Source organism: Frankia umida (genome assembly GCF_023242945.1).
Classification (GTDB): Bacteria; Actinomycetota; Actinomycetes; order Frankiales; family Frankiaceae; genus Frankia; species Frankia umida.
In genome coordinates this window covers 1-112,473 of record NZ_JALKFT010000002.1, presented here as the reverse complement: position 1 = coordinate 112,473, position 112,473 = coordinate 1, and the positions used below count along the sequence as shown (strand labels likewise).

General features: G+C 70.7%; 95 protein-coding genes, 2 tRNA genes and 3 pseudogenes. 62 read left to right on the top strand and 38 right to left on the bottom strand.

What is annotated here, in order from left to right; all coding sequences use genetic code 11:
• The first annotated feature begins 396 nt into the window (after positions 1-396).
• The 4 genes from MXD59_RS02640 to MXD59_RS02625 all read left to right on the top strand — a co-directional run bounded on the left by MXD59_RS02640 (position 397) and on the right by MXD59_RS02625 (position 3,196).
• Positions 397-702 (top strand): hypothetical protein, encoded by a 306-nt coding sequence (locus tag MXD59_RS02640; RefSeq protein ID WP_248823304.1) that lies wholly within the window; start codon positions 397-399, stop codon positions 700-702.
• A gap of 303 nt (positions 703-1,005) precedes the next feature.
• Positions 1,006-1,800, top strand: a complete 795-nt coding sequence (locus tag MXD59_RS02635) for a MerR family transcriptional regulator (RefSeq protein ID WP_248823303.1) — start codon at positions 1,006-1,008, stop codon at positions 1,798-1,800.
• Positions 1,797-2,108 carry a hypothetical protein gene (locus MXD59_RS02630; RefSeq protein WP_248823302.1) on the top strand — a complete coding sequence of 104 codons (312 nt, stop codon included), beginning with the start codon at positions 1,797-1,799 and terminating at the stop codon, positions 2,106-2,108. Before MXD59_RS02635 ends, MXD59_RS02630 begins: the two co-directional genes overlap by 4 nt.
• Positions 2,109-2,236: 128 nt before the next feature.
• The gene (locus MXD59_RS02625) at positions 2,237-3,196 is read left to right on the top strand and encodes an arsenic resistance protein (RefSeq protein ID WP_248823301.1); all 960 of its coding nucleotides are present in this window, start codon (positions 2,237-2,239) and stop codon (positions 3,194-3,196) included.
• Between the two features lie 401 nt (positions 3,197-3,597).
• Here the strand turns inward: MXD59_RS02625 and MXD59_RS02620 are convergent, their stop codons facing one another.
• A complete protein-coding gene (locus tag MXD59_RS02620) occupies positions 3,598-4,548 on the bottom strand; it encodes a TnsA-like heteromeric transposase endonuclease subunit (RefSeq protein WP_308301640.1) in 951 nt (316 codons plus the stop codon).
• Between the two features lie 90 nt (positions 4,549-4,638).
• On the opposite strand from MXD59_RS02620, the gene MXD59_RS27695 reads away from it, so the two are divergent.
• Positions 4,639-5,274, top strand: a complete 636-nt coding sequence (locus MXD59_RS27695) for a hypothetical protein (RefSeq protein WP_308301639.1) — start codon at positions 4,639-4,641, stop codon at positions 5,272-5,274.
• Between the two features lie 247 nt (positions 5,275-5,521).
• Positions 5,522-5,857: pseudogene (locus tag MXD59_RS02610) on the top strand (helix-turn-helix domain-containing protein); the annotation flags it as partial.
• A gap of 151 nt (positions 5,858-6,008) precedes the next feature.
• Here the strand turns inward: MXD59_RS02610 and MXD59_RS02605 are convergent.
• Entirely contained in the window at positions 6,009-6,392 is a 384-nt protein-coding gene (locus tag MXD59_RS02605; RefSeq protein ID WP_225438434.1) for an ATP-binding protein, read from the bottom strand.
• Between the two features lie 374 nt (positions 6,393-6,766).
• Here MXD59_RS02605 and MXD59_RS02600 point away from each other — a divergent pair, with 374 nt between their 5' ends.
• Positions 6,767-7,198: an Hsp20/alpha crystallin family protein gene (locus MXD59_RS02600; protein WP_248823300.1), complete on the top strand. Its 432-nt coding sequence runs from the start codon at positions 6,767-6,769 to the stop codon at positions 7,196-7,198.
• 576 nt (positions 7,199-7,774) lie between these two features.
• Here MXD59_RS02600 and MXD59_RS02595 read toward each other — a convergent pair.
• Complete coding sequence (locus MXD59_RS02595) at positions 7,775-7,921, bottom strand: hypothetical protein (protein WP_225438433.1); 147 nt, start codon at positions 7,919-7,921, stop codon at positions 7,775-7,777.
• Positions 7,922-8,125: 204 nt separating this feature from the next.
• Between MXD59_RS02595 and MXD59_RS27210 the strand changes: the two are divergent.
• A pseudogene (locus MXD59_RS27210) lies at positions 8,126-8,347 on the top strand (recombinase family protein); the annotation flags it as partial.
• A gap of 396 nt (positions 8,348-8,743) precedes the next feature.
• On the opposite strand, the gene MXD59_RS02585 reads toward MXD59_RS27210, so the two are convergent.
• The 3 genes from MXD59_RS02585 to MXD59_RS02575 form a co-directional block, all read right to left on the bottom strand.
• A complete protein-coding gene (locus MXD59_RS02585) occupies positions 8,744-8,953 on the bottom strand; it encodes a hypothetical protein (RefSeq protein ID WP_248823298.1) in 210 nt (69 codons plus the stop codon).
• Between the two features lie 23 nt (positions 8,954-8,976).
• Positions 8,977-9,049, bottom strand: a tRNA-Arg gene (locus MXD59_RS02580).
• Between the two features lie 207 nt (positions 9,050-9,256).
• On the bottom strand, positions 9,257-9,481 hold the full coding sequence (locus tag MXD59_RS02575) for a DUF3039 domain-containing protein (RefSeq protein WP_011602139.1): 225 nt from the start codon (positions 9,479-9,481) through the stop codon (positions 9,257-9,259).
• A 145-nt stretch (positions 9,482-9,626) separates the two neighbouring features.
• Here MXD59_RS02575 and MXD59_RS02570 point away from each other — a divergent pair, with 145 nt between their 5' ends.
• A complete protein-coding gene (locus tag MXD59_RS02570) occupies positions 9,627-10,316 on the top strand; it encodes a metal-dependent transcriptional regulator (RefSeq protein ID WP_248823297.1) in 690 nt (229 codons plus the stop codon).
• Between the two features lie 78 nt (positions 10,317-10,394).
• On the opposite strand, the gene MXD59_RS02565 is transcribed toward MXD59_RS02570, so the two are convergent.
• Positions 10,395-11,591: a C40 family peptidase gene (locus MXD59_RS02565; protein ID WP_248823296.1), complete on the bottom strand. Its 1,197-nt coding sequence runs from the start codon at positions 11,589-11,591 to the stop codon at positions 10,395-10,397.
• Positions 11,592-12,125: 534 nt separating this feature from the next.
• On the opposite strand from MXD59_RS02565, the gene MXD59_RS02560 reads away from it, so the two are divergent.
• From MXD59_RS02560 to MXD59_RS02530, 7 genes are all read left to right on the top strand, one after another.
• A complete protein-coding gene (locus tag MXD59_RS02560; RefSeq protein WP_248823295.1) occupies positions 12,126-13,379 on the top strand; it encodes an ammonium transporter in 1,254 nt (417 codons plus the stop codon).
• A complete protein-coding gene (locus MXD59_RS02555) occupies positions 13,376-13,717 on the top strand; it encodes a P-II family nitrogen regulator (RefSeq protein WP_163548172.1) in 342 nt (113 codons plus the stop codon). The genes MXD59_RS02560 and MXD59_RS02555 overlap by 4 nt, the downstream gene beginning before the upstream one ends.
• Before the next feature lie 185 nt (positions 13,718-13,902).
• On the top strand, positions 13,903-16,302 hold the full coding sequence (locus MXD59_RS02550; protein ID WP_248823294.1) for a [protein-PII] uridylyltransferase: 2,400 nt from the start codon (positions 13,903-13,905) through the stop codon (positions 16,300-16,302).
• Positions 16,303-16,378: 76 nt separating this feature from the next.
• A tRNA-Ser gene (locus MXD59_RS02545) sits at positions 16,379-16,469 on the top strand.
• 653 nt (positions 16,470-17,122) lie between these two features.
• Positions 17,123-21,805 carry an FtsK/SpoIIIE domain-containing protein gene (locus MXD59_RS02540; RefSeq protein WP_248823293.1) on the top strand — a complete coding sequence of 1,561 codons (4,683 nt, stop codon included), beginning with the start codon at positions 17,123-17,125 and terminating at the stop codon, positions 21,803-21,805.
• A gap of 11 nt (positions 21,806-21,816) precedes the next feature.
• Positions 21,817-22,086, top strand: coding sequence for a pyrophosphorylase (locus tag MXD59_RS02535; protein WP_163548176.1), 270 nt, complete (start codon positions 21,817-21,819; stop codon positions 22,084-22,086).
• A gap of 102 nt (positions 22,087-22,188) precedes the next feature.
• Positions 22,189-22,473 (top strand): hypothetical protein, encoded by a 285-nt coding sequence (locus tag MXD59_RS02530; RefSeq protein WP_248813207.1) that lies wholly within the window; start codon positions 22,189-22,191, stop codon positions 22,471-22,473.
• Between the two features lie 18 nt (positions 22,474-22,491).
• Here the strand turns inward: MXD59_RS02530 and MXD59_RS02525 are convergent, their stop codons facing one another.
• On the bottom strand, positions 22,492-23,088 hold the full coding sequence (locus MXD59_RS02525) for a hypothetical protein (protein WP_248823292.1): 597 nt from the start codon (positions 23,086-23,088) through the stop codon (positions 22,492-22,494).
• Positions 23,089-23,207: 119 nt separating this feature from the next.
• Here MXD59_RS02525 and rpsD point away from each other — a divergent pair, with 119 nt between their 5' ends.
• Together rpsD and MXD59_RS02515 are read left to right on the top strand one after the other, a co-directional pair.
• A complete protein-coding gene (gene rpsD / locus MXD59_RS02520) occupies positions 23,208-23,819 on the top strand; it encodes a 30S ribosomal protein S4 (RefSeq protein WP_248813205.1) in 612 nt (203 codons plus the stop codon).
• Positions 23,820-24,331: 512 nt separating this feature from the next.
• Positions 24,332-28,510 carry a LysM peptidoglycan-binding domain-containing protein gene (locus MXD59_RS02515; RefSeq protein ID WP_248823291.1) on the top strand — a complete coding sequence of 1,393 codons (4,179 nt, stop codon included), beginning with the start codon at positions 24,332-24,334 and terminating at the stop codon, positions 28,508-28,510.
• Between the two features lie 19 nt (positions 28,511-28,529).
• Here the strand turns inward: MXD59_RS02515 and MXD59_RS02510 are convergent, their stop codons facing one another.
• The 3 genes from MXD59_RS02510 to MXD59_RS02500 all read right to left on the bottom strand — a co-directional run bounded on the left by MXD59_RS02510 (position 28,530) and on the right by MXD59_RS02500 (position 33,736).
• Positions 28,530-30,170: a DMT family transporter gene (locus MXD59_RS02510; protein ID WP_248823290.1), complete on the bottom strand. Its 1,641-nt coding sequence runs from the start codon at positions 30,168-30,170 to the stop codon at positions 28,530-28,532.
• A gap of 294 nt (positions 30,171-30,464) precedes the next feature.
• Positions 30,465-32,171, bottom strand: a complete 1,707-nt coding sequence (locus MXD59_RS02505; RefSeq protein WP_248823289.1) for a diguanylate cyclase — start codon at positions 32,169-32,171, stop codon at positions 30,465-30,467.
• A gap of 320 nt (positions 32,172-32,491) precedes the next feature.
• Entirely contained in the window at positions 32,492-33,736 is a 1,245-nt protein-coding gene (locus tag MXD59_RS02500) for a cytochrome P450 (RefSeq protein WP_248823288.1), read from the bottom strand.
• Positions 33,737-33,869: 133 nt separating this feature from the next.
• On the opposite strand from MXD59_RS02500, the gene MXD59_RS02495 reads away from it, so the two are divergent.
• From MXD59_RS02495 to MXD59_RS02450, 10 genes are all read left to right on the top strand, one after another.
• Positions 33,870-34,532 carry a TetR/AcrR family transcriptional regulator gene (locus tag MXD59_RS02495; protein ID WP_248823287.1) on the top strand — a complete coding sequence of 221 codons (663 nt, stop codon included), beginning with the start codon at positions 33,870-33,872 and terminating at the stop codon, positions 34,530-34,532.
• A gap of 130 nt (positions 34,533-34,662) precedes the next feature.
• On the top strand, positions 34,663-35,577 hold the full coding sequence (locus MXD59_RS02490; RefSeq protein ID WP_248823439.1) for an LLM class F420-dependent oxidoreductase: 915 nt from the start codon (positions 34,663-34,665) through the stop codon (positions 35,575-35,577).
• 108 nt (positions 35,578-35,685) lie between these two features.
• Entirely contained in the window at positions 35,686-36,585 is a 900-nt protein-coding gene (locus tag MXD59_RS02485) for an SDR family NAD(P)-dependent oxidoreductase (protein ID WP_248823438.1), read from the top strand.
• 366 nt (positions 36,586-36,951) lie between these two features.
• Positions 36,952-38,112 (top strand): ABC transporter substrate-binding protein, encoded by a 1,161-nt coding sequence (locus tag MXD59_RS02480; protein ID WP_248823286.1) that lies wholly within the window; start codon positions 36,952-36,954, stop codon positions 38,110-38,112.
• An 82-nt stretch (positions 38,113-38,194) separates the two neighbouring features.
• A complete protein-coding gene (locus MXD59_RS02475; protein WP_248823437.1) occupies positions 38,195-41,071 on the top strand; it encodes an ABC transporter permease subunit in 2,877 nt (958 codons plus the stop codon).
• 7 nt (positions 41,072-41,078) lie between these two features.
• A complete protein-coding gene (locus MXD59_RS02470) occupies positions 41,079-41,774 on the top strand; it encodes an ABC transporter ATP-binding protein (RefSeq protein ID WP_248823285.1) in 696 nt (231 codons plus the stop codon).
• Positions 41,775-41,890: 116 nt separating this feature from the next.
• Positions 41,891-43,291 (top strand): ferredoxin reductase family protein, encoded by a 1,401-nt coding sequence (locus MXD59_RS02465; RefSeq protein WP_308301625.1) that lies wholly within the window; start codon positions 41,891-41,893, stop codon positions 43,289-43,291.
• Between the two features lie 13 nt (positions 43,292-43,304).
• On the top strand, positions 43,305-43,895 hold the full coding sequence (locus tag MXD59_RS02460; RefSeq protein ID WP_248823284.1) for an FMN-binding protein: 591 nt from the start codon (positions 43,305-43,307) through the stop codon (positions 43,893-43,895).
• A gap of 49 nt (positions 43,896-43,944) precedes the next feature.
• A complete protein-coding gene (locus MXD59_RS02455) occupies positions 43,945-44,952 on the top strand; it encodes an FAD:protein FMN transferase (RefSeq protein ID WP_308301624.1) in 1,008 nt (335 codons plus the stop codon).
• Positions 44,953-45,015: 63 nt separating this feature from the next.
• Positions 45,016-48,594: a DEAD/DEAH box helicase gene (locus MXD59_RS02450; protein WP_248823283.1), complete on the top strand. Its 3,579-nt coding sequence runs from the start codon at positions 45,016-45,018 to the stop codon at positions 48,592-48,594.
• 21 nt (positions 48,595-48,615) lie between these two features.
• Here MXD59_RS02450 and MXD59_RS02445 read toward each other — a convergent pair whose 3' ends face one another.
• Together MXD59_RS02445 and MXD59_RS02440 are read right to left on the bottom strand one after the other, a co-directional pair.
• The gene (locus tag MXD59_RS02445) at positions 48,616-49,767 is read right to left on the bottom strand and encodes a winged helix DNA-binding domain-containing protein (RefSeq protein WP_248823282.1); all 1,152 of its coding nucleotides are present in this window, start codon (positions 49,765-49,767) and stop codon (positions 48,616-48,618) included.
• Positions 49,739-50,128, bottom strand: coding sequence for an excisionase (locus MXD59_RS02440; RefSeq protein ID WP_248813188.1), 390 nt, complete (start codon positions 50,126-50,128; stop codon positions 49,739-49,741). The genes MXD59_RS02445 and MXD59_RS02440 overlap by 29 nt, the downstream gene beginning before the upstream one ends.
• Before the next feature lie 72 nt (positions 50,129-50,200).
• On the opposite strand from MXD59_RS02440, the gene MXD59_RS02435 reads away from it, so the two are divergent.
• The 3 genes from MXD59_RS02435 to MXD59_RS02425 all read left to right on the top strand — a co-directional run bounded on the left by MXD59_RS02435 (position 50,201) and on the right by MXD59_RS02425 (position 54,381).
• Positions 50,201-51,346 carry a Clp protease N-terminal domain-containing protein gene (locus MXD59_RS02435; RefSeq protein WP_248823281.1) on the top strand — a complete coding sequence of 382 codons (1,146 nt, stop codon included), beginning with the start codon at positions 50,201-50,203 and terminating at the stop codon, positions 51,344-51,346.
• Positions 51,324-51,539: an FHA domain-containing protein gene (locus MXD59_RS02430; RefSeq protein WP_308301638.1), complete on the top strand. Its 216-nt coding sequence runs from the start codon at positions 51,324-51,326 to the stop codon at positions 51,537-51,539. The genes MXD59_RS02435 and MXD59_RS02430 overlap by 23 nt, the downstream gene beginning before the upstream one ends.
• Before the next feature lie 211 nt (positions 51,540-51,750).
• Positions 51,751-54,381: an ATP-binding cassette domain-containing protein gene (locus MXD59_RS02425; protein WP_248823280.1), complete on the top strand. Its 2,631-nt coding sequence runs from the start codon at positions 51,751-51,753 to the stop codon at positions 54,379-54,381.
• Between the two features lie 102 nt (positions 54,382-54,483).
• Here the strand turns inward: MXD59_RS02425 and MXD59_RS02420 are convergent, their stop codons facing one another.
• Positions 54,484-55,320 carry a CYTH domain-containing protein gene (locus MXD59_RS02420; protein WP_248823279.1) on the bottom strand — a complete coding sequence of 279 codons (837 nt, stop codon included), beginning with the start codon at positions 55,318-55,320 and terminating at the stop codon, positions 54,484-54,486.
• Between the two features lie 629 nt (positions 55,321-55,949).
• The gene (locus tag MXD59_RS02415) at positions 55,950-57,065 is read right to left on the bottom strand and encodes an ABC transporter substrate-binding protein (protein ID WP_248823278.1); all 1,116 of its coding nucleotides are present in this window, start codon (positions 57,063-57,065) and stop codon (positions 55,950-55,952) included.
• Positions 57,066-57,763: 698 nt separating this feature from the next.
• On the opposite strand from MXD59_RS02415, the gene MXD59_RS02410 reads away from it, so the two are divergent.
• Positions 57,764-58,975 carry a lipase family alpha/beta hydrolase gene (locus MXD59_RS02410; RefSeq protein WP_248823277.1) on the top strand — a complete coding sequence of 404 codons (1,212 nt, stop codon included), beginning with the start codon at positions 57,764-57,766 and terminating at the stop codon, positions 58,973-58,975.
• A 183-nt stretch (positions 58,976-59,158) separates the two neighbouring features.
• Here MXD59_RS02410 and MXD59_RS02405 read toward each other — a convergent pair whose 3' ends face one another.
• The gene (locus tag MXD59_RS02405) at positions 59,159-59,899 is read right to left on the bottom strand and encodes a hypothetical protein (RefSeq protein ID WP_248813176.1); all 741 of its coding nucleotides are present in this window, start codon (positions 59,897-59,899) and stop codon (positions 59,159-59,161) included.
• Positions 59,900-60,224: 325 nt separating this feature from the next.
• Here MXD59_RS02405 and MXD59_RS02400 point away from each other — a divergent pair, with 325 nt between their 5' ends.
• The 4 genes from MXD59_RS02400 (at position 60,225) to rsgA (ending at position 64,769) form a co-directional block, all read left to right on the top strand.
• Positions 60,225-61,772 carry an MFS transporter gene (locus tag MXD59_RS02400; protein WP_248823276.1) on the top strand — a complete coding sequence of 516 codons (1,548 nt, stop codon included), beginning with the start codon at positions 60,225-60,227 and terminating at the stop codon, positions 61,770-61,772.
• A gap of 147 nt (positions 61,773-61,919) precedes the next feature.
• On the top strand, positions 61,920-62,330 hold the full coding sequence (locus MXD59_RS02395; RefSeq protein ID WP_248823275.1) for a VOC family protein: 411 nt from the start codon (positions 61,920-61,922) through the stop codon (positions 62,328-62,330).
• A gap of 132 nt (positions 62,331-62,462) precedes the next feature.
• Positions 62,463-62,798 (top strand): hypothetical protein, encoded by a 336-nt coding sequence (locus MXD59_RS02390; RefSeq protein WP_248823274.1) that lies wholly within the window; start codon positions 62,463-62,465, stop codon positions 62,796-62,798.
• A 756-nt stretch (positions 62,799-63,554) separates the two neighbouring features.
• On the top strand, positions 63,555-64,769 hold the full coding sequence (rsgA, locus tag MXD59_RS02385) for a ribosome small subunit-dependent GTPase A (protein ID WP_248823273.1): 1,215 nt from the start codon (positions 63,555-63,557) through the stop codon (positions 64,767-64,769).
• A gap of 9 nt (positions 64,770-64,778) precedes the next feature.
• Here rsgA and MXD59_RS02380 read toward each other — a convergent pair whose 3' ends face one another.
• Positions 64,779-65,522, bottom strand: a complete 744-nt coding sequence (locus tag MXD59_RS02380) for a DNA alkylation repair protein (RefSeq protein WP_248823272.1) — start codon at positions 65,520-65,522, stop codon at positions 64,779-64,781.
• Positions 65,523-65,930: 408 nt separating this feature from the next.
• On the opposite strand from MXD59_RS02380, the gene MXD59_RS02375 reads away from it, so the two are divergent.
• From MXD59_RS02375 to MXD59_RS02295, 17 genes are all read left to right on the top strand, one after another.
• Entirely contained in the window at positions 65,931-66,839 is a 909-nt protein-coding gene (locus MXD59_RS02375; RefSeq protein WP_248823271.1) for a hypothetical protein, read from the top strand.
• A gap of 1 nt (position 66,840) precedes the next feature.
• Positions 66,841-68,226, top strand: coding sequence for a cytochrome P450 (locus MXD59_RS02370; RefSeq protein ID WP_248823270.1), 1,386 nt, complete (start codon positions 66,841-66,843; stop codon positions 68,224-68,226).
• 32 nt (positions 68,227-68,258) lie between these two features.
• Positions 68,259-69,677 carry a coproporphyrinogen-III oxidase family protein gene (locus MXD59_RS02365; RefSeq protein ID WP_248823269.1) on the top strand — a complete coding sequence of 473 codons (1,419 nt, stop codon included), beginning with the start codon at positions 68,259-68,261 and terminating at the stop codon, positions 69,675-69,677.
• Between the two features lie 13 nt (positions 69,678-69,690).
• Positions 69,691-70,533 (top strand): SRPBCC family protein, encoded by an 843-nt coding sequence (locus MXD59_RS02360; protein ID WP_248823268.1) that lies wholly within the window; start codon positions 69,691-69,693, stop codon positions 70,531-70,533.
• A 4-nt stretch (positions 70,534-70,537) separates the two neighbouring features.
• Complete coding sequence (locus MXD59_RS02355; RefSeq protein ID WP_248823267.1) at positions 70,538-71,011, top strand: SRPBCC family protein; 474 nt, start codon at positions 70,538-70,540, stop codon at positions 71,009-71,011.
• On the top strand, positions 70,995-71,558 hold the full coding sequence (locus MXD59_RS02350; RefSeq protein ID WP_248823266.1) for an SRPBCC family protein: 564 nt from the start codon (positions 70,995-70,997) through the stop codon (positions 71,556-71,558). Before MXD59_RS02355 ends, MXD59_RS02350 begins: the two co-directional genes overlap by 17 nt.
• Complete coding sequence (locus MXD59_RS02345) at positions 71,555-72,898, top strand: NAD(P)/FAD-dependent oxidoreductase (protein ID WP_248823265.1); 1,344 nt, start codon at positions 71,555-71,557, stop codon at positions 72,896-72,898. Before MXD59_RS02350 ends, MXD59_RS02345 begins: the two co-directional genes overlap by 4 nt.
• Positions 72,892-73,725 carry a cyclase family protein gene (locus MXD59_RS02340; protein WP_248823264.1) on the top strand — a complete coding sequence of 278 codons (834 nt, stop codon included), beginning with the start codon at positions 72,892-72,894 and terminating at the stop codon, positions 73,723-73,725. Before MXD59_RS02345 ends, MXD59_RS02340 begins: the two co-directional genes overlap by 7 nt.
• Positions 73,713-74,117: an SRPBCC family protein gene (locus MXD59_RS02335; RefSeq protein ID WP_248823263.1), complete on the top strand. Its 405-nt coding sequence runs from the start codon at positions 73,713-73,715 to the stop codon at positions 74,115-74,117. The genes MXD59_RS02340 and MXD59_RS02335 overlap by 13 nt, the downstream gene beginning before the upstream one ends.
• Positions 74,114-75,412 carry a beta-ketoacyl-[acyl-carrier-protein] synthase family protein gene (locus tag MXD59_RS26830; RefSeq protein WP_248823262.1) on the top strand — a complete coding sequence of 433 codons (1,299 nt, stop codon included), beginning with the start codon at positions 74,114-74,116 and terminating at the stop codon, positions 75,410-75,412. The genes MXD59_RS02335 and MXD59_RS26830 overlap by 4 nt, the downstream gene beginning before the upstream one ends.
• Positions 75,402-76,718, top strand: coding sequence for a beta-ketoacyl synthase N-terminal-like domain-containing protein (locus MXD59_RS02325; RefSeq protein ID WP_248823261.1), 1,317 nt, complete (start codon positions 75,402-75,404; stop codon positions 76,716-76,718). Before MXD59_RS26830 ends, MXD59_RS02325 begins: the two co-directional genes overlap by 11 nt.
• 77 nt (positions 76,719-76,795) lie before the next feature.
• Entirely contained in the window at positions 76,796-77,656 is an 861-nt protein-coding gene (locus tag MXD59_RS02320; RefSeq protein ID WP_248823260.1) for a DNA-3-methyladenine glycosylase family protein, read from the top strand.
• Between the two features lie 74 nt (positions 77,657-77,730).
• Positions 77,731-79,176, top strand: a complete 1,446-nt coding sequence (locus MXD59_RS02315; protein ID WP_248823259.1) for an ACP S-malonyltransferase — start codon at positions 77,731-77,733, stop codon at positions 79,174-79,176.
• A 252-nt stretch (positions 79,177-79,428) separates the two neighbouring features.
• Positions 79,429-79,845 carry an SRPBCC family protein gene (locus tag MXD59_RS02310; RefSeq protein ID WP_248823258.1) on the top strand — a complete coding sequence of 139 codons (417 nt, stop codon included), beginning with the start codon at positions 79,429-79,431 and terminating at the stop codon, positions 79,843-79,845.
• A 197-nt stretch (positions 79,846-80,042) separates the two neighbouring features.
• Positions 80,043-81,014 (top strand): alpha/beta fold hydrolase, encoded by a 972-nt coding sequence (locus MXD59_RS02305; protein ID WP_248823257.1) that lies wholly within the window; start codon positions 80,043-80,045, stop codon positions 81,012-81,014.
• Positions 81,015-81,530: 516 nt separating this feature from the next.
• Positions 81,531-82,988, top strand: a complete 1,458-nt coding sequence (locus MXD59_RS02300; protein ID WP_248823256.1) for an MFS transporter — start codon at positions 81,531-81,533, stop codon at positions 82,986-82,988.
• Positions 82,988-83,551, top strand: coding sequence for a universal stress protein (locus MXD59_RS02295; RefSeq protein WP_248823255.1), 564 nt, complete (start codon positions 82,988-82,990; stop codon positions 83,549-83,551). Before MXD59_RS02300 ends, MXD59_RS02295 begins: the two co-directional genes overlap by 1 nt.
• 82 nt (positions 83,552-83,633) lie before the next feature.
• On the opposite strand, the gene MXD59_RS02290 is transcribed toward MXD59_RS02295, so the two are convergent.
• Positions 83,634-84,617 (bottom strand): terpene synthase family protein, encoded by a 984-nt coding sequence (locus MXD59_RS02290; protein WP_248823254.1) that lies wholly within the window; start codon positions 84,615-84,617, stop codon positions 83,634-83,636.
• A 207-nt stretch (positions 84,618-84,824) separates the two neighbouring features.
• The gene (locus tag MXD59_RS02285; RefSeq protein ID WP_248813158.1) at positions 84,825-85,157 is read right to left on the bottom strand and encodes a MerR family transcriptional regulator; all 333 of its coding nucleotides are present in this window, start codon (positions 85,155-85,157) and stop codon (positions 84,825-84,827) included.
• A 601-nt stretch (positions 85,158-85,758) separates the two neighbouring features.
• Here MXD59_RS02285 and recD2 point away from each other — a divergent pair.
• Complete coding sequence (gene recD2 / locus MXD59_RS02280) at positions 85,759-88,029, top strand: SF1B family DNA helicase RecD2 (RefSeq protein ID WP_248823253.1); 2,271 nt, start codon at positions 85,759-85,761, stop codon at positions 88,027-88,029.
• Here recD2 and MXD59_RS02275 read toward each other — a convergent pair.
• Together MXD59_RS02275 and MXD59_RS02270 are read right to left on the bottom strand one after the other, a co-directional pair.
• A complete protein-coding gene (locus MXD59_RS02275; protein WP_248823252.1) occupies positions 87,980-88,621 on the bottom strand; it encodes an alcohol dehydrogenase catalytic domain-containing protein in 642 nt (213 codons plus the stop codon). The genes recD2 and MXD59_RS02275 overlap by 50 nt on opposite strands.
• Positions 88,622-88,626: 5 nt before the next feature.
• The gene (locus MXD59_RS02270; RefSeq protein ID WP_248813153.1) at positions 88,627-89,163 is read right to left on the bottom strand and encodes a nuclear transport factor 2 family protein; all 537 of its coding nucleotides are present in this window, start codon (positions 89,161-89,163) and stop codon (positions 88,627-88,629) included.
• Between the two features lie 109 nt (positions 89,164-89,272).
• Here MXD59_RS02270 and MXD59_RS02265 point away from each other — a divergent pair, with 109 nt between their 5' ends.
• Complete coding sequence (locus tag MXD59_RS02265; RefSeq protein ID WP_248823251.1) at positions 89,273-89,737, top strand: MarR family winged helix-turn-helix transcriptional regulator; 465 nt, start codon at positions 89,273-89,275, stop codon at positions 89,735-89,737.
• A gap of 182 nt (positions 89,738-89,919) precedes the next feature.
• Here MXD59_RS02265 and MXD59_RS02260 read toward each other — a convergent pair whose 3' ends face one another.
• From MXD59_RS02260 to MXD59_RS02245, 4 genes are all read right to left on the bottom strand, one after another.
• Positions 89,920-90,333, bottom strand: coding sequence for a nuclear transport factor 2 family protein (locus MXD59_RS02260; RefSeq protein WP_248823250.1), 414 nt, complete (start codon positions 90,331-90,333; stop codon positions 89,920-89,922).
• 79 nt (positions 90,334-90,412) lie between these two features.
• The gene (locus MXD59_RS02255) at positions 90,413-91,021 is read right to left on the bottom strand and encodes an ATP-binding protein (RefSeq protein ID WP_248823249.1); all 609 of its coding nucleotides are present in this window, start codon (positions 91,019-91,021) and stop codon (positions 90,413-90,415) included.
• A gap of 427 nt (positions 91,022-91,448) precedes the next feature.
• Positions 91,449-91,853 (bottom strand): DoxX-related protein, encoded by a 405-nt coding sequence (locus MXD59_RS02250; protein ID WP_217451649.1) that lies wholly within the window; start codon positions 91,851-91,853, stop codon positions 91,449-91,451.
• Positions 91,854-92,007: 154 nt separating this feature from the next.
• Positions 92,008-92,871, bottom strand: a complete 864-nt coding sequence (locus MXD59_RS02245; protein ID WP_248813149.1) for a universal stress protein — start codon at positions 92,869-92,871, stop codon at positions 92,008-92,010.
• Between the two features lie 433 nt (positions 92,872-93,304).
• Here MXD59_RS02245 and MXD59_RS02240 point away from each other — a divergent pair, with 433 nt between their 5' ends.
• Positions 93,305-94,324, top strand: coding sequence for an Acg family FMN-binding oxidoreductase (locus tag MXD59_RS02240; RefSeq protein WP_248813148.1), 1,020 nt, complete (start codon positions 93,305-93,307; stop codon positions 94,322-94,324).
• 281 nt (positions 94,325-94,605) lie between these two features.
• Here MXD59_RS02240 and MXD59_RS02235 read toward each other — a convergent pair whose 3' ends face one another.
• Together MXD59_RS02235 and MXD59_RS02230 are read right to left on the bottom strand one after the other, a co-directional pair.
• Positions 94,606-95,244, bottom strand: coding sequence for a CBS domain-containing protein (locus MXD59_RS02235; protein WP_248813147.1), 639 nt, complete (start codon positions 95,242-95,244; stop codon positions 94,606-94,608).
• Positions 95,223-95,606: a DUF7455 domain-containing protein gene (locus MXD59_RS02230; protein ID WP_248813145.1), complete on the bottom strand. Its 384-nt coding sequence runs from the start codon at positions 95,604-95,606 to the stop codon at positions 95,223-95,225. Before MXD59_RS02230 ends, MXD59_RS02235 begins: the two co-directional genes overlap by 22 nt.
• 395 nt (positions 95,607-96,001) lie before the next feature.
• Between MXD59_RS02230 and MXD59_RS02225 the strand changes: the two genes are divergently transcribed.
• Positions 96,002-97,555 (top strand): bifunctional aminoglycoside phosphotransferase/ATP-binding protein, encoded by a 1,554-nt coding sequence (locus MXD59_RS02225; protein ID WP_248813143.1) that lies wholly within the window; start codon positions 96,002-96,004, stop codon positions 97,553-97,555.
• 178 nt (positions 97,556-97,733) lie between these two features.
• Positions 97,734-99,554, top strand: a complete 1,821-nt coding sequence (locus MXD59_RS02220; RefSeq protein WP_372511873.1) for a sensor histidine kinase — start codon at positions 97,734-97,736, stop codon at positions 99,552-99,554.
• Positions 99,555-99,606: 52 nt separating this feature from the next.
• On the opposite strand, the gene MXD59_RS02215 is transcribed toward MXD59_RS02220, so the two are convergent.
• The 3 genes from MXD59_RS02215 to MXD59_RS02205 are packed head-to-tail and all read right to left on the bottom strand — an operon-like array spanning position 99,607 to position 101,710.
• Positions 99,607-100,260: a response regulator gene (locus MXD59_RS02215; protein ID WP_251079853.1), complete on the bottom strand. Its 654-nt coding sequence runs from the start codon at positions 100,258-100,260 to the stop codon at positions 99,607-99,609.
• 42 nt (positions 100,261-100,302) lie between these two features.
• Positions 100,303-101,205, bottom strand: coding sequence for a M48 family metalloprotease (locus MXD59_RS02210; RefSeq protein WP_248813210.1), 903 nt, complete (start codon positions 101,203-101,205; stop codon positions 100,303-100,305).
• A 19-nt stretch (positions 101,206-101,224) separates the two neighbouring features.
• Positions 101,225-101,710: a BlaI/MecI/CopY family transcriptional regulator gene (locus MXD59_RS02205; RefSeq protein ID WP_163549338.1), complete on the bottom strand. Its 486-nt coding sequence runs from the start codon at positions 101,708-101,710 to the stop codon at positions 101,225-101,227.
• Positions 101,711-101,876: 166 nt separating this feature from the next.
• On the opposite strand from MXD59_RS02205, the gene MXD59_RS02200 reads away from it, so the two are divergent.
• Together MXD59_RS02200 and MXD59_RS02195 are read left to right on the top strand one after the other, a co-directional pair.
• On the top strand, positions 101,877-102,410 hold the full coding sequence (locus tag MXD59_RS02200; RefSeq protein WP_248813141.1) for a DUF2231 domain-containing protein: 534 nt from the start codon (positions 101,877-101,879) through the stop codon (positions 102,408-102,410).
• Between the two features lie 359 nt (positions 102,411-102,769).
• On the top strand, positions 102,770-103,657 hold the full coding sequence (locus MXD59_RS02195; RefSeq protein ID WP_248823248.1) for a universal stress protein: 888 nt from the start codon (positions 102,770-102,772) through the stop codon (positions 103,655-103,657).
• Between the two features lie 41 nt (positions 103,658-103,698).
• Here the strand turns inward: MXD59_RS02195 and MXD59_RS02190 are convergent, their stop codons facing one another.
• The 6 genes from MXD59_RS02190 to MXD59_RS02165 form a co-directional block, all read right to left on the bottom strand.
• On the bottom strand, positions 103,699-104,787 hold the full coding sequence (locus MXD59_RS02190) for a type III polyketide synthase (protein ID WP_248823247.1): 1,089 nt from the start codon (positions 104,785-104,787) through the stop codon (positions 103,699-103,701).
• Positions 104,781-106,085 carry an acyl-CoA dehydrogenase family protein gene (locus MXD59_RS02185; protein ID WP_248823246.1) on the bottom strand — a complete coding sequence of 435 codons (1,305 nt, stop codon included), beginning with the start codon at positions 106,083-106,085 and terminating at the stop codon, positions 104,781-104,783. Before MXD59_RS02185 ends, MXD59_RS02190 begins: the two co-directional genes overlap by 7 nt.
• Entirely contained in the window at positions 106,082-106,840 is a 759-nt protein-coding gene (locus MXD59_RS02180; RefSeq protein ID WP_248823245.1) for a class I SAM-dependent methyltransferase, read from the bottom strand. Before MXD59_RS02180 ends, MXD59_RS02185 begins: the two co-directional genes overlap by 4 nt.
• A gap of 133 nt (positions 106,841-106,973) precedes the next feature.
• Complete coding sequence (locus MXD59_RS02175; RefSeq protein ID WP_248823244.1) at positions 106,974-107,870, bottom strand: UbiA family prenyltransferase; 897 nt, start codon at positions 107,868-107,870, stop codon at positions 106,974-106,976.
• Between the two features lie 155 nt (positions 107,871-108,025).
• Positions 108,026-108,367 (bottom strand): DoxX-related protein, encoded by a 342-nt coding sequence (locus tag MXD59_RS02170; RefSeq protein WP_248823243.1) that lies wholly within the window; start codon positions 108,365-108,367, stop codon positions 108,026-108,028.
• A 138-nt stretch (positions 108,368-108,505) separates the two neighbouring features.
• Positions 108,506-109,786, bottom strand: a complete 1,281-nt coding sequence (locus MXD59_RS02165; protein WP_248823242.1) for an FAD-binding protein — start codon at positions 109,784-109,786, stop codon at positions 108,506-108,508.
• Positions 109,787-110,003: 217 nt separating this feature from the next.
• Between MXD59_RS02165 and MXD59_RS02160 the strand changes: the two genes are divergently transcribed.
• Complete coding sequence (locus MXD59_RS02160; protein WP_248823241.1) at positions 110,004-110,948, top strand: LysR family transcriptional regulator; 945 nt, start codon at positions 110,004-110,006, stop codon at positions 110,946-110,948.
• A gap of 79 nt (positions 110,949-111,027) precedes the next feature.
• Here MXD59_RS02160 and MXD59_RS02155 read toward each other — a convergent pair whose 3' ends face one another.
• Both MXD59_RS02155 and MXD59_RS27690 read right to left on the bottom strand, forming a co-directional pair.
• Complete coding sequence (locus MXD59_RS02155) at positions 111,028-111,393, bottom strand: VOC family protein (protein WP_248823240.1); 366 nt, start codon at positions 111,391-111,393, stop codon at positions 111,028-111,030.
• 143 nt (positions 111,394-111,536) lie between these two features.
• A pseudogene (locus MXD59_RS27690) lies at positions 111,537-112,130 on the bottom strand (fumarylacetoacetate hydrolase family protein); the annotation flags it as partial.
• On the opposite strand from MXD59_RS27690, the gene MXD59_RS27680 reads away from it, so the two are divergent.
• Positions 112,029-112,400 carry a hypothetical protein gene (locus MXD59_RS27680; protein ID WP_248823239.1) on the top strand — a complete coding sequence of 124 codons (372 nt, stop codon included), beginning with the start codon at positions 112,029-112,031 and terminating at the stop codon, positions 112,398-112,400. The pseudogene MXD59_RS27690 and the gene MXD59_RS27680 overlap by 102 nt on opposite strands.
• Positions 112,401-112,473 lie beyond the last annotated feature (73 nt).

Sequence of the window (112,473 nt, the reverse complement as noted above, 5' to 3'; positions counted from 1 at the left end):
CCTCCCCGGCCGCGGTGAGTCCGGCCGGACCCGAACCCGCCCCCATAAGGTTCACCCATCCGCCCACGGCAAGACCCACCGACACCGCGTCCCACCCCCCCGCCCCCCCCCCCCCCCCCCCCCCGGCGCCAAGACCCGGGCCACAGCAGGCATGACGCCCGGCTGGCATGGGCAACCCTGCTGGTCAGCGGCCTGCTCCTGGCCGGCTGCTCCCCGAGCACCCACAGCCCGCCCGCCCCATCCACCACCACAAGACCGACGACAGCAGCCGTCGCTTCCACTCCGGTCCCGTCCTGGAAGTTCCACCCCACCGCAGACCCGATCAACGACGCCTACCTCCAGTTCTGGGCCGCATTCAGCGACGCCCAGGCCCGCGGCGAACCGGACCACCCGCCGATGATCCGCCACGCCAACGGACAGGCACTCGACTGGGCCCAGGCAGTGATCCGCGGCTACGCCGCCCGCGGATGGGTACGCACAATCGAAAAAGGCTATGCCCCGCATCCGCAGGTCACCCGGAGATCCAGCGACGCCGCACAGGTAGTCGACCCACAGGACTGGACGCTGTGGCCCCTGAAAGACCGCCACACCGGCCAGATCCTGCCCAACATCGAGACACGGCAATGCATCACCGCCGGCCTCACCCCACACGACAGCACCTGGCAGGTCACAACACTCGTCTTCACCCACGACAGGTGCTGAAGCCAGGTAGTCGTCACCCCAAGGGCTCCCCGACTGGCCAACAAGACCATCCACGGCAGTTCAGGCTGGCCATCTCGATCCGTTCCCTACAGTGATGATTTGCCGCGGAATTGTCTTGCTGATAGGCGGGTCCAGCCGGCGAGACCGTTGTGCTGCTGCGTTTGGCCGATGGGCAGGTGGCGCCGACCAGGTCCGTGCCGTCCGACAGCTAGACGGCCGCCGATGTTCATCCCTCGGCAACGTTCGGGGAAGGCTCTCTGCGACTTGACCTTCAAGTCGGGTCGAAGGTTTACCGTCCAGGCCATGGGCACCTATCGCATCTCGCAGCTGGCGGAACGCTCCGGTGTCCCGGCCAGCACGCTGCGGTTCTACGAGACCGCCGGGCTGCTGCCCGCCGAACGCACCCCGGCGGGGTACCGCGTCTACGACGACGAAGCGGTCCAACGGCTGGCGTTCATCTCCTCCGCGAAGCTCCTCGGCCTGGCACTGGACGAGATCGGTGCTCTGCTGACGGTGTGGGAACGGGGAGTGTGCGCGGCGGTCCGGGAACGGATGCTGCCGCTCGTCGCCACCCGGATCGCTGACGCCGACCGGCGGGCCGCGGAACTGTCGTCGTTTTCGGCGCGCCTGGCCGCGTTCCACACCGAGCTGGGCGAACCGGCACCGGCGGGTGGCTGCGGCCCGGACTGCGGCTGCCTGACCACCGCCACCACGGCGAAGCCGGGTCCGGTGCCGGTGCCGGTGCCGGTGCCGCTCACCTCGGGGCGACCCGACCTCCCCGCCGACGATCAGCCATGGCAGACCGTACCGGTGGCCTGCACCCTCAGCGGCGGCGAACAGACCGAACGGGCCGCCCAATGGCACCAGCTGCTCCAGGAAGCAGACAGCCGGGAGGAGATCACCGATGGGCTGCGCCTGACGTTCCCGCCCGGCCCCGACCTCGCCGCGCGGATCGCCGCACTCGCCGCGACCGAACAGGACTGCTGCGCCTTCCTCGCCTTCACCCTCCACCTCACCCCCGCCGCCCTGGCCCTCACCGTCCGCGCCCCTGAAACCGCCACCGCCCTGCTGGCCGACCTGTTCGGAGCATCCGCATGAACCCCGCCGCGTCCGCGACCCGTCGCTCGCGCCCGTGGTCGACGATCGGGACCGCCGCGGCGGCGGTCGCCGCCTGCGCGGTGTGCTGCGCCGGCCCGCTGCTCGCCGTGCTCGGCGCCGTCGGTGCCACGGCGACCATCGCCGCCGTGTGGATTCCCGCCCTGGCCTTCGTGGCGCTCGCCGCGCTGCTCGGCGCTGTCATGGTCCGCCGCCGCCGCGCCGCCTGCCAGGCAGGCACCGGACCGGTCGACCTGGACCCGCCCACCCTCCGCCACCACCGAGACCCGGCGACGCCCACATCACGCTGACCGCCGACCATCGCACCTTCGAGCGGTGCAACACCGCTGACCTGCGAAGATGACCGGGACAAACCCGGGCAGGCGACCATCAAGGGAGTCCGACGCTGACGCAGGGATCGTCTGGCCTGGTCGCCTGGATGGACGAGCATCAGGTCGGTGTCTACCTCGCCGCCATGGCCGTCGGAGCCGTCCTCGGCCTGACGGCACCCGGCCTCGGACCGGGCCTGGAACACGCGATCAGCCCGCTGCTGGCAGCGCTGCTCTACGTGACGTTCCTCCAGGTCCCCGCCGTCGAACTGGTCCGTTCCCTGCGCGACGGCCGGTTCCTCACCGCCGCGCTCGTCGTGAACTTCGCCGTCGTCCCGCTCGTGGTCGCCGTCATGTTCCCGTTCCTCCCCGACGATCAGGCCATCCGACTCGGGGTACTGCTGGTCCTTCTCTGCCCCTGCATCGACTGGGTGATCGTGTTCACCGGCCTTGCCGGGGGCAGCAGTCGGCGTCTGCTCGCCGCGACCCCACTGCTCCTCGTCGCGCAGATGCTGGCCCTACCCATCCTGCTGGTGGTCTTCCTCGGCTCGGACCTGGCCGACATCGTCGACGCCGGACCCTTCCTCCGGGCGTTCCTCACCCTGATCGTCATCCCGCTGGCCCTGGCCTGGGCCACCCAGGGCTGGGCCGCCCGCCGACCCGCCGGGCAGACCGCGTCGGAGACGGTCAGCACGGCGATGGTCCCGCTGATGGCCGCCGTCCTCATCGCCGTCGTCGCCTCCCAGATCCCGAAACTCGACGGCAGACTCGCCGACGTCGCCGCCGTCGTCCCGTTCTACCTGGCGTTCCTCATCATCATGGCGTTCGCCGGGACCGCAGCGACCCACCTGTTCCGCCTCGACGCCCCCGCCGGACGGGCGGTGCTGTTCACCGGCGCCACCCGCAACTCCCTCGTCGTTCTCCCGCTCGCACTCGCTCTGCCTGACCGGTTCGCCGCCGCCCCCGTCGTCGTGGTCACCCAGACCCTCATCGAAGTCCTTGGCATGATCGCCTACGTCCGCCTCGTGCCACGGCTACTGCCCCCACCCCGCCCCACCACCGCCACCTGATCTCCGAGGGTTGCCCCGAGATCGGTGACAGACCGTGTGGATCGAAACCAGCGGCAACTGCTCACCTACACCCGACCGACCGGCCAGGATTCTGCTCATCCAGCCCTGAACCCCCAGGAAGAACTGCCCATATTCCAGCGACCCCTGCTCCAGGTCACATCAGGGAGATCGGAGATGCAACGACCCGGCTCATCGATAATCGACAGCGAGGCCAAGGTCGACGGGCTCGACGCCGAGCACGCACTCAAGATCCACGCCGATTATCGAAGACGAGAAGGCAAGCACCAGAAAAAGGTGAGGAAACCAGCAGGAGACATGCGGGCCGGGATGGGGGGCCAGACGCCCCGCCGCTGGTGTTTTTTCGTGCCAAGCAGGCGAGTCCGGGCAGCGCCCGGAGGGGACTATGGGTCGCTGGCCTGCGGTTTTGCGCGGGCGATCCCCCTCCGGTTAATGCCGACTGCAGGGATAACGGACAGATGGCCACTCGCCGTGATGGTTGGCCAGTAGATGGCTGTCAGTCGGGGTAGTTGGCCAGTCTGCGCGGGAGGCGTCGGGCGATGCCGGTCCGGAGCGATTCCGCCGTCGTCGGGCGCCGCGGAAGGTCGGCGGTTCTCCGATTGAAGGGCTCGCGGGGCGCCACCCCCGAGTAATCGTCGTTTTGATCTGTAGGAACTCGCTGATTGTGTTGTGCTCTGGCGCTGCGGGTGTGGTCCGAGGCGTGCCCTGTGAGGCGTTGCGACGGTTCCGGCGTCCTGGCGGCTTACCTTGCGGACATTGATGGTGATTCGGCTGCGCAGAAGCGAGTTTCGGGACCGGAACGCCGCGGCGACGGCATCCGTCAACGCGCCGGGCAGCAGACCCGGCCTGTGATAGCCAGCCAGAAACCGCAGGTTCGCGAGATAGACCGCCTTGGCGCCATTCCAGATCTCACACGCCCAACCATGCGACCGCGCCACGACGCCCGGCCACTGCAGCGCCTCGACGACCAGCGGGTCCTCCAGCCGAGACGCCGGCTTCACGTTCACCAGCCGCGCCGACCCGTCCCCATGCACCAGCAGGAAGTCCGGCACGTGCCGGCGGGCCCGGTCACCGACCGCCGCCCGCAGCAGGAACGGCTGCGCCGCGATCCCGACCACCTCCGTGTCGAAGTCCGCGACCAGCAGCCGCGCCAGCTCCAGCCGGCTCTCGCAGACGACATGGCCGCCAGTCGTCGCCGACCAGTACCGACCCGGAAAATGCGACTGCCCTCGGACGCTCCGGACCGTCCGCCACGGCACGGCCGCCATCACCTGCGCTGCCGTAACGTTCCGTATCGGGCGCTCGACCTCGCCCTCCGCCGTGCGTAACGACACGGCCGACTCAGCCGGGTTCTCCCCGTCCGCGTCGGCCGAGCCGCAGTGCTGCGGACCTGGCGGGCTTGAACGTAGGCCGGGCGCGAGGCGCTGGCCGAGCGGGTCGGGCACGTTCAGGAGGTCCGCACGGGGGTTCCGGCGGGGCTGCGCGGAGCTGGCGTTGCCAGCCTGTACGGCTTCGCCGCCCCCTTCCAGCGCGACGCCCCCTTCGGGCGCATCCTGGCTGCCTACGGCGGGATCTTCGTCGCCGGTTCGCTGCTGTGGAGCGCGGTGGCCGACGGCTGCCGACAGCTTCGCCATCATCGGCGCGCTGATCTGCCTGACCGGCAGGTCCCTGATCATGTTCGCGCCGCGCGGTCACTGACCGACCCACTCGATTCGCGGCGTCCGGGTCGCACCGGGTCCGCAGGTTCCCACTCGATCAATACCGTCCGCGGCTCGCGACCCGATCCGTGCCGCCCGCGCGCGTCACAGCAGACCGGATCATCACAGGATCAGCGCCGGTTCCAAGGCTCGCTACCAGCGCCACCGGAGGGTAGCTGTCTGCTGGGAGCCCAAAAATCTGTCCCCGCCGTACTAGACATCCGGCGCCACCCTGGGTACAGTTCCTCTCGTAGCCAAGAGAGTCCATGGTCGCGGCAGACAGGAACTGCCGCGAGCAGGACGGCGGCCAGGGCAGGCCGCCGAGCATCACCGCAACACGTTCGGCAGAACCTAGAGAGGTGAACGACGAGGAGAGGGGAGCAGGCACCATCAGGATCGCCCGGGCGATGGACACTCTCGCTCGGACGCCGCGCAGGCCCCGGATTGGAAGGTGGTCCCCGGTCACGCATATGCGATCCCCGCACCCCCGCCCTCTCGGGTGGGCAGGCGGGTTCCAGTACCCGGTGCGCCTTGGCCGGTAGATGGTGGTGAACCCTCGGGGCCCGGTGCCATATGGCACCGGGCCCCTCGACGTGTCCTGAGAGGCGCGATGACCCCTGAAAGCGCTGGCAGACCAGTCGACAGCTTCGACGACGACGACTACCCCGCCTACACCATGGGCCGCGCGGCCGAGATGCTCGGCACCACGCCGGCCTTCCTGCGGACCCTCGGGGAAGCCCGCCTGATCACACCGCTTCGCTCCGAAGGCGGCCACCGCCGTTACTCCCGCTACCAGCTGCGTCTCGCCGCCCGCGTCCGGGAACTCGTCGACCAAGGCACCCCCATCGACGCTGCCTGCCGCATCGTCATCCTCGAAGATCAACTCGCCGAAGCCCAGCAACTCAACCAGCAAATACGCGACAGCCAGCCGTCGCCCGCCGAAACCCCCGACGCGCAGACCAACAGCAGGCGGACCAGCCGGGATGTGGCCCGCCCTTCGGGTAGCGGTGGTGGACGCGACGTCACAGGCCAGCCGCAGTAGACCCGTGGCGAACACAGCCACCGGACGGCCCCGTCCACGTGGCTGCCCCGCAGGGTTAGTCGAGTTCGACCCAGACGCGCTTGCCGTCGCCGTGCGTCTCGACTCCCCACCGGGCCGTGAGCACATCGACGATGTGCATCCCACGGCCCCGCTCATCGGAGTCGACGATCTCCCGAGCCATTGGCCGCACCGACGACCCGTCGGCGAGTTCCAGGCGCAGCACCTCACCGGTGACCCGAAGCTCCAGCCGCAGTTGCCCCTGTTCACCGGCGTGCTGCACGGCGTTGGTCACCAGCTCCGACACCACCACCGCGGCATCGTCGATCTGATGCTCATGGCCCCAGGCCAGCAACAACCCCCGCAGCACCTCCCGAGAAGCGCCCACGGAACGCGCGTCGAACGGGAGCTCCACACTGGCCGACCAGCCCCTGTCACGCACCGCGGCCACCCCTCACCCGTCGATCATGTCTCTCGCCGGCCGTCCTGCCCACCCAGGGACTCCACGAACCGTGCCTGCGGCCGGCCTCTTCGCGTAGCCCACCACCACGTCAAGCGGATCTTCGCCGCTCCTGCCAAGCTAGCCCCCGCCGGCGCGGCGCTGGCCCGCGGGGCAGGCAGCCTGCTGCACACCTCGGGTCGGGTCGACACCGGACGGTCTCACGGGGCGCCTCCTGGGATTCCGCCCGGACAGTCCACCGGGGTCTTGCCTCAGATGTTCTGCCAGTGCTATAAAAAATGTGGGTCAGCCATCACAGATAAGTGGTGACCTGACCCTCTTACGGACAAGATCGTGATCGTGGAGGTGGAGTTCCGATGTTGGTGCGCACCGACCCGTTCAGGGAGCTGGATCGGCTCAGCCAGCAGGTGCTCGGCACTCTGGGCACCGTGGCCCGGCCCAGCGGGATGCCGATCGACGCCTGGCGCGAGGGCGAGGAGTTCGTGGCGGAGTTCGATCTGCCCGGGGTGGACCCCGCCACTGTGGATCTGGACGTCGAACGCAATGTGCTGACCGTGCGGGCGCAACGTCCGGCGCTGAAGGGGAACGGCGAGGTTCTGGTCGCCGAGCGGCCCCGCGGGGTGTTCAGCCGCCAGTTGATCCTGGGCGACAACCTCGACACCGAGAAGATCACCGCCAGCTACCACGCCGGCGTGCTGACCCTGCGGATCCCGGTCGCGGAGAAGGCCAAGCCCCGCAAGATCGCTATCGACACCTCCAGCGACGACCGCCGGTCCATCCACGCCTGAGCCGCGGCTGGACCAATGACGAACCCGCAGGGGGCGGCGCCGGTCCGGCCGGTCGAGGCGCAGCTGGTCGACTTGATCTGCTCCGACCCCGACCTGCTGCACGCCGAGTTCGACGCGATCATCTCGGCCGGATGGCACAGCGACGTTCCAACGGGCGGGCCGGGGCAGCCACCCGCGCCGAGACCAGCGCCGCAAGGACCACCGCGGACCGCCTGCCGTTCACACCCTCACCGATCCGGACCGCCGATTACCCGACGACTCCAACGGAGAGCCGGGCAGCGGGCGCCGCCCAACAGTCCGAACCATGACACCGAATCACCGACACGCCGAAAGGAGACATAGCCACCACTCACGGCCCCAAGAAACGCCCTTCATCACGTCGCTTCGCGCGCAGGTCTGGCCCCGGCCGCCCTACCGGAGCCAGACCTGCCCCCGATCGGGCCAGGGGACGCGGCTCATGACCACCGACCAAGACCTCTACCGGGTACTCGGGTCGGGGTCGACCTCTTGGCCTCGGCCAGCCAGATCACGCACGCCTACCGTGCGCGCATCCCGGGCGATTACGCGACTCGGGAGCTATCCGGCTTCCACGAGGTAGGCGACGGCGAGCGCCGCAGCCAGGCCACCGAGCAGCAGACGCAGCGCGTTGTTGGGTAGGCGGCGCTGGAGGCGGGCGCGCAGATAGCCGCCGGCCGCACCGCGGACGCCGCAGGCAAGCCCCAAGGCCCAGTACGGCGCGATGTTCCCGGGAGTCGCACGCGCACGACCGCACCGACGATCACGCCGGGAAGGGAGCCTGCGACGAGACGACGGGTCAGCGGGCCGCCCAGTTGCTTCTGCTGGCGGTACCGGCATGGGGCGGTCAACGGGCCGGAGAAGTGGGTGTGGTCATCCGAACCCGTCCACGAACCCCTGATCCCGAAGTGGATGTTCGACGAGTTCAACGCCAACCGGCAGACCCGACGCGGCTCCCGCGAGCACAACGAACTCAACCGCCACCCCGCGACCAAACGGACCTACGTGTTCCGAGGCATGATCCACTGTACGTGTGGGCGGCGGATGTTCGGGACCGTCCGCGAACCCAGCCCAGCTGTCTGGTACCTGTGCTGGCCCCGGGCGAATAACCGAGGCCGTGACGACAGGTTCGCCGGACACCCCAAGAGCGTCCGCATCCGCGAAGACATCCTCGAAGCCGCAGTCGTCGACTTCTACACCGAACGCGTCTTCGGACGCGACCGAGTCGCCCTCCTGACCGCCGAACTCGCGACCTACGACGACCGGGCCGCGAGGGATCGAGCAGCCGAACGAGACAGACTCCACAAGAAGATCGACGATCTCAAGCTCAGGCAGGACAACCTGCTCCGGCAAGCGCAGGTCGGCGACCCCGACGACCCGTTCACCCAAGGACTACGCAGCAGTTACAACGAGCTCGACACAGAGCGCAAGGCCGCCCTCGGGAAGATCAAAGACCTCGACGCGGCGGACGATACCGAACCCGACCGGCCAGGCCCGGACAGCCTCGCCCTCCTCGACGCCCTACCGGAGCTACACCTCAAGCTCCACCAAGCGCCGGAAGCGTTGCAACGACGCCTCTACGAGATCACCCAACTCACCGTCCACCTCGATCACGAACGACAGGAGGTACACATGATGATCAAGATTCCGGTGATGGACCTCGACAAGGTTGCCAATCTGGCAGAAGTGACCGCCGACACCGCCGCCACCGCCGGAGCGCGGCCGGCAGCCACCGAACATCCACGGCGCGTGGATGCTGTACGTGCCCCAGGTAGGAATCGGACCTACGGCCTACCGCTTAGGAGGCGGTCGCTCTATCCACTGAGCTACTGGGGCGGGCGGGACGGGCAGCGATCGCGCTGAGCCCGGCCGGTGCCGATCGTACGACTACGACCGGCCCAGACGCCGGCAGGCCCGACAACACGAGGCCAGGACCAGGGGCACGCCGTGCCGGCCATCCACCCGCCGGGCGTTGGTCCACGCGTCGCACCGCTGACCTCTCGGCGGCCGGAAGGTCAGCGGTGACCGGCGGCAGGCCGGCCGTCAGCCGAACTGCTGGGCCATCTCGACGAGCTCCTTGCACTTCGGACAGATGGGAAACCGGGAAGGGTCCCGCACCGGCTCGAACTTGTAGCCGCACAGCGCCGTGACCCGTCCGCCCTCGATGGAGGCGCGGACGATCTCCTCACGGCGGGCGTAGTGGGAGTGGTCGTCGCCCTCGTCCGTCCTGGTGTCGGACGTCTCGGGTGCGATCTGAGTCGTGCTCATGAGGCGATTCTAGTGCCGAGCCCCGTCGCGGCCGCCGGCCACCGGCGAGGTTTCGGGCCCACGGCCTACAGACACGGCACACGCGGGACACCTGGCCCTTGCGTGCTCCGGACGCGGCGTACTCTGGAGAGGACGAAGGAGAGCGGTGACTGGACTCATCGACAGTACCGAGATGTACCTCCGTACCTTGTACGAGCTGAGGGAAGAGGGCATCCCCCCGCTACGCGCGCGCCTTGTGGAGCGACTGCACGTCAGCGCGCCTGCCGCCAGCGAGTCGACCGCTCGCATGGCCAACGAGGGCCTGGTGTCCCTCGCCGACGATCGTACGGTTCAGTTCACCGAGAAGGGGTTGCAGCGAGCGACCGCGGTCATGCGCAAGCACCGCCTGGCCGAGCTCCTGCTCACCAAGGTCATCGGGCTCGACTGGGCGCTGGTGCACAACGAGGCCTGCCGCTGGGAGCATGTCATCTCCGACGAGGTCGAGGCGCGGCTCACCGTGCTGCTGGGTGACCCGAAGCGCTGCCCGTTCGGTAACGAGATCCCGCCCTCGCTCCGCCCCGAGGCGGTGGTTCCGGGGATCGCTCCGGTCAGCCTGCTGACCACGGCCGACCGGGCACCCGCCGACGGCGGCCCGCCGGTCACGGTGAGCTGGATCTCCGAGCGGCTGCAGACCGACGAGTCCGCCATGCGTCGGCTGCAGGACGCGGCCATCGTGCCGGGGGCCCAGGTGCTGCCGGGCTCTCGCGGCGACCTCGTGCGCATCGTGAACCCCAATGGTCAGGCCGACGCGGAGATCAGCCGCAGCACCGCCGCACTGGTCTACGTCGACCGCTGAACCCGAGGGCCTGTCGGCCACTGGCTCCGCGAGGAGCGCAGGTCCGACAGGCCCAGCTCCGGGCCGCCCGCCACCAGGTCAGGCGCCCGGACGCACGCCTCCCTGGAAACTCGGCCAGATCGGCTCCACCCGGACGACAGCGCCGGTGTGTGGAGCGTCGATCATCTGGTCGCCCCCCACGTAGATCCCCACGTGGTCCAGCTCCTCGTTGAAGAAGACCAGGTCACCTGGTATCAGCTCGGCTCGGCCGACGCGCTTTCCCTCGTTCCACTGCGAACCGGTGTAGTGGCTCAGCGACACTCCGGCCTTGCGCCACACCCACTGGGAGAGCCCGGAGCAGTCGAAGGTTCCGGGACCATCCGCGCCCCACACATAGGGCTTGCCGAGCTGCGCGTAGGCCTCCTGGACAGCGACCGCGGCGCCGCCGCTGCCCAACGGCGCCTGCGGGGGTGCGGCGGTGATCGGCGTGGCGGCGAAGCTCCGGCCAGCGGTCGCCGCGATTCCCACGGCCTGCTGATAACGGCTCTGCGCTTCCTGCGCCTGTCGGGCGAGGGCGGCCGCGGCGGCCGCTGCCGCCGCCTGGCGGGCTCGACGGGCCGCCTCGGCTCTGGCCAGGGCCTGCCGCTTGAGCTCGGCGTAGCGGGCCTGGAGCCGGTCCAACAGCTGACGTTGGGAATCGGCTGAGGCCTCGAGCGACTGCTTGCGCCGGCCGAGATCCGCGACGATCTCCTTCTTGTCCGCGAGGGCCGCGTCCGCGTCGTGGCGGGCCCCGGTGAGGTCGCGGCGCGCCAGGCGCAGGGACGTGTCGGCCAGACGCTGGCGGGTGGCCAGCGCGTTGACCGCACCGACCCGGTCGAGGGCATGTTGCAGATCCCCGGTGAACAGCAGGGACAGCTCGCTGAAGCCGCCGGCCCGACCTGCGGAGACGGCCAGACCCCGGTGCCGGTCCGAGGCCGCCCGCACCGCCTGGTCGGCGCGGACCACGCGGGCCGCCGCGGCCGCCGCGGCCTGCTCCGCGGCCGCGAGCCTGATCCGCTCGGCGTTGAACTGTTCGGCGGCCTGGGCCGCCTGCTGGGCCTGGGCGTCCAGCTCGGCGCTTGCCTCGTCGATCTCGGCCTGGACTCCGGCCAGGTCGGTCGAGGAACTCTCGGCCGGGTTCGCCCATGCCACGCCAGCCGAGCCCACCAGCGTGGTCGGGCCGGCCAGTAGGAGGCCGGTGAGCCCCAGCGCCACCGGCCAGGCCCCGCGAGCCGCATTGCTCTTAGCACGGTCCATCTGGGCATATGCCCCCGTCGGTGGTGGTGTGAGCATTCTTGGAACAGCCGTTTTTACTGGCCCTGCTATCGGCCGCACCACTTTGGTGGGGTCCGGGTCAACCGGGGGTGGAACCGGCGGTGGGACGTCGGGCCGTCCACCTCGGAAGGCGCGTGCGCGCCGGGTGGCGGCGTGAGAATGGCGGGCCTTGGGAAACGGTTCGCCAGCGGTATGCCAGCCCTCCGTAGGGACGCTGCTCACACCGCGGGACCGTAACTGTGAGCAGTTGTACAGTCACGGAAGAGCGCGAATCCGGGCGGAGAGTCTCCGCACCCCCACCGTAAGGCGACCAAAACGGGCCACTAGGCGCCCAATTTAGCGAATTCACACGTCAGAAACAGCGGAGACACAGGTACGGAACAGATCCTGCCGAATCTTCGGCCCGAGGATCCGGGACAAGCGCAGCGTGGCGGGGGACCGGGTGAGCGCAGTCCGCGCAACGCGCGGGGGGACGACAGGAGAGACATGGAATTGAATTCGGGCGATACCGCGTGGATGCTCATAAGTTCCGCGATCGTGCTGTTCATGACGCCCGGGCTGGCATTTTTCTACGGCGGCATGGTCCGCGCGAAGAACGTCCTCGGCATGATCATGCAGAACTTCTTCGTCATCGGCATCATCACCCTCGTCTGGTCGCTTGTGGGCTTCAGCCTGGCGTTCGGCGAAGGTAACGGGTTCTGGGGCGGCTTCCACTTCTCGGCACTGCAGAACCTCAGCAGCGGGGACGGCGCCTACCCGTACGTGGTGTTCGTCGCCTTCCAGATGATGTTCGCGATCATCACTCCCGCGCTCATCACCGGCTCCATCGCCGACCGGATGAAGTTCAGCGCGTTCGCGGTGTTCGTGACCCTGTGGTCACTGCTGGTCTACTCGCCCATCGCGCACTGGGTGTGGGCGACGAACGGCTGGCTGTACAAGCGCGGCGCGATGGACTTCGCCGGCGGCACGGTCGTCCACGCCAACGCCGGTATCGCGGCCATCGTGCTGGCCGTGGTGCTGGGCCGGCGGACCGGCTGGCCCAAGGGTGACTTCCGCCCGCACAACGTGCCCTTCGTCCTGCTCGGCACCGGCATCCTGTGGGTCGGCTGGTTCGGGTTCAACGCGGGTTCGGCGCTGGCGGCGAACAAGCTCGCCGGTTTCGCCCTGCTCAACACGCAGATCGCGACCGGTGTGGCCATCCTCGGCTGGCTCGCCGTGGAGCGGCTGCGTGACGGCAAGGCCACCACGCTCGGCGCGGCTTCCGGCGCGGTCGCCGGTCTGGTCGCCATCACGCCGGCCTGTGGTTTCGTCTCGCCGATGGGCTCGATCGCGGTCGGCGGTCTCGCCGGCGTCATCTGCGCCCTGGCCACCTCGATCAAGGGCAAGGTCGGCATCGACGACTCGCTCGACGTCGGCGCCGTCCACCTGGTCGGCGGTGTGCTCGGTGCGCTGCTGACCGGTCTGTTCGCCACGGTGGACACCAACTCGGCGGGCAAGGACGGCCTGTTCTACGGCGGCCCGTGGAGCGTCCTCGGTGAGCAGGCGCTCGCCGTCGGCGCGACGCTCGGTTACTCCGCCGCGGTCACGCTGATCATCGCGCTGGCGATCAAGTACACGATCGGCCTGCGGTTGAGCGACGATGACCAGGTCACCGGCATGGACGAGGCCCTGCACGGGGAGACGGCCTACCGTTACTCCTCCATCGGGGGCGGCGGCTCGCTGACCTCCTCCGTGACGCCGGTCAAGGTGCCCGAGGAGGCCCAGGCATGACCAAGCTCGTCACCGCCATCATCAAGCCGTTCAAGGTCGACGACGTCAAGGCCGCCCTGGAGAAGCTGGGCGTGCACGGCCTGACGATCTCCGAGGTCCAGGGCTACGGTCGACAGAAGGGCCACACCGAGGTCTACCGCGGTGCGGAGTACAAGGTCGACTTCGTACCGAAGATCAAGGTCGAGGTCGTGGTGGCGGACGAGTCCGCCGACGAGCTGGTCGCGGCGATCACCGCGGCCGCCCAGACCGGCAAGATCGGTGACGGCAAGGTATGGGTCGTCCCGGTCGACTCGGTCGTGCGGGTCCGCACCGGGGAGCGCGGAAGCGACGCCCTGTAGTCCGCGCGACGGCACCACAAGCAGCGCAAGGCGCCACTCGCACCACTCGCACCACCGCACAGCACCGGCACGAACAGCACATGTGGCGGCACCGCGTGAGATCTGACGCGGTGCCGCGCCATATGTCCGGCGAGTCCGGAACCTCCCGTCGGCCGAACGCACCGCGGGTGCGGAGGAGGACAGCCATGCCGGATCAGGATCGTCTGGAGATCCTGCGCGGTCGCCACGACCCGCTGCCCGAACAACGCGGCGCCGAGCTGCGCGGCCTGCTCACCGAGCTGGCCGACGATGTGCTCCGTGAGCTGTTGGGCGATCCCGGGCCCGGCATCGCCCTGCTGGCCGTCGGCGGCTACGGACGCTGCCAGCCGGCCTTCGGCAGCGATCTTGACCTGGTGCTTCTGCACGACGGCAGCCGGTCGGATGTCAGCGCCGTCGCCGACGCCGTCTGGTACCCGCTGTGGGATGCCGGCATCGGCCTCGACCACAGCGTGCGCACCGTCGACGAGGCGATCGCGGTGGCCGACGACGACCTGAAGGCCGCCCTGGGGCTGCTCGACGTCCGCCGGATAGCCGGGGACGACGAGCTGGTCCGCACGCTGGCCCGCCGGGCCCGCGACCGGTGGCGCATCCGAGCCCCCAAGCGGCTGCCGGAGTTGGCCGCCGCCGTGGCCGAGCGAGCCGACCAGCTCGGCGAGGTCGCGTTCCTGCTCGAACCCGACGTCAAGGAGTCCCGCGGCGGTCTGCGTGACCTCGCCGCCCTGCACGCCCTCGCCGCCGCCTGGGTCGCCGAGGTCCCCTCCCCCCGGGTGCTGGCCGCCGCCGAGGTACTGCTCGACGTCCGCGGTGAGATCCGCCGGATCAACGCCGGCCGCGCGCAGGACCGACTGCTGCTGCAGGACGGCACCGCGGTCGCCACCGCACTGGACTATCCGGACTCGATGGCGCTGGCGCACGCGGTCGCCGACGCCGGGCGGACCATCTCCTGGGCCTGGGACGCCACCTGGTACCGCACCGCGGCCGGCCTGCGCAGCACGTCCCGCTGGCGCAGCCGCCGGCCGGTCCGCCGCCCCCTCGACGAGGGTGTGGTCGAGCAGGACGGCGAGATCCAGCTCGCCCTGGACATCGATCCGACGAAGGACCCGGCGCTGGTCCTGCGCGTGGCGGCCGCCGCCGCCCGCACCGGAGTCCCAATGGGGCGCTTCGCCGTGGACCGGCTGGCCCGCGAGGCGCCGTCCATGCCGGACCCCTGGCCCCCGGCCGCGCGCGACTCGCTGGTCGCGCTGCTGGCCACCGGGCCGGCCGCGATCGGCGTCCTGGAGACCCTGGACCAGGTCGGCCTGCTGGTGCGTCTGCTGCCCGAGTGGGCCGCGGTACGCAGCCGTCCGCAGCGCAATCCCTACCATCGCTTCACCGTCGACCGGCATCTGATCGAGACGGCCGCGCGCGCCGCCGCCTTCACCCGGGACGTGGACCGACCCGACCTGTTGCTGCTCGGCGCGTTGCTGCACGACATCGGCAAGGGCTATCCCGGCGATCACACCGACGCGGGCATCGAGCAGGTCCGCCAGATCGGGCCGCGGCTGGGCCTGCCCCCCGCGGACGTCGACGTCCTCATCGCCATGATCCGCCACCATCTGCTGCTCGGCGAGTCCGCCACCCGACGCGACATCGACGATCTCGCGACGATCCAGGCTGTGGCCGGCGCGGCGGGCAGCGAACGCATCCTCACCCTGCTGCACCTGCTGACCGAGGCGGACTCCCGGGCCACCGGGCCCACCGCCTGGAACGCCTGGAAGGCGCGGCTGATCGGGGATCTGGTGGCCCGAGCCCGGGCACTGCTCGGTGGACAGAGCGTCCCCTGCCCACCCCGGCTCGACGAACGCCAGCGTGCGCTGCTCGCGCTGACACCCGAGCACGTCATCCAGGTCAACCCCCTGCCTGACGAGGGGATGTTCGAGATCGTGGTGGTCACCGACGACCAGGTCGGCCTGCTGGCCGTCACCGCCGGTGTGCTGGCACTCAACCGGCTTGACATCCGCCGGGCCTCGGCGCGCAGCGCGGACGGTCGCGCCCTGCTGCAGGCCGCGGTCGCCACCCAGCACGGACATCTGCCCGAGCGGGACAAGCTGCTCGCCGACCTGCGGGCCGCCCTGGGCGGAACCCTGGACATCGCCCGCCGGCTGGCCGACCGGGAACGTGACTACGCCGGCGTGCGGCAGTGGACGACCCCCGGGCCGCCGCAGGTGAGCTTCGACGATCTGGACACCGCCACGGTCGCGGAGGTGCGCGCCCCGGATCAGGCCGGAGTGCTGTTCCGCATCGTGCGGGCGCTGTCCGAGCTGCGACTCGACGTCGGCACCGCCATCGTCGCCACCCTCGGCCTGGACGTCGTCGACGCCTTCTACCTGCGGGAGGCCGACGGCGGCCCGGTCACCGACCCGGCCCGCCAGGCCGAGATCGCCCGAGCGGTGCTGCGCGCGCTCGGCGCCGAGGTGGCCGCCGACGACGCCGATCTCGCCGACATCGCCGACACCGCCGACACCGCGGGCGCCGCGGGCGCCGCGGGCGCCGCGCCGGGGTTGTGATCCAGGCCGCGCCCGCCGACCGGTACCCACCCTGCCAGCACCGCCGTGCGGGACGCTATGATGAGCGAGCACGTTGGGAGGCTTCGCCTAGTCCGGTCTATGGCGCCGCACTGCTAATGCGGTTGGGGGCTTCAACCCCCTCCCGGGTTCAAATCCCGGAGCCTCCGCCCTTCGTCTCGCGGGCCAGGTCCGTCGTGGCCCGGCCCGCGATCGACCTGATCGCCATCCAGGGCATCTGAGGCTCCCGCCACCGCCGCCCGATCGGCTTCTCACCGGACCGCGCACTGCGCCCCGCGTGTCATTCACGGCCATGAGAAACAGACACCGGCCTTTCTCCCGAGGAATTCGCGCTCGATTCTCCTCCTGCGGGACACGGATTTTTCCGTCGCGTCAAACACTCCTTCGGACGACTATTCGACTGCCGCCTGGAACTGCGCGGTGCGGCCGTCTTCAAGCGTACTCGAATGCACCGGCATCTTCGCCGGCGGCAACCGGGACGGACCGCCGTGCGGCTCGGGCACCGGCCGCGCGCCCGTGGTCCCTCCCTCGCCCTCCCTCACCCTCCCTCGCCCTCCCTCGCCCGACCGTCGCTCTGACAGACCAGTTGACGTGCACGGCCGCGGGCGGCGCCGGGCACCTTCGCTCCGACCCGGCCGCTGTCGGGCATGCCGAAACCGTCCGGACCAAGCGGCCCGCTCCAGCGAGTGATGCGCTTCTTCGACCGCGTTCAGCCGCATTCTTACGACCATTTCTTCGAGTTCATACACAGGGCGTCGCAGGGGCTGGCCAGGCCGGCTTTTCTGGTCGTACTGTCCGGCACATGCAGATCGCGTTCACCGCTGTCGACGCCCACCAGGGGCGTCCGGTCGATATTCTGCTGCGCGCCGATGCTCGCACTCCGCTACGCGAACTGGCCCACGCTCTCAGCACCGTGCTGCGCCTCGCACCGGCCGGGGCGGTCGCCTGTCCACGTCTGACCCTCACCGGTCATCCCTGGCCACTCGATCCGGCGCAGCGCCTTGGCGCGTCGCCGTTGCGGGATGGCGCCGTACTCGTGCTGGGAGCGCCGGCTCCCCACCGGGCCCCGGGAACGGGTCTGGTCGATCTCGAGGTGAGCGCCGGTATCGGCGCCGGTGTCATCCATCCGCTGGCGATCGGCGAACATCGCCTCGGCAGCACACCACTCGGCCTGCTCAGGCTGAACGATCCGGGAGCGCGGCCGCTCGCCGTCGTACGGGTCACCCCCGATGGCGGTTGCCGGGTACGTCCACATCGCCGCCAGGTTCGCGTCACCTACCCCAGCCGCGGCGAGCCGCAAGGCTCGGTCCTCGCCACGATCGAGTCCTCCGCCTGCACCCTGCGCCTGGTCCGACCCCAGGCCCAGGCGCAGGCTCTGGCACCCCGCGCGCGGGCCGACGGCACCGGGTCGACGGGCGTGCATCGGGCGCCACGCATCCGTCCGCGGCAGGAGGTCCGCAGTTTTCGGCTACCCGCCGCGCCCACCCGACCGCGACCAGCACCGATCCCCGTCATCGCCGCCGTGCTGCCGATGCTGGCGGCTGCCGCGGTGGCGTTGGTGCTGGACTCGCCCACGCTGCTGATGTTCGCCGCGCTCGGACCGGTCAGCATGGTGGCATCCGTCCTGAGCTCCCGTCGTCGGGACAGCCGCACCTACCGCCGGGAGCAGCAGGCCCACCGGCGCGGCACGGCCGAGATCAACCGGGCGGCGCGGGCGGCGCTGCGTGCGGAGCAGGAACGGCGACACGCCGACCATCCCGGCCCAGCGGAGCTGTTCACCACCGCCTGGCACCAGGACGAACGGCTGTGGCAGCGCCGCCGCGACGACCCGGACTATCTCCACCTTCGGCTGGGCGTCGCCACGCAGCCCAGCCTGGTGGAGATCGCCGGTGCCGCCGCGGGCGAACCCGCGGTACGGCTGCGCGCACCTCTGCCCGCGCTGCTCGAGATGGCGTCGCTGGGAGTCGCCGGTCTGGCCGGAGCGGATCCGGCGACCCGCGCGCTCGGTTCGTGGCTGGTCGCGCAGGCAGCGGTCCTGCACAGCCCGGCGGACCTGGCCATCTGGGTGCTGGTCGCGGAGCCCGCCGGCGCGCCGGCCTGGTCGTGGATTCGCTGGCTGCCGCACTGCCACCGGGCTGATGCCACCGCCGCGGCCGGCAACGGTGCCAGCGTCGGCGCGGCAACGCTGCGGTTCGCCGTGGGACCTGAGGCCTGCGCCTCCTCGGTGCGTGAGCTGCGTTCGCTCGCCGAGGGGCGCGGCGACCTCCCGGCGGGCCAGACCCGCCCGGGCCCGGAGGTCCTGGTCATCCTGGACGGCGCCCGGGCGCTGCACACGGTGCCTGGGCTGCGTGCGCTGCTGCACGCGGGGCCGGCGGCGGGCGTTGTCCTGGTGTGTCTCGAACGGGAGAGCCGTCATCTGCCCGCGCAGTGCCGAGCCGTCGTCGAGGCGACCGAAGATCGCCTGGTCCTTCGGCTGGATCAGGGCCCGACGACCGCCGACGTGCGGTCCGACCTGGTCGGGCCGGTCGGTGTGCCGGCAGGGTCGGGCGAGCTTTCCGGCACGATCCGTTGGTGCGAGTCCACCGCACGGGCCCTCGCGCCGCTGCGTGACACCGACGCCGACGAGGGCGCTCTGCCAACCCGGGTGCACCTGGTGAACCTGGACGGCCTCGCCCAGATGTCGGTGGCGGCAATCCAGCGTCGCTGGGCCCGCGGCCGGTCCGAGCCGACCGCGCCGGGTCAGATCAGACCGGGTCAGATCGGGCTGGGTCGGATCGGGCTGGGTCGGATCGGGTCCGTCCCCATCGGCGTCGCCGGTGGGGAGACCTTCAGGCTGAGTCTGCCCGAGGACGGCCCGCACGGCCTCATCGCCGGGACCACCGGTGCGGGCAAGTCGGAACTGCTACAGACGATCATCATCGCGCACGCGGTGACCTACCGGCCCGACGAGCTGGTGTTCGTACTGGTCGACTACAAGGGCGGCTCCGCGTTCGCCGAGTGCGCGACCCTGCCCCACACCGTGGGCCTGGTCACCGATCTTGATCCACATCTGGTCCGCCGTGCGTTGACGTCGCTGGCGGCCGAACTGCGCCGGCGCGAGACGTTGCTGGCCGAGTACGCGGCCAAGGACCTCGACGCCCTGGCCCGCCAGCCCGGCCGGCTGGCCGCCGGCGTGGTTCCACCCCGTCTGGTGCTCGTCGTCGACGAGTTCGCGACGCTGGCCCGTGAACTGCCCGACTTCGTGGCCGGTCTGGTCAACCTGGCACAGCGCGGCCGGTCGCTGGGTCTGCATCTGCTGCTGGCCACGCAACGACCGAGTGGCGTGGTCTCACCCGAGATCCGGGCCAACACCAACCTGCGGATCGCCCTGCGGGTCACGGACGCGCACGAGAGCGACGATGTGGTGGGCCGGCCCGATGCGGCCCTGATCGACCGGGCCACACCGGGCCGGGCGGTGATCCGGACCGGTCCTGGGCGGGTGCACCTCGTGCAGACCGCCTGGGTCGGCGACATCGCCGGGCGGTCCGACGCCGCCGGGCGAGGACCGGGAGTCGGCCTGCCCGCACCCGAGATCGTCGAGCTGCCCTGGCCCTGGCGCGGTCACGGCGATGCCCGCCCCGGTGAGCGCACCCGCCCGGATTCGGCCGGTGCCTCCGGAGCGAGCGGTGCCATCGGAGCGAGCGCTCCCGCCCGATCCGATGATCCGGCGAACGGCCCCACCGATCTGACGGTCCTGGCCCGAGCCGTGCGCCTGGCCGCCGAGGGCCTGCGGATTCCCGCGCCGCGCAGCCCCTGGCTCGCACCGCTCCCGCAACGGCTCACCCTCCCCCTGCCAGCCGCCCAGTCGCAGTCGCAGTCGCAGTCGCGCCACGGTGTCCGGCCCGGCCCGGAGGCCAAGGCTGAGGCGGCGGCTCTCCCGGCGGTGCACGTCGGGCTGGCCGACCACTGCGCCCGACAACTGCAACTGCCGTTCACGACCGATGTCGAGAACGGTGGTCACCTGCTGGTCGTGGGCGCGCCTCGATCGGGTCGTTCGACGGTGCTGCGCGCCATCGCCGGTTCGGTCGGCGCCACGTTGTCCCCGCGCGACGTCCACCTGTACGGCCTTGATTTCGGGGGTGCCGCGCTGCGCGGTCTGGCGGATCTGCCGCACACCGGTGCCGTGGTCGACCGCGGCGACCTCGACCGGGTCAGCCGGCTCCTGCGGCGGCTGACGGACCTCGTCGACGGGCGACGCCGCCAGTTCGCCGCAGAGGGCGCCGCGGACCTGCGCGAGGCACGCCTGCTGGGCGAGGCCCACACCGCACCCCCGTACCTGGTCGTGCTCGTCGACGGGCTGGAGGGCTTTCTGAGCGACTTCGAGGATCTCGACGGCGGCGACACCGTCGATCTTCTGCTGCACCTGCTGCGGGAAGGGCCGGCGGCCGGCGTCACGGTGGTTCTCACCGCGGACCGTAGAGGTCTGACCGGACGGTTCGCCGCTCTCGTGCCCGAACGGCTCGTGCTGCGCATGACGGACCCCGCGGACGCCGCTCTCGCCGGCATCCCGGTGGCGGATCTTCCCCAGGACCAGCCGCCGGGCCGGGGTGTCGTGGTGGGCGGCCGGTTTCCCGATCCGGTCGAGGTGCAGGTGGGCCTGCTCGATCCGGATCCGGCCGGGCGTGCGCAGGTGGCTGCGCTGCACGCGATCGCTCGCCGCGGGCACCGCACCGACAGCGGCTCCGCCTGGCCCGCACCCCTGCGCGTCGAGGCGCTGCCGGAACGGATCACCCGGGTCCAGCTGGTCTCGCCGGCGCCCGGCCGGCCGGAGCCGCTGGCCGCGGTACCGCTCGGGGTCGGCGGTGACGACCTCGATGTCATCACCGTCGATCTTGCTGGTAACCCCGGGTTCGTCATCGGCGGCCCACCGCGGTCCGGGCGCAGTTCGGTCCTGATGACCTTCGCGCTGGTCCTGCTGGCCCGCGCGGTGGCGATGGTGGTGGTGGCGCCGCGGCCCTCGCCGCTGCGTGACCTGCGCGGCCAGCCGGGAGTGACCGTCCTCGCCGACGCCGAACTGCGGGATCCGAGCGGGCCGCAGCGCACGTGCGGGCCACCGTGGGCGCTCGGGCAGCCGGCTGGTCGCCCGGTGGCGGTGCTGGTGGACGACGCCGAACTGGTAGCGGAGCCGGTGGCCGGCGCCCTCGCGGAGCACTGGCGGCACGGCCGGGGCAGCACCGGGCCGTTCCTGCTGGCCGGGCTGACCGAGGATCTGCTGCTCCAGTACCGGGGGTTCGCGGTCGACCTTCGCCGAGAAGGGCACGGGCTGCTGCTGGCGCCGCGGCGAACCACCGACGGTGATCTGCTCGGCGTCCGGTTGCCGCGGGCCCGGTCCGGTCCCAGCCCGCCCGGCCGCGGGCTGCTCGTCCAGCACGGCCGGCTGCTACCCGTCCAGATCGCCGGCCCCGACGACTCGTCTCCCCCTGGTGGGCATCCGCCCCCGACCTGAAGGGAAACCGTATGCGGACCGTCACCACCCCGACCGCCATGCAGGCCGCGTCCCGGATGAGCCAGACATTGCCCGAGTTGCAGCGCACGGCCACGGACCTGATCGGTCACGGCTCCACGCTGGCCGATCCACGCAACTGGGAGGGGCCCAAGGCCCAGCTCTTTCGGGGCCAGATCTGGCCGGAGGTGCAGCGTGCGCTGACCGACCTGCACCTGAACCTGACCGAGCTCGCGCATGGCATCGCCGAGATCAACCGCAGGACCGCCGAAGCCGGCAGCTGATCGCCTGGCCGGATCGGCGCCATCCCGCGCCCCGTCCCCGCCTCCCCCGTGTCATCCGCCGCCGCGCGGGTCCAACCCGCGCCGAGCATCCGAGGAGCGACCATGACCTCGATTGACGTCACCGTCCGTAGTACTCCGGAAGCGGTAGCCGCCGTCTCCGATCTCGCTTCGATCGTCAACGGCCCCCTGCTGGGCCATTTCGACGAGCTGCGCTCGATCGCCAGAAGCCTCACCGACCCCGAAAGCTGGGACGGCCGGGCCGCGACCGACTTCCGTACGAACATCTGGCCTGGTTACGAACGCACCCTGACGGATCTGCACGCCCAGCTCGACCAGCTGCGCGCCCGGCTCGCCGAGATCCAGAACGAGATCCAGAACGCCGGATGAGCCGCGCACCCGCCCCGGTCAGCCGCGCAGGACCGGCAGGAGCAGCCCGATCGCCCCCATCCGGCCAAGCTGCAGGCATTCCCGGTTGGTGCGCACGACCACCTCGCCGACATCCATCTGCAGCAACGCCCAGCCGGCGTCCAGATCCAGCAGATCATCCGTCGGGTGCCGTTGTGCGAAATGGACGGCCGCGACATGCCGGTCCGCGCTGGACAGCAGGGACACCCAGCCGCCGAAGGCCACCGAGACCCAGCGCCGGGTGTCCGGTGCCCACCCGCACAGGTTCAGCCGCGCGGCGAGTTCCCGCTGGGCGAGACCGGCCACGAACGTGCGCGGGGCCAGCAGCACCACCCGGGCGCCGACGGTGGGCGTCAGCCGGCCGGCGATGTCCGGGGCGGTCGGCGACTCCGGCTCGATCTCCCGTTCCCTCGACACGCTCGAGCCGGCGACGGGATGGGCCGGCGAGACACCCCAGCCCAGCCAGGGAGCGGTCACGGGATCGCTGGGTGCGCTCGAAGGTGACGGCACCACTTCGGTGGTGAAGCGCAGACCATGGGCGACGCGGCCGTCCCACCCCGCCAGGCTGGCATAAGGCGCGTTTGCGATCAACGCCATAGCCGCTTCGACCGCGCCCGTACCGCCGCGTCGCCGCTGCTCCGCCATCCGAGGCCTCCGTCTCGACCTATAGTTGAGCCAATCACTTAGGTTTGCCTAACTTAACGGAGGAGACGGAAATGCGCCACCAGTCCGTGATCACGCTGAGTCGGAAACCTGGCCTGTCCCGCGTCGACACCAGCACGCGCCACCGCAACCGGCACACCCCGGCCGGCTTCGGCCACGAGCCGCGACCGTCCCAGGTGAGCCCCTACCGGGAACGCCTGCGCGAGAAGCAGCAGCTGTGCCTGCTGTATCGGATCAACGATCGGCAGCTGCGCGCCGCGCTCCAGGAGGCGGTGCGTCGCGGCGGACCGCCAGGACCGGCCCTGCTCGAGAGCCTGGAGACCCGACTTGACGCGACGGTCTGGCGCTCCGGCCTGGCCCGAACCATCCACCAGGCCCGCCAGTTCGTCCTGCACGGCCACATCCAGCTCAACGGACAGCGCGTGGAACGACCGGGCCAGCTCGTCCAGCCCGGCGACACGGTGACCGTCACGACCCGCAGCCGCGCCATCCCCGCCTTCCGGATGCTCTCCGACGAGCCGGCACCAGCCGCGGCTGTCACCACGCCGCCCCATCTGGAGGTCCGTCACCATGACCTCGCAGTGATCGTCAGCCGTCGACCCCGACGCTGCGAGATCCCCGTCGCCTGCGACGAGCAGCTCGTGGTGGAGTACCTCGCCCGCTGAGCCCCCGCCAACACCGACCGTCCGATCGACAAGAACAGTTGCTCAGAGCAACAAAGACCAGGTCCGGACATCCGCCGCCCCTGGAATGGCTGCCCATCGTGCGTTCATACCGCCATATCCGTCACCCTGCCATTCCCGCAGCGCGACCGCGCTGATACGGTCACGGCGGGTTTGTCCGCCCGGAACTGACCGACACCGACCGGCACCGGTGGACGCAGCCTGCGAGGAGGCCGGCGTGCACTCGGAGCCCTTCGTGTCCATCCCCTGGGCAATTGCGGTCGATCGTCACAGGACGGCCGAAGAACGCGCGTTTCGCACCGGATGCCGGTCTGGCCGACCTAGCATGAGCGCCACGTGGCGTTCCCCGCGGCTTCCTGGCGACCGCCGCCCGGCACGCTCGTCCGCCCGGCCCTGTACCTGATCGGGGGCGATCCATGTCGACCACCTCGTTTTCGTCGGCTCCGCCGCCGGCAACGCCACCACCGGGCGGTCCGGCGCCGGACGACCGGTCCGTGGGCGCCGGCGGGGTGCCGTCCCGACAGTCGCTGCCCGCCGTCGACCCGCAGGTACGTGCCCGGCAGCGGTTCCAGGCAGCGGCGGCGATCGCGGCCATTGTCTTCGCGCTGGTGGGCGTGCCGGTGCTGCTCATCGTGCTGCTCGGCCCGCCGGTCGGTCAGGGCGGCGGCACCGGGCCGATCGTGCGGGCTGTCGTGTCGTTGCTGCTGTGGGTGGCCTGGGTGCATTTCCTCGCCTGCCTGTTCGCGGAATGGCGCGCCGAGGTGCGGGGCAGCGCGCTCGCACCCCGCATACCGTGCGGCGGTGTTTCACAGGCCGTCGCCCGCCGGCTGGTGGTCACCGCCCTGCTGCTGTCGGGTACGACCGCCCTGGTCGTGCCCGTGACGTACAGCCAGGCAAGCGGTGCCCGGCCGCGTCCGGCCAGCTATCCGTTGCCGCCCGCGGCTCCTCCCCAGCTGAGTGCTGCGCCGGCCTCGTTCGGGCCAGGCCAGCAGGCTGCCGCACCGCAGCTCGCGCCGGCCGGGCAGTCCGGACAGCCCGGGCAGGCGCCGTGGCACCCGCGGTCGGCGGCGACAGGCGAGGTCGAGCTCCGGTCGCAGCGTCCTGGTCTGCCGCCCGGTCCCTACGATCCGCCGCCCGTTCCCCCGCGTCCCGGTGGCACGCCGCCGAACGAGGCGCCCGCGTGGCTCGGCCCCGCCAGCCCCGGCCATGGCATCGATCCCGACGTCCACGCCAATGACGATGTCGATGTCCGCGCCGATAACACCTACGATCCCGACGACACCTACGATGCCGACGACGTCGATGTCGATGTCGATGACATCGACGATGCCACCCCGGTCGCTGCGACCTGGCCGTGGTCAGGCGACGCACCGGCCGCTGAGCTGCCCGATCACGGCGCGGACGCCTTCGACGGCACCGGCATCGGGGCGAACGCCGGGCCCGGTCGCCCGGAGCTGACCGGTCCGATCGTGGACGACCACCGGGGGCTCGTGCCCGGCGAGCGGGTCGTCAAGCTCTACGAGGTGCGTCCGGCCGGGGGACGCCACCACGACACGCTGTGGGGCATCGCTCAGCGCTTTCTCGGTGACGGCCTGCGGTACCGGGAGATCTTCGATCTCAATGAGGGCCGCACCCAGCCGGACGGCCGCACCCTGTCCAAGCCCTCGCTCATCCACGCCGGCTGGGTTCTGCTGCTGCCGGCGGACGCCCAGGGCGACGGACTACGCGTGCTACGCATGTCGCAGATCACCGGCGGCTGGCCCGCGGACGTCGGCCGCGACGTTGACCCGGCCGACGAGTACGACGAGGACGAATACGAGGACGACGGGGACGACGACGGGGACGACTATCCCGACGGTGACCATGACCGTTCCACCGTCGGCGAGTCCCACCACGAGGACCGTGGTGGGCGTGGCTTCGCCCAGAGCGGCGAGATGCGGGTAGCCGAGGATCACGGCGGTCACGTCGATCGACCGCTGACGGCCGCCGCGCTGGTTCCGGCGCAGGAGTTCGTCGGGGTGGCCGCGGCCGGTCTGCTCGCCGCCGGTGTCCTCGCGGCGCTGGCCCACCGGCGCACCGAATCAGGGGCCGACGCGTCGGCGTCGAATCCGGCCGAGGACGCCCTGGTGCTGGCCGCCGACCGCGAGGCCGCGCACTTCGTCGACCGGGCGCTGCGAGCCCTCGCCGTCAGTCTCACGGCGCAGCAGCGCCTGCTCCCCCCGGTCTACGCCGCCATCCTCACCGACCAGATGCTGGTCCTGCACATGGCGCCCGCCGAGCCGAACCCGCCGCCGCCGCCCTGGTTCGCCGCCGACGGGCCCGGATCATGGTGGATCGACCGGTCCGTCGCGCTGATCGGCGACCCGGACCAGCCCAGCGAGGCGGACCTGGAGGCGGCCGAGATACCGGCGCCCTACCCAGCCCTGGTCACCTTCGGTCACGACGATTCCGGTTCGCGCATCCTGGTGGACCTCGAGGGCGCCCCGGGCGTCATCAGCCTGCTCGGCGACCGGCCGGTGGCTCTCCAGGTGGCGATCACTGTCGCGTTGGAACTGGCCACCAACATCTGGTCCGACGACCTGAGGGTCTGCCTCATCGGCTTTCCGCCGGAGGTCGCCGTCAACGAACTGCTGGCCATCGCACCGGACCGGCTGTGGACCGCCGACAGCGTGGCGCGGGCGTTGGACGAGCTGTCGGGACCCGACGACGAGGAACCGGCCGCTCAGCTCGGCGACGCGGACTTTCCGTTGGAGGCGGGTCAACGCATCCCCGAAAACCCCGATGCGCTCGCCCCAGACCTGCTGATCCTCGCCGAACCGGTGGATTCGGCCAGTTCCGAACGGCTGCGCCGGATGGCCCGGGGACGTCGACACGCCATCGGTGTGCTCACCATCGGCGACACACCAATCGCGCAGTGGCGGTTCACGGTGGACGCGAACCGCCGGTTGTCCCTGGGCGTGCTCGGCGTCGATGTCCGGGCCCAGGCCCTCTGGCCGGCGGAGTACCTCGCGGTCGCCGACCTGTTCCGCCCCACCGACACCGCCGGCCCCGCCGGCCCTGGCCCGATGAGCTCGCAGACCGCGCTGGTGTCGATACCCGCGCCGACTCCGGTACCGCTGCCGGTACCGCTGCCGACCGACGAGATCACCCGCCCACCGGCGCAGGGCTCGATACCCGGCCTCCTGCCCTGGATGCCACCACCGCCCCCCGCCGGCCCCGCGGCGACGTCGGCCCCCCGGCCGGCTCCCTCGGCCCTTCAACCGGTTCCCCCGGTGCCCCAGCCAGCTCCGCCGGTTCCGCTGGCAGCTCCGCCGGCTGCGCCCTCGGTGCCCGCGCCCGCCGCTGGTGCGTTCGACCCGGACGGGACCCGACCGCCGGCGGACGGCCAGCGCCCACCACCTGCTCCCCCGTCCCCTGCGGTTCCGGTGTCCCCCGCCGAGCAGCCCACGGAGCAGTTCCACCTGGCAGACCCGCTGATCCGCCCGACGGACATGCCGCGGGTCCCACCCGTCCACTTCTACGAGACGCCCGGGATGCGGGCCAGCCGGGACGCCGCGCGCACCCCGGAGCACGCTCCGGCACCGGCGCCAGCTCAGGTTCCGGTACCAGCTCAGGTTCCGGTGCCACCGCGGATCTCACCGCCCCCGCGTCCCTCGATCCTGCCGCCCAGCGAGGCGGCGGCAGGCGCACCCAGCGCCACGCCCGCGGCACCCCAGCCCCAGCCCCAGCCCCAGCCCCCATGGTCGCCGCCGACCGCGCAGGCCATCCCCGGGCCGGCGGCGCCGGCACCCCCGGCCTCGCCGCTGTGGCCCCCGCCGCCACCGATATCCGCGATGCCCATGATGCCCACGGCGTCGGCGGTACCCGCGGTGCCGGTACCCGAGGAGCCACCGGCCACCGGCGAGGCCCAGGTGCGGGTGCTTGGTGTACCCACCGTGGAGGCTCCGGGCAGGCCGCCGGTGGTGGATACGGAGCTGCTGACCGAGCTCGTCGTGTATCTCGCGCTGCACCGTGAGGGCGCGAACGAACGCACCCTCACGCAGGAGATCTCCTTCACCGAGGTCGTACCGTCCCAGCCCGGCCCCGCGGCCGTACCAGCCATGCTGGCCCGTGCCGGACGGTGGCTGGGCGTCGACGCGGCCGGGGCACCCCGCCTCGCCGCGGACGCCCAGGGACGCTGGCGGCTGAGTCCGGACGTGCGCTGTGACTGGGAGCTGTTCGTCGCCTACACCCACCGGGCCGCCCTGCCGGGCAGTGACACCGAGGCCGATCTGACCACGGCGTTGCGCATGGTGAGCGGCCCGCTGTGGACGAACCTTCCGGACGGGCGGTACCGGTGGGTCACCGCCGGTCCGATCGCGCGCGGCACCCGGGAGGGCGTCATCGACGTCGCGCATCGACTGGCCGGGCTCACCCTCGACTTCGGCGACACGATGACGGCGATGGCCGCCTGCCGGACCGGGCTACGCGCCGTGCCGACCGCTCAGGTGCTGTGGCGTGACCTGCTGCAGACGGTGGCTGCCCGCGGTGACCGTCGCACGCTCGAGGCGGTGGTCACCGAGATGTACCGGACGATCGGCACCGCCGGCACCCGACGCGGTGGACGGGCCGAAGCCGAGACGGACGGCCTCGTCCAGACCCTGCTTCCCGGTTACCGACGCGCCCGGCAGTGACCCGAGCCGCCATCGGGAATCAGATGGCGGCGTCCTGGGCGAGGACCCGACGGGTGGCGCGGCGCAGACGTTCGGCCTGCCGGCGCAGCTCCTCAGCGCGGGCGTCCAGGTCACGCCGGGCCGCGAGCAGGACGTCCAGCGCGATCCCGTCGTCTCCCAGGAGGCTGCGCTGTTCGCCGGGCCTGGGCCCAGCTCCGATCCCAGGCCCGGCGGACGCCTCGGCGGATACCGACCGTGGCCGCCCGGCGCCCTGCGTCGGCACCATGACCTCGTCGCCGCGATGCGGGCGGGCCAGCGGGGCCCGAGCCGCGTGGGCGGGCGGCGTCGTCCCGACCGAGGGAGCACCGACGGGACGCCGACCAGTGGGCGTGCCCCGTCCTGTCGGGCCACCGGTACCCGCCACCGTGGCCGGGCCGGGTGTGCCACCGGTGGCGGTCAGCCTGCCGGTCACGTTCTGCGTGGGCCGTCCACTGGTGCGGACCGCCGGGCGGCCCGCACTCGCCCGCGCCGCTCGGGTCCCTCGGGCTGATCCGGCTGGTCGGGCCGCAGCGACGACGGTCCGGGCTCGGCGACCGGTGGGACGAAGCTGCTCCTCGAAGCGGTCCCGCTCGTCGGCGAGGCTCGCGAGTTCCTCTCCGATGCGGTCCAGGTCGCGGTTCAGGCGCCGACGCAGCCGGCGGACCGCCGGGCCGGTCGGTCCCACCGCCCGGCTGCGTCGCAGGTCATGCCGTAGCCGTTCCAGGTCGTGGTGGACCTGTTCCTCCAGCCGGGACAGCCGACCCTGCGCCTGCCGGGCGGCCAGGCGGGAGATCTGGCCGGTGATCAGTGGCGAGCGGGCCAGGGTCCGCACGCCCAGGGTCATCACCGCGAGGCCGAGAAGCTCCGCGGCCACGGCCCACGGCGTCAGCCTCAGACCACCGCCGAGCAGGCCCACGCCAAGGGCGACACCGGCGAGCGGCTCCACGCTGACCGAGGCCGGCAGCGACGCCGGTAGCGGAGCCATCCCGTAGGCGCTCTGCGACAGCACCGCGCTGAGCACCGCGACGACCGCGACGACCCACGGAAACCAGGAGCGGGCCAGCCCGCCGATCCCATCGGAGGTCAACAGCTGCCCGGCTCCGCTGACCAGGGCGGCCTGCAACGCGGAGAGCAGACCCGCGGCGCCGGCGAGCAGGGGTGCGCGCCGCACCGCGGGCTGGGCGCGGGTACCCCAGGTCGCGGCGACCAGCACGACGCACGCGAAGGTGAGGGTGATGAGCCAGCCGGTGGAGGTGGCGTGTTGGATGTCCCCCGAATCGGGGCGGCCCGCGGCGATGAACACCGCGAGGCCGGCGGCCGTGGCCGCCGCGGCGGCCCAGTCCCGGCGGGGCACCACCCGGCGGGCGAGCAACGCGGCCAACGGCAGGGCGAACAGGAGCTGGCAGATCTGCAGCGGTTCGACCAGGGCGACCGCGCCGCTGGTCAGCGCGGCGGCGGAGAGCATGCTGCCCGCGCCGCCGATGGCGATGCCGAACACCCAGGCGGGCCGGCGCACCAGCCACCACAACAGCCGCAGCCGCAGGACGTCGCCCGGCGGCGCGCGGAAGGCCACCCGCTGTTGTAGTACGGCGGCGACGCCGAAACAGACCGCGGCGGAAAGGCCCAGCAGATAGGTGGCCACGCCTGCTCGATCCCATCCCATAGGCCCGTAGGCGGTGATCGTCGCACCGCTTACAGCGGTGCGCCCCAGCCGCCCGCGGGCTGGTTGCCCCACAGGGTGTCATGTCTGCTGCCGGATGTTGGGCACTCAACGATCGTCTGTACCCAACTGGGCGTTAAGGACTTCCAGTGTCACATCCGACAGCGTTCTCCCCACCGGCGGGTCGACTTCCCGCCACATTCCACCCATGAGGAACCCACCGGAGACCGGGGAGAGGTTCGGGGGCCGAGGGGAAGCTGGCGGAGGTCGGGGGGATCAGTCTCCGACGACGCGGTCGCGACCAGCGGCCTTGGCCGCGTACAGGGCCCGGTCGGCCCGGTCGAGCAGGTCGGACAGGCAGTGGTCCCGTTCCTCGAGGCAGGCGACGCCGAGGCTCACGGTGACCGCCCGCGGTCCGTCATCGGACTCCAACCCGGCGCCGGCCACGGCCCGGCGCAGCCGTTCGGCCAGTGCCATCGCGTCCGGCGGGGTCGCGACGGTGACCACCGCGATCTCCTCACCGCCGATCCGGCCGACGATGTCACCCGAACGCAGCACAGCCTGGATGCAGGCGGCCACCCGCACGAGGACCAGGTCGCCGACCCGGTGGCCGTAGGTGTCGTTGACGCGTTTGAAACGGTCGATGTCGACCATGAACGTAGCCAGTGGCTGCCCGGAGGAGCGACATCGGTCGAACGTCTGCGCCGCGAGTTCGAGGAACCGGCGGCGGTTGGGCAGGCCGGTCAGCGGGTCACTGACCGCCAGCCGGGTGACCTCCTCGAACCGGCAGGCGGTGTCGCAGGCGAACGCGATCTCGGTCAGCAGGTCACGGCTGAGCCCCCGCTGTCCCGGGCCGCCGGGCAGGGCCAGGTCGCTCGCCACCACCAGCACGGTCTGGGACGAGGAGCCGGCCGGCGACGGCGCTCCCGGTGGTGCGGCGGCCACGATCCAACGGCGGATCAGGCGCTGCTGCCCGGGCAACGGTCGAATACCGGTGGGCATACCGGCGAGCGGCCGCCTCGACATCCGCTCGGGACCGGCCCGACCAAGGTCACCCTGGGCGGCGTGGTCGAGCATCATCGCCGTCTCCTCGGGCACGACGGCGCCGACCGCGCCCGGGGCGACGTCGCCGTCCACCGCGACGACGCGCAGCGGGGCGTCACCGACCCGGCGCATCGCCCACACCGCGTCGAAGGGAAACAGACGCCTGGCGACATGCATGATCTGGGCGAGCAGGGAGCAGACGTCGGTCGAGGTCGCGGCCATCGACACCCGGTGCAAATGTTCCCGCAGCGCGGATCGCCGCTGTTCGACCAAAGCCAGGGCGCGCTGCGCCGCCGGGTCGGTCTGGCTGCGCAGCGCCGCGAGATCGGCATGGCTCGCCGTGGTGAGCAGTTCCCGCTCGATCTGGGCGGCGGCCGAGGTGGTCATCGCGAGCAGCAGCGGGCTGCTGTCCCGGGACGGGCAGGTGAAGTTGACGGCGCCGACGATCGCGCCCGAGACGGGGTCGCGGATGGGTGCGGCGGCGCAGGAGACCGTGTCCGCGCCTTCGACGTAGTGCTCGCCGCCGTCGACCATCACCGGACGGCCGATCGCCAGTGCGGTGCCGATCCCGTTGGTGCCGACGACGGACTCGGAGAAGTCGTACCCCTGGAGGAACGCGCCCTGATCCGTCAGCAGCCGGACGAACGTGGGGTCGCCGCCGAAGCGCAGCCGCAGCAGCGCGTCCGGGCCGGCCAGCGCGCTGATGAGGGCGACATCGGGCAGCCGGTCCAACATGGTGTGCAGCACGGGGCGGGCGGCACGCTCGAGCAGACTGTCCGAGTCGACCTCGAGAAAGCGGACCACCGGGCCATCCAGCGGCACCGCCAGCTCACGCGCCCGCGCCCAGGACTGCCGGATGACATCCCGGACACCAACCGGCTCGACCGCGTCACCCTCGAAGAACTGCCTGCGCGCACGCTCCAGCGCCACCTTGCCCACGCGAGAATCACCAGCCTCCCCGCGGCCTGCCTCCGCTGGCGCCTGGCGATACATCATCGGGCGTGGCTTTCCCGCATATCTGACCGTCTTGATCCTTTCTTTCCCGACGCTCCCAGGCTAACCCGGGTCGCACGACCCGTCCACGGCGCGGATTCGGGACGGACGGATGTTTTGCGCACGTCGTGAAAAGCATGGATTTCAGCGGGATTTCGGGCGGCTGGCCCGGACCAGCCCAGCCCAGCCAGTCCGGGTCGATCCCGGCGACGGACCGAGGGAACACGCGGGTCAGGTGCCGGCACGGCGCCCGACCCGCGACCTCCTCAGCGAGCGGTGACAGTGGCCGGCAGGCGCTTGATGCCGTTCACGAAATTGCTGGTAAGAAAATCAGCCGGGCCGGCCTCGATCCCGCCGACGCGTTCGACGAGCCGGCCGAACAGCGAACGCAGCTGCCTTCGGGCGAGGCTCACGCCCAGGCAGAAGTGGGGGCCGCCGCCGCCGAAGCCGACATGCGGATTGGGGTCCCGGCCGATGTCGAACAGAGCCGACTGGGCGAAGACACTCTCGTCGTGGTTCGCCGACTCGTAGAACATGACCACCGGTTCGCCGGCCGCGATCGCCACCCCACCGAGCTCGGTGTCCTGCGTCGCCGTCCGGCGAAAGTGGATGACCGGGCTGGAGTAGCGCACGATCTCCTCGATCGCCGTGCCGAGCAGCGACGGGTCGTCCAGCAGCCGCTGCCACTGGTCGGGATGCTCGGCGAACAGCCGCATCCCCTGGCTGGTGCTGGTGCGGGTGGTGTCGTTTCCCGCGGTGGCGAACAGGACGAAGATGCAGCGTACGGTCGTGTCGTCGATCGGCGCGCCCTCGAACTCGGCCTCGAGCAGCATCGAGAGGATGTCGTCGCCGGGGTTCTTACGGCGGTCGGCGACCAGTTCGGCGGCCAGTCGATGCAGGGTCAGCGCCGACTCGAGGGCGACGCTGGAGCTCTCCTTGCCAGGGACGCTGAAGTCGGGATCCTGGGCCGCGATCTGCCCCTCCGCCGCCGAGCGGAACTCCTCGCGCATCGACTCCGGCACGCCCATCATCGTCGAGATCGTCCACAGCGGAAGCGTCGTGGACAGCTCGGCCACGACGTCGCCGCCGCCGCGTTCGACGAACTCGTCCACGATGTCGTGCGCCTTCGCGGTGATCGCCGCTTCCAGGCGACCGACCTGACGGGGCGTGAACGCACCACTGACGATCTTACGCAAAGCGGTGTGCCGCGGCGGGTCCATCACCAGGAAGGACGCGTTGAGCTCGAGGAACTCCGGCGGCAGCTCGCCGATCCCGACACCCGCGCCGGAGCGGAACAGATCCGGGCGGCGGCTGATGAGCTGGACATCCTGGTGGCGGGTGACCGCCCAGAAGCCGCCGTGCTGCGGCGCCATGGTGAAGGCGCTGGGTTCGCAGTGCACGATCGGCGCGTCGCGGCGGAGCTCGGCGAAGTGCGCGGCACGCCCGGCGGCCGGCTGCTCCCAGAACTCCCTGCTGGACACCAGCGGAGCGACGGAAACAGATCCAGACATATGGGCCTCCTACGCGCGACTCGGATCAGACGGACTTGACGCCAGACACCTGGGAGGCGCCAACCGGAACGCGCCACCCGGCCCGCATCCAGTGCAACAATACATATCAGATAACTTTGTATGATTACATCTCATGGCGAAGCGACGAGGCTGGGCTGGGCGACCACCCGCCGATGAGGACGAGGCTCGCGCGCGCATCATCGAGGCGGCGATCCGTTGTGTCGACCGGCTCGGTCCGCGCGCGTGCACCCTGTCCGACGTCGCGGCGGAGCTCGGCGTCATCCGCCAGACCGTGTACCGGTACTACCCCAGCGCCGCCGGGCTGTTCACCGCCGTCGGCCGGGCGTCGGTCGACTCGTTCACCGACGAGCTCGCCGGGCATCTGCTGCCGATCGAGCTCCCGGCGCCGTGGGCGGTCGAGGCGCTGGCGACGACGATCGAGTGGCTGCCCACGAAGCCGTACCTGACCCTGGCGCTGGCGGCCGGGCACACCGAGGCGTTCAGTCGCGGGGTCACCTCGCCGGTGTCGCGCAAGCTGCTGCGCGCGCTGATCTCGCGCTCACACGTCGACTGGACCACCGCCGGCTACGACGATCGCCGTCTGGACGAGCTCGCCGAGCTGCTGCTACGGCTGTTGCAGTCGATGACGATCGACCCGCCCGACCCGGCGCGAACCGGTCCACAGCTGCGCGACTTCCTGTGGCGTTGGATCGCCCCCGCGGTCACCGCACCGAGCGCCCCCAGACCCGGCGACCCCGCGTGGGCCGCTCTCGCGGGTGCGTCGCCTCCCGGCTGACCTGACCATGCCGGCCCTGACCATGCCGGCCGTGGGCGCCGAGGACGGTTGCCGGTGGATGTGCGTGTGACTAGCGTCAACTTCGTTACCAGGAACTATCGGACGAACCTGGGATCGAGGGGTCATGGCGCTGCGCTTCGTCTTCCACTACCCCGACAGGCATGGCCCGGAGGGCGACATGCTCGACGCGGGCGACCTGCGGGAGGTGGCCGTCGCGGCGGAGCGGGCGGGGTTCGACGCGCTGTCGCTGACCGAGCATCCCGTGCCCGGGGCCAGGTGGTTGTCCAACGGTGGGCATCAGAGCCTCGACCCGTTCGTCGCGTTCGGGTACGTCGCCGCGGCCACCGAGCGACTGCGGCTGTTGACCTATCTGTCGGTCGCGCCGTACCGCAACCCGTTCCTGCTGGCCAAGGCGGCCGCGACCGTCGACAAGCTGTCCGGCGGGCGGTTCGTCCTGGGGCTCGGTGCGGGCTACCAGAAGTCCGAGTACTTCGCCCTCGGTGTCGACCTGGCCGAGCGTGGGGAGCTGTTCGACGAGGTCCTGGACGTTCTGCCGCTGCACTGGAGCGGGCAGCCGTTCAGCTACGCCGGTCGGCACTTCAACGCCCGCGACGTCATCGCCCTCCCGCGGCCGGTACAGGACCCGATCCCGATCTGGATCGGCGGCAACTCCCGGGCCGCGCGCCGCCGGGTCGCCCACCGGGCGCAGGGCTGGATGCCGATGGCCGGTTCCCCGCGGCTGAGCCAGACCGCCCAGACCACGAACATCAGCTCCGACGCGCATCTGGCCGAGCTCATCGCTGAGGTGCGCACACAGGCAGGCGATGCCGGACGCGGACCGCTCGACGTCGCCTACGCGTACACCGACGCGGCCATGGCGAGTCTGGAGCAGGACCCCACGGTGGACGCGGACCGTCATCGCGAGGCGTTCGCGGCACTCGAGAAGGCGGGGGTCACCTGGCTGGTGATCGCCCGCCCCACCCGGACACCGGCGCAGACCCTCGAGTTCGTCGAGGCCTTCGGTTCCACCTATCTCACGGTGTGACCGGTCAGCGGAGCTGACGCGACGGGCGGCCGACCGGGCGATCCCGTCGGCGACACGGTGCTCGGCCGTCCCGGCTGGGGGCGGCCGGCCAGGATGGAAGGCGTGGGCATGGGCTGGTTCGAGCAGCGCGGCGGACTCGAGGGCACCGTCGCGGTGGTGACCGGGGGTGCCGGTGGACTCGGCGGCGGGATCTCCGCCGATCTGGCGGCCAACGGGGTACGGGTCGCCCTGCTCGACATCGACGGGGAGGCCGTCGAGCAGGCGCGGGCCGCGCTCGAGGCCGCCGGCCACGACATCATCGCCGTGCAGGGCGACGCCCGTGACCCGGACACCCTCGCCGCGCTGTTCACCGCGGTGGACGAGCGGTTCGGCCGACTGGACACCCTGGTCAACGTGGTCGGCGGTACGTTCCAGGCCGCGTTCATGGACACCAGTCCGAACGCCTGGAACGCCCTGATCCGCACGAACCTCCTGCACGTCCTGCACGCCTGCAAGCTCGCGGTGCCGCGGATGCGCGCCGGTGGGCGCGGCGGCAGCATCATCACCGTCTCGACCATCGAGGCGCACCGGGCCGCGCCCGGCTTCGCCGTCTACTCTGCGGCCAAGGCCGGCGTCGAGCAGTTCGGCCGCACCCTCGCGGTCGAACTCGCCCCCGAGCGCATCCGGGTGAACAGCATCGCCCCGGACTTCACCCCCACGCCGGCGCTGGAGCGGGCGGCCGGCGGACAACGCACGGGCATGTCCGATCCGGCCGGCCTGCCGATCGCCATTCCGATGGGACGGGCTGGGCTGATCGACGACATCGCGAACGCCGCGGTGTTTCTCGCCTCCGGGCTGTCCAGCTACATCACCGGCACCACCCTGCACGTCGACGGCGGGACCTTCGCGTCCTCGGGCTGGTTCAACTGGCCCGCCCAGGGGTGGGCGAACCACGCCCCGACCTACCTGCTGGACACGCTCGCCGCGACCCAGCGGGAAACCGATGCGGCGGCGGCGCGGCCCGAGTAGCCGGCGCCACCGGAATTCACAAAATGGACATATGTTCCGGAATTCGGGTTACTTATCTTTGTTCAGTTACCCGATGTGAACGGGGTCACAGCGCATAGCCACAGGGTTCAGGTGGCCGGCGGGGATTCCCACCCGGGTTACGACATCGAGGTTGACGTCGACATTGACACAGCGCTATCCTCACTCGGCCGTCATCAATTTCGGCTAGTTTGCCGAGCCCGCCAGGAAATGCGCCCACTCCCGCGACATGCGGGCCGGGCGCCTCCCGGGCGGCGGCATGACCGTGCATGTGAGAGGACGTTGAATTCGGTGATGGGCACATTACGCGGTTTACTCCGGGCCGTCGGTGTCGCCACGGCCGTCATAGTGGCCGCTGCCGCCTGTTCCTCCAGCGGTTCCACTGACGGTGGCACCTCGACGGCCACTGGATCACCCATCAAGATCGGTGCCATCTGTACGTGTTCTGGAACGCTCAGCATTAAGGGACCGGCCGAGGCCTACAAGGCCTGGGTCGCCAGCACCAACGCGGCCGGTGGCGTCAACGGCCACCCCATCGAACTCACCCTTCTGGACGACTCCGGGACGCCTGGCAAGTCCGCGACGGCCGCCCGCACCCTGATCTCCAAGAAGGTCGTGGCCATCGTCGACCTGACCAATGTCGACCAGACGTGGGCCAAGCTTGCCCAGGACGCCAGGATCCCCGTCGTCGGCGCCCAGGTGACGACCACCCCGTCGTACACCAATCCGTATTTCTTCCCCCCGGGCCTGACCGAGAACTCGCTGTTCACCAGCGTCCTGCGGTCCGCGCAGGAAGCCGACGCGAAGAGCTTTGGCATCTTCTACTGCGCCGAGGCGGTGCAGTGCCAGGAAGGGCTCGAACCGCTGAAGAAGGTCGGCGAGGGCCTGGGCCTGCCGGTCAGCTACGCCGCCGAGATCTCCGCCACCGCGCCGAACTACACGGCACAGTGCATCGCCGCCCGGGACAAGAAGATCGAGGCGCTGTTCATCGCGCACGTCTCGGCCGTCGCCGAGAAGGTCGCGGCCAACTGCGCGCAGCAGAACTACCACCCGGTCTACGTGGTCAGCGGCGACACCATCGGCAAGCGCTACGAGGCCCTCGCCGGGCTGAAGGAGAACCTGGTGGGCCCGGCCTCGAGCCTGCCGTTCTTCCTGGACACACCGGCGCTGCGCACCATGAACGCCGCGCTGGACAAGTACTCCCCCGGACTGCGCGACGACAAGCTCCTCTACAGCCAGGGCGTACCGCTGGGTTGGCTCTCCGGCCAGTTGTTCGGGGCGGCCGCCAAGGCCGGTGGGCTCGGCGCGGGCGGTTCCACGCCGACCTCCGAGCAGGTGCTGACCGGCCTGCACGCCCTCAGGGGCGAGACCCTCGATGGTCAGGCCGCACCGCTGACCTTCGAGGCCGGCAAGGGGCACCAGATCAACTGCTGGTTCGAGATCAGTCTGCGTGACGGCAAGCTCGGCGCGCCGAACGACACGAAACCAACCTGCGCGACCAGCAGCTGACCGCCGTCGTTTCGGGCCGGGAGATCCACAGGGACCTCCCGGCCCGGGACGAGCATGCCCTGTGCCTGAATCGGAGCGCCGCGTGCACCAGTTACTGCCCTTCATCGTCATCGGACTTGCCACCGGCGCGGTCTACGGCATGGCCGGCGTGGGCCTGGTCCTCACCTACAAGACATCAGGAATCTTCAACTTCGGCTACGGCGCGATCGCCGCACTCGACGTCTATCTGTTCTACTTCCTGCACACCGACCATGGCCTGTCCTGGCCGCTGACCGCCCTTGTCTGCGTTTTCGTCTTCGCCCCCCTGCTCGGCCTGGGTCTCGAACTGATCGCCCGGCTGCTCGACGGTGCGAGCGACACCATCAAGGTGGTCTCCACCGTCGGGCTCATTCTCATCGTCGCCGCGCTCGGCCAGCTCTGGCACCCGCAGACGACGCCGTCGTTCCCGCATTTCCTGCCGCAGTCGACCGTGCACATGCTCGGCGTCAACGTCACGTGGGAACAGATCATCATCTTCGTCTTCTCGCTGGTGGCGTCGGCGCTGCTCTACTGGTTCTTTCTCGCGGTGCGCCTGGGCGTCGTCATGCGCGGTGTCGTGGACAATCCCGAACTCGTCGCCGTCTGCGGTGACGATCCGGTGCGGGTGCGGCGCTGGGCCTGGGTGATCGGTGCGATGTTCGCCTCGATCGCCGGACTGATGCTCGCGCCGGCGCTGTCCCTGGACGGCGTCACCCTGACCACCGCGGTGTTCGCGTCGTTCGGCGCGGCCGCGATCGGCTATTTCTCGAACCTGCCGCTCACGTTCGCCGGCGGTCTGCTGGTCGGCATCGGCGGCGCGTTGTTCGAGAAGTACGCCGCCACGGTCAGCTGGGTCGGCGGGCTGCCGCCGAGCCTGCCGTTCATCGTGCTGTTCATCGTTCTCGTCGTCACGCCGCGGGCCCGTCTGGCGTCGCGCCGGCCCACCTCGGTCGCGCCGGTCCGCCGCTCCTACCAGGCGCCGACCCGCGTGCGCCTGGTGACCGGGGCCGTCGTGGTGGCCCTGCTCGCGCTCGTGCCGAGTCTGCAGGCCGATCACCTGATCGTCTGGTCGGCGGCGCTGATCTACGTCATTCTGTTCCTGTCGCTCGGGCTGCTGGTACGCCAGTCCGGGCAGATCTCGCTGTGCCATCTCGGTTTCGCCGCGGTCGGGGCGGCCGCGTTCAGCCACCTGGCGGTCGGCGCCGGCCTGCCATGGCTGGTGGCCGTCATCCTGGCCACGCTGATCGCGGTGCCGGTCGGTGCGCTGGTCGCCATTCCGGCGGTGCGGTTGTCCGGAGTCTTCCTGGCGCTGGCCACGCTCGGCCTCGGCATCGTCCTCGAGCAGGTCTTCTACCCGCGTCATTTCATGTTCGGGACGTCGTCGATCGGCATCGCCAACCCGCGTCCGATGGTGCGGATCGGCAACTGGGATCTCGCCAGCGACTCCGGCTTCTACTACCTGCTGCTCATCATCGTGGTGCTGTGCGTGCTCACCGTCGCCGCGATCAGTCGGGGGCGTCTGGGGCGTCTGCTTGGTGCCATGGCCGACTCGCCGCTGGCGCTGGAGACCCAGGGCACCACCTCGACGGTGCTGAAGGTGCTGGTCTTCTGCATCGCCGCGGCGATGGCGTCGCTGGCCGGAGCGCTGACCGGCATGCTCTACCAGTACAGCGTCGGGACGTACTTCCGTTCGTTCGACTCCCTGACCCTGGTCGCGCTCGTCGTGATCGTCACCATCGGCGAGCCGTGGTACGCGGTGCTCGCGGCGATCGGCTTCAACGTCATCCCCGGCTACATCACCTCCTCCGACACCTCGACCTACCTGGCGTTGCTGTTCGGCATCGGCGCGGCCCTGTCCGCGCACGGCACCCGCGGTGGGACGACGCCGCGGGCCCTGCGGCATCTCCTCGACCGGCTGGGCGGACGCCGTCCAGCCCAACCGGTGACCAGCCCATCCAGCCCATCTGACGATGTGGTGGCGGGGTCGGCGGGGTCGGCGGCCACGGCCTCGGTGGATGTTCCCGCGCGGCCGGCGCGGATGGGGTCGGGCCTGGTCGTGCAGGATCTGACGGTCCGCTTCGGCGGGGTACGCGCGGTGGCGGGTATCAGTCTCGAGGCGCCCGCCGGTGCGATCACCGGTCTGGTCGGCCCGAACGGCGCCGGCAAGACCACCACCTTCAACGCCTGCAGCGGCCTGAACCGCCCCAGCGACGGTCGGATTCTGCTGCACGGCGCGGACGTCACCGCCCGCGGACCCGCCCAACGGGCCCGGCGTGGGCTCGGCCGCACCTTCCAGCGGATCGAACTGTTCAACAGCCTGACCGTGCGGCAGAACGTCGCCCTCGGCCATGAGGCGGCGCTGGCCGGGCGCAACCCGGCGAGCCAGCTCATCGGCACACCCGCCCAGTCGCGGGCGGTCGCCGCGGCCGCCGCGGACGCGATCGCGCTGACCGGCATCGAGCACCTCGCCGACCAGCAGGTCGGTCTGCTGCCCATCGGGCAACGTCGGCTGGTCGAACTCGCCCGGGTCCTGGCCGGCCGCTTCGACCTGCTGCTGCTCGACGAGCCGTCGTCGGGCCTGGACGCCCGGGAGACCGAGCAGTTCGGCCGGGTGCTCCTCGAGGTCGTGCGCCAGCGCGGTTGCGGCATCCTGCTGGTCGAACACGACATGACCCTCGTGCGTGACATCTGCGACCGGGTGTACGTCCTCGACTTCGGCGCGCTGATCTTCGCCGGGACGACGGAGGAGATGACCCGCTCTGACGAGGTCCGGGCCGCCTACCTCGGCGATGTGGCGGTGACGGCGAACGCGGCGGCGGCGGACGCGGCCGCGGCCGATCCCGTGACGGCCACGGCCACCGCCGACCAGCCCACGACCGACCAGCCCGCGGCGTTCGTGCCCGCGACGGTCGGCCAGGACACCGCCGCAGCGGAGAGGTGAGACCGCCATGCTGAACCTGACCGGGGTGACCGCCGGCTACGGCAGCACGACCGTGCTTCGCGACGTCGACTTCGCCGTCGGCGAGGGTGAGGTCGTCGCGCTGCTTGGCCCGAACGGCGCCGGTAAGACCACGTTGCTGCGCACCGCCACCGGGCTGCTGCGTCCGTCCGCGGGTCGCATCGAGTTCGCCGGCGACGAGATCACCGGCCGTCCGGCGCAGTACTTCTCCCGCGGCGGTATCTGTCTGCTGCCCGAGGGACGGGGAATCTTCCCGTCCCTCACCGTCCGGGAGAACCTGATGATCCAGGGTCGGGGCCGTGCCCTGGACGCCTCGATCGCGACGGCGTCCGAGCTGTATCCCGTGCTCGGCCGTCGGCTGCGGCAGACCGCCGGCAGCATGTCCGGCGGTGAGCAGCAGATGCTCGCCCTCGCCCGCGCCTACCTCACCGACCCGAAGATCGTTCTGGTGGACGAGGCGTCCCTCGGCCTCGCGCCGCTCGCCGTCGACACCATCTACGAGGCACTCGGTCGACTGGTGCGGACGGGGGTGTCGCTGGTCGTCGTCGAGCAGTACGTACAGAAGGCGCTCGCGATCGCCGACACGGCGTTCATCCTCAACCAGGGCGTCATGGTTCACTCCGGCCCGGCCAAGGAGATCAACATCGAGCAGATCTACGAACGCTACCTCGGCATCAACGCATAACGATCACCGCCTGGTGGACGCCGTCCCGGATCAGGCTCGCAGCGGTTTCGGGACTCTGGGGCTGCCCACAGGACGGACACAGGAGCCACACAGGAAAAGTCGCGATCGTCGGTGGCATGACATCGACCGGGCTCTCCAAGGGCGGGCCACCGGCAGTGTCGCGGCCCACGTCGGTGCCGCGGATGGTCGGGTGGCGGGGGGCGGAGCTGGCGGTTCGGCTGGGGCTGACCGTGGGTGGGATCGCCGTCGTCGCACTGTGGTGGGTGCAGACGTCGGCGGCCAGCCTGGACAGCGCCGGCCAGGTGATGACGGCGGCGGGGCGGGTCAGCGGGCTGCTCGCGGCGTATCTGGTGCTGGTCGAGGTGCTGCTGCTGGCCCGGGTGCCGGCGCTCGAGCGGGCGGTCGGGTTCGACCGGCTGGCGGCGTGGCACCGGGGGCTCGGCACCAACGTCGTGCTGCTGATCGGGGTGCACGTCCTGCTGGTCGTCTGGGGCTATGGGCTGACCGACCATCGGCAGCCGTTCGGCGAGCTGGTCACGGTGGTCACCTCGTACCCGGACATGTGGAAGGCGACGATCGGCGCGCTGCTGTTCGTGGCCGTCGGGATCAGCAGCGGACGGATCGCCCGGTCGAAGCTGTCCTACGAGGTCTGGTACGCGCTGCACCTGACCGTCTACGTCGCGGTTGCGCTCACCTTCTTCCACCAGACCTCCAACGGGGCGGACCTCGTCGCCAGCCGAACCGCACGGGACGCGTGGACGCTGCTGTACCTCGCGGTCGCCGCCTGCGTCGTGATCTGGCGGGTGGTCCTGCCGGTCACGGCCATCCCGCGGCACCGGATGCGGGTCGAGCGGGTGGTCCGGGAGGGCCCGGGCGTGGTGTCGGTGTGGATCCGGGGTCGCGGCCTGGACCGGTTGGGCGCCGTCCCCGGGCAGTTCCTGCTGTGGCGGTTCGCCGCGCGGGGGCATCTGCTCAGCGCCCACGCCTACTCGCTGTCGGCGCCACCCGAGCCGGATCGGCTGCGCATCACGGTCAAGGCGGCCGGGGATCACTCCCGGGCCCTGGAATGGCTGCGGCCGGGCACACCCGTGCTCGCGGAGGGCCCGTTCGGGCTGTTCACGGCACAGCGGACCAGACCGGACGCAAAGGTGCTGCTGATCGGCGCGGGCAGCGGGATCGCCCCCGTACGCGCGCTCGCCGAGGGGCTGGCCCGGAACGGGCGGGACGTCGTCGTCGTCCAGCGGGCCAGCCGGCCCCTGGACCTCGTGCTGCACGAGGAGCTGTGCGAGCTCTCCAGGGCAGGCCTGATGACCGTGCACGGGGTGACCGGCGCCCGCGACCAGCTCGGCTTCGATCCGCTCGCCGCGCGCTACCTGGGTGCCGCCGTGCCGGACATCACCGAGCGTGATGTCTTCGTCTGCGGGCCGCCCGGGCTGACCCGGTCCGTCACCCACACGTTGCGCCAGCTCGGCGTGGCCGAGCGTCGGATCCACACCGAGGAGTTCGAGCTGCGATGACCGAGAACCCGTCATGAACGACCGGGCCGGAAGGCCGTATCGGGCTCGGCTCGGGTTCGCGGCGATGCTGTCGACCGTCGTCCTCGTGGTCGGTGGCAAGGCCGCGACCGGGTCGGGCGGACGTCCCGCCGCGCTCGGAGCGGCCTCGCTCGCAGAGGTCGGCACCACCGCGACGGCCACGCCGTCTCCCACCGCCACCGCCGGTGCGGCGAGCGACGGCGCCGGTCCGTCGCCCACGGTATCCGGGTCGGCGGGAACTTCGGGGTCGACAAACACGACGGCTCCGACAGCCGTCCCCGCTCCCACCGCCTCGTCGGGCACGGCGACCACCAGGACCGTGCTCGGCGACGCGATCAACACGCGGTTCGGCGCGGTGCAGGTCAAGGTCGTGCTCACCGGAACGAAGATCGTGGACGTGGTGACGGTGCAGGTACCGGACCGGGAGCGTCGCGACGTCGAGATCAACGACCAGGCGGTGCCGATCCTGAAGCAGGAGGTACTCAGCGTCCAGAGCGCCAGGATCGACAGTGTCTCCGGTGCGTCGTACACCAGCTACGGGTACGCGTGGTCCGTCCAGTCAGCCCTGGACAAGGCCGGTGTCTAGGCCCGGTGCCCCCTCGGGGGCCCTCGGGACCTCAGGGACCCTCGAGGCGATGGTCAGGCCCACGCGGGAAGCGGCAGGCCGGGAAGTGGCAGCCAGCGTGCACAACCCGCCCCGCCGCCCCGGACGCGTCCACGCCGAACCGGTCATGGGCACGGTCGTGAGCATCGACGTGCGCACACCGTTGCCACCGGACCGTCTTGACGCCGCGATCGCCGCGGCCGTGGCGGTCCTGCACCGGGCCGACGCCGACTTCAGCACCTTCCGGGCCGACTCGTGGGTGTCCCGGCTGCGGCGCGGGGAGTGTGGGCTGGCCGACTGCCCGCCGCATGTCCAGGCGATCTACCGGGCGGCCGAGGCCTGCCGGGTGCGCACCGGTGGCCTGTTCGACCCGGGTTGGCGCCGGGACGGCACCCTCGACCCCACCGGGCTGGTCAAGGGCTGGGCCGCCGACGCGGCGTCCTGGGCACTGACCCGGGCGGGCGCCACCATCCACTGTGTGAACGCGGCCGGAGACCTGAGGGTGCGCGGGCAGGCCGCGCCCGGGGTCCCCTGGCGCCTTGGCATCGCCGACCCGGCCCGCCCCGGCCATCTTGTCGCGGTCGTCGAGAGCAGCGATCTCGCCGTCGCCACATCAGGGACGAGCGAGCAGGGTGAGCACGTCATCGACCCCCGCACCGGCACACCGGCACACCATCTCGCCTCGGTCACCATCGTCGGCCCGGACCTGACCCTGGCGGACGCCTTCGCGACGGCCGCGCTCGCCGCGGGTCGGCGGGCACCGGAACTGCTCGCCGAACTCGGATCGGCCGGCTGGGCCTGGCTGACCGTGGACCGCGCCGGCGGGGTGGACACCTCAGCGACCTTCCCCGGCACGGTGATCGCCCCGGGCGCCGCGCCGACGCGCCCTCCGGTACCGGTGGCAACGCCGACGCCGGTGTCGCCGCCCCGGTCAGCACCGACGTCGACGCCGGTCGCGGCATCCGCTTCCTTGCCGGTCTCGGTCGCGGTCATCTCTGCCGGCGGCAGCGTAACGCCCAGCGTGCCGGCGCGGCGATGACACAGCGTGGTCTGCACTGGTCGTGGTGACCGGATGCTGGTCCTGGGCTGTTAACGTCGCTGCATGCTGCCGGCAGAATTGCGGTATGTCGACCGGAATCGTCTGCGCGCCATCGTCGGCGAGACGACGTATCGGCGCGGCGAACGGTACGCCCGCAACGGCGCCGTGAGCGGCGTCTCCTGGCAGCCATCGATCACGTCCCTCACCGGCCGGGTGGCCGGCAGCTACGGCGAGAACTACCGGACCACGGCGGCCTTCACCCGGGGCACTCGGGCGTGCCCGTGGGAGTTCCGCGGCGGCGACTGCAGCTGCCCGGTGTCCGTCGACTGCAAGCACACGGCCGCGCTGGTGCTGGCGGCCGCCCAGGCCGCCGCCTACGTGCACATGGCCGCCACCGAGACGCCACCGTCGATCCCCACGCCGGACGCGCGCGACCTGGCCGTGCCCCGGCGCGGGTCAGCGGCGCCGGTGGCCACAACGGTTCCGACGATCCGGGTACCCGGCCTCGGCCCGGGCAGCGGCACCGCGAGCCGGTCCGGCCGCGTGGTGCGCGGGGCAGGTCAGCCCAGGCGGACGGCGGGCCCACCCGCCTGGGATTCCGCCTTGTCGGACCTGCTCACGGAGGCGCCGCGGCATGCCGTCCCGCGGGCCGCGACGCCGCTGGCGATCGAATTGTCACTGTTCGCGGCGGGTGCGCCGGTCCAGGCGGCGCACGCGCTCCCGTCCACGTTGGTCATGGCCCGCCTGGTGCAGCCGGGGAAGAACGGTTGGATCAACGCGCCCACCTGGTCCCAGCTGGCCTCGTCCCACGGGACGTTTCGCGACGGCGGCTTCGACGACGACCAGGTCTCGGTGCTACGCGAGATCCACGCCGTCCACCAGGCCGGCGACGAGTACGCGGCATATCACCGCCACGGCGACACCAGATACCTCGACCTGAGCGAGTTCCGCAGCCCACGGCTGTGGCCACTGCTCGACGAGGCGCGGGCCGTCGGGGTACGGCTGGTACACCACCGCAAGCGGCTGGGCGACATCGAGCCGCCCCTGTCGGCCCGGCCCTGCCTCGACGTCACCGCCGACCAGCAGGGCCTCGTCCTGTGCCCGGTGCTGCGGGTCGACGGCTCGGACGTGGATCTCATCCCGTTCGCGTTCCTCGGTGACCATGGGGCCGTCGCCCTCGACCGGGCCGAGCTCGAGGCCACCGGCCAGTTCGAGAACGGGCGGCTGCGGCTGGTGCGGTTCACCTCGCCGGCGCCGCCCGCACTGCTCCAGCTGGCCGCGTCCGACCAGGCGATGCGCATTCCGGGCGCCGACCGGGCCCGGTTCCTCGCCGACTACTATCCGCGGCTGGCTCGGCTGGCGCCGGTCATCTCCAGCGACGGATCGTTCGACCCGCCACCGCTGCCCCGGCCGACCCTGGTCGCCCGGGCGGCCTTCGGCGACAGCCACCTCGTCCAGATCGACTGGGAATGGGACTACGCCCCCGCCGGCGACCCGTCCCCGGACAGCGACGGTGGGGACAGCGACGGTGGGGACAGCGACGGTGGGGGCGCCTCGGCGGGTGCCGCACCGCGGCGGCTGCCCCTGTACGACGACGGGCCACGGGATGCCTACCGCGACCGGGCCGCCGAGGCCGAGATCCTCGCCAACCTGACGCTTCCCGACGCCGCCGGTACCCTCCGCCACCCTGGCACGTCCGGTGTGGCGGGTACGGCGGGTGGGCCGGGGACGGTCACGCTGCGGGGGGCGGACACGATACGGTTCGCCACCGAACTGCTGCCACAGCTCACCGCGCACGACGGCCTCACCGTCGAGATCGCCGGCGAGGCGCCGGATTACCACGACGCCGGGGACACGCTGCGGATCGAGCTGTCCACGCGGGAGGCCAAGGACGAGCCGGACTGGTTCGATCTCGGGGTCGCACTGGTCCTGGACGGCCAGCGGGTCGCGTTCACGATGCTCTTCGAGGCACTGAGCCGGGATGATCCTTTTCTGATCCTCGACAGTGGCGCCTACCTGCGACTTGACCGACCGGACCTGCACTCGCTGCGCCGACTCATCGAGGAGGCGGCGGCGCTGCGGGACAGCCCCCACGGCGCGCTGCGGCTGAGCCGGTTCCAGGCCGGGCTGTGGGAGGAACTGGTCGCGCTCGGCGTCGTCGTCCATCAGGCTCAGGCGTGGCGGACACAGGTGCGAGGCATCCTCGCGTTCGAGACCGCGGGCGCGACACGGCCGCCGGAGAGCCTGCTGGCGGCCCTGCGGCCCTACCAGGCGGACGGTTTCCGCTGGCTGACGTTTCTGTGGGATCTGCGGCTCGGCGGGATTCTCGCCGACGACATGGGACTCGGCAAGACGCTGCAGTCGCTGGCGCTGATCTGCCATGCCCGTGACCGCGACCCGGGGCTCGCACCGTTTCTCATCGTCGCGCCGACGAGCGTGGTGGCGAACTGGGCCACCGAAGCCGCCCGTTTCGCCCCGCACCTACGCGTCGCGGCGATCACCGACACCCTGCGCCGGCGTGGCCAGACACTGCCCGACATCATGGCCGGCGCCGATGTCGTCATCACGTCGTACACGCTGTTCCGGCTCGACACCGAGGACTACCGCGCCGCCACCTGGGCCGGTCTGATCCTGGACGAGGCGCAGACGGTGAAGAACCACCAGTCGAAGGCCTACCAGTGCGCGCGGCTGCTGCCCGCGCCCTTCAAACTGGCCGTCACCGGAACACCGTTGGAAAACAACGTGATGGAACTGTGGTCACTGTTGTCGATCACCGCACCGGGTCTGTTTCCGAACCGTGCTCGCTTTCAGGAGTACTACGCCCGCCCCATCGAGAAACTCGGCGACTCCGACCTGCTCGGCCAGCTGCGCAGCCGCATCCGCCCACTGCTGATCCGCCGGACGAAGGAGCAGGTGGCACCCGACCTGCCGGCCAAACAGGAACAGGTCATCGACGTCGACCTGCACCCCCGCCACCGCAGGATCTACCAGGTCCAGCTGCAGCGGGAACGGCAGCGGGTCCTCGGCCTGGTCGACGACCTGAACCGCAACCGCTTCACGATCCTGCAGTCCCTGACAACGCTGCGTCAGCTCAGCCTGCACGCCGGTCTCGTCGACGAGGCCCACGACGCACTCGCCAGCGCCAAGATCGACGTCCTGCTCGAGCAGCTGCGCGATGTCGTCGACGGCGGCCACCGGGCGCTCGTGTTCAGCCAGTTCACCCGCTTCCTCGGCAGGGTCCGGGATGCGCTCACCGCCGCCGGCATCGAGTTCTGCTACCTGGACGGAACCACCCGTGATCGACCGTCCGTGCTACGCCGGTTCAAGTCCGGCGCGGCCCCCGTGTTCCTGATCAGCCTGAAGGCCGGCGGCACGGGTCTGAACCTCACCGAGGCGGACTACTGCTTTCTGCTTGACCCGTGGTGGAATCCCGCCACGGAGGCCCAGGCCGTCGACCGGGTTCATCGCATCGGCCAGACCCGCAATGTGATGGTGTATCGCCTCGTCGCCCGCGACACCATCGAGGAGAAGGTGATGGCGCTGAAGGCCCGCAAGGCCGAGCTGTTCGCCAGCGTCCTGGACGGCGGCGAGTTCGTCGACACCACCCTTGATGCCGACGACATCCGCCAGCTGCTCTCCTGACGACGGGACGGGGCCGGCCGGTCAGGACCAGCTGATGGTCGGCGTGGCGCCGGGGTACAGGAAGGCGAGCAGACGTTCGCCTTCGGCTTCCAGCTCTCGGCGGTGCGGGGTGCCCACGTCGGCGGCGGGGGTGAGGATGAGTTCGGCGGCGCGTCGGCCACCGCTGGCGGCCCAGGTGCCGGCGACCAGGCCATCCACCAGGAAGGTCGCCAGGACCCGCAGGTTGCCGGCCGAGTAGACCGCCTTCTTGAACGCCGCTGGCAGAATCCGTTCCCGGCTGCTGGGATGGTAGGCGAGCAGCGCACTGTCGAAAGCGGCGAGGAAACGCGCCGGTGCGGGAGTGTCGGCGCCGGGGCGAGGGGCGTCAGGCAGGTCGTAGCAGACGTTCCCGGTCGGGCCGGTGGCGCGCAGCAGGTCGTCCTGGGCCTCGAGGGCGGCCCTGACGCGCGGGGTTCGTGCGCCCGTCCAGCAGGCGACGTCGTCGACCGTGGCCGGGCCGAACGCACGCAGATGCCGGCGGGTCACCTCGATCAGCGCGTCCGCGTCCGCCGTACTCGCCGCGGTGCGCGTCGGTGCACCGCGGGGGTTCGGCGCGGCGAGGGACAGCTTGGGCGCCTTGGCCCACTGGTCGGCGGCGGGAACCCGGACCAGATCCGGGGTGGTGCGCACCGGACGCCAGCCGTGGGCCTGCTGCCAGGTGACCTCCGCCGCCGGGAGCACCATCGGGTTGGCCGCGACCCAGGAGTCGAGGAACTCGGCGATCCGCGCGTCCGAGCGCGGCGTGTCCGCGCAGAACTCGCCTACCGCGGCCCGCACCGCATCGACGGCCGACGCGGGCAGCGGAGTGCCGGAGCGCTCCCAGCGGGTGACCCCGGACTGCTCGGCCACAGCGGCGTAGGCGGCGTGTTCCCGGGCGCTGGCCAGGTGCAGGGTGCCGCGCAGCAGGGTGCCCAGGACGGCCTGACGCCCGGCCAGCGCGTCGTGAAGCGCGGCGGTGTCGAACCCGGCCACCCGCGACCAGAGCGCGACCGGCGGCGCCGACCACTGCTGGGCCTGCACCGCACCGATCGCCTCGATCGCGGCCACAACATCGACCGCCAGGGGTTCGAGCAGCCCCTGGCGGGCCAGCAGGGCCCGGTTCAGTTCACGGACCGTCAGTTCCCGCGCTCCCATCGGTCTGATTCTCCGCGCCCCGCTCGAGGGCGGCGACGCGGGCCTCGAGCTCGGCGACGCGGTGCTCGAGCAGCGCGAGCTGCGCCTCCTCACCGAGGCGACGCTGCGCGCCCCGCCGCAGCCGCGGTGACTCCTGCGCCCGGGTGGCCACCATGGCCAACGGAACCAGCCGCTGCGGGCCGTGCGGGCCGTCCACCAGCCGGGACGGGATCAGCTCGCCCCGGTACCAGGTTCGCAGCGCGGCGCGGGAGACCCCGGTGCGGGTGGAGGCCTCCTGCAGGGTCACCCAGTCGGAGTCCTCGAGCTGGGCGGCGAGTTCACGTTCGACATCCCACTGGTCCAGCCGATCGTCCCAGGTCATAGCCAGCCTCCCCGTCCACCCTGTTATTAGCATGGTATTGACCATGGTAGAAAGAGAGTTGACCCTGAAGGCATGTTCGAGCGATTCACCTCCGCCGCCCGCCAGGTCGTCGTCCTCGCCCAGGAGGAGTCACGCGGGCTGGACCACAACTACATCGGCACCGAGCACCTCCTGCTCGGCCTGCTCGCCGAGACCGACGGCATCGCCGCCCAGGCCCTGACCGAGATCGATCTGACCCTGGAGATGACCCGGTCGCGGGTAGTCGCCGCGGTCGGCCGTGGGAAGAACCCCGTAAAAGGCCACATTCCCTTCACACCGCGCGCCAAGAAGGTCCTCGAGAAGGGCCTGCGGGAGGCGGTCAGCCTGCGGCACAACCGCATCGGCACCGAGCACCTCCTGCTCGGTCTGCTGGCGGTCACCGGCGGGGTGTCCGCCAGGCTGCTGGCCGAATGGAACGTGGACCTCGACCAGCTGCGCGCCCGGATCCTCGTGCTGGCCGCCGAGGTGCCCGACCGGGCGACCGGGCGACCGGGCGCGGGTGATCGGCGACATGCCCGCCGAGGCGGCTTCGCCGGGGGTGCCGATGCCGTCCCGCTCGGCCTGTCGGCTGGTGGCGAGCGCACGCCGCGCCGAACGTCGGCGGCCGATGCCGGTATCGCCGGCGCGCAGAGTCTGGCCGGCGCGGACCCGGTGGGTTCGCATCATCTGCTGCTGGCACTGCTCGCCGATCCGGACAGTGCGGCGACGCGCACACTCACCGGCCTCGGCCTCGACCTCGCCGCGGCCCGCGACGCCCTGCGGCAGACCGATCCAGGCGGCACCTCCGACGAGCTACCCGAGGTCACCGGTCGGCGCGGCATGTCACTTCGGCTGACCGGCTCGGCCGTGGTGGTCGAAGCCACCGACCGCCGCCTGCTGGAGCTGGCCCGCCTCGCCTTCACCGCCCTCACCGGACGCCGCACCCCGCCCACCTCCGCCGACGTCACCAGCGGCGGGACAACGCCGGGCGCCGACACCGGCCATGGTGACCTCCCGGTGACCGACCAGCTGCTCAGCGGACGGGACGAGCTCGCCGAGAGTCTGTCGGCGGTCTGGTCGGTCCTGGAAGCCAGCCTGGAGGACATCCGCGCCCGCGCCGCCGGCGCACCCACGCGGCCCACCGCCCCGACCCCGGGCCCAGCCGGCACCCAGGACGATCCGCGCCAGCCCGAAGCCTGACCAGGACGAGCAGACCCTGTACCGGCCGGGAGAGGACGGCCGGCTCGCCGTCACCGACGCCGGGTCGGCCAACGGCACCTGGATCGGCGACGACCCCGGTCCGATCACACCGGGTCGCACCATCCCACTAGCCGACGGTGACCGAATCCACGTCGACTCCTTCACCCGGATCACCGTCCGTCGCCTCGGCTGACACCCGCCGTCAGAAACCAGCACCGCCCTCCCGCGCCCGCGTCGCAACCCGGGAACAACGGACGAGCGCACTGTCCCATCGCGTGCTCCGACACCGTCGCGGCGTTTCGTCGGCTTTCGGTCAATGGACGCTCATGGGCGGTGCGACCGATTATGCTCGCGGCGAATCGGCCGTCCTGACCAGCCGGTTCTTCGTCGCGAGGGGGAGATGCATGTCCACGGCCGTTCTGAAGGTGACGAGCATGGCCGGGGAGGTGACTGTGCCACAGGGACAGCCGCGCTTCATCATCGGTCGGGCTCGCAACTCCGACCATGTGATCGCGGACAGCCAGGTCTCCCGACAGCATCTGATGATCGAACAGATCGGTCCTGGCTGGGCGGTACGCGACGTCAGCACCAACGGAACGTGGCTGAGCGGCGCCCGAATGCTGAACGTGGTCGAGGTCCGCGGCGAGACGCGGTTCCGGCTGGGTACACCGAGCGGCCCCGAGGTCATCATCCGGGCCGAATCCACCGGCCGGCCAGGTGACGGCTACGGCGACACCGGCGGCGCCTACGGCGACCCGTACGGCGGCGGCGACGGGTACGGCAGCTCGTTCAGCGCAGACGCCGACCAGCACACCATGCTGCCCGGCCAGGCGGACTACCTGCCGCCGCGGGCGTCACAGCGTTCCACCAACGCCCCGTCGCGGGAGATGGCGCACTCCGGCGCGGTGGCCGGTGGGCCAGCTGCCGGCCGCGGCGGACCGGGTGGCGCACCCCGCCAACCCGCCGGTCATGCCCGCCTCGACCGCGAACACGAACGCAGCACCACCTATCCACTACGCCAGGGCACCATGACGATCGGCCGCGCCCGCGGCAGCGACATCGTCATCGCCGACCTGCTCGCCTCGCGCCACCATGCCACGCTGACCATCCGCGGCGGCAGCATCGACCTCGTCGACCACGACTCGGCGAACGGGACATTCGTCGACGGTCGTCGCATCCAGCGCGCGCAGGTCGCCCAGGGCAGCATCATCGCGATCGGTCACCACGTCCTGCAGGTCGAGGGCGATCAGCTCGTCGAGTACATCGACTCCGGTGACGTCAGCTTCGAGGCCGAGCACCTCAACGTGTGGGCCGGCGACAAGCAGCTCATGCACGACATGACGTTCCGGCTGCCCGGGCAGGCGCTGCTCGGCGTCGTCGGCCCGTCCGGCGCCGGCAAGTCGACGCTGCTCGGCGCGCTGACGGGCTTCCGCCCCGCCAACGAGGGCACCGTCCGTTACGCCGGCCGAGACCTCTACGACGAGTACGACGAACTGCGCCGCCGTATCGGCTACGTGCCGCAGGATGACATCCTGCACACCTCGCTCACCGTCCGCCGCGCGTTGGAGTACGGCGCCAAGCTGCGGTTCCCACCGGATGTGACCGAGGCCGAGCGGGCCCGGCGGATCGACGAGGTCCTCGCCGAACTGAACCTCACCCCGCATGCCAGCACCGTGGTCGCGCGCCTGTCCGGTGGTCAGCGCAAGCGGGTGTCGGTGGCCCTCGAGCTGCTCACCCGCCCGACCCTGCTCTACTTGGACGAACCCACCTCCGGTCTCGACCCGGGCATGGACCTCCAGGTCATGCAGTCGCTGCGAGCGCTCGCCGACGACGGTCGCACGGTCATCGTCGTCACCCACTCGGTGGCGCAGCTCGACCTGTGCGACTACGTCCTGGTGCTGGCGCCCGGCGGTCACGTGGCGTACTTCGGCCCGCCCGGTGACGCGCTGCCGTTCTTCGGCGAGCAGGGCTACCCGTGGGTGTTCCTGCGACTGCAGGACGACCCGGGCGCCGAGTCCGCGGCGCGGTTCCGCCAGTCCCGGCACTACGTCCCGGCGTCGGTGACGGCGCCGTCGGCGCGGCCGGAACCGGAGGAGCTGCCCAGTATCCGGCAGCAGACGGTGCTGTCCCAGCTGGTGTCACTCAGCAAACGGACGATGTCGGTCATCGCCTCCGACAAGGGCTATCTGCGTCTGGCCGTCGCGTTCCCGTTCGTCCTCGGGACGATTCCCCGGTTCATCGGCGGCGACTTCGCCGACACCAACGACAAGTTCACCCCGAACTCGAACGGCCCCACGATCTTCCTGATCATGGTGCTGTGCGCCTGCTTCATGGGCATGTCGAACTCGGTGCGGGAAATCGTCAAGGAACGGGCGATCTACCAACGAGAACGTGCGATCGGTCTGTCCCGAACGGCGTATGTCGGGTCCAAGGTGCTGGTGTTGTTCATCATCACCGCGTTGCAGGCCATTCCCTTCACCGTCATCGGACTCGCCGGCCGACAACCACCCGGTGCTCTCCTGCTCGGCAACTCCCTGCTGGACTGCATGCTCGCCATCTTCATCGTCACCTTCGCCTCCGGCATGATCGGTCTGGTGATCTCGGCACTGGTCGACAACGCCGACAAGACGATGCCGCTGCTCGTCATCGTCACGATGATCCAGCTGGTGTTCTCCGCCGGTATCGTGCCGGTCTCGGGGCAGGTCGGCCTGCAGCAGGTCTCGGTCATCTCCCCCGCCCGCTGGGGCTACGCCGCCCTGGCCTCCGACGCCGACTTCAACGTGATCACACGTGCCGGGGTCCAGCGTCCGAAGACGGTGAACGGCCAGCCGGTCGCCAGCGGCGAAACGATTCCGATCAACCCGAACTCCCCGGAACGCGACGCTCTGTTCGACCACACCAAGAAGCAGTTCGCGATGGACATCGGCGGCGGTCTCGCCGTCACCGTCGTGTTCGTCGGCCTCACCGCCGTCCTGCTGCGGCGTCTCGATCCCAAGACCAACCGCAAGAAGAAGGCCACACCCGCGACGAAGTAACCCGCCCCTGGCCGCCGTCTCGCCTCTCCCGGCGCGGCGGCGGCCAGTCGCGCTCCGTCCCCGGGGGCGCGGTGCCTGCCGGACGCGGTCGCGGTGGGTGTGTCAGGTGGTGCGCCGCTGCCCGGTGAAGTAGTCCAGCGTGGCGCGGGTCTTGGTCTGCTGCCGCCCACCCAGGTCAATACCGTGATCACCCAGGACGGTCGCGGTGCTGGCGGCGGCCCGCAGTGCCGCGTCGGGTGCGCAGCGGGTCGACAGTTCGAGGATCTCCGACTCGTCGGGAAAGACCCAGCGCTCCGCGAGGAGCGGCCGGTCGTGACCGGCGATGCCCAGGGTGCGCCGATAGGCCCGGACCGGGCCGAGCACCCGCAGATCATCGACATCCGGACCGCCCTTGAGACGGGTCCGGACCAGGCGCAGCTGCGGCTCGGTGAACAGGGCGCGCAGCGAGCGCCGTCCGTTGACCGCGCGTTTCGCGACCCTGGCATCCAGCCGGCTTTTGAGGGCGCCGGAGCAGACATAGCCGCCGGGCATCCCGTCCACCTCGACGACGAAGTCCCGCCGCTGCCGCAGCTGTGCCGGCAGGCCCCGTGGAACCACCGGACGCAGTTTCACCACCGAATCATCCGCTCCGCTGGAGCTGCGCCGGACCCGCAAAATCATTCCCCTGCGGTGCAGCGCCCGATCCGGGGTGTCAAGATAGTAGACACGGTGGGTGGGGGTCCGTGGAAATGTGAGGTCGAGCGCGTCCCAGACCGCCTCATGAGCATGTGGTGGGACGGTCAGTTTCAGTTCCAGCCGATCGACCTGGGCGGCGAGATCCAGCAGCTTCGCCAGCTGGTCATCGGATAACTGCCAGAACTGCTGCGCGGCCCGCGCCCTGGCGGGCTGGCGCGCCGATGCGGTTCTTCCGCGTGAGTCTCTTCCGCGTGACTCGGCCATCCCGGGTCAGACGGCCATCGGCGAACACGCCGCATCACCAGGGGCACAGCCCGGCATCATGATCACAATTATTGGATGCACGTGCCGGCTCCGTTTCCTGGCGAGCCCGTTGCCCGACCGACCCCACCCCCGGGCCAGCTCCAGCCGCGCGCCGCTCGTCCCTCGCTCGTACGATCTCGCCCCGACCTCGATCATGCCCTCGAACATGCCCTCGAACATGCCCGGGCGTGAACTACCCCGAACCTCGACTGTAACTCGCCGATGCTCCGCCCAATCGAGGCCACATCCGTCCACATCCGTCCTCATCCGTTCGCATCCGTCCGCATCCGCGGATCACGCGAGGACGCCCCACCGGCGACGATCCGTCGGCGGCGACGGCACGGGCGTGACATCAGCGGAGATGATCTTCATCATCGGCCGCCGTGCCGAGGCATGTTCGGAGCACAGGGGTCGAAATCCCGAACAGCCCTCGGCCCGAGGCCGAACAATCCTCGGCATGCGCCTGGCGCCTGCGAACAGGCCATCGCGCCGACCCGGCCGGACATGCCCGACAACGCTCACCCGGGGCGGCACATGAGGCCGGCCCGGATGAGCGTCAGGTGTGCGACGTCAGAGATCGACGGGAGACGTCAGGGCTGGGTCGGGTTGAGGATTCCGGTGACCTCGGCGTCGGTGAGGTCGTAGGAGTAGAAGGTCTTGTAGAACTCCTTGATCTCGTTCTCGATGCTGACGTCGGCGAACTGCGCGGGGTGCAGGGTCTTGGCGACGAAGAGGGGCTGGAGGGCTTCCTCGGCGCTGCGCGCGGCCCAGACGAACACGCCGCGCGGGTTGACGATCAGGTGCTTGTCGCGCACCGCGGAGACCGAGGACCAGCGCGGGTCGGCCTGGATGGCGCGGCAGGAGGAGGCATCGCGGCAGAAGACGTACTCGGGGTCCCACTGGACGATCGACTCGGCCGAGACGTCCTTCATGGTGCCCTGGACACCGTGCGCGGTGGCGACGTTGACCCCACCGGCAAGGGTCGACCAGTTGTCGATGATCGAACCGCCGCCCTCGGTGTTGAGCGGGCTGTTGGCGGTGTAGTAGAGCTTCGGCCGGTCGGTCGCCGGAATGCCCTCGAGGCCCTTGTTGATGGTGGTGACGTTCTCGTCGACGTATTCGACGTACTGCTGGGCACGCTTGGGCGCCTCGCCGCCGAGCACATCCGCGAGAAACTCGACGCCCTCGTTGAGCTTCTTGTAGTTCGGGAACGAGGCGATCTGCACCACCGGCACACCCAGGTCGGTGATCTTCTTGACGAGCGCCTGGTTACCGGCGGTCAGGACCACCAGATCGGGCTTCTGGCCGAGCAGGGTCTCGGTGTTGACGGTGGTGGTGTCGGAGCCGAACACCGCCTTCTTCTGGGCCAGCGGTGGGTAGATCTTCTTGAACAACGGCAGGGTGGTGAGGTTGCTCAGCGGCACGCCGACGACCCGCTCGATCCCGCCGAGCATGAAGATGATCTGCGTGACGGCCGGATAGTTGGTGACGATCCGATTCGGGTGGGTCGGCACGGTGACATGCCGACCGCCCATGTCGACGACCTCGTGGGTTGTCGACGCGGCCGAGCTGGCAGTCGCGGGCGAGGCGGAGTCACCGTCGGAATCGCTCCCGCAGGCGGTGAGCGTGACGAGGGCTATCAGAGCCGCGATCAGAGCGGCGAGCACGGCGGCGAACGGGTTTCTGCGCTGGCGTGTTGCTGGCATGTGGTCCGTGGTCCCCATAACAGTCGTCCGATGGAAGGGCGCGCAAACAGGTGGTGGGCGGCCGGCGCGTTCCGGGGCCCACCACGGCGAGCCGGGTGGTGTGATCCGCGTGGCGTGATCTGGGTGACGGGTCGGGACACGGCTGTCCCACTGGCCGCATCCCGCTGGCCCCCGGCGGGGAGGTCGGCGACGAGCCCCATCCCAGAACTGACACCGGACGGCAGACGGCGGGGCCGGGCGCCCCCTGACCGGGGAGCGTCCGGTCGACATCGAGTCGGGCCTGGCACGGAACCGCGCGCCACACCCGGCCGGTCGGCAGGGACAGGTGGAACCACATGCACAGGAAGTGACCGACTTCCCCGACACGCGGTGCCCTGACACCGAGCTCCGCGCATGCGGGCTCAGATGTCAAGATATGCCGCTTCCTCGGATTCTGTCCGCAAGTTGGCAAGGATCTGCGGCACACCGACGAACTCCGCCCGGCCAGACAGGACCCGAGACTGGTCACTCTCCGAACGGTCGAGACCGGCATCCCTCCGCTCGCCGCGGCCTCGATCGAGGCCGACGACACGGCGGACGATCACAGGATCCGGCGTGGATGATCAGCGACACACGGCCCGTCCGGCACCTGCCCAACCCCGGACCGGAGTCGAGGTACTACTTCCAGTGACCACTTGTAGGCAGCGAGAGGACACGGAATGGCGAATCAGGATCTCGAGCGCGCCCGGCAGGCGATCGGACCGATCGGTCTGGTCACACCGGCGGGAGAGCAGCCGGCCCGGCGGGCCCAGGCCGCGGACGACGAATGGCCCCTTCCCGGCGGTGCCGCCCGGGTTTACTACGGCCAGGGCAACCGCGGCCTGACCCGGCCGGTTCTGCTCGCCGACGGATTCAATTCCGGCCCGACGAACTTCGACGCCTTCTGGGAGCACGTCGACGGTGAGCCACACAGGTTCGCCACCCGGCTGCGTGAGCGCGGTCGCGACCTGATCCTGATCGGCTTCGACGACCGCTCCGCCTCCATCCTGAACAACGCGCAGGTCGCGACGGCCGCGATCCAGCGGGCCGTCGCCGAACGGGTGGGAAACGCCCGGCTGCTGGTCGGCGGCTTCAGCATGGGTGGAATCGTCACCCGTTACGCGCTGGCCAGAATGGAACTCCAGCGGATGGATCACCAGGTCGGGGTGTACCTGTCGGTCGACAGCCCGCATCGGGGTGCGTCCGTGCCCATCGCGCTGCAGGCGATCGCCCATCACCTCGCTCCCGTCAACGACGCCCTGTCCCAGCAGCTGAACAGCCCGGCGTCCCGCCAGCTGCTGTGGCGTCACCTCGAGGCGCCCACGGGTGTTCCCGCCGAGGATCGGGCCCGCGCCGAGCTGCTGGAGCAGCTGCGTCAGGTCGGTGACTGGCCGCGCATCCCGCGCCTGCTCGGGGTGGCCAACGGTGTCGGCAACGGCCACGCCAACGGGGTGGCGCCCGGCGTCGAGGCCCTGCGCAGCAACGGCCCGTACCTGACCGACACCCGGCTGCTCACCCAGGCCGGCGGACGCGACCGGGTCGTCGCGGAGCTGCGCGGCCTGCTCGGCGAGATCACCGTTCGCACGAACGACTTCCCCGACCTCGACGGTGCGCCCGGCGGCACCCTCGAGTCGTTCGGCATCCTGGCGGACACCCTCAAGGACGCCGGCGAGAACGTCGACGTCTCCCACCGCTCGATCTGCTTCGTGCCCACGTCCAGCGCCATCGCGATCCGCGGCATCGAGACCAACGACGACCTCTACGCGGACATCAACAACCTGCCGCCCGAGGAAAGCCCGCTCGACGACTTCCTCACCTCATCCCGCCCCACCCCGCACAGTGCCGTGACCGAGGAGATCAGCGCCTGGATTCTCGACCGCCTCCCCGACTGACGGCCTTGACTAACCCGGGTCGGTCGGCGCGCCTGTCACGGAGAACCCGGGACAGGCGCGCCCGGCCCGGGTTCGCGAGCGCCATGCCGGAGCGCGGCGGCCACCTGACGCGCCTGGTCCTCCTCACAGCCTGGTTGTCCTTGGGCTGGGTCTCCTCGGGGCTGGGTCTCCTCGGGGCTGGTTCTACTTGGGGCTGGGCGCGCCGGCGAGCAGGTTCTCGGCCTTCGTACGGATGCGGACGACCAGGGGCGGCGCCATCGCCTCCCGCTGTGCCGCCCGGGCCGCCTTGCCCGGCGAGCGGCCGTAGAACCAGTGGTCCCAGGGGGAGTTGGGCCGAGCCAGCCGGATACTGCCGATCGCCGCCAGCGGAATCAGGAAGATGCCCAGCAGGGCCATTCCGTACTTTCCCTTCAACAGCGCGACGGCCACCAGCAGCATCCCGACCACGATGTCCACGACCAGGAACGTGCGGAACGCCAGTTCCTGATCCCGGAGGTCATCGACGCCCAGCGGTGAGAAGCCGAGCAGCACACAGCCCATGATCCCGGCGGCGAGCAGCACCGCGTTGACCGAGGCTCGTCCGGCCTGCTCCCAGTAGACATCCTCCAGATGCAGAATCAACGCGAACTCGTCAAGCACCAGGGCTGCTCCAACCCCGACCACCACCCCGGCGACCTGCCGCCACGGGGCGTGCGTCGGTGTCCCGACCGCCAGCATCCCGCCGCTGATCAGAAGGAGCGTGCCCGGCACGACATGGTGTACATGCAGTCCGCCGGTCGAGATGTTACGAAAAGGGCCGCGCCCGGCCCGGATGAGCCGCACAATTGTCCGCGTCACCAGAAATGTGACCAGAAAAGCCACCAGGCACAGCAGCAGCGGCCCTTTTCCCGGTTCCGCGATGTTCCGTTCCCACCACCCGCTCACATCGACAGCCTCGCACCCCGCGGACATCCGGACCCGGCACTGTGCTCGCCGCGCGCCGCCCGCGCACCACAGCGCACCCAGCGCCCGCCTGGTACATCAGGCCGGCGAGGCGCCGAACCTGGGCGCACACCCACCGTGACGGGTGACTCGGCGGGACTGCGAGTGCCTGCGTCACCCAGACGAGTGCCGACGTCACGGACATCACCGAACCGGCGCCGATCGAACTACCACCGGCCGAGGCGGATTCGGCAGTCGTGATCGTACGACGTTATCCTCCCCTCATCTCCTATATATTCATGGATAGTCACCGATAAAGTGACCATCCATGACCGAGCCCGATGTCGCGGACCCCACCCGAACCCGCCGGTGGCTGGCCCTACTCGCCGTGCTCACCTCCCAACTGATGATTGTTCTGGACGGCAATGTCCTAAATGTGGCCCTCCCTGCCATTCAGGAAGATCTGAAGATCAGTCAGGCGAGCCTGACCTGGGTCGTCAACGCCTACCTCGTCAGCTACGGCAGCCTGCTTCTGGTGACGGGCCGGCTGGGTGATCTGATCGGCCGCAAGTCCGTGTTCCTGGCCGGCATGGCGATCTTCACCGCGGCCTCCGCGGGCTGCGGCCTCGCGACCAGCGAGGAGATCCTGGTGGCCGCCCGCTTCGCACAGGGAGTCGGGGGCGCGCTCGCGTCGGCGGCGGTGCTCGCGTTCATCGTCACCGACTTTCCGGCCGGCCAGGAACGTGGCCGAGCCATGAACTACTACATGATCATCACTGTCGGCGGCGGCTCGATCGGCCTGCTGCTCGGCGGCCTGTTCACCCAGCTGCTCAGCTGGCACTGGATCTTCGCGATCAACCTTCCGATCGGGGTTTTCTCCCTGATCGCGGGCATGCGGCTGATCCCCGCCCGGCCCGGCACCGGCACCGGCGGGCTGGACGTGGTGGGCGCCCTGCTGGTCACGGTCGCCGCGGTGATCGGCATCGCCGGCATCGTCGGTGCGGCCGACCATGGCTGGTTCTCGGCCCGCACGCTCATCGCCGGTGCGGTGGCCGTCGTCCTGCTCGCCGCGTTCTTCGCCTGGGAAGCACGGGTGGCCAACCCGATCGTTCCGCTGCGCATCCTGCGCCAGCGCGCCCTGGTCGGCTCGGCCGCGATCCGTTCGGCGGCCATCTCCGGGGTGTTCGGCGTCTTCTTCTTCGGCACCCTTTTCCTGCAGCGGGTGCTGGGCTACAACGCGATCGAGACGGGACTGGCGTTTCTCCCCCAAAGCCTGGTCATCATATTCTTCTCCTTCGGCATCACGACCCGCCTGATGGATCGACTCGGTGCCCGCTCGGTTCTCATCAGCGGACTCGTCGTGCTGACCGCCAGCCTGGTGCTGCTCGGCTGGTTCCAGGGATACGGCAGCGGCGGCTACTTTCCCTGGCTGTTCATCGCCCTCATGGGCGTGGGCGTCGGCGCGGCCCTGACGTTTCTCCCCCTGCTGACGATCGCGATGCGGGACGTCCCGCCCGCCGACGCGGGTCTCGCGTCCGGCATCGTGAACGTGACGATGCAGATCTCCGGCGCGATCGCGCTGGCGATCCTCGGCACCCTGGCCAACAACCGGACCGAGGGCCTCATCGCCAGCGGCCACGACCCCCTGCGGGCCTTCGCCGCCGGCAGTGCGTTCGGCATGTTCGTGGGCGCCGGCTTCCTGCTCCTCGGTCTGCTGCTCACCTTCCTCCTGCTCCGCCCGAGCCGGTTGGACGCGCCGGCCGTCCTCGTCCACCAGCCCGGCGAGGCCGCACCCACAGCGCCGTTGGAGGCACCCATCGTCATCGCGCGGCAGCGGCCCGTCGGCGCCGGCAACGACCTGCCCCTGCACGACTGAGCGCCGACAACAGCGATCCGCTCCGAGCGCCGGAGTCGGCCAGCTGACGCACCGGTTGACCTGAACTCCGGTTGACCTGAACTCCGGTTGAGGTCATAACCTGCGGGCGAGGGCAACGGGCCAGTAGCCGGGCAGAAGCGGGGAACAATGCCGATCACGACAGGCTTCAACCACATCGCCACGATCACGTCTGATCTGGACAAAATCGTCGCATTCTATTCCGACGTCTTCGACGCGAAGAGCACCTTCGAGATGGCCGCGGAGCAGGGTCACCCTCGGATGACGATCCTTGACCTCGGTGGAGGTGCGGCACTCAACGTGTTCGAAGCGTCGGCTGAGGACGGCGCCGTCGATCGGCGTCGCATGGGCGGGCGCGGGCCCATCGACCATTTCGGCCTGGCCGTCGACTCGCTGGCGACCCTGGAGGCGACCCGCGACCGGCTGCGCGAGCACGGCGCCGACATTGGTGAGATCCAGCGGCTCGGCTCGGAGTGGTCCCTGTTCTTCCGCGACCCTGACGGGATGGAACTGGAGGTCTGCTGCCACGCCGACGCGTGATCGGCGGCCGCACGTCACTCACCCGGACCCCATGACTACCTAGGGTGTCGATGGGTACACCTGGAGTAGCACGTCGTTGACCTGCCTCGGAGGTGTGTCGTGCGCGGAATCTCAAGGTTCAGGACCGCTGCCATGCTCGCCGGGATCGCGGCGCCCCTGGTCGCCATCCCCCTGGCTCTGCCGGCGGCCGCCGGCACCATCAACAATCCGCTGACGGTCACCGGAACAGTCCGGTGCACCATCGGTTCGGCCGAATCGCTTCTGATCAGCGGCGGCGGGGAGTCACATGGCGCGACCGTGGGCGTCGGCGGACGCTTCTCGACCGTCTTCGGCAACCCGCAGCTGCCCAGCACCGCGACCGTCCAGGTCAGGTGCGACGTCCTCGGTAAGCGCACCTACCGCTCGACGAACTTCCTCCTCTACCGCCCGCAGTCCGGCCAGACCCTCGTGGTGACCCTGGCCGCCTGACCAGCCCACCCGACGGACCGGAACTCGAGGGGTGCGCCCGCGAAACGCGGCGCACCCCTCACGGCGTGCCCCGACCGCGTGTCAGGCCAGCTGTCCGCCCGCGACCTCGAACGGCAGCCGATGACTGTCGAACGGCTCGGTGAGCCCAAGGTCGTGCGCAAGCGCGGCGACGTAGTACAGCTCGTCGTCGAAAGCGATGTCCTGGGCCGACGCGTACGACGCCCCCCCACCGGTAGGAGCGGACGGAGTGGTTGAGCAGCGCCGGGGAGCAGAAGCGGGTGGCCACCGTCAGCGCGCCCGCCGCGGCGGGAGTCACCGGAAACATGGGGTCAACCTCTCACGGGATCACGCCCCGCTCCGCACACCCGCACGACACGACAGCCATGCCATGGCGCGCCACGCCACACCGGCGACGACACACCGGCAAGGAGCGCTGGACCCGACGCCGGAGCCGCGACGGCGGGCAACGGGGGCGGTGCGGGAAAATGGTTGGCGGGCCGTGCGGCGGCGATGGTACCGTCCTTTCACGGTAAACGGATCAGTCCGGGTCGGCATGCCGACGGGCTGTCGGAATCTTCGGGAGGTGGCTCATGGCCACGCGGGTTGTCATCGCTTGTGCAGCGTTTTTCCCACTTTCCCCCCGGGTCACCGACTGACCGTTGTCACCTCGCCGCGCGGATTTCCTCCGCCCGGTTCCCGATTCCACCATGGGTGGCAGAAGGCCAGCGGGACCCACCTCACCCAAGGGTCTCGACGTTGTCTTCTCGACGTGCTTCTTCGCAGTTCCCTCCGCCGGCCGCCACCAACGCATCTTCGGCCGGTGTTCCCGGCGCCGAACTGCGTCGCTATGGCTGGACCGCCACCGACGAAACACGGTTCGCACCCCGCCGCGCCGCCGGGCTGATCCCAGCCCGGATCCTCCGTCGCGACCGGGATCGCTGCGATCTGGTCACCGAGCGCGGGATGTCCAACGCCCGGATCGGCCTGACCCGTGCCAGCGACGCGCACCTGACGCCCTGCACGGGCGATTGGGCGGCCTTGTCCACCGCGGCGGACCCCACGATCGTCGAGCTGCTCACGCGGCACAGCGCCCTCGTCCGTTCATCGGCGTCGGGCCGCTCCGAAGGCCAGGTGCTGGCGGCGAACATCGACATCGTGCTGGTGGTCGCCACCCTGTCGACCGAGCCGGATCTCGGCCGCGTCGAAAGGCTGCTCACGCTGGCCTGGGAAAGCGGAGCCCGACCACTGATCGTTCTGACAAAGGCGGATCTGCTCGTCGACGGCAGCCACGCCGCCACCGTCGCCGTCGCCTTGGACGCGGTCACCGCCGCCGCACCCGGCGTCGACATCCTGACCGTTTCGGCGTTCGACGGGACCGGTCTGGCAGCCCTGCGCGACGAACTCGCCGCCGGCGCGGTCGCGGACCCGACGGGCTCTGGGCCGACGCCCGGAGAAGCCGTGCTGGGTGGCCGATCGGCAGTCCTGGTCGGGCCGTCCGGCGTGGGCAAGTCGACGTTGGTCAACGCCCTGCTGGGTGAGGAGAAACTCGCTGTCGGACGGGTTCGGCCGCAGGACGGAAAGGGTCGGCACACGACCGTACGGCGGGAGCTGGTTCCGCTGCCTTCCGGTGGGATTCTCATCGACACCCCCGGTCTGCGTGGAATCGGCGTCTGGGATGTCGACAGCGGGCTCGACGCGACCTTCGCCGAGATCACCGAACTCGCCGCGGACTGCCGGTACGGGGACTGCGAGCACCGTACCGAACCCGGCTGCGCGGTACTCGCCGCCATCGAGGACGGCACGCTGCCCGAACGAAGGCTCGCCAGCTACCGCAGGTTGCTGCGCGAGAACGCCTGGCTCCAGTCCCGCCGAGACGCCCGCCTCGCCGCCGAACTCCTACGCCCCTGGAAGAAGATCGAACTGGAGCAGCGCCGTCTTTACGCCGACCGGGCCCGCCGCGAACGAAGGTGACCGGGCTGCTCAACCCAGCGCCAGCAGAGCCGCTCGCGTTTCCCGGTCCAGACCTTCCACGGCGTAACGGAAGGTCTCCCGCCTCATCTGCCCATGCCAACGACGCAGGTGGTCGGCCAGGTCAGCCGGATGAACCTGGCCGACCACCTTCAGCAGCCAGCCGCATCCCTTCTGGACGTAGACATCGTCGTCGTGCAGGAGCGAGGTGGTGTTGCCGAAGGCGTGCGCGAGGGGAAGTTCGAACGTGACCCTTCCCACCCTGCGCCGAACGAACTTCACCACCGCGACGTTCGCCGCCCGGCGCGTCCACCCGGACTCGCCCGCGACCCACCCGCGTGTTTGTGGAATCAGCTCCAGGTGCCCGCACAGGAACGGGTAGAGCAGCTTCAGGCAGAGGTCGTCGCACTGCGCCCAGTTCGACACATACCGGTTCAGCCAGATCTCGGCGCGGTCGAGGAGGTCGTCGTCCAGCTGAGCTCTGGCGACCTTGTGCAGCAGCGCGAACGCCAGCAGCACCTCCTCGTGGTAGACGGCGCGTTCCAGCACCTCCTCCGCGATCTCGAGTCGCCGGCCGGCCGGAACGTCTCCACACCCCTGGAGATACTCGTTCGCGACCGCCACCACCGTGGCGTTGCTGACACCGAGAGCGCGAATCCGCCGCGGGAAGAAGCGCTGCATCCGCAGCGCGAAATCCGCGTCGCCGCGTACCGCCAGCAACTCCAGCACCTCGCCGGTAGCGGCGCTGGCGCCCACCTACGCCGCCTGGGGCGCGTGGACCCGACCTGACGGCCGGCCGGCACACCCTCCCTGGCGGCACGTCCGCGAAGACATGAAGGCAGCCTCTCATGAGGCAGCGGGCCCCGTCCGCCGCGGCGCACCGCATGCCCACCAGCGGGCGCGCACGCGATGGTCGAGCGGCGTGGGCGGGCAGGAACGGGTGGCCACGACCAGCGTCCGACCGCCGACCTGAGCGGTCGCGGACGTGCCGCATGCCCGGACCAGCGAGGCCATGCCACACCCCAAAATCATGTAGAAAATATGTAGAATCCGTCGGTCCGCCCACGCACCGAACATCTACATAGATCTTCGGATACCGATACGCCCGAATCTCAACGAGACTCACTGTGAGACTCCAGCAGATCCCGGCGAATGGACCGCGTGATGCGTCGACGTCATCTGTTCGAATTCGAAGACCTGGGCTGGTTTCCGGGGTTCCTGCGGGATGCGGTCACCGACTGGCTCCGCGACACCCTGGTCGTCGGCCGGAAAGTCTATGCACCGGTCGTGCCGATGCTGATCGAACTCCTCGATTCCCAGGGCACGAACCAGATCGTCGACCTCTGCTCCGGTGGGTCCGGGCCGTGGGCACATCTCAAGCCCGACATCGACCAGGCCCGCGCCGCTGTCGGCGACCTCCCGGTCACCGTGACGCTCACGGATCTGTATCCCAACGTGGCCGCGTTCGAGGCCGCCGCCAAAAAAATCGGGGATGGTCTGCAGTACCGGACCGAGAGCATTGATGCCCGTTCGGTCCCCACCGACCTGACCGGTATCCGGACCATGTTCACCAGCTTCCACCATCTGCGGCCGGATGCCGCCCGCGTCGTTCTGGCCGACGCGTTCTCCGCCCGCCGGGCCGTCGGTGTCTTCGAATTCACCGAACGCCGGTGGGCACCCATCGCGCAGACAGTCGTGCTGGCCCCCGTGCTGGTTCTGGCGAATGCTGCCCGGCACCGGCCAGCACAGTGGCGGCGGCTGCTTCTCACCTATGTCCTGCCCGTTGTCCCGGTCGCCGTCACCTGGGACGGAATCGTCTCGAACCTGCGCACCCGGACCGCCGTCGAAATGCTGGCGTTGACCGCTGATCTGGCCGCCGACGACTACGTGTGGAGAACCGGTCAGACGGCCGGTTCGCGCTCGGGCCCGCCGGTCACCTATCTGCTCGGCACCCCGATGGTCCGACCTTCCCACCAGGCCGGTCCGGAAAATCCGACCCGCGCCGCCGATGACCGAGCGGCACCACAGGCGGAGCGCCGTCCGGGCACGATCCAACCAGAGTCTGGAGCGTGAAGTGACCACTGTTCTCGCCAGCACACGGCCGCCGGTCGCGACCGGCAGTGGCGCACTGGGCGTAAGCCGCGATTTCCAGCGCCGCCCTCTCGAACTCATGCGGAACCTGTTCGACGAGCACGGCGATCTGGTGAAGGTCCGATTCGTGGCCAACCAGTACTTCTACCTGGTGACCCACCCGGACTACATCAGGCACATCTTCGCCACCAACTCGGCGAACTACACCAAGTCACCACATCCGGCGTTCGAGCTGCTCAGCCAGGTGATGGGAAGGGGTTTGGTCACCAGCGACGGAGATCTGTGGAGCCGGCAGCGCCGGCTCATCCAGCCGGCGTTCACCAAACAGCGGGTCGACGAGTACGGCGATCTGATGGTGAGCGCGACCGAGCGGATGGCAACACGCTGGCGGCAGGCCGGCGACACAACGCTGAACCTCGACGCGGAGATGATGCGGCTCACCCTGGACGTCGTCGGGCAGACCCTGTTCGGCCTCGACCTGACCGACGAGGCGAGCCGGGTGAGCCGGGCTTTCACCGAGGTCAGTGACGACTTCGCGAAGCTGCTCGGAAATCCGCTCGGCCCACTGGCCCTGAAGATCCCCTTCCAGCCGACCGTGCGGCGGTTCCGGCGCAGCACCGCCACTCTCGACACCGTCGTGCACGGCATCATCGCCCAACGCCGGGAACAGCCGGAGCCGGACAACAGGGACCTGCTGACCCTGCTGATGGCCGCCCGGGACGAGCAGACCGGCGAGGGCATGACCGACCAGCAGCTGCGGGATGAGGTCATGACGCTGCTGTTGTCCGGCCACGAAACCACAGCCGACGCGCTCACCTGGGCTTTCTATCTCCTGGCCAGACATCCGAAGATGTTGGCCGACCTCGAGGACGAGGTCGACGAGGTCCTCGGCGGTCGGGCGGCCACCACCGCCGACCTGCCCCGACTGGTCTACACCAAGATGGTCGTCCAGGAGACGTTGCGGCTCTACCCACCGATCTACCTGTTCGCCCGCTGGGGGCACCAGCCCGACGAGGTCGGCGGATACGACCTTCCCGCGGACGCCACCATCACCGTCTGCCCGTACGTCGTCCACCGGCACCCGGAGTTCTGGCCGGACGCGGAGGCGTTTCGCCCCGATCGTTTCGACTCAGCCGCCAAGGCGATCGACAACTATGCCTACATTCCGTTCAGCGGCGGCCCACGACAGTGCCTCGGCATTCATTTCGCGATGATGGAGGCCCAGCTTCTCCTGGCAACAGTCGTGCAGAACTTCCGCTGCTCCATCGCAGGTTCCGCGCCCATCAATCCCGGCGCCATGATGACGCTGCGGCCCGCCGGTGGAATGCCCGTTCGTGTCAGCACCCGCCCGCGCGGCGCGCACGTCTGACCGCTCCCCCGAAATCCGGCCGAAGGAGAACCATGACCATTGCCCCGGACCTGACCGCTGCGAAACATCCCTACCCAGCCAGGTACACCACACCGTTCATCCTCTATCCGCCGGCGCTGTGGGCCAACAAGGTCGGGAACGCGTTCACCGCGAACCTGGGTCTCGACGAGGTCGGCCAGGACTTCGTCCTGTACCTGTCCGTGCCGTTCTGCCGGGTGCGGTGCCTGTCCTGCCCCTACTTCATCGATCTGCTCGCACCGCGCGATCCGCACGGAAAGGAGGCCCGGTACGTCGACGCGGTCATCCGCGACCTGGAACACTGGGCCTCGTACCGGCGCTTCCAGACCGGAAAACTGCGCGCGGTCTATCTCGGGGGCGGCACCGGCTCCATTCTGTCCACGCCGAACCTGAAGCGGATCGTGGACACCATCATCACGAACTTCCCGCACGAGCCAGAGCTCGAGGTGACCCTCGAGGGCAATGCCCGCGACTACACCGACGACAAACTCGACTACGTCGCCGACTCACCGATCAGCCGGGTGAGCCTGGGCGTGCAGTCCTTCGACGCCGGCCTGTTGCGGACCATCGGCTCACCGCATGCCGCGGAGCAGAGCACCCGCGCGATCACCGGACTGACAGACCGCGGTTTCGAGAACATCCAGATCGACATGATGTACAACATGCCGGGGCACCGTCGGGAGATCTGGCAGGCCGACCTCAACCGGTTGCGCGACCTGGCTGTCAAGCACCTCACCACCTACCTCTACCGCGTCCATCCGGGCACGCCGCAGGACAAGCTCATCAACATCGGCAGGGTCCAGCCACTGCTGGACAAGGAGTCGACCTACGTGCGGAGCATGTACGCCGACCTGGTGGAGTCGACAGCCCGGGCCGGGTTCCGGACCTACATGTTCGACCACTACTGCGTGCCCGGCTGGGAGAACACCTACAACGAATGGACGTTCCACCGCAACAACGTGGAGATCCTCGGCGTCGGACCCAGTGCCTACGGGTTCATCAACAACTACCGGATCGGCGCGAAGAAGGATGTCGAGGAGTACATCGCCGCCGTCGGCCGTGGCGAGCACATGATCACTGCTGTTTCCGACCAGCTTACCCCGCAGGTCCGGCGCGAACGTTATGTGATCAATGTCCTGCAGTACTTCGGAGTCGACCTGGACGAATATCAGCGTTGCTTCGGCAGTGAGTTCCTGGACGATTTCCGAGCTCCCGTAGACCGTATTATCAACCGCTCCCTGGCCACCCTGGAAGGCCGCCAGCTGACACTGACCGAGCTCGGTCGTGAATGGCACATGAACGTGATGCTCGAGTTCACCAACGACATGTTCTGGCAGGACTCCACGGCGTTGTCCCACCCGCACTGGGCGATGAACACACCGATGGTCGACCTGTTCGCCGGGTCTCGCGAGAGCTGGCTCGGCGCCAGCTGAGAGAGGGATGGTCATGACATTGCTCACCGAGGTCCGCGAGGTACTCGTGGACATGGACATCGACGGCGAGGCCGAGCCGGCCACGTCGCTGCGTGACGAACTGGGCATGGATTCCCAGGAGATCGTGCACCTGCTCAGCTCCCTCGCCCGAGGGCGCGGGGTGGATCTGCCGGACGGTTCGAACCGGGTCGGTTCGATACGCTCGATCCAGGATGTCGTGGAGCTGCTCGCGGCGGCTCTGGACCGGCCGGCCACCCCCGAGCAGACGGGCACCGTGGCGGCTCCCCGGGCGATCGAGACGATCGATGACGCTCCTACCCTCGCCTACCGCTGCCGTACCAGTGCGGTGATTCGCCGGCCCAAGGCCGTCGTCTACCAGGCGCTGCACGACATGGCCGCCTGGCCGACACATCTGCCGCACGTTCTCGAGATCGACGTGCGCTATGACGACGGCCAGTACCAGGAGTTCCACATGGCCGTCGACTCGCCGACCGGAATGCTGCGGGTCCGCTCGATCCGCAACTGCCAGCCGGATCTGATCGAATGGTTCCAACCGGAGCCACCACATTTCCTGGCCCATCACGGCGGCACCTGGCGGTTCCAGGACACGCCCGAGGGCTTCTGCGAGATCACCGCCACGCACGCCTGGAACCTCGAGCCAACGGTGGCGTCCACCACCTTCCCGCCGACCCCGCAGCGGTCCACGGCCGACGCGGTGACCGAGATGCTGCTGGACCACGCCAACCTCGCGATCAGCACCTGGCGTGCCGTGCTGGAAGGCGCCACCGGTCAGCCGGCCACGCTGGGCACGTCCGACGCGCCGGCCGTCCGATCCGCCCAGCCGGTCGGTGGGTGACGGTATGGATGTCACCGAGAAAGTCGTGATCGCCCGCCCGATCAGCGAGGTGTACGACGCGTTCGCCGATCTCGAACGCTGGCCCGCCATCCTGCCCGATGTCACTGATGTCACCGTCTTCTACACCGACGGTTACAATCAGGAGTTCTCCATGACGGTCGAGCGGCCCGCGGGGCTGGAGACCGTCCGCGGCTTTCGTTACCTCCGGGCACCACGTGAACTGGAGTTGTGTCAGACCACGCCGCCCCCGGGGCTGCGACGGATGACGGGGCGCTGGACCTTCACCGAAAGCCCGGACGGCGGCGCCGGAACCGAGGTCATCGCCGCCCGCGGGTTCACCCTCGCCGACGCTGACGCCGACCGGGACGCCGACCGGGACGCCGACCGCGAGGCGGCCTTCGCCGCCGGGCTGCGCGGCTTCCTGCGCACCAACCTCGCGCTGTTCAAGGAGGCGTTGGAACGTGACACGACGGCTTGAGGTGACCCGGATGATCCCCGCCAGTCCGGCGCGGGTCGCCGACGCCTTCTGGGATATCGAGGCCTGGCAGCGGGTCTGGGATCCGATCAGTGCGGTGACCGTCGGCTACTGCGACGGCCGCGGCCAGGAGTTCACGATGCGGGTCGATCGGGATGGCCGCACCGAGGAGGTCCGCACCGTCCGGTGGCGCGCCCGCGACCGGATCGACTTCTTCAGCCCGACGGCACCGCCGATGATGACCTGGCACCGCGGATCCTGGATCTTCGCCGCGGCCCACGGCGGCTGCGCGGTGACCGCGATCCGCGAGTACCAGCTCGCCCCCGACCCTGCCGGGACCACAGCCAGCGAGGACGCCAGGGCGGACCGGTTCCACGACGGCTTCACCACCCGGGTGGCCGCGATCCTGGACTGCTTCGCCGCCGCGTTCGCCCGTCCCGGACCTCCCGGCACGACAGGCGCGGACGCGGACGCGGACATCGGCGCGACGGACGACGACACGGCGGTGTCCGCGCCCGGGGCCGGGCCGGCCGTGGCGGGTGTGCGATGACGACCGATGTCGTGGTCATCGGGGCCGGCCCGGCGGGCGCCGCGGCGGCGATCACCGCGGCCAGGAGCGGGCGCAGCGTGACCATCGTGGACCGCGCCGGTCCGGACGCACCGCACCTGCCGGAGACCTGGGAGGGAGCGAGGGCCGACCTGCTCGCCGACCTGGGCGTCACGGGCCTGGCGGAACTGTTCCTGCACCGCCACCGCGTCCATGTCAGCGCTCCTGATGGCACGCGCTGGGCGACGGTCGAGGTGAGCGCCGGCGGCCAGGGGGTCCCGCCGACCGCGCGCCTGGACCGCACCCGGTTCGATGCGGCCCTCGCCGACGCCGCCGCCGCCGCGGGAGTCGTCCACCTGCGTGGGCACACCGTGGACATCGTCGACCCCGGTGCGGGCGGCGACCCGGCGAGCGGCACCAGCGGTGGCGAACCGATCCTGTCCGGTTCGAGGGCGGACGGCTCCCGCTGGTCCTTGCGGGGCCGGTTCGTCGTCGACGCCTCCGGAAAGTCGGCGACGCTCGGGCGGGCGCTGGGGCTTTACCGTCCCGGCCGTCAGCTTGATCCTCGCCAGGCCGTCTTCTCGCACTGGGAGATCGAGGCCGACCGCGCCGACACGCTCGCCGCGGCGGGCACGACCTCGATCGTCGTGCTGGACGGCGGCTACGCCTTCGTCATCCCGCTCGGTGGCCGGCGGGTGAGCGTCGGGATCGTGCTGGGCACGGACACGGCGTCGCGGGCCGCGGCGGCCCGGCACGCGAAGGCGGCCGGCCGCTCGGGCGAGCCGGGGGCGGCGGACTCCTGCGGGCCGGCGGCGGTACTGGCGGCGGTCATCGCCGACACCCCGGTGCTGGCCCGCCTGTTGGCGGGGGCGCGTCAGCTGCTCCCGGCGATACCGGCGATGAACGAGACGTTCACCTGCGTGCCGGCCGCGTCCCGGTGGTACGCCCTGGCGGGCGACGCGGCCGGCTTCGACGATCCGTTCCTGCAGCGCGGTGTCGACACCGCGCTGGCCTCGGGCCTGCGGGCCGGCGGACTGTCGATCCTGGCGACGGATCCGAGCGCCTCGGCGCAGGCCGCGGTGCTCGCCTACCAGGACTGGCTCACCGCCGACCGGGCCGCCGCGAGCACCCATGCCTACGACGCCGCGGCGCGTGACTGGCGCTCGTCGGTGGCGGGGCTGCTCGCCGACCCGCACCTGCCCAGTTTCGTCCCGCTGGCCGGCCTGATGGGCCTGGCCACCACCACCGGACGCGGGCCGGCGTCAGCCGGCCCGGCCACGCCGGACGCCGGCCAGCTGCGCGAGCTGCTCGCCGAGGCACGCGCGACGTACGCGTCATGGTGACCACGACCACGGCGGGGCCGGCCGCCCCGGGCGGCGGCGGCCGGCACCGGCACCGCTATGTCGACCTGAGCCTGACCATCGAGCCGACGCCCAGCGAACCCGTTCCGACGGTCATCGACCGGGTCGGTCACGCCGAGGGCGCCGACATTCTCGGCGGCCCGGCCGGCATCGGGCGGGCCGAGTTCCCGGGCGGGCTCGGCCTGTCCCTCGAACATGTCCGGCTCACCACGCACACAGCGACCCATGTGGACGCGCCGGCCCACTACGGCCCCCAGTGCGAGGGGCGGCGGGCACGCACGATCGACGAGCTGCCGCTGGAGTGGTTCCACGGGCCGGGAGTGCTGCTGGACTGTCGCGGTGAGAGCACCGAACCGGTCGATGTGGACGAGGTGCGGGCCCGGCTGTCCCAGGCCGAACACGAGCTGGCCCCGGGCGACATCGTGCTGATCGACACGGACGCCGCACGGCTGTGGGGACGTCCGGAGTACTTCACCGACTTCCGCGGGGTGACCCGGGCGGCGACCCGGTTCCTCGTCGAGAGCGGAGTGAAGGTCATCGGGGTGGACAGCTTCGGCTTCGACCCGCCGTTTCACCGGATGCTGGCCGACTGGGCCGCCACCGGGGACCCGGCGGTGCTGTGGCCGGCGCACATCTACGGCCGTGAGCGTGAGTACTGCCAGATCGAGCGGCTGGCCAACCTGTCCGCCATCGGCCGCCCGACCGGCTTCGAGGTGGCCTGCTTCCCCATCAAGATCAAGGATGCCGGTGCGGGCTGGGCCCGCGTCGTCGCGATCGTCCCCGAGGAGCCCAGCCCATGCAGAGCCTGAGCCGTACCGTGTCGGTGGCCGCGCCGCCCGACGCACTGCTCGCGTTCGTCGCCGAGGTACCCAACCTGCCGCGGTGGACCGATTTCTTCACCGCGGTGGGCGCACAGGTCAACGGACGCTACCGGGTCAGTTCGGTCGTTGGCGAGATCGAGACCTGGACCGAGACGCAGGTCGGCACGCAGGCGGCGACCTGCGTCATCCATTCGATGGTCGCCGGTCGGGCCGAACGCGCCGTCGTGGACATCGTCCCAGCGCCGGACGGCGCCGAGGTCTCGTTCACCGTGCTCCTGCCCGACGACGCCGACGAAGCCCTGCGGGCCACCGCCCGACGCACCCTGGACGTCGAACTCGGCCGGCTGCGTTCGCTGGTCACCCCCGCGGTGCAGCCGTGAGCCGCACGCGGGTCGTCGTGACGGGTCTGGGCACCGTCAACGCCCTGGGAACCGATGTGGACAGCTTCTGGTCGGCCAGCCTCGCCGGCACCAGCGGGGTGCGGGTGGTGAACGAGTTCCCCATTCCGCCTGCGATGAGCCGCATCGCGGGTGTCGTCGCCGATGACTGGGCCGCCGGGGAACCGCTCGCGGCGTCGCTGTCGGCCGGGGCCGGCGCGCCCGATCGCAGCCTGCTGCTCGCGTTGGCCGCGACCCGCGAGGCGGTGGCGGACGCCGGCTACTCCCTCACGGAGCTCGGTGATGTCGGTCCGCGTCGGGTCGCGGTCGTGATCTCGACGGCGATCTCCGCCATCACCTCGATGGAGGGCAGCTTCCGACGCTGGTCCGCGGAGGGCAAGGAGCCGATCCGAGCGGTCACGCGGGTCGATGGCACTGGCAGCCCCTTCCAGTTCGGATCACTGAACGCGCAGGTGGCGGCTGCCCTCGGCGGGATCCCGCGGCACTACACGGTCACCACCGGCTGCACCGGCGGCATCGACGCGATCGGCGCCGCCTGCGACCTGATCCGAGCTGGGCAGGCGGATGTGGTGGTCACCGGCGCCGCCGAGGCGCCGATCACCCCCCTGGTGGTCGCCGCGTTCGCGCAGATCGGTGCGACCTCGTTGCGCAACGACGCGCCGACCCGCGCCTCCCGACCCTTCGACGTCGATCGGGACGGCTTCGTGCTGGCCGAGGGCGCCGGCATCCTGGTGCTGGAGTCCGCGCAGCACGCGGCCCGGCGCGGCGCCCGGGCACGTGCGGAGATCAGCGGCTTCGGCAGCGTGAACAGCTGCTTCCACATGACGAGCATGCCGGACAGCGGTGCGCCGATCGCCCACGCGAGCCGGCTGGCGCTGGCCGACGCCCGCGTCGAACCGAACGAGATCGACTTCGTCAACCTGCACGGCTCGTCAACGCCGCAGAACGACCTCGCCGAGGCGAACGCGATGCGCCGGGTGTTCGGGGACCGCGCCGGCCAGATCCCGATCACGTCGATCAAGTCCATGACAGGTCACAGCCTCGCCGCGGCGAACGCCATCGAGATCGTCAGCGCCGTCCGCGGGATCGAGACCGGCCTGGTCCCGCCGACGATCAATCTGGACCGTCAGGACCCCGCCTGTCCGCTGGACGTGGTGACCGGGGCTGCCCGCGAACTGCCGATCCACACGATCCTGAAGACGAGCAGCGGGTTCAGCGGGATCCACTCCAGCCTGGTGATCGAGCGGTTCGGTCGAAGGAGTGAGCATGCGCACTGAACAGAACCGGCCGGACGCCCCGTCCATCCCCGTCACAGGCCACGGCCACAGGGACGGGGACGGGGACATCGTGATCCGCGGGATCGGTGTGGTGACGGCCGCGGGCTGCGGGGCGACGGACTTCTGGGCCGGCCTGCTGCGTGCCGAGCCGGCCTTCACCCGACGGTCGCTGTTCGGCCCGGACACAGCCCCGGTGGTGATGGCGATCGTCCCCGACGCCGATCTCGCCCATGGGCTGCCGCGCCGGCACACGAAACGCGTGGACCGGTTCACGCTGCTGGCGACCGCCGCGGTCCGAGAAGCGCTGGCGGACGCCGGCCTGGCCGCGCCGGACGCCGTCGATCCGGACCGGATCGGGATCGTGACCGCGAACGCGACCGGCGGCTGGTCCTTCGTCGAGCCCCAGCTGTACGGGCTGTATGGCGAGGGTGACAGCAGCGCGATCAACTCCTACGTGGCGACCGCGTGGTTCCCGACGGCTCCGCAGGGCGAGATCTCCATCGCGTTCGGGCTCGGTGGTTTCAGCAAGACGGTCGCCGCCGAGCGCATCAGTGGCGCCGTCGCCCTGGAGATGGCGGCGACCGCGCTGACCAGCGGCCGGCTCGACGTGGTCGTGGTGTGCGGGGTGGAAGCACCGTGCTCCGCTCTGGTGCACAACGCCTGCCGCGCGGCCGGTCTGGTCTCGCCGTCAGGTTCCTATCGGCCCTATGACACCCGAGCCGACGGCGTGGTCCTGGGCGAGGGTGCCGGCGCACTGGTTCTGACCCGCGGGTCCGGATGGGCTGGCTCGGCCGCGCGGGGCGGCCAGGACCGGCCGGTCTACGCCCGGATCGAGGCCATCGAGATCGGCGGGAGCCTGCCGGCGGCGATCAGTCGGGTGGCCGCGGCCGCTGCCGAGCGGCCCACCGCCACCACCGGCGTCCACGTCGTCGGGGACGGTCGTGGAACCGCGGCCGACCTCGACGAGCTGCGGGCGTTGGCCGCGGCCTCCGCCGCCTCCGCGGCCGACGCCGCACCGGCCGCACCGCTCTCGGTCAGCGCGCCGGCGACGGTGTACGGCGATCTGCTGGGGGCCGGATTCGTGGTGAAGATCGTCACCGCCTGCCTGACGCTGCGCCATCAGGTCCGGCCGCCCACCGCGGTCGGGGTGAGGCCGCGGGAGGTATCGGGAATCAGACATGTTCTCGATGCGCAGAGAGACACCGCTGTCACTCGTATCGTGGTCAACGGCACCGATGACCACGGTCAAGGGGCCTGCGTGGCGCTGACGGGACTCTCGATAACCGACGCAGGCGCACCGTGTTGAGGGTGTCTGACCTGTCGCCGACCGGAAGGCCCTGACCAGTGCAGACGACGAACCACACCGTTCTGTGCTCATTGCCCGTGCGCCAGCCCTTCGACTGGCAGGCGTCCCTCGCGTTCCTGCGCGCCTTCCCGGCGATGCAGGGCGAGCAGACACTTGCCGGCGACCGGGTCGTCAAGGCGTGGCGCATCGGCGATCAGACCGTGCTGGCACGGGTGAGCTGGGACGACACTGGCACGGGCGCGTTGCGCTGCGAGCTCGGCTCCGTCGAGGCGCTGCCCGACCAGGTGGTCGCGGCGGCGCTCGACCGGATCGGTTTCTTCCTCAGCGTGGACGATGACCTCGCGCCGTTCTACACCGCGGCCACCAGCGACCCCGCCTTCGCGCCGCTGGTGGCCCGGCTGCGTGGCTACCACCAGGTGAAACTGCCATCGGTGTTGGAGAACATCTGTTGGGCGGTACTGGCTCAGCGCGCACCGATGGCGGCTGCCCGGGCGATGAAGGCACGGCTGGTCGGGTACTTCGACAACGATGTGGCCGGATGGGGTGGAACCCACCGCCCGTTTCCCTCACTCGAGCAGCTCGCCGGGCTGCCCGCCGAGACCCTCTCGGAGCTGGTCCGCCACGCCCGCAAGAGCTCCTACCTGCATGGCTGCGTCGCGGCACTGACCACGGTGGACGAGAACTTCCTGCGTCACGGTGACTACGAGCAGGTCCGTGCCTGGCTGCTCGGGTTGCCCGGCATCGGGCCCTGGTCGGCGTCCTTCGTGCTGATCAGGGGGCTGGGCCGGATGGAGCGGGCACCGCAGGACCCGGAGGGGCTCAAGGCGGCGAGCGCGGTCTATGGCCGTCCCATCGACGAACGGGAGTTTCACGAGCTCGCCGCCCACTACGGCGATCACCAGGGCTACTGGGCCCACTACCTGCGGGTCGGCGGCTGACGGTGCCGACCCGCAGGTAGTGGGCGGCCGGCCGAGGCCGGCCTGGACCGTCCTGTCCAGGGGCGAGGAGGGTCATGAGAGAGATCATCAAGGTTGGCGATGTCGCGATGGTCGTCGCACAGGCCGACGATGCGGCGTCACTGGCGCGGATGCTGGCCGACGACGACGCGGGACACGACCGCACCGGCGAACCGTCCGCCACCACGACCCGGGTGGGCGGTGCGGGCGAGGTCTGGCGGGCGGTCCACCCGGCCTGGCCGCCCGCTGCCGCCCGACGGGGCGATGCGCTGCTGACGCGGTGGCTCGCGCAGGGGCGGACAGCCGCGTGGGACACCCGGCACGGCGTGCACCTGCGGCGGCTGACCACACGCTCGTCGATCGGGCTGCTCTTCCCCGGGCAGGGCTCGCCCGCCCGGGACAGCGGTGGCGTGCTGGCCGAGTTCCTGCCCGCCGTCGCGCAGCTCTACCAGCAGGCGGATCTGGATCCGCTGCCACCGCCGGACGAACCCGGGCCCGCGGTCGACACGGCGCTGGCCCAGCCGGCGATCGTCACGGCCTCGCTCGCCGCCCGGCTCGCCCTTGACGCGATCGGAGTGCCGCAGGGCGCGGTGACGGTCGCGGTCGGGCACAGCCTCGGCGAACTGTCGGCGCTTGCCTGGGCGGGCGCCGTCCACGACGGCGACGTGGTGGAACTGGCACGCGCCCGTGGAGCGATCATGAGCGCCCACGGCGTGCCCGGGACGGCGATGGCCAGCGTCGCGGCAGCTCCGGACCTCGTCGAGCAGGTGCGCACCCTCCTCATCGACTCCGACGATCACGTCGATCACCTCGATCCTGAGGATCACGGGTCCACCGGCATCCGGCCACGGACCTGGCCGGCCTGGGTGGCATGCCGCAACGGCACGGAGCAGACTGTCGTCGCCGGCAGCCGGTCCGGCGTGGACATCCTGGTCCGCGCCCTGGACGTGCGCGGTGTGCGCTCGATGTATCTGCCGGTCTCGCATGCCTTTCACACCCCGATGGTGGAGGCCGCGGTCGAACCGCTGCGCCGCCGGTTGGCCCACCAACGACTGGGGCCGGTTCGCCGGCCGGTGGTCTCGACCGTGACCGGCCGATTCCTCGGCCCGGACGACGACCTGCGTGCGCTGCTGACCCGACAGATCACCGAGCCGGTGTACTTCATGGACGCCGTGCACCGTGCCGCCGCCGGCGTGGACGCGTGGGTCGAGGTCGGACCAGGCCGGGTGCTCAGCAAACTGGCGGCCCAGATCAGCGGCCTGCCCGCCGTCTCGGTGGAGGCCGGCTCGACGTCGTGGCGCGGGCTGGCGGGTGTCGTCGCGATGGCTCTGGCGCTGGGGCTGCCCGTCGACCTGACCGCCTTCGGGCGACCGTCCGACGACCCTCTGGCACACCCGCTCGGGTCGGCACAGTCACTCGGGCTGATACGGCCGCTCCGTGTGGGGCATTCCCGGGTCACCTCCGGAAAACAGCGATCCACCGGTCCGCACCTGGGGCGCTAATCTTAAGGATTCCTTTTCACAAGAGAAGATCAACGATTTGTGTCGCATGAATGACACACCCCCCGGCCGACAGGCGGGTATCCCGTCGCAACCACCGCGTCCACGCCCGACCGCACGAAGTTCGAAAGACAGGCGACACCCGGTCGTATAGAATCGAGAAGCGGTCGGGGGTAGTTGTTGTGACTGCAACAGTATTCACGTGCGGGCTCCAGCACCCCAGCCACTCCTTGTCGACAGAAAGGGTTCCCGAGCATGTGGGAATACGAACACTCAGCCACCGTCGAGGTCAGCGCCGAGGCTGTGTGGAAGCTCTACACAAACCCCGAATCCTGGGGTACCTGGGATTCCGGGATTGTTGGCCTGACCCTGGATGGGCCGTTCGTACCAGGCACCACCGGCAAGCTGACCCCCAAGGGGCAGGACCCCGTGACCATCACCCTCGTCGAAGTGGTGGAGAACCGTTCGTTCATCGACGAGACGAACCTCGGCGGCATCGTGCTGCGTGCCATCCACCGACTCGAGCCGGTGGATGGCGGCCGCACCCGGATCACGCACCGGATCGAGATCACCGGCCCGGAGGCTGACACCCTCGGTCCGCAGATCGGCCCGGCGGTCACCGCTGGCGTCCCGGAGACGATCACGACGCTGGCCCGGCTCGCCGCCGCCTGATCACGGTGCCGGCCGATACCGGAACGACGGGCCTGTAGGCGCCGAAGGACCCGATCCCTAGGTACGGGGTGATTCTGATGACCATCGCGGTGCCCAGGGGCCATGACGGCGTGTCGCCAACCCGCTGGCGGCTGACCGGTCCAGGCCGCAAAGTGGCCTGGTCTGCGACAGGTTCCGGGACGCAGTCTCCGCTCCTGGTGCTCCCAGAACTGTCCGGCCATCTGATCCTGGACTGGTCGGCTCCCTGTCTGTCCTCGTTCTACCGCGCCCTCGCGGCCTCGTTCCGGTTACTGCGCTTCGACCTGCCCGGCACCGGCCTTTCCCTGACGGACGCCTCGCCCTACACCGTCGACATGCACCTGGCATACGTCGACGACGTGCTGGATGCAGCCGGCTGCGAAAGCACCGCGATCGTGGCGGCCGGCCTGTCCGGACCGATCGCCATCGCGTACGCCGCGCAGCGGCCGGAACGGGTGAGTCGACTGGTGCTCGTCGGCACCTGCGCGCGGTACTGCGGGCCGGCTGCCGACGGCCTGATCGACCCCGAGATGCCCGACATCCTGGGCCGGCTGATCCAGACCAACTGGCGGATCGCCAACCAGGCGCTGACCAGCCTGCTGCTACCCAACGCCGACGCGGCGCTGGCATCCTGGGTGACCGAGCACCGGATCAGCACCATGAACAGTGACGTCGCCGTCGACATCGTCTCCCAGCAACTACGCGCGGACGTCCGGGGGCAGCTGGCTCAGGTGCAGGCTCCCACCCTGGTCGTCCACCACCGCGACGCCCAGCAGCCCAACCCGGCGCTGGCGCGCACGCTCGCCGAGCGTCTGCCTGCCGGGGTTCTCGACCTGCGTCCCGGCTCCGCGGACAATCCCGTTCTGGCGGACCCCGCCGCCGTTGTCGCAGCGGTGCGGCGATTCCTGCAGCCGGAGCGACATCTGCTGACCCGGCGTGAGACCGCGGTACTCAGCGAGTTGGCGCGGGGGCTCAGCAACCGCCGCATCGCCGCCGAACTCGGTATCGCCGAAAGCACCGTCGCCCGGCACATCGCCAACGTGTTCCAGAAACTGGGTGTCGACAACCGCGTAGCCGCGGTGACCCGCGGCTACGACATCGTCCGGGAGTCACCGCCGCAGCGCAGCAGCCGGCGAGCGTCAGCCCACTAAGCGGTCGCTCGTGGAGCCGGGGTGACGCCACGCCTCGCGGCGACGACACCGCCTGTGCGCCGAGCCTGCCGGCGCTACCGCCACCGGGTCAACCTGCCGGCCAGCCGGGCGCCACGTGCGGGTCTCGAGCAGCTGACGAAGGTCATCCCGTCGAGCGACGGCGCAGCCGTACGGAGGCAGGGATCGCGGCCGGATTCGGCACGCGGACCCAGGCCGGACCAGGTACGAAGACCCGGGCCGACCAGGGCCAGGGCCGCGGCCGAAACTCGGGCCAGCGGCGAGAAGCCCAGGCCAGGTGCGCGCCGGGTATTCCCGCCAAAGCCCATCTTTAGCAGAGGGTAACTATTCTCACAGTCCGCCCGCTCCCCCTGTTCGTCCAGCGGGGGACACGTGAGGGTATCGGTAGAAAACCCGCTATCTCAAGGTCAATCATTCTTGCTGTTCCCGTACGCCCAGCACCAGAAGGTATTTATGCGCCAAGGTCCCCTTGCTGGCAGATACGCGGCATCCGCCGCCATGGTGATGTTCGCAATTATTCCCTATCTGGCACTGTCGGCCGCGCTTGACCCGCTGGCGCCGATCATCGCCGGCCAGCTGCACATGAGCGCGCAGACGATGAGTCTCGGCTCGGGTCTGGGTAACGCCGCCTACGCGCTCGGCACGGTGCTCGCCGTCCAGCTTGGCCTGCACCTGCCGCAGCGGCGGATGCTGCTTGCCTACGCGGCTCTGCTCGTGGTCGGATCGGTGCTGACGGCGGTGGCGCAGAACGCGGCCATGTTCATCGCCGGCCACACGGTGCAGGGCCTGGCCACCAGCATGCTGCTGATCGCCGCCGTCCCGCCGCTGGCGATCGGCTATCCGCGCGAACGGCTGCACACCACCGTCATGATCATGAACATGGGCATCTTCGGCGCGGTCGCGCTCGGTCCGTTCATCGGTGGTCTGCAGGCCGACGCGGACGCCTGGCGACCGCTGTTCTGGATCGTCACCGCGGTCGCGGTGCTCGCGCTGCTGCTGGTCGTGCTCACCTTCGAGGACGCACCCCCGGCGAACCCCGACGCCCCGCGCGACCTGCCGGCCATCGCGCTGGCCGCGGCCGGCAGCCTCGCGGCCTTCCTCGGCGCGTCCGAACTGACCAGCCACAGCTTCCTGGACGTCGAGGTGATCGCACCGCTGCTGGGCGGTCTGGCCCTGATCGCCGGTCTCATCGTCTACCAGTACCGGGCGGCGCAGCCACTGCTGATGGTGCGGGAGATGCTCACCAGCGCGATCCCGGTCGCGGGCGTGGTGACCGCGCTGTTCGCCGCGGCGGCGTCGGTGTCCGCGACGGCGCTGACCGCCTCGGTGCTTTCCGAGACGTACGGCCCGGTGCGGGTCGGGCTGCTCTTCCTGCCCGAGCTCGGTGGCGCGGTGATCGCCGCGGGTGTGTTCGGCCTGGTCATCGCCCGGCGTTCCCTGCACTACCTGCCGCTGGTGGGCATGATCCTGCTCGCCGCCGGGATTCTCGTCTTCCGGCTCGGGATGCCCGACAGCCAGCCACTGGCATTGCTCGGCTCCGCGCTGACCGGACTCGCCCTGGGCGCCACGGTCGCCCCGGCGCTGTTCGTGGCCGGTTTCTCCCTGCCCTCCGCCAGCCTGCCGCGGGTGTTCGCCGTGGTCGAGCTCCTGCGCGCGGTCGCGGCTTTCATGATCGCGCCGATCTTCGCTCATTTCGCGGCCACGGTGACCGGTGACCTCAACGAGGGAACGAACATCGCCCTGTGGATCGGTCTGGGCCTCGCTCTGGCCGGCGCCGCGCTGGGCGTCACGATCTACGCCCTCAGCGGTGCCCGCCCGCAGACCCCCGACCTCGACACGTTCCTGGCCGGCCAGCGTCCGGCCTGGTACTCGCCGCCGCTGCTGAGCCGACTCCGCCGATCCCACGATCTGGATGATCTGGACGTGGCCCTTCCCGTCCCGGAAAGCGTCGACTGATGTCCACACCCCGCTCCGACGCCACACCCCATGTCGACGCCACACCCGACGCCGACGCCACACCCGACGCCGACGCCACACCCGACGCCGACGCCGGGCGGCCCGGCACCCGGGCTGGTCGTCCCACCGGGCCGGTGCTGTTCGCCTATGACGGCGGTGATGTCGCCGGCCATGCCATCGAGTACGCCGCGTCGCAGCTTCCGCCCGGACGGGAGACGCTTGTGCTGTGCGTGTGGCAGCCCTCCGACGTCGGATTCACACCGGTCGGCCCGCAGCATTTCGACGCGAACAACGCCGCCGAGGTCGAGAAGGCCGCCGCCGACGTCGCCGCGCACGGTGTCCGGCTCGCCGAGGCCGCGGGACTGCGCGCCCAGAACATCACCGTCCAGGCGGCGCCGACCTGGCAGGGCATCGTCGCCACCGCCGCCGAGCGCCAGGCCGCGCTCATCGTGGTCGGCGCGCATCGGCACTCCCGGCTGGCCGGCCAGTTGCTCGGCAGCGTGGCCAGCTCCGTCCTCGCCCATGCCGGCGGTGCCGTCCTGGTCGTCCACCCGCCCGGCTGACCCGGGCCCGGACCCGGACCCGGACAGCACAGGCGGCCAGGAGGCTGGCGAGGACGCGGGAGTCGGCCCGTTGTTCAGCGGGTTACGGGGCCGGGGTGCGCTCCTGGTGCCGGCCGGAGGTGAGCATCCAGGCCAGGTGTGCGCCTGGCATGTCGCGGATGGTGCGCACGATCAGGCGTAGCCGGTCCGGGTCCGTCGTCGGCGCCAGGCGCCGCGCGTCGGTGAGAAACGCACGTTCGGCCTCGCCGAGGTCGTGCGACCGTCCGGTGATGTGGGCGTGTACCTGTTCGAGTGCGGTGCGCTCGTCGCAGCCCGTGGCATGGCGAAGAACGAGGACGTAGTTGGTGGTCTCGCCGCGTGCGCTCTCCCGGGGCAGGGACACCACGTCGTTGCACCAGGCGGCGATGTCGCTGGAAGCCGCGCACAGCTCGGTCCAGCTGCTGGTGGCGGCGAGGCCCGGCGGGATCTCGGTCTGGTGGACGACTTCCAGCAGATCGAACATGAACATGGCGTTGTCGTCGCGACGCAGGGACGGGTATTCGGCCGGGGTCGCCAGTGTGCCGTTGTGCCGGTGGGTGATCTGGGTGAGAAACGCGTCGCGATGGTGATGGATGTGCTCGAGGATGCGGCGGCGCCACGGCGCGGGCATCCCCCGGGCGGTGCGGGGCCACAGGTCCGCCAGGGCGGTGACCGAGGCAGGGGCGGTGGCGGGCACGGGCCGTCCCTCGATGATCGAGGTGATCGCGGCGTAGGTGGTGTGCACGAGCTCGGCGCGCAGACCCATCGGCCCCTCGTCCTGCTCGTCATCGAGATGGAACAGCCACAGCACCCACTGGGCGAAGACCTCGACGCCGCCGCGGGGTGCGTCGGGCAGGATGCGCGCGGCCAGCAGATGGAAACCGGCGGCGTCGAGCCGGGCACGCTCGCGGGCGTCGGTCACCAGGCCGACCCGGGACGCCCAGGCCATGAGCTGGTCGCCGATCTGTTCGGCCGCGGGATGGATCCGCTCGGGAACGCGGATGCCGAAATCGGTTCTGGGCATGCCGGTAGGGAAGACCTGGGTCATGGGGGCTGTCCTCGGTGACAGAGCGGGGATACGGGTAGGCGCACCCGACTGAGGTGCTCTCCCAGCGAACACCAGGCGGCGTCGTTGTTCCGGGACAAGGACGCCGGATAGAGGCTTACGGCCTGTCTTGCGGACGTTCGCCGACCGGGTCTGGCGGGTGTGGATGTCCCCGACGGCCGCCTGGCTCTGGGCGAGGCGGCTCGGTGGTCAGCGGCTGGCGGACTGGTCGTCGCGTAGTTGCTGGTTGATCTTCTGGGCTTCCGCGAGCTGGTCTTCGAGGATGACGATGCGACAGGCGGACTCGATCGCGGTGCCCTGGTCGACGAGCTCCCGGACGCGGGCGGCGATGCGCAGCTGGTAGCGGGAGTAGCGGCGGTGGCCGCCCTCCGAACGCAGCGGAGTGATCAGGCGAGCCTCACCGAGGGCTCGCAGGAAGGCGGGCGTGGTACCGAGCATGTCGGCCGCGCGGCCCACGGTATAGGCGGGGTAGTCGTCGTCGTCGAGGCTGTCAGCCGGTTTGCGGGTCGTTCCAGGACTCATCGCACCTCTCTTGTAGCTGTATCGGATGTGGATGCGTCGGATGTGAACACATCGAATCGCGGATACGTCGAAGGGGGCCCTGGTGTCGTCCGACACCAGGGCCCCGAGGGCTCAACACCATCTACCGGCCAGGTTCGCCGGGTTCCTGGCTCCGCGCCGCCGCCTCAGAGGGCGGGTGCGGAGATCGCGTGTGCGTGACCGGGAACCACCTTCCAATCCGGGGCATGCAGTGACCGAGCGACCTGGACCATCGCCCGGGCGATCCTGATGGCGTCTACTCCTCTCCACTCGCTGTCTGACGGGGTACTGCCGAACTTCCGCGGTGATGCTCGGCGGCCTCCCTGGCCACCGTCCTGCTCGCGACAGTTCGTGTCTGCCGCGACCCTGGACTCCGTTGGCTACGAGAGCAAAGCTACCTGACGCGAGGACCGATGTCTACTGTGGCGGGGACAGATTTTTCGCCTCTGAGCGAAGAGGGTTGCTGCCATGGGCGGGTGCGGCCTGGAGTCGAGGCCGCCGACCCGCGCGCGGCGGTCCAGATCCCCGCCACCTGGCCCACCCCGACGACCTCCACCGCGCGGACCTCGCATAATGGCTGGCTGTGACGGTTACGCGTGCTTCTGCTGATGCCGCGCACCAGGCGGTGGTGGAGGGGGTGTTGGAGCGGATCACCTTCGTCAGCGAGGAGACCGGCTACACCATCGCCCGGCTGGCCACCGAGCGGTCCGGCCCGGACCTGCTGACGGTGGTCGGACCTTTGCTGGGCGCGCAGATCGGGGAGAGTCTGCGGCTGACCGGACAGTGGGGCAGTCATCCCCGGTACGGCCGGCAGTTCCAGGTGCACTCGTACACCACGGTGCTGCCCGCCACGATCCAGGGCATTCGCCGCTACCTCGGCTCGGGGCTGATCAAGGGAATCGGGCCGGCGATGGCCGAGCGGATGGTCGCGCATTTCGACACCGACATCCTGCGGATCATCGAGGAGGAGCCGGCGCGGCTGATCGAGGTGCACGGGCTGGGACCCAAACGCACCAGAAAGATCACCGACGCCTGGGAGGAGCAGAAGGCGATCAAGGAGGTGATGGTGTTTCTCCAGGGGGTGGGGGTGTCCACCTCCCTGGCCGTGAAGATCTACAAGAAGTACGGGGACGCTTCCATCGGTGTGGTCCGCACGCAGCCCTACCGGCTCGCCGTCGACGTGTGGGGAATCGGGTTTCGGACCGCCGACACCATCGCCCAGGCGGTCGGCATCCCCCACGACAGTCCCGAACGGATCAAAGCCGGGTTGCAGTACACCTTGTCGCAGGCCGCCGACGACGGGCACTGCTTCCTGCCCGCACCGAATCTGGTCACCGAGGCGGTGAAGATCCTCGAGGTCGAACGCGAGCTGATCGGCCCGTGTCTGGAGCAGCTCGCCGCCGATGAGGGCGTGATCCGCGAGGGCGTTCCGGCCGGGGACGCCACCGTTCCGGCGGTCTACCTGGTGCCGTTCCACCGCGCGGAGACCTCCCTCGCCGACGGGCTGCTGCGGCTGCTCCACGCCGACCAGGATCGGTTGGCGACGTTCACGGACGTGGACTGGTGCCGGGCGCTTGGCTGGCTGCGGGGCCGGACCGGTCAAGAGCTGGCCGACGAACAGGAGGCAGCGGTCCGGCTCGCGCTCACCAGCAAGGTCGCGGTGCTCACCGGCGGTCCCGGATGCGGCAAGAGCTTCACCGTCCGTTCGGTGGTGGAGCTCGCCCGGGCCCGCAACGCCCGGGTGGTGCTGGTCGCGCCGACCGGGCGGGCCGCGAAACGGCTGGCCGAGCTCACCGGGCACGAGGCCGCCACCGTCCACCGGCTGCTGGAACTGCAACCCGGCGGCGACCCCCGATATGACCGGGACAATCCGCTGGACGCCGATCTGGTGGTGGTGGACGAATCCTCGATGATGGACGTCATCCTGGCCAACAAGCTGGTGAAAGCGGTCCCGCCGGGAGCACATCTACTCCTCGTCGGTGACGTCGACCAGCTTCCCTCGGTCGGCGCCGGTGAGGTCCTGCGCGACCTGCTCGCCGCCGACACCATCCCCAGGGTCCGACTGACCAGGATCTTCCGGCAGGCACAGCAGTCCGGCATCGTGGTCAACGCCCACCGCATCAATTCCGGGACGCCGCCACAGCTGAACGGCTTCGCGGACTTCTTCTGGTTTTCCTGCGAGCCGGCCGAGGACTCCGGTCTGCATCCAGCGGAGGAGACCGCCACAATGGTGGTGGACATCGTCGCCCGCCGCATCCCGAAACGCTTCGGGCTCGATCCCCGCCGCGACATTCAGGTCCTGGCACCGATGCACCGCGGACCGGCCGGGGCCGGCAATCTCAACATCCTGCTGCAGGAAACCCTCACCCCGGCGCGGGAGGGCATGCCCGAGCGCCGCTACGGGGGGCGGGTGTTCCGGGTCGGCGACAAGGTCACCCAGCTTCGCAACAACTACGAGAAGGGCAAGGCCGGGGTTTTCAACGGGACCGTCGGCGTCGTCACCGCCATCAACTCCGAGGAACAGACGCTGACCGTGCTCTCCGACGAGGACGAAAGTCTCAGTTACGACTTCTCCGAACTCGACGAGCTCGCCCATGCCTACGCCGTCAGCATCCACCGCTCCCAGGGCAGTGAATACCCTGCCGTCGTGCTTCCCCTCACCACCTCATCGTGGATGATGCTGCAACGCAACCTCCTCTACACCGGCGTCACCCGCGCCAAAAAACTTGTTGTCCTGGTCGGATCCCGTAAGGCGCTGGCGGCCGCGGTCCGAACCCCGGGAGCCGGGCGTCGCCACACCGCACTCACCCACCGCATCGGGACGTCCAAAGCCCGTGGCAGTTCAGCAGCCTGAGGTGTCGAGCCCCACCGCCGGGCAGAAGTAGCGACTCCGGAACAGTCCGCACCGCCGAGGGGGCGGCGCGCCGAGGCTCACCGGTCGCAGCGCAGGACGATCTTGCCGAACTGTTGGCCGGTGAGGGCCCTGGCGATACCCGGGCGCGGCCGAACAGCATCCGGTAGGCGGTCAGCCAGGCGGTACCCAGGCACGCGGCCTGCTCCCAGGTCAGCTCCGGAGGCTTCGGCACCAGGTTGGCGCGGGGCACCTGGACCCGCTCGGCCCAGGTGCCGTCGACACCCTGCGACAACATCCGCAGACCGGGATCGTGCATCGGATCGGGGTACCGCGCCGCCGCCAGGATGGGATAGACGATGACCTCGTTGCCGTCCGGGTCGAGGCCCGCACCGTCCGAGCCGAGCACCCGCGGCGACCCGGCCGGATCGAACCCGTGCCCACGGATGGCGGCCAGGTCGCTGTGATTGACCGACGCGCATCGCAACGTCACCGTGACCCACCCGTCCGGCGGCGGCGGCTGGTCGCGATCGTCGATCTCAATGCCGGTGAGCAGCCCGTCGGGGTCGGGTGCCGTTCGGCGAATCGCCCGCACCGCGCTCAGTCCCGGGGAAACGCGTAGGGCAGGTCGTGGCTGATCACATGCTCGGCGATCAGCCACCGACCCTCGACCCGACGCAGCGTGGACCGGTTGTAGCCGGACTCGATCGGGGTGATGGTCCCCTGCGCACCGGACGTTCCCGGCGGCCACCCGCCCTCGGGTTCGGCGCGGCCGACCACGTTGTGAACCAGAAACTGGACGTCGATGGTGGCGGTGTCACCGTCGACGTCCACGATGTGGTTGAACGTGGTGTGGTGGCTCCAGCCGCGCGGCGGGTGCGGGGCCATCATTGCCGCCACCGCCTGCCCGATCCGAGCCGCTGTCCGCACACTGCCGAGCGGGGTACGGCCGCCGTCGCCGGTGTAGTAGATCTCGACCACCGCGTCCTCGGTGAACAGGGCGGCCATCGCCGGCCCGTCCCGGTGGTCGGCGGCGCGTACGTAGGCGGCCACCACCTCCTCCACCTGCCGCTCGGCGCTCTTGCCGACCATGACCGGCGCCGACCGCAGCGGCCCGGGGGACGATTCCGTGATCATGAAAAGCCCCTTCGTCGAGGCCTCACCCAGAGGCCAACCACATGAGAGTCTCAGGTAGTTACCTGAGAGTGTCAAGAAGTTGGTGGAGAGTCTCAGGTATCGTGGGCGGGTGGGTACGCGGCCGTCCTTCACCGGGGAGACGCTGACCGGCGAGATCGCGCGCGGTAGCTTTCCCGAGATCCGCCGGGCGATGCTCGACTTCGTCGGCGCCTACCTGCTCGACTTCGAGACCGCTGCCCAGCAGGCCGGGCTGACCCTCGCCCAGGCGCGGGTCCTGGGCTTCGCGGCGATCAGGCCGTCCTCGATGAAGGACATCGCCGCGCAGTTCGGCTGCGATCCGTCCAACCTCACCGCCAAGGTCGACCGCCTCATCGAACTCGGCCTGGTCGAACGCCGCTCCGATCCGGCCGACGGACGCGTCAAGCTGATCGCGGCCACCCCCGACGGCATCGCCGCGTCGGCCGCACTCTGCCACAGCCGCGACTGGCTGGCCGACGTGCTCGGCTCCCTCACCGGTGACGAGGCCCGCACCATCCAGACCGCCTTCGACCTGCTGGTCAACCGCCCGGCCTGAGGTCCTGGCCGTCAGCTCGTTCGACGGCGGGGGGCAGAAGTGAGCGGGCCGTGCCGATGCCACGCCGATGTGCGGCTCCGCCACCAGTACCACCCGGACCGGCCAGTGCGGACCGGCCAGTGCGGACCGGATCCTGCGTCGCCTCCTCGGTCACTGACCAGGTCGGACCGCACGCCGATCTCTCACTGATCCGCCGCTGCGGCCCTGGGCTGTTCCGGCGCGGGGCACAGGTGGGCCGCGATGATCTGCCAGCGGCCGCTGTCGTGGACCCAGGTGCGGGTGTAGTCCATGACGACGGAGACGGGTTCACCGCTGATCCGAGCGGTGATCGCGGCGCGCACGAACGTGACTCCGGTCGCGCCGTGGAGCAGACAGTGCCGGCGCAGCTCGACGTACGAGGTCACGGCGAAGGCTCCCGAGGCGTAGCCCGCGACATCCTCGGCCCTGCCGTGGAGCAGACCGTCGTGCCCGCGGGCGACGAGGTCGTCGTGCAGCACGTCGGCGAGCCCCGCGGAGTCGTTGGCAGCCACCACGGACTGGAACTGATCCTCGGCCCGTCCAAGACCGGCGAGATCCGCGGACTGTGCCATTGTCATGATCTGAGTCTCCCGCAGCAGCGAACACCGCGTCTCCGAGTCCGCCGTCGGCGCAATCGAGCACGGAAAAAAGTGACCGCTATCCGTCGATCAGCACCCAGACGGCTCTGGGGTCCCTGCTCGATTTTCCAACCCACCGGATCAGACCTTCGGCCTCCAACGCCTTGAGGCGGGTCTTCAGCGCCGGCCTGCTCATACCGAGAGCCCCGGCGAGATCGCCGGTTCCCGAGGGGCTACCCGACGCACGCAGGGCATCCAGAACGTCCTGGCTGCCCTTGGGCAGGCTCGCCGCGGTTCTGGCATCAAGGCGAGGTATGGCCGCGAGTACCAGTTTCACGCTTCCGGCGCTCTGCTTGTACATCGGATCCGTGAGGCCAACCCTCCTCATCTCCTCGAACATACGCTTGATTCCCTCGCCGAGTTCCTGCGCGACCCGCAGGTCAGCACAGACCCGTGCGATCCGCGGGTTTCGTGCGAAACGGCTGATGTCCAGCGGTCGCGACGGGTCGGCGAGCCCCGGGAAACGACCCGGGCTCTCGATCTCGATCCTGTTCGGATAGATCTCCACCCTGATGTGGTCGCCCCCAAGGCTGTACGAACGATGGATCACCGCGTTGACCAGCCCCTCAAGCCAGGCATCCCGTGGGACGATCGAGCGGCCGACAAAGGTGCCGTCCCTGTCGAGCACGCGCCGCTTCGGGATCAGATCCTCGATGACTCTGCTCGCCTGGTGGACGGCTTGCGGGATCGACCCTTCGACACGAATGTCGGACGCATCGTCAAGTCCCAGCCTGGAGCCGGTTCCACCGCGTACCAGGACAGGCCGCGCGCAGGACCGATGTCGCCTTCGAGTAGTCCTTCAAGTAGACGCCCCTGGAGGGCATCCGAGCAGGTCAGAGTCATGATCAAAACTTCAAGTAGGTTTCGAGTAGCCGTCGGAGCACGACGCGACCATGATCCGATATCCCGACGGACACCACGAACGCCCATATAATCGATCTTGAAAGCTCATGGTCCCGCGCCATGTGATCGCCTGCATGGCTCCACGGGAGGCACTGTCCAACCCGTCCGGGACGCACTTTTCCTGTGTGGCGCGACGGCCGGATCCGGCCCGCTCAGACCGAGGTGCGGGCGGATGGGGTGAGGACGGCGCGGATCATCGGAACCTGCAGCGGCAGGCGTGCCCAGGCCAGGGTCGCCAGGGCGATGTCCCGCCGCTGGCCACCGCCCCGCCGGGCCCGAGCGGTGGCGTCCAGCGCCATCTGCAGGTTTCCCGGCCACACCCCGAGAAGCAGCGCGGCACTCGCCCGGCCGGCCCAGGCCGCGTCGGCCGCGAGCCCCGCGGCGCAGGCCAGCTCGGCCACGCCGCTGACCAGCACGATCTCCCGGGGCCACGGCAGCGCACGGGGGATCAACGGCATGAACCAGGCGGGTCGCACGATATGCACGACCCCGCTGGCCAGGAACGCTCCCGCCACAAGCCGCGAACTCGGCCTGGCCAGGCGCGCTCGGCTCGTCATGAACATATCGAACCATCCGGCGGCGTCACCGTCTCCCTGCCGTGCCCGAAAAGGCCGAGGTGGCCCGTTCAGCGTGCGCGCCAGAAACGGTTTTCGCATACGCGTCCGCGAGCGGGTCATGCGGAGCGCGCCATGCCGGGCACGTCGTCGCCGGCTATGCCACGGCCGGGATGACGACCACCGGGCACGGAGCGTGGTGCAGGCACTGGTGTGTGACCGAACCGAGCAGCAGTTCGGCGAAGCCGCCGTGCCCCCGGGACCCGACGACGAGCAGTTGGGCGTCCTCGGTGGCCGTCAGCAGCGCATGGGTGGCGCCATCGGTGACCAGCATGTCCTCGACGGTGAGGGTGTCACGTTGCGCGATTCCCGCGTCCAGGCAGGCATCGAGCACCGAGCGGGCGGCCTTCTCCGAGGCCTCGAAGTCCACACCCACGTAGACGGCGGGGTAACCCACCGGCACCGGCGCCCAGGCATGCACCACCCGCAGTACCGCACCGCGCAGGCGGGCCTCTCCCGCGGCCCAGCGCAACGCCTCGATCGACGTGGGCGAACCGTCCACGCCCACGACGACCGGCCCGTTCGTCCGCGACTGATCAGCGCGGACCACGACGACCGGCGTGGTCGACCGGTGCACGCAGGCGGCCGAGACCGACCCCATCAGGAGCCGGGGCAACCGGCTCGCCCCGTGCCTGCCGACCACCAGGAGATCGGCGGTGCCCGCGGCGGCGAGGAGGGCGTCCGGCGCATGCCGTGCTTCCACCCGTTCCACCACCGGTACCGGGCATCGCGGGTCGGTCGCGTTATGGATGGCCGTCTCCAGGATCCGCCTCGCGGTGGTCTCGGTCTCGTGCTGACCGGAGCCAACGCTCATCGTGACGACGGAGGCCGGTGAGTGCTTCGGTGACCAGGCCAGCAGGGCGGTCACCGTGGTGCCGCGCGTCCGTGCCTCCCGCATGGCCCACCGCAGTGCCTGCTCGGCTTCGATCGAGCCGTCCACTCCGACCACGATTCCGCTCATCGCGCACCTCCGTCGTATCGAGATCTCTGCTGTGTCGGACACAGCGTCGTCTCGCCACGGCCGCCGATCGAGGGCTGTGCGGCAATACCGGCCGGGTCACTGGACCCTGTTCTTCCGTACCAAGGGCTCGTTGTCAGCCCGCACGCGAACAACGAACGGGAAATTTCACCTTTTCGACCTGAATCATGGGACAAAAAACGAAGATCCGTAATATGTGGGCCTGACCGCGGGCGCCCCGACCGCGTGCGGCGGCGCGGGCGCTCCGAGACGGGCCGAGCGACCTGGACAGGAGGGACGATCGACCCCGAAAAGACAGCCCAAGGAAAGAAGTCCGACCCCATCCCAGTGGGAATACTGAACGTGTCCGGACAGACGACATCGGGTGGCGGGCCGACCGGAATGTGCCTGCCGCGGCAGTGATGGGAGCACGTCCATGGTGACCAGCACGACGACGATGTCCGCGGACCTGGCCAGGTCCGCGGTGGAAACCGCCATCCTGGCGCCCTCGATCCACAACTCCCAGCCGTGGCGCTGGCGCCTTCGGGACGGTGTTCTCGAACTCCGCGCGGACCTCACCCGCGCGACCCCGGTCGCAGACCCGGACCACCGCCAGCTGGTGATGAGCTGCGGCGCGGCACTGTTCCACGCCTGGGTGTCGCTGCGGGCGGCCGGGCTCGCGGTACAGATCGACGAGCTGCCGGACGGCCCTGACATCACCCACGGGCGTCTGGCCACCCTGCGGGTCATCGGCACGAGCGCACCCGCTCCGGGGGATCTCGCCCTTGCCTCGGCGGTCCACCACCGTCACACCGACCGGCGGCCTTTCGACCCGGCTGACCTGCCCGCCGAGGTGGTCCACGGGCTACGCCGGGCCGCCGAGGAGGAAGGCGGCTGGCTGGACTCGCTGGCCAGCCGGGAGGCCCGGGTGGAGCTGTCGGTGGTGCTCGCCCACGCGGACTGGATCGAGACCCACGACCCGGCCTACCAGGCCGAGCTGCTCCACTGGAGTCGCACCGACCCGGACGCGACCGACGGTGTCCCCCGCGGTGTGGTGGTGGGCAGCGAGGAGCCACGCCAGTCGGAGTTCTCCCTGCGTGACTTCGACGTGATCGGCGAGGCCGGTCAGCAGCTGCGCGAACCCCGGGTCGAACGCCCCGGCGTGCTCGTGCTCGGCACCGACGGGGACGACCCGGAGAGCTGGCTGCACGCCGGGCGGGCGTTGGCCCGGGTCCTGGTCGTCGCGACCGCCGCGGGTCTGGCCGCCTCCCCTCTTGGCCAGGCGATCGACCTCGAATCCACCCGCGCCCTGGTCCGCGAGGCCACCGGCGGGATGGGAACGGCCCAGATGATCCTCCGCATCGGCTACCCGGACCCCGCCGCGCAGCCGCTGCCGCCGACCCGGCGCCGTCCGGTCACCGAGGTGCTCGACCTCGCCGATCAGGCACCGGCCTGACCGACGCACCTCATCCGGTGGCCACCGGTAGGACGAGAACAAAAAGCGACCAGGCCGATCACTCGGCCTGGTCGCTTTTCTGGTTCTCACGGAAATGTCGTGTTCCCGAACGACAAACGCCACCGGCGACGGCGACGGCGACGGCGACGGCGGATAATTTTTCCGGGTAGACCATCTGCTTCCAGACACGGCGAGCAACAGCGCCGCCGGCTACACGTCCAGCGGTTTCACCATGACAATGTGTCGACGGCGGAGATGATCGAGGATCCACAAGATGCGCGTTAACGATGCCGTGCGGGGAGGTGGACCGCGATGACACCGGGGATCGCGCGGACAAGGGCGAGCAGCAGGTCGGGAAGGGCGGCCGCCGGCTCGGCCAGCGTCACCTCACCGTCGGCCACCGAGACCGCCGGGGAGACCTCGGCATACCAGTCGAGAAGAACCTGCCGCACATCGTCAGCGATGTCGCTGTCGGGCCGGGCGAGCAACCGCACCAGGTCGCGGCGACTGACCAGGCCGACGAGCCGGTTGTGGTCGTCGAGGATCGGCAGCCGGGTCAGATGCTCGGACAGCATGATGCGAGCCAGATCGGCCAGGTCGGCATCGGCCCTCGCCGTGACCGCGGGCGTCGACATGACGTCGGCGACGATCCGCCGGTCCTCGGGCCGGCCAGAGGCGTCGACATGCTCCGATGGCAGGGCGGCCACGATCAGATCACGGCGGGCATGGCGGCGCGGGTCCGGTGCGCAGCCGATGGTGAACAGGTCCGCCTCGGTGACCACACCCACCAGGGTGCCGTCCGCGTTGACCACCGGAAGCCCGCGGACCTGCCGACGAAGCAGCAGCGTCGCCGCCTCCTTCACCGAGGTCTCCGGGCCCACGCAGTACACCTCGGTTGTCATGACGTCACAGGCGCGCATGATGCTCCCTCCTTCGCGTTCCGATCGCCGGCCCCATCGACACGAACGCCCACGAAGATCTTTTCGGGGGTGGTCACGGGCAGCCCGAACTCGTCGTAGATCGGCGCGTCCAGCTCCCGCAGGCGCGCGGCGCTGGCGCGCAGGTGATGGGCACACAGAAAGATCTCCTGCGCGGCACGGTCACCCGCCCCCGGCAGGACAACCCGGGCGACGGGTTGGCTCGGGCAGCAGCAGGCCCTGGCCGCCGCGTCGATCGGCACCGCCTGGCCGACGGACGGACCACCGGCTGGCCGAGACCGCTCGGCGTCATACCCGGCGGTCGGAACAACGGGATGGGTGCGTCGTGCGCCACGAAAGCTCATGGACCAACACTGGTCCTTCGGGCTGTGCACAGCGACTACCAGAGGTCCCAGCCGCCGCGGACCAACGGCACGCTGACCCGCAACGCATGACCATGCCGGCCGGTGTCCGCGGTGGCGACGCGACCGGAACACGTACGAGGATCACCTGGGAGTCCGCGGGCGATGGGCGGGAAGGGTCGGTCGGCGCAGGCCGAAGGTCCCTGTCTCGCACCACCCGGAATGCGGAGCATGAGGCACCTACAGGCCCGGTCCGACGCCATCCGGCCCTGACCCCGATGGCACGCAGGGCACAACTCACCCGCGGACCGACACAAGCCGACGGGAGTACCGGGTCACCCGCAGGTCGGACGCCCGAGACCTGTTCCGGTCGCCCATCGTCAGGAAAGGCTGGATCCATGACCGCACAGATCATGCCGAGCCCCGCGTCCGTGGTGGAGACGCACACCTCGGTTCTGGTCTTCCTCGGAGATCGGGTTTACAAGGTCAAGAAGGCGGCGGACCTGGGTTTCCTCGACTTCCGGACCCGCCAGGCACGGCTGGCGGCCTGCCAGGCGGAGGTGGCGCTCAACCGGCGGATGGCGCCGGACGTCTACCTGGGGGTGGCCGACGTGTCCGGGCCCGACGGCCAGCTGTGCGACCACATGGTGGTGATGCGCCGTCTGCCCGCCTCGCGTCGCCTGTCCGCGCTGGTCACCTCGGGCACGGACGTGACCGGCGTACTGCGGGACACGGCCCGTCTGGTCGCCGCCTTCCATACCCGCTGTGACACCTCGACGGAGATCACCGAACTCGGTGGTGTGAAGACTCTGCGAGCTCTGTGGGAGGAGGGGCTGGCCGGGGTGGCTCCCTTTCTCGGGGATCCGCTACCGGCGCGGCAGGTGGCCGAGATCGGGCGGCTGGCCAGCCGGTACCTCGACGGCCGTGGCGCGCTGCTGGCCGAACGTCAGCAGCGCGGCCTGGTCCGGGACGGACACGGTGACCTGCTCGCCGACGACGTGTTCTGTCTGGACGACGGGCCACGAATCCTGGACTGTCTGGAGTTCGACCAGCGGCTGCGTGCCGGCGACGTACTCGCCGATGTGGCGTTTCTGGCGATGGACCTGGAACGCCTGGGCCGCCGCGACCTGGCCGACCATTTCATGTCGGCCTACCGGGAGTTCTCGGGCGAGACCCATCCCCGGTCGCTGGAGGACTTCTACGTCGCCTACCGGGCCTTCGTCCGCTGCAAGGTGGCGTGCATCCGATCCGCGCAGGGCGACGCCGACGCCGCCGAGCAGGCACGGACGCTGGCCACACTCGCGTTGTCCCGGCTGCGGCGCGGGCGCACACGCCTCGTCCTGGTCGGCGGCCTGCCGGCATCGGGAAAATCGACGCTGGCCGCCGGCGTGGGGTCCGCCGAAGGCTGGACGGTGCTGCGCTCCGACGTCATCCGCAAGGAACTGGCCGGATTGTCGGCCACCACCCCCGCCCCCGCCGAACCCGGCGAGGGCCTCTACCGGGCGGAGATGACCGATGCCGTCTACACCGAGCTGATCCGCCGCGCCGGTGTCGCCCTCGAACGCGGCGAGTCGGTGATCCTCGACGCCTCCTGGGGAAGCCGCCGGCACCGGCGACAGGCCGCGCGACGCGCCCTCGAGGCCGCCGCCGACCTCATCGAACTGCGCTGCGCCGTCACACCGGAGATCGCCCGTACCCGCATCGCCGCCCGGATGGAGGCGCGCACCGCCGCCGCCGGCACCACGACGGACGGGCTCGACGGGCTCGACGGGCTCGACGGACGCGGTCGCGCGGGTGGGGCCGAGGGTGGCGATGGCGGGGTGTCAGACGCGACCGTCCCGGTGCTGCTGGAACTGGCACGCAGCGCCGATCCCTGGCCGGAGGCCACCACGATCACCACGACCGTGCCGGTGGCGGGGACCCTGCGGACCGCGCGCGGACTCCTCACCTGAGTTCTCGCCCGCGGCGAGACGACGATCCTCGATCTCCGTGTGTCACTGGCATGTTCGGCAGCCATCGAGACCGTGATGCGCCCCCTGCCTGACGGCACGTGACATATCGCCATGTGGTGCGCAGCCCTATCATCATCGGCGATCCGCAGTCCTCCTGCGACATGCACTCGGGGTGCCGGTGAGCGACCGTAACGATGATTCCGTCCGCACCGGTGGGGTGACCGCGTCCGCCGCGCCCACCGGGCCCGCGGGCAGAACTCCCGGCAGGGATGCTCCCGGAGCCGGTCTGACGTTTCCCTCGGTCGCCCGGCTCGAACTGGACGAGCTGCTGACCCAGTTGGTGGAACGCGCCCAGGACGTCATCGCCACCCAGGGCCGGTTGCGGGGCCTGCTACGCGCCACCCGGATGATCACCACGGATCTGCGGCTGCCGGTGCTGCTCCGGCTGATCGTGGAAGCGGCCTGCGAGCTGCTCGACGCCCGCTACGGCGCCATCGGCGTGCTCACCCCGGACCGCCGGCGGCTCGAGGAGTTCATCCACGTCGGGATGGACACGGACGCGGCCGAACGGATCGGGCATCTTCCCACCGGCCATGGCCTGCTGGGCGCACTGATCGATGATCCGCGCCCCCGCCGGGCCGAGGACATCGCCCGGGACCCGCACGCGGCCGGCTTCCCCCCTGGGCATCCAGCGATGCGCACGTTTCTCGGCGTGCCGATCCTGGTGCGCGGCGAGGTGTTCGGCAACCTCTATCTGACCGACCGGCGCGACGGTCAGCCCTTCACCGCGGAGGACGAGGAACTGGTCCTGGCGCTGGCCGCGCAGGCGGGGGTGGCGATCGAGAACGCCCGCCTGTTCCAGGAGTCCCAGGCACGGCACCAGTGGATGAGCACCGCCGCGGAGCTCGTCGGGCTGTTGACCACCGGCACCGACACTCCCCTGGAACTGGTCGCCGACCGGATGTGTGCGGTCGGCGAGGCCCAGTACTGCGCGGTCGTGACCGCCTCGGCGGCCCTACCGGCACACGGCGATGACAGCCGAGCCGGACGAACCGTCCGACTCGCGGTCGCACTCGGTGCCGGCGAGCCGAATCCGACCGGTGCCGTCATCGCCGAGGACGGCACGCTCGTCGGCCAGGCGCTGGCCGAACAGCGCCCGATTCTGGTCGACGATCCCCAGCTCGACGCCTCCGACCTGGAACGGGGCGAGGACACCGCCTCGCTGATGGTGCTGCCGCTGCCCGTCCCCCGCCATGAGCGGGCGATCGTGCTGCTGGTCGGCCGGGACCAGGGCCGGCCGGCGTTCACCGAGTTCGACCTGGACATGGCGGCCACCTGCGCCGGTCATATCGCGGTCGCGCTCGAACTGGCCCAGGCCCGGGCCGAACGCGAACGTCTCCTGGTCGCAGACGACCGCGGGCGGATCGCCCGGGACCTGCATGACCACGTCATCCAACGGATCTTCGCCATAGCGCTCGGCCTGCAGGATCTGGCCCAGTACGAGAACCCGACGAACGCCGGTCGGCTCGCCACCTACGTCGAGGACATCGACGCGACCATCAGGGACATCCGTCGGACGATCTTCGAGTTGCGACCCGGGTCCACGGGCACCGCCCGCGGCGGCGGGGTACGCGACACCCTTGACAAGATCGCGGCCGATGCCCGGCCCGGCCTCGGGTTCGTCCCCACCGTCCGCTACGCCGGGCCGGTCAACAGTGTCGTCGACGCGGGCCTCGCCGAGCATGCCAGCGCCGTCGCACGCGAGGCGCTGTCCAATGTCGCCCGCCACGCCCGGGCGAGCTCGGTCACGCTCGCCGTCCAGGTCGTCGACGACCAGTTGATCATCGAAGTGATCGACGACGGTGTCGGCATGTCCGAGACGACCCGGCGCAGCGGACTGGACAACCTGCGCACCCGCGCCGAATCCCTCGGGGGCACGTTCACCGTCACGGCGCCGGCCGGCGGCGGAACCCACCTGCGCTGGGCCGTGCCCCTGTGACGGACCGTTCCCGCGCCCAGGCAGCGCCCTGATGACGGCGACCTGAGCGGGGCTACTGCGACGGCAGATCGCCACCGAGGTGCTTGTAGGCGATGACGGCCGCCTGGGTGCGGCTGGTCAGGCCGAGCTTGTCCAGAATGCCGGACACGTAGTTCTTCACCGTCTTCTCGGCCAGGTGAACCCGCCCGGCGATCTGCCGGTTGGTCAGCCCCTCGGCGATCAGACCGAGGATCTCGCGTTCCCGCGGGTTCAACGGTGCGAGAACCGGGTCCTCCCGGGGGCCTTCCCGCAGCCTGCTCAGCACCCGCCGGGTGACCGACGGCGACAGCAGTGACTGCCCGGCCGCGACCGTCCGGACCGCGCCGACCAGATCATTGCCCCGGATCTCCTTCAGCACATAACCGGCCGCACCCGCCATGATGGCGGAGAACAGGGCCTCGTCATCGTCATAGGACGTGAGAATCAGACACGCGATGTCCGGGAAATCCGAGCGGATGTCCCGGCACACGTCTATCCCGCTGCCGTCCGGAAGTCGACCGTCCAGAATCGCCACGGTCGGCCGCAGCGCCGGGATACGCCGCAGTGCCTCGGCCGCCAGCCCCGCCTCACCGACGACCTTGATGTCCTCATGCCGCTCCAGCGTCTGGCGCAGCCCGTTACGGACAATTTCGTGGTCATCAAGGAGAAAGACACTGATCACGCCCATGGCGCAGAGACTACGCGGTCCACCGACGTGCAGGGGCGCAGATCAGTGCCGCAACAACGCCACACAGTCGACGCTGGCGTGGACGGTGGCCACCACCATGACCACGGCCGTGGCCAGACACGTGGTCGCCGACAGAAGTGGGGCCCGTGCCAGCGCAGGGGGATCCTCGAGCAGCGCCGCCATGCGGTCGGGGACGCCACCGTGCAGGAAGGCGGGGCTCACACCGGACCCGGGTGGTCGCCGCTGGGCGCGCGCGGCCGCGAGGGCGGCCTTGCCCAGTGCGCGGGCGAGCAGCCGCCGGTCACCGATGGCGAGTGCCGCCGCCTCGTCAGCCGCCCGTTCGCAGCCCTGCTCGACCAGCCCCGGCAGGCTGTGCAGCAGGGGGCAGACCGCGGCGCACCAGGCGGCCACCATGCGGTACCAGTGGTGCCGTCCGGCCAGGTGGGCCCGTTCGTGGGCGAGGACGGCCGCCTGCTCATCCTCGGTCAGACAGCGCCGCAGGCCGCTGGTGATGGCGATCCGGCCGCCGGTCAACCCCCCGACGGCGCATGCCCGCGGGACCGCGTCGGGCAGGTCGATGACGTCGCCGACGAAGGGGAGCCTGGCGAGCCGCTCAGCGTGCACGAGTTCGCGCGCCTGACGTGCGCCGAGCCTGCCCGTTCTGATCATGATAGTGACCAGGGTGCCGGCCGCGACGACGGTGAGCAGGAGCGGGACCGTCCGCAGTCCGGCCGGGGCACCGGCGAGCCCGCCGCTGGAGCGCAGATAGGCGAGCCGGTCGGCGAGGACCGCGGCGAGCAGGACCAGAGACCACAGCCAGCAGCTGGCACCGAGGACCGCGGCTGCCGTGACGGCCGCGTAACCGCGCCGGTGGGACAGCCGGCGGGCCAACGCGGGCAGTCCCACGGCCAGCACGATGTTGCCCAGCAGCGGCAGCCACACCATGTACCTCACTGCCCGTCCCTCATGAATGGTCGGATGGGGTATCTGGTCGCCGGGGCTCGTTCCCGCCGTGTTCGCCCGCCGCCGCCCCACCTGGCCGTGCGGGAGACCGGCCCGCCTGGTCGCCGGGGTCCGCCTCCGCTCGACGCAGCAGCTCGAGCAGTGTCGCCTCGTCGCCTGGCTCGAGACCGTCGACGAAATGGCTGAGCACCACCGCGCGGGCCCGACCACCGCCGAGCAGGGACCGCATCCGCGCCGCGGCCTCCTGCGCCGCCCGCCCGCTGGGCGTGTAGACGTAGGTGCGGCCAGCCGAGGACCGTTCGAGCAGCCCCTTGGCGTGCAGGCGGGTCAGGGTGGTCGCGACGCTGGTGTAGGCCAGGTCCAGGCCCTGCTCGCGCAGCCCCTGCTGAGCCTGGGCCGAGCTCAGCGCCGTCGGCGCCGCCCACAGGACCGCGAGCAGGGCGTTCTCGAGTTGTCCCGCCTCCCGCCGGCCGGACCGGCCCGTCATCTGGGTTCCCCGCTCACCGGCTCATCATATGTCTTCTACTACTCGAGTAGTATTACTATTCGAGTAGTAGAAGTCGTGCCGGTGGGGTACGGCATCGCCGCAGCTGGACTGGCATGGCTCGCCGAGCGACTCCCGCCCGGAGCTGGCCGGAGATGGGTGGACTTTCATGGGACCAACCGAGATTCGCGGCCTGCCCGCGCACGCCCTGCTGGTGCACGTGGTCGTGGTGGTGGTGCCGCTGGCCGCGGCCCTCGCCGTCTGTTCAGCGGTGTGGCCGACCGCCCGCCGTCGACTGGGAGCTGCCACACCGGTGGTCGCGCTCGTTGGGCTCGTCAGCGTTCCACTGACCACCCACGCCGGTGAGTGGCTTGAGGCTCGGGTGCCCTCCAGCCCGCTGGTCCGCCGGCACGCCGAACTCGGCGACGCGCTGCTGCCGTGGGTACTGGCCCTGTTTGTCCTGGCGGCCGGGCTCTGGCTGCTGCAGCGTCGCCATGCGCCGGCGGCCGAGCGCTTGGACGGCCAGGAACGTCCGGGCGCCAGGCGACCGGTTCCCACAGCCATCATGATCACCATTGCCGTGCTCACCATCGTCACGGCGGTGGGCTCGGTGATCCAGGTCGTCCGGATCGGTGAGAGCGGAGCGAAGGCCGTGTGGTCCGACAGCTTCGACTCCGGCGCCTCGGACCGACCCGGCACCTGAGCCGACCGGAGCCGACCGCCTCCGACCACGAGCATCCGCACGACTGGCCGGCATTCCGCCCCCTGACCACAGGGTCCACCTCTGGTGTTCCCATCCGCGTATGCCCGGGAGCGGTCCATGGTCCCGACCCGGCAGGAAACCTGAATTCCCTTTTCCGGACTTGTCGGCCGCACCTGCCGTCGATCGCCCTCCCAGGTCACGGCAGGCGAACGAAAACAGACGAGTGACATATCGGCACAGGCCGAAGGGCCCACGCCGAGGGTGCCCTTCGCCATTCGGCCGGCCGGCCGGCTCCGTCGGATGATGGGCCGCACCAGGTTCACCGTAACGAGCGATTGACAGGGCTGGAGGCCGTGGGCATGAGCGCGGAAAGCAGACAGGGCGTTCTCGTGGGTATCGATGGTTCCCCCGGATCCGAGGCGGCGTTGCGCTGGGCCTACTCGACCGCCCAGCTCGAGCACCGGCCCGTCATCGCCCTGCTGGGCTGGACCGCCGACGGCCTGCCCCGCGGGGTCTACCAGGCGGCGGTCAACGCCGACTACCTGGGGCTGACCAAGGCCGCCGAGCAGATCCTGCACCACACGATCGCCCGGGTGCCGATGCCCGACCCGCCGATCGAGCTCCGCCAGGTCGTCGTCGAGCAGGACCCCGTGGATGCCCTGGTGCACAAGGCCAAGAACGCCGCCATGACCGTGATCGGCACCAGCGGATCAGGTTTCGCCCACCGGGTACTGGCCGGCTCCGTCGCGCACCAGCTGCTGCACCAGCACACCGGACCGGTCGTCGTGGTCCGCGGCGACGATTCTTCCGGCCAGCAGCCGGACCGCCGGCCGATCGTCGTCGGTGTCGACGGCTCGGACTCCTCCTGCGCCGCCGTGCGCTGGGCCGCGGACCAGGCGATCGCACGCGAGGCCCCGCTCTACCTGATCAACGCCTACCGCGTGTACATCGCGCCGTTCGCCCCGCCCACCGAGTACTTCGTCTCGCTGCACCAGGACGCCGAACGGCTTCTCGCCGACACCGTCACCGCGACCCTCGACGACGACCTCGACCTCGACCTCCACCTGATCGCCGTTGACGACTCCGCCAGCCGTGCCCTGCTTCTCGCCGCCCAGGACGCCCAGCTCCTCGTCGTCGGCACTCGAGGTCACGGCGGCTTCGCCGAACTCGTCCTCGGTTCCACCGCCCACCAGTGCGTCCTGCACGCCCCCTGCCCTGTCGCGGTTCTGCACGCCCAGCAGCCGTAAGGCTCCCGGACCCACCCCGCCCGGCAGGAGCCCTCGGATCGTCAGGGCAGGGCCGGGTGGGCTCCGGGTTGGCGGTGGCGGAACAGGGCGAGGCAGAGGGTCAGGCCGGGGCCGAACGCCATCGCGACGACGGTCGCGTCGGGGGTGAGGTCCCGGCGAAGCTGGTCGAGGACGAGCAGAACGGTGCCCGACGAGCAGTTGCCCCGGGCTGCGAGGGTGCCGCGGGTCACCGCGGTCTGCGCCGGTAGCAGACCCAGCCGCTGCTCGACAACGTCGATGATGCGCGGACCACCGGGATGCACGGCCCAGCCCTCGACGTCGGTGAGCGACGCGGCGATCGGTGCCAGCAGCGCCGCCGTCGCCGCCCCGACGTGCGCGGCGAGCAGGTCGGGCACCCGCGGGGACAGGCCCATCCGGAAGCCGTGGTCGGTGACCTGCCAGGTCATCAGGTCCTCGGTGGCGGGCGCGGTCGCGGCCGTGGTGTCGAGCACCTCCAGGCCGCGGGTGGCGTCGGGCATGACGACGATCGCCGCGGCGGCGTCGCCGAACAGGGCGTGCACGACGACCTGTCTCAGGTCGCGGTGCGCCTGCACGGGCTGGACGTGCAGGGAGGGCAGCTCCACGCAGAGCACGAGCGCGGGCAGCCCGCGGGCCCGGACGAAGTCGGCCGCCGTCCCCAGGCCCGGGATCGCGGCGTAACAGCCCATGTGGCCGACCAGCAGCCGACGCACCGACGACGGCATCCCGAGGTCGCGGGCGAGCTGGATGTCCAGGCCCGGTGTCGCGTATCCGGTGCAGGACACGACGACGAACAGGCCCAGCTCCGCGGCGCTGATCCCGGCGTCCGCCAGGGCGGCGCGTACGGCCTGGCTGCCCAGCGGCCCGGCCTCGGCCACGTAGCGACGCATCCGGGCCGCCGTCGACCAGGCGCTGATGTCCTCCTGACGCGGATCCACCACGCCGTGGCGGGTGCGCACGCCGGCGCCGAGGAACAGCCTGCGGGCCAGTGCGTCGCCCTGGTAGCGGTGCTCGAAGACGTCGTCCCACAGGCTCTGCTGGTCGAGGGAGCCGGGGAAGGCCGCGCCCATGCCGGTGATCACCGCTGTGGTGGCGGGCCCCGCGGTCACCACCGGGCCACACTCGCGTCGGCCTCCGGGTCGCCGCCGAGTGCCGCGAGGCCCAGCCAGTCCGCGCAGACATCGCTCGTCGCGGGTTGCAGCGAGCCGCAGCGGGCGTCGCGGTAGAGCCGTTCCAGCGGGTGGCCGCGGCGGGTGGCCGCGGTCCCGCAGGCCTCGACGATCGAGGCCGCGACGTCCTGCACCGTGCGCCCGGCGAGCAGTTTGGCCCGCCACACCCACCGGTTCGTCAGGTCGCTGCCGGGATCGGCGTCGATCCGGCGCGCGCACTCGTCGACCACGGCGTCCAGCGCGGCCAGGGCCGCGTCGGCCTGCCCGAACCGGGCCCGCACGGCGGGCAGCCCGGCGAGGCCGGGCGGCATCCCGGTGCCACGCCGGCCGCGGACATGGTCGACCCCGGCGTCGAACACGGCCCGGCCGACGCCGGCGTAGACCGCCGCGTAGGAGGCGACCAGCCACTGCGGCATTCCCTGTGCGACCAGCAGACTCAGTCCGGCGACGCCGCCGACGAGCGCCTGCGCCGGAACCCACACGTCGAAGCGCACGTCGTGGCTGCCGGTGCCCCGCATACCGAGCGAGTCCCAGCTGGGTTCGACGCTCACCCCGGGACCAGAGGGCACGAGAAAGTGACTGACCATCGCCGGCCCGGACGGACCCGCAGAGGTGGACGGGTCGAGCGGAGCAGTCGGGTCGATCGGGTCGGTCGGGATGGACTCCGCGGCGCGGGCGGCGACGAAGAAGACGTCCGCGTGCGACGCACCCGAGCAGAACGCCTTGACCCCGCGGATCCGATAACCGTCGCCCTCGCGCCGGTAACGGGTCGCCAACGCGGACAGTCGGGAGCCCGCACCCCGCTCGCTCATCGCCACGGCGATGAACTCCCCGGCGGCGGCGCGCGCCAGCAGCTGGTCGCGGGCCAGGAAGAACGACTCCGGAGCGCCCATCGCCCGGGCGAGTTCGTCCGGTGTCCGGGCCAGCGCGCCCACCACCGACGTGTGCATGTTCAGCACCAGCGCGGTCGCGCCGCTGGCCGAGGCGAGCACGCGGGCGGCGTCCGCCCAGTCGGCGAAGCCACCGCCGAATCCGCCGAGCCGGGTCGGCACGAGCAGGCCCAGCAGGCCGGCGTCGCGCAGCTCGTCGAGGTCGGCCGCGGGCAGTTCGCCGTCCCGGTCGGCGGCACCGGCCCGCGCGGCGATGGCGTCGACGGCCCCGCGGGCCAGCTGCGCGCCGTCGACGCCGAGGATGCCGCCGCTGCCGCCGTCGGTGCGCGGTGCCGGCACCCGGCTGCTCACCGGCCGCCCCGGCCGTTCGTGGCACGCACACCCAGCGCCTGGTAGACCCCGGCGGTGGAGCCGGTCGGCAGCATCCGGACCGAGTCGGCCCGGCGGGCGAGCCAGCGGGCGTAGTCGACCAGCGACGGACGCAGCCCGCCGACCAGTGTCATCTCGATGCCGGCCCGCTCCAGTGCCCGGGCCAGCCGGTCGGGGGCGACCAGCAGCTTCGGATCGTGCACCCGCGGCGGCGGCCCGCCGGGCAGGTGTTCGGCGATGCGGACCAGCGCCAGCCGGCAGAACAGGGTGTTCGCGAGGGTGTCGATGACGAGCGTGCCGCCCGGCGCGAGCACCCGACCGATGGCCGCGCAGGCACCGTCCAGGTCGACCAGGTGCTCGAACAGCTCGCCGGCGACGACGCAGGAGAACTGTCCGTCCGGAAACGGCAGCCGGTGCACGTCGGCCCGGATCGCCGTCACGCCGTGCCCGGCGGCCTGACGCAGCGCCGGTGCCGACAGGTCGACGCCGACATGGCGCCAGCCGGCAAGCCGTCCGGTGAGCGCCACCGAGAGCAGCCCCGCGCCACAGGCGAGGTCGAGCAGCGCGGCACCGGGGTGGGGCGGGTCCGGGATGAGCCGTCCTCTGGCCTGGGCGAGCCAGCGCAGTGCGGCGAGTCGCCCGTGCGGACGCCACCACTCGTCGGCGAGGTCGTCGTACTGCGCGGGATCGTTCCTGGGCCGACGTGGTTCGTGCCGTGGCGGCGAGGCAACGTTCACAGGTCTCCCGAGGGGGCGTCGCAGCTGTCGGCCGACGGCAGCGCCAGCCTCCCGCCGGCACAAAATGTGCCTGCATCAACTCGCAGAGTAACGAATCTGGGGAAGAGTTCCCATCACCGACAACCCACGGACCTCAGCGGGGTCCCACCCCGGCGGTGACGACGAGCGCGACGTCGATCGCGGCGACGGCCATCGCGGCGCGAAACGCCGACCGGTCCTCGCGACGCAGGACGCATCCGGTCAGCGCCGCGGCCGGGGCCAACGCGGCCAGCCGCCAGGCGCTACGGCGCGGCGGGCCGAGCGCGGCCACCACGGAACCGGCCGCGAGCAGCACCGCGGCGGATCGGCGCGAACCGGTCGCGCCCAGCCGCTGTGGCAGGCCGCGCACCCCGGTGCGCGCGTCGACCTCAAGGTCGGGAAGGACATTGGCGAAGTGGGCGCCCGCACCCAGCAGCCCCGCCGCCAGCGGCAGCCACCGCGGGGTCGCCGGCCGGTCGGGCCGTCCGCGCACGACGAAGACGGGCAGCAGCGCGAACGAGACCGCGTAGGGGCCGGCGGACAGCGGGGTCGCCTTCAGCCCGAGGTTGTATCCCCAGGCACTGGCGACCGCGACGAGATGGGTGGCCCCGGCCGGCCCGCCCGCGGCCACCGACAGGGGCACGCAGGCGGCCAGCGCCGCCCCCGTGGCCACCGCCACCGTTCGCGGCGCCAGACCGTCACCGACCAGGGGCTTGCCCGTTCGCTCCCCGGCCGCGTCCCGGTGCCGGTCGAACAGGTCGTTGCTCCAGCCGACCGTGAGCTGACCGGCCAGCACCGCCGAGGCCACCGCGGCGACCCCGCCGGCCGTGCGACCGCTGGCGACCGCGAGCGCCGACGCGAACACCGTCACCGCGACCGTCGGCTCCGGATGACACGCCCGCACCAACGCCGCCAGCTGCCCGCGAAGCCCCGGCCATCCCGGCACGTCGACCCCGGAAACCTCGAGTACGAGTCGCGCCCCGATGTCCGGACCCGGCGATCTCTCTGGCATCACGCCCGCCATGATTTCCGATCACCGCCGTCTGGCCAACCCGCACGCGGCGGGTGTCCCACCCGGCTCTGACACGGCGGGAACCCCGGGGACCGGCGTAGCAGCCACCGTTCGACGCGACCATCATCAGATTTCGGACGAGCCACGTGGCTTGTTCAGGCCGGGATGCGGGCCTGCGGGGTGAGGACGGCGCGGATCATCGGAATCTGCAGGGGCATGCGTGCCCACGTCAAGGCCGCCCGGACGATGTCCCGCGGCTGGCCGCCGTCGCGGGCCTGAGTGGTGGCGTCCAGCGCCATCTGCAGGTTCGCCGGCCACACCCCGAGCAGCACCACGGCGCTCGCCCGGCCGGCCCAGCCCGCGCCGGCCGCGAGCCCGGCGGCACAGGCCAGCTCGACGACGCCGCTGATCTGCACGATCTCCCGGGGCTTCGGCAACGCCCGCGGGATGGACGGCTCGAACACCGCGGGTCGCACCAGGTGCACGACCCCGCTCACCAGGAACGCTCCCATCACAAACCGAGGACTCGCTCTGGTCAGCCGCTCTCTGCTCATCATGGACGTATCGAACCATCCGGCGGCGTCACCCGCCTGCCGGCCGAGCCCGAAACGGCCGAGCCGGCACGTGGCGATCGGTCAGGCCAGGCCCAGGGTGCGCGCCAGGTACGGGTTGCGGAAGGTGCCGGTCGGATCGTGGCGCTCGGCCAGCTGAAGGAAGTCGGTGGCGCGGGGACAGCTGGCGCGGATGGTCCGCGCGGGCAGGGTGAAGACCTTTCCCCAGTGTGGCCGGGGGTCGAAGGGTGCGAGCTGGTGCTCGATCGCGGCCAGCGCGCGGGCGACGGCGGCCTCGTCCGGTAGCCAGGTGAAGTGCAGGCTCATCGCGTCACGGCGATAGGCGGGGCTGAGCCACAGGTCGTCGGCGGCGATCGTGCGCAGCTCGCTGATCTGCAGGGCGGGGCGGATCCGGTCGCCGATCCGGTGGATCGCCTCGATCGCGGCGGCGGCGTGGCCGCGGGCGACGAAGTACTCCGACTGCAGCTCGTCACCGGCGCTGGGCGTGAAGCCCGGTCGGAAATGTGGCAGCCGTTCGTGCCAGGGTCCGGGAATCCCGAGCTGTGGGGTCGTGTGCACCGGGTCGAGGCCGGGCACCGGGTGCGCCGGATGGTGCACCGCCCGGGCGCCGAACATCTCCACCGGCGCCGGATCGGCCTCGCCGGTCCCCTCGACGACGCGCCGCTTGACCCACAGCCGGGACGGCGTGGAGCTCCAGTCCGTGAAGGCGCTGACGCTGTAGGCGGCCGAGAAGATCTCCTCGACGTGGTCGAGCAGGGCGGCGCGGGTCAGACCCTGGTAGACGTCCTGGCGGACCTGGAAGGTCGGCACGAGGTCGAGTGTCACCGCCACGACCACCCCCAGCGCGCCGAGCGCGACGACCTGACCGGCGAAGTCGGGGTCCACACCCCGGCGGAGCGTGCGCAGGTCACCGGTCGCGGTGACCAGCTCGAGGGCGACGACGGAGGTGGCCAGGTTGCCGTTGCGGTCACCGGAGCCGTGCGTCGCGGTCGCGCACGCCCCGGCCACGGAGATGTGCGGCAGCGAGGCGAGGTTGGGCAGCGCGAAGCCCTGGGCGTGCAGCTCACGGGCGAGGGTGGCATAGCGGGTTCCGGCGCTCACGGTCACCTCACCAGCGCCGGGGTCGACCCGGATCAGACCGGGCAGCCGGGCCGTCGAGATCAGCGTGCCGGTCGTGTCCGCGATCGTGTTGAAGGAATGCCGGGTGCCGACCGGCCGCGCCCGCCCGCAGCCGGCGACGACGACCTGAAGCTCCTCGATGGACGTGGGCGCGACGCGCCGAGAAGCTCCGAAGACCACGTTCCCGGCCCAGTTCGTTTTCTCCAGGCCCGCACCGTCCGACATGCCGTCTCCTTCCCCTTCCCCGGCGAACTTGGTTATGCCCTCCTCCACGCCGTCGGCGCGGCCGTCGACACGGCTCCGGGGCGCCGTGGACGAACCAGCGCCCCGTTCCGTGGGCAATTCTCGCCGGGTTGCCATCCACTCGCCCGGAAGCAGCGGTATACAACTGTCCACCAGGCGCCAAGGTCGTGACCGTCACTATCGGAAAGGGGCCACCGGATTGGTAAAGCTCGGACAGATCGATCTCAACCTGCTGGTCGTGCTCGACGCGCTGTTACGGGAGAAGAACGTGACGCGTGCCGCGGAGAGCCTGCACCTGTCCCAGCCGGCGACCAGCACGGCGCTGGCCCGGCTTCGGCGTGTCTTCGGCGACGAGCTGCTCCTTCGTAACGGTCGCTATCTCGAGCTCACCCCCCGGGCGCAGTCTCTCATCGAGCCCGTGCGCGAGGTGCTGGCGACCATCGAGCAGACCATCGTCCAGCCGCCGACCTTCGACCCCACCACCGACTCACGCCACTTCTCGGTCATCAGCAGCGACTACGTCAGCACCGCCCTGCTGCACCCGCTCATCGCGCGCCTGATCGGACTGGCCACGGGCCTGCAGGTGGACGCCTCCCCGGTCGGCGTGCGCTACCTGGAAGCGCTCAACCGGGACGAGGTCGACCTCGCGATCCTTCCGGACCGGATCGTCGACCAGGCCCTGATCCCGGACTGCTCGCGGATGCCGATCATCGAGGACCGGTTCGTCGGTGTGGTGTGGCGCGATCATCCCCATGCCGGCGACCGTCTCACCGCCGACCTGCTGCGCCACTCCCCCTGGCTCGCGTACGTCCCGCATGGCCGGCCCAGCCTCGTGGAGCAGGACCTGGACGCGGCCGGCTACCCGCGCCGGGTGGCGGCCACGTCCACCAGCATGGTGGCCATGGCCTTCCTCCTCGCGGGCACCGACCTCATGGCGGTACTGCCGCAACGGCTGGCCAGACGGGTCGCCGGGGCGGCGGAGATCCGGCTGCTGGAGCCCGAGATGCTCCTCCAGCCGCTGCGTGAGTCGGCGTTCTGGCACACCCGTCGGGCCCGGGACCCCGGCCATGTGTGGCTGCGTCAGCAGCTGTTCGCCGCGGCCCGCACCGAGTGCCCGGCGGGTGCCACGGCCGCGACGGGCTGAGGCCCCCGGTGCGGCGTCCGGACGTGTTCGCAGCGGCGTGGCGTCAGGCGTGGCGTCAGGCGTGGCGTCAGACGTGGCGTCAGACGGGTGGGGCGACGAAAAGGCCGCGGTCGACGTCGTTGAAGCTCTCCTTGGCGAGCTGGTCGCCGAACGGGTTCGCCGTCCCCCACCGGTCCTGGTTGAACGCCTCGGAGACGTCGTAGACGCCGGGGTGCCGGCGCGCAGCAGCCGGCCGGTTCCACGCAGATACTCGTCCAGGCCGCGCAGCTCGGTCGAAGAAACGGAAACCGTGGCCGCCGCCCACGGTCGGCAGGGCGGCGGGCTCGTTGACCCGCCGCACACCGGATCGGCCGAGGCGTTCGGCCAGCGTGTCGACGTCCGCGGGCGTCCACGCGCCGTAGGAGACGAGGTCGAGGCGCTTGTCCCGGTCCTTGCGCAGCCGCACGACGTACTGCTCCGGTGATCCCTCGGCGGCGAGGAAGACGAGCCCGTCGTCCTCCGCGACCGGGGTGAGGCCCCACAGCGGTCGGCCTGGGCGCCCAGGCCGGTGATCGTCGAGTCCAGGACGTCCCCCGCGCGCAGCAGCCGCCCGCGCGGGAGCCCGTTGCCCGCCGGACTGCCGGTCAGCACGAGATCGTCGGGCGGTACCGTCGCGACCGTCGAGCAGTACGCGACGAGACGAGCCACGTCGAAGATCATGTCCTTGGTCGACTCGTCCTGCATGACCTCGCCGTTGAGTCGCAGGGTCAGCCGCCGGTCACCGGGGTCCGCCAGGGTGGCGCGGGGGACGAGGACCGGCCCCGTGGGCAGGAAGGTCGGCGAGTTCTTGGCGGCCAGCCAGTCGGCGCCGAGCGCCGGTATGTCCGTGCGGAAAATCCGTTCCCGCAACGTGAGGTCGTTGACGATGGTCCACCCGGCGACCACGTCGAGCGCGTTCTCGGGGCTCACCCGCCGGGCCCGCCGGCCGATCACCGCGGCCAGTTCCAGCTCCCAGTCGGGCTGCCGGCCATCCGAAGGCAGGACGACGTCGTCCCACGGGCCGCAGATCGCGCTCGGTAGTCCCTGGAAGACACAGGGCGGGTGCTGGAGCCGGGTGTCCATCTCGGCGGCGGCGTCCGCGCGCACCTGCTCGGTCGTGCGACCGTCGGACGGGTCGTGGTGGGCGACAGCGATGTCGATCACGTGTGTGCGGTAGTTGGCTCCCGCCTGGAAGATCTGCCGCGGTTCCACGGGGCTCAGCACCCGGTGCTCGGCCACCGGCAGCCAGCCCTCGACCGCGCCGACCAGCCCCTCGAGCACCGGGAGGGCCTCGTCCCAGCGTTCAAGCAGATCGGCGGTCGACGAGGGCCGCCCCAGGTCGGGCCGGACGGACAGGTCGAGCGCCCACTCGTGGGCGACAAGCGCCGGGAACACCCGGCCCCCGCGGTCGCGCAGGCGACCCAGCGCCCGTAGCTGTTCAGCTGGGGTCGCCGGGGGTGGCTGGTAGTTCGCTGGATCTTGTGTGTTGATCGTTCTGGTGGTTGTG

What these genes read in the sequence shown, in the direction of transcription:
- MXD59_RS02555 (WP_163548172.1), top strand. Translation starts at nt 13,376, where the DNA reads ATGACCAAGCTCGTCACCGCCATCATCAAGCCGTTCAAGGTCGACGAC.
- MXD59_RS02165 (WP_248823242.1), bottom strand. Translation starts at nt 109,786, where the DNA reads ATGTCGGACGGTGCGGGCCTGGAGAAAACGAACTGGGCCGGGAACGTG.
- MXD59_RS02445 (WP_248823282.1), bottom strand. Translation starts at nt 49,767, where the DNA reads ATGGGAGCGCGGGAACTGACGGTCCGTGAACTGAACCGGGCCCTGCTG.
- MXD59_RS02535 (WP_163548176.1), top strand. Translation starts at nt 21,817, where the DNA reads ATGCGGACCGTCACCACCCCGACCGCCATGCAGGCCGCGTCCCGGATG.
- MXD59_RS02270 (WP_248813153.1), bottom strand. Translation starts at nt 89,163, where the DNA reads ATGATCACGGAATCGTCCCCCGGGCCGCTGCGGTCGGCGCCGGTCATG.
- MXD59_RS02540 (WP_248823293.1), top strand. Translation starts at nt 17,123, where the DNA reads ATGCAGATCGCGTTCACCGCTGTCGACGCCCACCAGGGGCGTCCGGTC.
- MXD59_RS02550 (WP_248823294.1), top strand. Translation starts at nt 13,903, where the DNA reads ATGCCGGATCAGGATCGTCTGGAGATCCTGCGCGGTCGCCACGACCCG.
- MXD59_RS02340 (WP_248823264.1), top strand. Translation starts at nt 72,892, where the DNA reads ATGGTGACCACGACCACGGCGGGGCCGGCCGCCCCGGGCGGCGGCGGC.
- MXD59_RS02565 (WP_248823296.1), bottom strand. Translation starts at nt 11,591, where the DNA reads ATGGACCGTGCTAAGAGCAATGCGGCTCGCGGGGCCTGGCCGGTGGCG.
- MXD59_RS02295 (WP_248823255.1), top strand. Translation starts at nt 82,988, where the DNA reads ATGTCCACACCCCGCTCCGACGCCACACCCCATGTCGACGCCACACCC.
- MXD59_RS02460 (WP_248823284.1), top strand. Translation starts at nt 43,305, where the DNA reads ATGAACGACCGGGCCGGAAGGCCGTATCGGGCTCGGCTCGGGTTCGCG.
- MXD59_RS02290 (WP_248823254.1), bottom strand. Translation starts at nt 84,617, where the DNA reads ATGACCCAGGTCTTCCCTACCGGCATGCCCAGAACCGATTTCGGCATC.
- MXD59_RS02600 (WP_248823300.1), top strand. Translation starts at nt 6,767, where the DNA reads ATGTTGGTGCGCACCGACCCGTTCAGGGAGCTGGATCGGCTCAGCCAG.
- MXD59_RS02585 (WP_248823298.1), bottom strand. Translation starts at nt 8,953, where the DNA reads ATGTTCGGTGGCTGCCGGCCGCGCTCCGGCGGTGGCGGCGGTGTCGGC.
- MXD59_RS02225 (WP_248813143.1), top strand. Translation starts at nt 96,002, where the DNA reads ATGACCGCACAGATCATGCCGAGCCCCGCGTCCGTGGTGGAGACGCAC.
- MXD59_RS02485 (WP_248823438.1), top strand. Translation starts at nt 35,686, where the DNA reads ATGGGCTGGTTCGAGCAGCGCGGCGGACTCGAGGGCACCGTCGCGGTG.
- MXD59_RS02440 (WP_248813188.1), bottom strand. Translation starts at nt 50,128, where the DNA reads ATGACCTGGGACGATCGGCTGGACCAGTGGGATGTCGAACGTGAACTC.
- MXD59_RS02635 (WP_248823303.1), top strand. Translation starts at nt 1,006, where the DNA reads ATGGGCACCTATCGCATCTCGCAGCTGGCGGAACGCTCCGGTGTCCCG.
- MXD59_RS02465 (WP_308301625.1), top strand. Translation starts at nt 41,891, where the DNA reads ATGACATCGACCGGGCTCTCCAAGGGCGGGCCACCGGCAGTGTCGCGG.
- MXD59_RS02205 (WP_163549338.1), bottom strand. Translation starts at nt 101,710, where the DNA reads ATGACGGGCCGGTCCGGCCGGCGGGAGGCGGGACAACTCGAGAACGCC.
- MXD59_RS02455 (WP_308301624.1), top strand. Translation starts at nt 43,945, where the DNA reads ATGGTCAGGCCCACGCGGGAAGCGGCAGGCCGGGAAGTGGCAGCCAGC.
- MXD59_RS02175 (WP_248823244.1), bottom strand. Translation starts at nt 107,870, where the DNA reads ATGCCAGAGAGATCGCCGGGTCCGGACATCGGGGCGCGACTCGTACTC.
- MXD59_RS02630 (WP_248823302.1), top strand. Translation starts at nt 1,797, where the DNA reads ATGAACCCCGCCGCGTCCGCGACCCGTCGCTCGCGCCCGTGGTCGACG.
- MXD59_RS02250 (WP_217451649.1), bottom strand. Translation starts at nt 91,853, where the DNA reads ATGACGAGCCGAGCGCGCCTGGCCAGGCCGAGTTCGCGGCTTGTGGCG.
- MXD59_RS02365 (WP_248823269.1), top strand. Translation starts at nt 68,259, where the DNA reads ATGACCATTGCCCCGGACCTGACCGCTGCGAAACATCCCTACCCAGCC.
- MXD59_RS02335 (WP_248823263.1), top strand. Translation starts at nt 73,713, where the DNA reads ATGCAGAGCCTGAGCCGTACCGTGTCGGTGGCCGCGCCGCCCGACGCA.
- MXD59_RS02210 (WP_248813210.1), bottom strand. Translation starts at nt 101,205, where the DNA reads ATGGTGTGGCTGCCGCTGCTGGGCAACATCGTGCTGGCCGTGGGACTG.
- MXD59_RS02500 (WP_248823288.1), bottom strand. Translation starts at nt 33,736, where the DNA reads ATGTCTGGATCTGTTTCCGTCGCTCCGCTGGTGTCCAGCAGGGAGTTC.
- MXD59_RS02230 (WP_248813145.1), bottom strand. Translation starts at nt 95,606, where the DNA reads ATGAGCTTTCGTGGCGCACGACGCACCCATCCCGTTGTTCCGACCGCC.
- MXD59_RS02530 (WP_248813207.1), top strand. Translation starts at nt 22,189, where the DNA reads ATGACCTCGATTGACGTCACCGTCCGTAGTACTCCGGAAGCGGTAGCC.
- MXD59_RS02345 (WP_248823265.1), top strand. Translation starts at nt 71,555, where the DNA reads ATGACGACCGATGTCGTGGTCATCGGGGCCGGCCCGGCGGGCGCCGCG.
- MXD59_RS02450 (WP_248823283.1), top strand. Translation starts at nt 45,016, where the DNA reads ATGCTGCCGGCAGAATTGCGGTATGTCGACCGGAATCGTCTGCGCGCC.
- MXD59_RS02200 (WP_248813141.1), top strand. Translation starts at nt 101,877, where the DNA reads ATGGGACCAACCGAGATTCGCGGCCTGCCCGCGCACGCCCTGCTGGTG.
- MXD59_RS02245 (WP_248813149.1), bottom strand. Translation starts at nt 92,871, where the DNA reads ATGAGCGGAATCGTGGTCGGAGTGGACGGCTCGATCGAAGCCGAGCAG.
- MXD59_RS02435 (WP_248823281.1), top strand. Translation starts at nt 50,201, where the DNA reads ATGTTCGAGCGATTCACCTCCGCCGCCCGCCAGGTCGTCGTCCTCGCC.
- MXD59_RS02395 (WP_248823275.1), top strand. Translation starts at nt 61,920, where the DNA reads ATGCCGATCACGACAGGCTTCAACCACATCGCCACGATCACGTCTGAT.
- MXD59_RS02640 (WP_248823304.1), top strand. Translation starts at nt 397, where the DNA reads ATGATCCGCCACGCCAACGGACAGGCACTCGACTGGGCCCAGGCAGTG.
- MXD59_RS02310 (WP_248823258.1), top strand. Translation starts at nt 79,429, where the DNA reads ATGTGGGAATACGAACACTCAGCCACCGTCGAGGTCAGCGCCGAGGCT.
- MXD59_RS02495 (WP_248823287.1), top strand. Translation starts at nt 33,870, where the DNA reads ATGGCGAAGCGACGAGGCTGGGCTGGGCGACCACCCGCCGATGAGGAC.
- MXD59_RS02285 (WP_248813158.1), bottom strand. Translation starts at nt 85,157, where the DNA reads ATGAGTCCTGGAACGACCCGCAAACCGGCTGACAGCCTCGACGACGAC.
- MXD59_RS02415 (WP_248823278.1), bottom strand. Translation starts at nt 57,065, where the DNA reads ATGCCAGCAACACGCCAGCGCAGAAACCCGTTCGCCGCCGTGCTCGCC.
- MXD59_RS02625 (WP_248823301.1), top strand. Translation starts at nt 2,237, where the DNA reads ATGGACGAGCATCAGGTCGGTGTCTACCTCGCCGCCATGGCCGTCGGA.
- MXD59_RS02260 (WP_248823250.1), bottom strand. Translation starts at nt 90,333, where the DNA reads ATGACAATGGCACAGTCCGCGGATCTCGCCGGTCTTGGACGGGCCGAG.
- MXD59_RS02300 (WP_248823256.1), top strand. Translation starts at nt 81,531, where the DNA reads ATGGTGATGTTCGCAATTATTCCCTATCTGGCACTGTCGGCCGCGCTT.
- MXD59_RS02410 (WP_248823277.1), top strand. Translation starts at nt 57,764, where the DNA reads ATGGCGAATCAGGATCTCGAGCGCGCCCGGCAGGCGATCGGACCGATC.
- MXD59_RS02315 (WP_248823259.1), top strand. Translation starts at nt 77,731, where the DNA reads ATGAGAGAGATCATCAAGGTTGGCGATGTCGCGATGGTCGTCGCACAG.
- MXD59_RS02240 (WP_248813148.1), top strand. Translation starts at nt 93,305, where the DNA reads ATGGTGACCAGCACGACGACGATGTCCGCGGACCTGGCCAGGTCCGCG.
- MXD59_RS02525 (WP_248823292.1), bottom strand. Translation starts at nt 23,088, where the DNA reads ATGGCGTTGATCGCAAACGCGCCTTATGCCAGCCTGGCGGGGTGGGAC.
- MXD59_RS02425 (WP_248823280.1), top strand. Translation starts at nt 51,751, where the DNA reads ATGTCCACGGCCGTTCTGAAGGTGACGAGCATGGCCGGGGAGGTGACT.
- MXD59_RS02355 (WP_248823267.1), top strand. Translation starts at nt 70,538, where the DNA reads ATGGATGTCACCGAGAAAGTCGTGATCGCCCGCCCGATCAGCGAGGTG.
- MXD59_RS02390 (WP_248823274.1), top strand. Translation starts at nt 62,463, where the DNA reads ATGCTCGCCGGGATCGCGGCGCCCCTGGTCGCCATCCCCCTGGCTCTG.
- MXD59_RS02235 (WP_248813147.1), bottom strand. Translation starts at nt 95,244, where the DNA reads ATGCGCGCCTGTGACGTCATGACAACCGAGGTGTACTGCGTGGGCCCG.
- rpsD (WP_248813205.1), top strand. Translation starts at nt 23,208, where the DNA reads ATGCGCCACCAGTCCGTGATCACGCTGAGTCGGAAACCTGGCCTGTCC.
- MXD59_RS02215 (WP_251079853.1), bottom strand. Translation starts at nt 100,260, where the DNA reads ATGGGCGTGATCAGTGTCTTTCTCCTTGATGACCACGAAATTGTCCGT.
- MXD59_RS02325 (WP_248823261.1), top strand. Translation starts at nt 75,402, where the DNA reads ATGCGCACTGAACAGAACCGGCCGGACGCCCCGTCCATCCCCGTCACA.
- MXD59_RS02195 (WP_248823248.1), top strand. Translation starts at nt 102,770, where the DNA reads ATGAGCGCGGAAAGCAGACAGGGCGTTCTCGTGGGTATCGATGGTTCC.
- MXD59_RS02560 (WP_248823295.1), top strand. Translation starts at nt 12,126, where the DNA reads ATGCTCATAAGTTCCGCGATCGTGCTGTTCATGACGCCCGGGCTGGCA.
- MXD59_RS02360 (WP_248823268.1), top strand. Translation starts at nt 69,691, where the DNA reads ATGACATTGCTCACCGAGGTCCGCGAGGTACTCGTGGACATGGACATC.
- MXD59_RS02420 (WP_248823279.1), bottom strand. Translation starts at nt 55,320, where the DNA reads ATGGCCGAGTCACGCGGAAGAGACTCACGCGGAAGAACCGCATCGGCG.
- MXD59_RS02470 (WP_248823285.1), top strand. Translation starts at nt 41,079, where the DNA reads ATGCTGAACCTGACCGGGGTGACCGCCGGCTACGGCAGCACGACCGTG.
- MXD59_RS02575 (WP_011602139.1), bottom strand. Translation starts at nt 9,481, where the DNA reads ATGAGCACGACTCAGATCGCACCCGAGACGTCCGACACCAGGACGGAC.
- MXD59_RS02375 (WP_248823271.1), top strand. Translation starts at nt 65,931, where the DNA reads ATGCGTCGACGTCATCTGTTCGAATTCGAAGACCTGGGCTGGTTTCCG.
- MXD59_RS02400 (WP_248823276.1), top strand. Translation starts at nt 60,225, where the DNA reads ATGACCGAGCCCGATGTCGCGGACCCCACCCGAACCCGCCGGTGGCTG.